Below are 115,343 nucleotides of genomic sequence, written 5' to 3'. Positions count from 1 at the left end.
AGGGGCTGGGGGCGGAGGTGCTGCCGGTGGTCATGGGGGTCTGCTTCCTCGGGTGGCGATGGATGCGGGTGACGGTGGATGTGGCGGGCGGGGCGGTCGGTGGAGCGGTCACGCGGGTACGGGGGCGGCCGGAGGGGACGCGGCGGGCTCGTCCCTGAGGCGGCGCCAGGCGAGCAGCGCGCACAGGGCGAAGCCGAGCGCGTTGCCCAGGCCGTGGGTGGCGGCCATCCATGCCAGTGTGGGGTGCGGGATGCCGGTTGCCTCGCCGAGTGCCCAGCTCAGGGCGAGCAGCATGGTCGCGACGAGGACGACGGCCGAGGTGCCGAGCAGGCCCCGGGTGGTCCGGTCCGGCGCGGTGGTACGGACGTCCCGCCAGGTGACCAGGGCGACCAGCCACATGCCGGTGGTGAGGATCACCGCGCCGGCCAGTTCGGCCCAGTCGTCGACGAAGTAGCCCGCCAGGACGAACAGGGTGCCCACGGGCACGCTGAGCGCGGCGAGCGGCCCGGCCCGGCCGGGGCGTGCGGCGCGGCAGACGAGTCCGGCCACCAGGGCGGCGGCGAATCCGGCGAAGTGGAAGTGCGGCACGGTCAGCGACAGGATTTCCAGGTCGAAGCCGAACAGCTGGTGGCCCGAGCGTTCGGCGACCAGGGCGGTGCCGGCGACGGCAGGGGTGACCAGGGCCGTCAGCACCGCGATCTCACCCGGCGCGAGGCTGCGGGTGCGGGCCAGCCGGCGCGGTGCGTGCAGGGCGAGGGTGAGGGTGGCCAGCGCGTAGGCGGCGGCCAGCGCCGTGGCGGCGGCTCCGCGTGGCAGCCAGAGGGCCACCGCGCCCGCCGTGGCGGCGAGGGCCAGCGGCGCCGTAGCCACTGGGTGCCCGGTTCGCCGATCAGCGCGAGGCCGGTCGGCACCACGACGAACATGCCGAGCATGACGATGAGGTCGACCAGTGTGGTCATGAGTCCCCCAGACCCGGCACGGAGCCGGTTTGAACGTGTTCAACCCGTCGCGTCAGACAGTACGGGACGGGTTGAACGCGTTCAATTCCGCCCCCCGGGGAGGGGCGGCGGGACGTCAGCGCACCGAGCCGTCCCACTGCCACTCCGTGCGCCGCGGCAGTCCGGGAAGAGCGGTCCGGCCCGTGCGCTGGAGCAGGACGTCGAACCGCTCGTATCCGGGCGGAGTGGGCGGGGCGCCGGGGAACAGGCGGGACAGGACGGCGGCGCACAGGCCGCCGTCCGGTGCCCAGGTCATCCCGAGCGCGCGGGTGATGTCGTACGTGTGGAGAAGCAGTTCCGTCATGCCCATGGCGGCGAAACCGACGGCGTCCGCGTGCCCCCAGGGATGCCAGGCGCGGACGTCGGTGGGGGTGTCGCGGACCGTCGACCCGAGCAGGCGGGCCGCGATGCGCAGCCCCTCCAGGCAGTCCGGGACCGGGGCCCGGGGGTCGAGCGAGGCGAAGAGGGTGATGTAGCGGTCGGTGGGGCGGGCGATCAGCAGGCCCGCGTATCCGGTCAGCCCGAGGGCGAGGTGGTCGAGGGTCTCCCGGCAGGTCCAGGCGAGGCCGTCGGCGGGGCGCGACCAGTCCTGGTCCGCTCCTTCGAGGAGGGCGTCCAGGCAGGTGTCGGTGGCGGCGGCCAGCAGGTCGGGCCACGCGGTGGCGGCCGGCACCGGCAGAAGGGGCGCGGCGGTCGTGGTGGTCGTGGTCACCGGGCGTCCGCCCCGCTCTTCAGGACCTCGACCACGCTCGCATAACTGTCGGCGCCGTGGCCCGCGGCGCGGGTCCGTTCCATGGTGGCCTTCAGCAGGGCGGGCAGCGCGTTGTCGATGCCGCGGGCCGCCGCGGCGTGCAGGAGGTGGTCGATCGCGGCGATCTGGACGTCCACGGTGGCGTCGTCGCCCGGGTAGTGTCCGGCGTCCACCTGCGGCGCGTACGTGGCCAGGAAGCCGGTCACCGCGCCCAGCCAGCGGATCGCGACCGGAGTGAAGTCGGCGGCCCGGACGCCTTCCGCGCCGACCAGCGCGGTGCCGTGCAGCCAGCCGGTCAGGGCGGCCCACATCAGGCCGAGCAGCGCGGCGTCGTACAGCGACGCCAGCCCCGGGTCGGCGCCCAGATGCAGCGGGTCGCCCAAGGCCGCGAGGGTGGCGCGGTGGGTGTCGAACACCGTGCGCGGGCCGCTGTAGAGGAACATCATCTCGGGGCTGCCGACGCCCGGAGGGGTGGTCATGATCGCGCCGTCGAGGTAACCGGCGCCGTGCGCCCGTGCCCACGCGGCAGCCTCGGCGGCCTGCTCCGGCGAGCCGGAGGTGAGGTTGACCAGCGTCTTGCCCGCCAGTGTGTCCGCCACCGGGTCGAGGACGGTGTGCAGCGCCGGATGATCCAGCACGCAGGCGATGACGAGCGGGCTCGCCGCCACGGCCTCGGCGGGCGTCGCGGCCGCGACGGCGCCGCGCTCCGCCAGTGCTTCGGACTTGTGCGCCGAACGGTTCCACACCGTCGTGGCATGGCCGTTCGCCAGCAGCGCGGTCGCCAGCGCCGATCCCATCGATCCCAGCCCGAGCACCGTCACGGCCGCGCTTTCGCTTCCGGCCGTGCCTTCGTTCCCCATGTGCGTCTCCTCGTAGAGCCGCCGGCGGGACGTTCGCACCGGCGGCGGTCGATCACGTAGGAGCCACGCTCGCAGTGCCCGGGGGCCGGAACCAGTGGCAGGACTGACGGCCGCCACCAAATTCCTGCCATGGGTTTGCCGTGCGGGCCCTATCCTTCGGACATGAGCGCAGGAACCGTCGCGGTGGTCGTGACCGAGGAGATCGGCGTCCCGTCCTGGGACCTGTACGAACTGAGCATCCCCTGCACGGTCTTCGGCAAGCCGCAGCCCGACCTGGCCGACCCCTGGTACGACCTGTGGCTGTGCGGCACGGGCGAGCGGGACGACGGCCCGGCGGGCGGGGCCGGGCTGACGCTGCGCACTCCGTACGGCCTGGACGACCTCGTCGGCGCGCACACGGTCGTCGTCCCCTCCGTGCCCGACCCCTGCGTGGAGGAGGGCAGGCCACTGCCGCCGGCCCTGATCGATGCGCTGCGCCGCGCCTACGACGCCGGTGCCCGCATGGTGTCCCTGTGCACCGGTGCCTTCGCGCTCGCCGAGGCCGGACTGCTCGACGGCCGTCGTGCCACCGCCCACTGGATGCACACCGCCCAGCTCGCCGCGCGCTACCCGAAGGTGCGGGTCGACGACTCGGTGCTGTACGTGGACGACGGCGACGTGCTCACCAGCGCCGGGCTGACGGCGGGCCTGGACCTCTGCCTCCACCTGGTACGGCGTGACCTGGGCGCGCACGTCGCCAACCAACTGGCCCGCCGGATGGTCGTACCTGCCCACCGGCCCGGCGGCCAGGCGCAGTTCATCGACCTGTCCGTGCCCGCCACCGACGACGAGGGCCTGGCCCCCGTCCTGGCCTGGGCGCGCGCCCGCCTCGACCAGCCGCTGACGGTGGAGGACCTGGCGGAGCGCGCCGCGCTGAGTCCACGGACGTTCTACCGGCGTCTCCAGGCAGCCACCGGCACGACTCCGCTGCAATGGCTCCTCGACCAGCGTCTGGCGCGCGCCCAGAGTCTGCTGGAGTCGACCGACCTGCCGGTCGAGAAGATCGGCGAACTGAGCGGCCTCGGCACGGCGAACAACCTGCGCCACCACTTCCTCAAGCGCGTCGGGGTCTCGCCGTCCGACTACCGCCGAGCGTTTCCCCGTACGGCGCCGGAGGCGACACTCGCCGGGTGAGGCGCCACCGGTCCGTTACGTGTCCATGACTCGTCGGCTGAGGCACCGCCGTTCCGCAACACGTACTTACACGTCCATCGCCCCATGCCTCCCCGCCCCCGAAGCGAAGCGCGCCGCGCCCTTCATCGCGTCCGCCAGGACACTTCCCCCGTACCGGAGTTCCGCGGCCATGGCGGCCTGCTCCGGCAGACCCTCCTGGGCCAGGAGGAAGCGCGGTCGCTGCGCAGGCACGCCTGGGGGAAGCGGGCGATGGCGGCGGCCAGTTCCTCGGCCTCCGCGCGCGCCCGTCCGGGCGGCACCACCCGGTTGACCAGTCCCATCCCCAGTGCCTCGGCCGCACCCACCGGCCGGCCGGTCAGCACCATGTCCAGGGCCCGGCCGGTGCCGACGATGCGGGGCAGCCGTACCGTACCGCCGTCGATCAGCGGCACGCCCCAGCGGCGGCAGAACACCCCGAAGACCGCGTCCTCCTCGGCGACCCGCAGGTCGCACCAGAGAGCCAGCTCCAGGCCGCCCGCCACCGCGTGTCCGCCGACCGCGGCGATCACCGGCTTGTCCAGCCGCATCCGGGTGGGGCCCATCGGCCCGTCGCCGTCGGCCGCGACCCGGTTGCCGCGCTCGGTGCCGACCGCCTTGAGATCGGCGCCCGCGCAGAACGTGCCGCCCTCGCCCCACAGGACCGCGACGTGCGCGTCGTCGTCCGCCGCGAAGGCACGGAAGGCGTCGGCCAGTTGGCACGCCGTGGAGCCGTCCACGGCGTTGCGTGCCTCCGGCCGGGAGAGGACGACCGTGGTCACCGGGCCGGAACGCTCGACCCGTACGGTGCGGGCCGATCCGACGTCCGGCGCGCCGTTCGGGCCGTCGTCCGGCCCCAGGCCCGAGTCGCCCACCGGCCCGCCACCTGGCCCGCCCCCGGGCCCCCGCCGGTCATCCGGCGCCCTCCCCGGCAGCCACGGGCCGCGCCCGATCCAGAATCGCCGTCAGGTCGGCCGAGGTCGGCAGCGTCCCGAACGCGTTGCCCCACTCCCCGTCGAGCCGCGAGGCGCAGAACGCGTCGGCCACCGCCGGGTGGCCGTGCCGGACCAGCAACGCGCCCTGGAACGCCAGCGCCATCCGCTCCGCCAGCGTCCGGGCGGCGCGCTGCGCCCGCTCCGGGTCGTCGAGCGTGCCGAGCATCTTGCGGATGCCCGCGACAGCGGCGTCCAGCCGCCGGTCGGCGCCCGCGGCCGCGTCCACCTCCGCGAAGTACGCGTCCAGCGCGGCCGGTTCCTTGCCGAGGGCACGCAGTACGTCCAGCGCGGCGACGTTGCCCGAGCCCTCCCAGATCGACAGCAGCGGGGCCTCCCGGTAGAGCCGCGGCATGCCCGACTCCTCCACGTACCCGTTGCCGCCCAGGCACTCCAGGGCCTCCGCGGCGTGCGCGCTGCCCCGCTTGCACACCCAGTACTTGCCGACGGCCAGCCCCAGCCGGCGCAGCGCGGCTTCCTCCGCGTCCCCGCCCTGGGCCCGGTCCACGGCGGTCGCCAGCCGCATCGCCAGCGTCGTCGCCGCCTCCGACTCGATCGCCAGGTCCGCCAGTACCGCCCGCATCAGCGGCTGTTCGGACAGCGCGCGGCCGAACGCCTGGCGGTGCGCGGTGTGGTGCAGGGCCTGCCGCAGTCCGGCGCGCATCCCGGCCGCCGTGCCGATCACACAGTCCAGCCGCGTCATGTTCACCATCTCGACGATGGTCCGCACACCGCGCCCCGGCTCGCCGACCGGCCAGGCCACCGCCTCGTCGTACTCGATCTCGGAGGACGCGTTGGAGCGGTTGCCCAGCTTGTCCTTCAGGCGCATCAGCCGCATCCCGTTGCGCGTGCCGTCCGGCAGCACGCGCGGCAGCAGGAAGCAGCTCAGCCCTTCCGCCGTCTGCGCGAGCGCGAGGAACACGTCGCTCATCGGTGCGGAGGTGAACCACTTGTGCCCGGTGACGCGGTACGTGCCGTCGCCGGCCGGCACCGCCCGGGTGGTGTTGGCCCGTACGTCGGAGCCGCCCTGCTTCTCCGTCATCGACATGCCCGCGATCAGGCCCGCCTTGGTCAGCGGGGGCCGCAGTCCGTAGTCGTACGTACGGGCCGCCAGCAGCGGTTCGTACTGCTCCGCCAGCGCCGGCGCGGAGCGCAGGGCGGGGACGGCGGCGTACGTCATGGAGACAGGGCAGCCGTGCCCCGGCTCGGCCTGCGACCAGACGTAGAACTTGGCCGCGCGCACGAGGTGGGCGCCGGGCCGGGCCTCGGCCCACGGCGCGGCGTGCAGCCCGTGCTCCACCGCCACGGTCATCAGCTGGTGCCAGGCGGGGTGGAACTCCACCTCGTCGATCCGGTGGCCGAAACGGTCGTGGGTGCGCAGCCGGGGCGGCTGCTCCTCGGCGGCCCGGGACTGCTCCAGCACCGCTTCCGTCCCGGCGAGCGCGCCCAGCTCCCGCACCTCCGGCGCGCCCCACCCGGCGCCCGCCCGGTGCAGCGCCTCCAGCAGGGCCGGGTCGTCCGCCGTGCTGAACCCGGTCAGCGGCGGGGCCTGATTCACGACTTCATGGGTGACGGTCATACCGTGGACGTTACAGATTTCTGACAGGCGCGGGAAGGGTGTAATGGGATGGAGGGCGGTGATCACAGGGTCGGCGGCGGCCCGCTTAAGGTGGAGGCCGACCGACGGACTGCGAGGGGACTGAACGTGACGAAACCGGGCCGGACCACCGGGGAGAGCGGTGCGGACCGTACGGAGCGTGCGGGTGGCAGGCGGCGGGTGCCGCTGCTCCTGGCGGTGGCGGGCGCCGCCTACCTGCTCGACCTGGGCAGCAAGGTGGCCGTGGTCGCGGAGCTGGAGCACGGCGCGCCCGTCAAGGTGTTCGGCGACTGGCTGGAGCTGCGGGTGCTGCGCAACTCCGGCGCGGCGTTCGGCATCGGCGAGGCGACCACCATCCTGTTCACGCTCATCGCCGTGGCCGTCACCGTGGTGATCGTCCGCCTGGCGCGCAAGCTCTACAGCGCCCCCTGGGCGATCGCGCTGGGCCTGCTGCTGGGCGGTGGACTCGGCAACCTGACCGACCGCCTCTTCCGTACCCCCGGCGACTTCCAGGGCGCGGTGGTCGACTTCCTCCACGTACGCGGCTTCAGCATCATGAACTTCGCCGACTGCGCGATCGTCTGCGGCGGCATCCTGATCGTGCTGTTCTCCTTCCTCGGGTGGGAGCTGGACAACAAGGACAAGCCGGAGAGGAGGGCGGGGGAGACGGTGGGGGACACGGCCGTCGCCGACCCGCCGGGCGCCTCCTAGGATTCCGCCCGATGGACGACGACACTTCCGTACGCGATCCTGTACGCGACTCCGTGCGCCGCTCTCTGCGCGACTCCGTACGCGACGACACGCGGCACCTCGGCCTGCGGCCCCTCACCGCCCGTTCCATCGTGCTCAGCACCCTCCTCGGTCACCACCCGCCCCGCCTCCCGGCGCGCGCCCTGGTACGCGTCGGTGAGCTCTTCGGCATCGCCGAGGGCACCGTGCGGGTCGCGCTGTCCCGGATGGTCGCCGCCGGCGACCTCCAGCAGGACGACGGCACGTACGGACTCACCGCGCGGCTGCTGGAACGCCAGGCGCGGCAGGACGAGAGCCGTACGCCACGCACCCGGCGCTGGACCGGCGGCTGGGAGATCGCCGTGGTCACCGCCGAAGCCCGCCCGGCCGCCGAACGCACCGCGCTGCGCCAGGCCATGGCGGAACTGCGCCTCGCCGAACTGCGCGAAGGCACCTGGCTGCGCCCCGGCAACCTGGAACGCGACCGCCCGCCCGTGATCACCCGGCAGTGCACCCTGCTCACCGGCACTCCGGACGGCGACCCGGCGGAGCTGGCGCGCGGGCTGTGGGACCTGGACGGCTGGGCGGCGCGGGCCCGCGCGCTGCTGGCCGCGCTGTCCGACGCCACGTCACCGGCCGGGCGCTTCACGGTCTCGGCCGCCGTACTGCGGCACCTCCTCGCGGACCCGCTGCTGCCGGAGGCCCTGCTCCCGGCCGACTGGCCGGGCGCCGAACTGCGCCGCCGCTACGACTCCTTCGAGGGCGAGCTGCGCGATCTGCTGCGGCAGTACGTGGCTCCCGGCGGCACGGCCTGAGGGCGGGCGGCCGCTGAAGAGCGCTTCTCGGGCCGAACCCCTGCCATGTTCGACGGCCACGGCCACGGCCACGGCCACGGCCACGGCCCCCGTCCCGTTCCCGGCCCCGAGCGGCCTCTGCGGCGAAAAGCCTCAGCGACCCTCGAAGAGGAAGTCCAGGAAGAGAGCCGCCGACAGCAGCGCCGCGCTCCCGCCCGCCGTCAGTCCGTTACGGGTCATCCGCGCGTCCAGCCGGACGAACGCCTTCCGCCCGCGCGCGGTGCCGAAACCGCCCGACGACAGCACGTCACGCGCGTCCATCTGCACCGACAGCAGGCCCTGCGAACCGCCGCGCTGGAGCAGCGTCGTGTCGTCGAGCGTGGACAGCAGCGCGAGCAGCGCGTCCATCCGGGCCGTCACCTCGGAGGCACCGGCCGCACGGGACTGGCGCAGCGCGGGCAGGGCCACGCCCAGCACGTTCGGGAAGCCGGAACGGGCCTGGCCGACGGCGCCGGGCACGCCGTAGTACTGCCGGGCCCGGCCGCCGGGCGACCGGCTGGCCGCCGGGGCGCCGCCGTCCGGCAGGCGCGCCAGGGTGGCGGCCGCCTCACAGGTCTCCACGTCCGAACGGCAGTTCGTCGCGGCGGCGCCGGCCACCAGCAGGCCCACGGACCACAGCGCTCCCCGCTTGCCGGGCGCACCCGCACCCGCCTCCAGGGCCCGCTGCTCGCCCGCCCGGCCCAGCCGCCCGAGCTGCTCGCGCAGCCGCCGGTCCAGCGGCCGGCCCATGGCAGCCTCGGCCATGGAGGCGAAGGGGCGTGCAACAGCTCGGCGGCGTGCAACGCGAGCGGGTCCGGCTTCGGGGCCAGCACCGTCTGTGCCGTACAGGCGGCGACGGCGAGGTCGGCGAGCCGCAGGGGGAGGGGGCGGTCCGGGGAGGGGTGCGGAACCGTGTGCAGGACGGGGCGCTCGTGCGACGGCGGCACGTCGCGGCGCGCGGTGTCCGGCCGTAGCCTCTTCATGATCGACCTGCCGCGGACCGCGGAACGGGCTGAAGAAGTAGGAGTACCCATCGGTTCGCGCTCCCTCCGTGTTACGCCACGCCCTCCGAATCCCTCCCAGAAGAGTACGGCTTCGCTCACCCGGCCGACGCTCCGCCCCCTGGTATGTCCGGTCCGCGCCCCCGTGCCATCCGCCCGGAGCGCCGCACCGCCGGTCATCCGCGCCACCGCGGTTCTCGTCGCTTCCTCCAACGGACCTCGCACATGCCAGGTGCTTTCCCACGGAGTAATTGCAGATGAGAGATGATCTGCCATACGGTGCCGCACATGCAGTCCTACACGATCGGCCAGGCCGCGCGCCTGCTCGGCGTCAGCCCCGACACGGCCCGCCGCTGGGCCGACGCCGGCAAGGTCCCCACCCACCGGGACGAATCCGGCCGCCGGCTGATCGACGGCCGCGACCTGGCCGCGTTCTCCACCGAACTCGCCAAGAACGGCACCACGGAGGACGACACCTCCCACACCTCGGTCCGCAACGCCTTCCCCGGCATCGTCACGGCGATCAAGCTGGGCGACGTGGCGGCACAGGTGGAGATCCAGGCCGGTCCGCACCGGCTGGTCTCCTCCTCACCCGGGAAGCGGTGGAGGAACTCGGACTGGAGGTCGGCGTGCGGGCCACCGCCCGCGTGAAGTCGACCAATGTCCATGTCGACCGCGCCTGACGCGCGCCCGCCCCGCCTCGTCCCCAAGGAGCCGATCCCGATGTCCCGCACCTTCGGCGTCACCCGTCGCCGCGCCGTCGCCGCGGCCCTGGCCGTCGCCGTCCTCGCCCCGCTCACCGCCGCCTGCGGCAGCGGTGACGACTCGTCCGGGGCCGAGGGGAGGACCACGCTCAAGGTCCTCGCCGCCGCGTCCCTGACCGATGTCTTCGCCAAGGCCGCCGACGCGTACCACAAGGAACATCCCGACGTCACGGTCAAGTTCTCCTTCGCCGGCTCCCAGCAGCTCGCGGCCCAGGTCAACCAGGACTTCCCGGCCGACGCCCTGGTCACGGCGGACACCCGCACCATGGACGGGCTGCACGGCAAGACCGGCGCACCGCAGATCATCGCGAAGAACCGCCTGGTCATCGCCACGGCCGAGGGAAACCCGAAGCACATCACGGGTCTGAAGGACCTGGCCTCCACCAACAAGCTCAAGGTCGTGCTCGCCGCGCCCGCCGTCCCCGTCGGCCGCTACAGCAAGAAGGTCCTGGACCGGCAGGACATCACGGTGCAGCCGGTCTCCCAGGAGCAGGACGTGCGCGGCGTGCTGAGCAAGGTCGAGCTGGGCGAGGCGGACGCGGGCATCGTCTACGCCACCGACGCGATGACCGCGCCCGACAAGGTGGACGCCGTCCAGGTGCCGGACGAGCAGAACGCGATCGCCGAGTACCCGGCGGCCACGCTCAAGGTCTCGCAGCACGCGAAGGAGGCCGACGCGTTCGTGAAGTGGCTCGGGGGCGCACCGGCGCAGAAGCTCCTGCGCGACGCCGGCTTCCAGAAGCCGTGATCCGAGTCGTGCCCCGAGCCGTGCCCCGAGCCGTCTTCCGATGAAGCGCCACCACCGCGAACGAGAGCGGGCCACCGCCCCCGGCCTGCGCGCCCCCTCGCCCTCGCGCTGCCCGCCGTCCTGGCGGTGGCGTTCCTGCTCGTACCCATGGCGGGCATCCTCGCCCGGACGTCCTGGGGCGACCTCGGCACCCATCTGACCTCCCCCGAGGTCACCGAGGCCCTGCGGATCTCCCTGGTGGTGTCCTTCTGGTCGCTGGGCCTGTCCCTGCTGCTCGGTGTGCCGCTGGCCTGGCTGCTCGCGCGCGTCGACTTCCCCGGCAAGGCCGTGGTGCGCTCCCTGGTGCTGCTGCCCATGGTGCTGCCGCCGACCGTCGGCGGTGTGGCGCTGCTCCTCGGCTTCGGGCGGCGGGGCCTGCTGGGCGGCTGGCTGGAGAGCTGGTTCGGTGTGCAACTGCCGTTCCACACCGCGGGCGCGGTGGTCGCCGCGACCTTCGTCTCGATGCCGTTCCTGGTCATCAGCCTCGAAGGCGCGCTGGCCGGACTGCATGTGCGCTACGAGGAGACGGCGGCCTCGCTCGGCGCCGGCCCGCTGCGCGTCTTCCGTACGGTCACCCTCCCCATGATCGCCCCCGGGCTCGCCGCCGGAGCGGCCCTGACCTGGGCACGGGCGCTCGGCGAGTTCGGCGCGACCATCACCTTCGCGGGCAACCTGCCGGGCGTCACCCAGACCCTGCCCCTCCAGGTCTACCTGCTCCTTCAGGACAGCACCGAGGCCGCCACCTCCGTCTCCCTCCTGCTCCTCGCCATCGCGACGGCCGTCCTGGTCGCGCTGCGCGGCAGATGGGCGGGCGGGGGCGGCACGGCCCGGGGGCGCACGAGCGGCGCGGTGACGCGTACGGACGCGGACGGCGACAGGGCACCGGATGCCGCCGGCACGTGGCCCGACCACATGACCGGCGCGTCCGACGCCCCCGGCACGCCCGTCTCCCCGGGCCCGCCCACCGCCACCACCGCGCACGCCGAGGGCGCCGACGCGGCCCCCACCGCCCCCGGCGACAGCTCCGGCGACGTCTCCCGCACCGGGCGGTGGCCGCTGCACGCGGACGTCACCGGCTTCAACCGGCTCCCCCTCGACGCCGCCCCGGGCACCACCATCGCCGTCGTCGGCCCCAACGGCGCGGGCAAGACCACGCTGTTGCGCGCCCTGCTCGGCCTCACGCCGCGGGCGCACGCCGCACTGACGCTCGGCGAGCGGGACGTCAGTACCCTGCCGCCGCACCGCCGCGGCGTCGCCTGGGTCCCGCAGGACGGCGCGCTCTTCCCCCATCTGACGGCCCTCGGCAACACGGCGTACGGGCTGCGCGCCCACGGCACCGGCCGTGCCGAGGCCCGCCGCGAGGCCCAGCTGTGGCTGGACCGGCTCGGCGTCGGCCACCTCGCGCACCGCCGGCCCGCCCAGCTCTCCGGCGGCCAGGCCGGACGGGTCGCACTGGCCCGCGCGCTGGCCGCCCGCCCCCGCCTGCTGCTGCTCGACGAGCCGCTGGCCGCCCTCGACCAGAGCACCCGCGCGCACGTCCGGCACACCCTGCGCCGGCACCTGGCCGGCTTCGGCGGCGTCTGCCTGATGGTCACCCACGACCCGGTCGAAGCGGTCTCGCTCGCCGACCGCGTCCTGGTCCTGGAGGACGGGCGCACCATCCAGGACGCCGTTCCCGCCGAGGTGACCCGGCATCCGCGCTCGCCGTGGGTGGCGCGGATGCTCGGCCGCAACGCGTGGCCGGGGACCGCCACCGGCGACGGACTGCGGATGACGGGCGCCGGGCGGCTGGTCGCCGCCGACCCGCTGCCCGAGGGCACCGGCGCGCTGGCGGTCATCGGCCCCGAAGCGGTCTCCGTGCACCGGACGCGCCCGTCCGGCAGCCCGCGCAACGTCTGGCCGGGCCGGGTACGGGAGATCACCGCGCTCGGCAGCCGGCTGCGGGTCCTCGTCGGGTCGCCGGAGGTGCCCGACCTGGTCGGCGAGATCACCCCGCAGGCCGCCGCGGAACTCGGCCTGGCCGAGGACACCGAGGTCTGGGTGAGCGTGAAGGCGACCGAGGTGACGCTCGTACCGGTCTGAGCGGCGGCCCGCCGTACCGGAACCAAACCCTCCGCGGGGATGGTGGCGTTGCGCCGCCCCGGGGGCCCGTGCGCGGTGCGTGCGGACGCCCGCCGCGCGTGCCCCGAGCCCCCGAACGCGCTCCTGCGGCACCCCCGGCTCGGACAAGCGCTCGATACGCCCGGGCAGACCATGCGCTCCGTCACCGGGGGTGCGCCCCTACCCGGCAGAAGGGGGTGCCATGCGGAGCCGTCGGCCCCCACTCCGGCGGTGCGGAGGCAGGACGGACCGCCGAGGCGCTACCGCGCGCTCTGCCGGTGCCGTCCGTGGCCGTGGTTGTCTCGTACTCGTCGAATTCATGACGGCTCGGAAAACGCACCGCAGGAACTCGGTGGAACCACGGGGAAAGCCCGCGGGATAGCCGGGAAAGAGCGTGCTTCCACGGGACGTCATGCATCCCCAAGGCCGCCGGGAAACCGAGCGGTGAGCGACGGGAGCACAGGTCGATGGAATTTCCTCAGGGAACGGAAACGAGCGGACGCGGTGAGGTCCGGGGGCGTGGGGCCCGAGGAGCGACGGCGGCGGCGGTCCTGCTGGCGGCCGGCGCGCTGAACGTGGCGGCCGAAGGGCCGGCCGAGGCCCGCAGCGGTGCCACGTGGGACCGGCTGGCCGGGTGCGAGAGCGGAGGCAACTGGCGGGCCGACACCGGCAACGGCTACTCCGGCGGACTGCAGTTCGCCCACTCCACCTGGCGTTCCTTCGGCGGCGGCAGGTACGGGTCCCGGGCGGCGCGGGCCTCCCGGGCCCAGCAGATCAGGATCGCCGAACGGGTGCTGGCCCGCCAGGGCTGGGGCGCCTGGCCGGCCTGCTCGGCCCGGCTCGGCCTGCGCTCGTCCGGTACGCGGCACAGCGCGCCGGACTCCGCCCGCTGGCCGGCGCCGCGCGCCGACACCCAGGCCCGCACGAACGGTTCGAGCCGGTACCGCGAGCGGCTGCGCAGCCCCCGGCACCGGGACGCGTCCGGCAGCCGGTACGGCCACGCCAAACCGTACAAGCAGCGCGACGCCCGGCCCCGGGCGGCCTCCGGCGGGCATGTCGTCAATCCCGGGGAGACGGTGAGCGGCATCGCGTACGCGTACGGCTGGGGCTGGCGGGAGTTCTACCGCCTCAACCGCCAGGTGATCGGGGCGAATCCGGACCTCATCCACCCGGGAATGCGACTCGCCGTACGCCGCTCCGGCACCGGCTGACGGTAAGCCGACAAACCGTAAATCGGCCGGCCGAAATCCGTTCGGCCGCAAGGAGCCGCGGCACGTAATCCCTTCCCACCCTCCCGGGAATTCCCCGTGACGAATTCCCATGGAACGGCGGTCCGGCTGGGGGCGGGCGGACCGCCGCGGGAAGCGGTGGGCACCGGCAGGCCGTCCGTGGCGCCGCGGACGGCCTGCACGACTCGGGCTCCGGCGGCCGGGCGCCGGGTCCATCCGGTCCATCCGGTCCGTCCGGTTCAGCCGGTGGCGCGCCGCCGCCGTACCTCGTAGGCCGCCAGGACCACACCCACCGTGAGCAGGCTCAGCCAGAACTGCGCCCGGCTGTCCGGCAGGAAGGCCATCGCCACGATCACCGTGGCCATCAGTGCCACGGTGGCCCGGCTGAGCCAGGGGAACAGCCACATCCGCAGCGTCAGCCGCTGCGGTTCCTCGCGTTCCAGCTTGCGGCGCAGGCGGAGCTGGGCGACCGCGATCGCCAGATAGACGAACAGGGCGACGGCACCGTAGGAGTTGATCAGGAACCGGAAGACGACGTCGGGGAGGCCCACGCCGCGATCACCGACAGGTATCCGGCGGACGTCCCGGCGAGCAGCGCCCGGCGCGGCACCCCGCCGCGGCTGAGCCGGGTGAAGCCGCGCGGCGCGTCCCCGTTGCGGGTCAGGGCGAACAGCATCCGCGACGAGGTGTAGAGCGCGGAGTTGAGGCAGGAGAGCACGGCGATCAGGACGACGGCGTTCATGACCGTGGCGGCGGCGGGCACGTCCAGCCGGTCCAGCACCGCCGCGTACGGACTGACCTCGACGGCCGGGGAGGTCCACGGCACGACCGCCACGACGACGAGCACCGACAGCACGTAGAAGCCCACCACGCGCAGCACGATCGAGCGGATCGCCGCCGCCACGGCGCGCTCCGGCTCCACCGACTCGGCCGCCGCGATGGTCACGATCTCCGCGCCGGTGAAGAAGCCGACGCAGGGCACCACCGCCGCCAGGACCGCACCGGCCCCCTCGGGCGCGAAGCCGCCGGAGTCGGTGAGGTGCGCCAGGCCGCCGTGGGCCCGCGGCCACAGCCCGGTCAGGTACAGCGCGCCGAGGAAGAGGAACACCACGATCGCGATGACCTTGACCGACGAGAACCAGTACTCGAACTCGCCGAAGGAGCGGGCCGAGACCAGGTTGGTCGCGGTCAGCAGCGCCATCAGTGCCAGGCTGACGGCCCACAGCGGCACGCCGGGCAGCCACAGCCGGACGATCCGGCCGCCCGCCACCGCCTCGACGGCCACCACGATCACGAAGAAGTACCAGTACAGCCAGCCGACCGTGAAGCCGGCGCGGTGCCCCAGGGTCTCGCGCACATGGGCGTAGAACGAGCCGAGGGCGGCCGGGCCACCGTCATCTCCGCCAGCATCCGCATGATCAGGACGGTGAGGAGACCGGCGGCGAGGAACGACAGCACGGCGGCCGGGCCGGTGGACCGGATGACCACGCCGCTGCCCACGAAGAGGCCCGCGCCGATCACGCCGCCCAGCGCGATCAGGCTCATGTGGCGTCGCTTGAGGCCCTTGCGCAGGTCCCCGCCGCCCTGCCCCTCGGCCGGCCCGCCGCCCTGCCCGTCGGCCTGTCCGCCGTCCGCTGCGGTGGCCGGTGCCGTCTCGCGTGATGTTCCCGTACTCATGCGGGCCGACGCTATCGGCGCATTCCTGCGGGGCTGTTGCCGCAGTGTTTCGGCTGCCGGGGCAGTGGCCCCGGGCGTCAGAGCGGCAGCACGCACACCGGAACCGGCGCCGCGAACGGCTCACCCAGCCGCCGCAGCCCGCCCCGGGCACCCACCGCGAACACCGTCACCGTCCCCGACCGCTGGTGCGCCGCGAAGAGCAGCCGCCCGTCCGGCGAGAAGGCGAGGTGGCGGGGAAGTCACCGCCGGACGGCACCGTGTCCAGCAGCCGCAGCCGGGCGCCCGCCGCCTCGACCGCGTAGCGCGTCAGGCTGTTGTGGCCGCGGTTGGCGAGGTAGGCGAAGGCGCCGTCGCGGGTCACCAGGAACTGCGCCGGGTAGCTGGTGCCGGGGCCGGTCCCGGTGGACTGCGGCGCGCCCGGCGTGAGTGTGCCGGTGGCCGGGTCGTACACGCAGACCACGGCGGTGTTGTCCACCTCGTTGGCCAGGTAGGCGTAGCGGCCCGACGGGTGGAAGGTGAGGTGCCGCGGGCCCGCGCCCGGGCGCAGCGTGACGTACGAGATCTGGGTGAGCTTTCCGGCGGTGGTGTCCAGCCGGTAGGTGTAGACGGTGTCGTTCCCCAGGTCGACGGCGAGGGCATGGCGGCCGTCCGGGCTGGTGACGATCTGGTGCGCGTGCGGCCCGGTCTGCCCCGGCCCCGGCGGGGGAGCGGTGTGGGTGACCAGATCCGTACGCTCGCCGAGCGCGCCGTCACGGGCCGGATCGACAGGGTGCACGGCGACGCTGCCCGACAGGTAGTTGGCGCTCAGCAGCCAGCGCCCGCCGGGGTGCACGGACAGGTGGCACGGCCCGGCACCGCCGGTGGAGCGGCTGCCGAGGACCCGGTGGCGGCCGTCGGCGCGCAGGGCGACGGCGGTCACCGCCCCTGCTGCTGCTCATTGACGGTGTACAGGGTCCGGCCGCAGGGTGAGAGGGCCAGGTAGGACGGGTCGCCGACGCCGTCGATCACCCCGGTCGCGGTGATCCGGCCGCGGACCGTGTCGTATCTGCCGAGGCCCACGCCGGTGCCGCCGCCCGGTACGGAGGTGTACGTACCCAGGAACAGCGGCCGGACCGCGTACGGCCGGGGGCGAGCACCGGACCCGGCCTGCCCGGGTGCGGCCTCCCCGGACGCGGCCGCGCCGCCGAGGCTGCCGCCGGCCGCGGTCAGCGCGGCGCCCGCCACGACCGTACGCAGGAAGCGGCGGCGGCCGGTCTCTGCCCGTGCCCTGCTGTCCATGCCACACCTCGGGGTCCGGAGATCGCGGTCGGCAGCCAGCGTGGCCCGGACCGGCCGCCCCGGCAAGGGGCGTGCCGCGGCTCGCGTGGCGCTTTGGTGTCGGCCGAAGGCCGGACGGCCCGTACGTCCCGATGATGACCAGGTCCCCCTCGCGTAGGACCGGAGGCATACGGCACGACCAATCCGTGGAGGGATTCGCCCGACCCCCTCCCTTCCGTAGCTTCGTGATCAAGCACATGCACGACCAGGAGGCCACGGATTCATGTACGGCAAGGCATTCGCCCCGGAGTACCAAGGCGAGCTGGGCACCGCCCTCAGCGTGAACTCGTCCTACGAGGACGTGCTCGCCACGGCCCGCCGCGCGCGGCGCGACGCCCGCACGGACCTGGAGCGCGCCCGTGCCTCCTCGCCGTCGCCGAGGCCAACCGGCGCCTGGGACGGGTCGGCGAGGCCCGTACGGCCTGGCGCGACAGCTACCGCAGCGCCCGCGGAGCCGATGACCGCGGCGCGATGTCCTGGGCCCTGTGGAGCGGCGGCACGCTCGCCCGCCAGTGCGGCTCCCTCGCGCTCGCCCGCAGGCTGCTGGCCCTGGCCGTCACCCTCGCCGACGAGGGCGGCGACCGCCTCGCGCACGGTTACTCCCTCGCCGGACTCGCCGAGACCGGCCGCATACAGGGCGACTACGCCGCCGTTGCCGACCTGCACGAGCAACTGCTCGAACAGGCACGGGCGCACGGCGAGGCCCGCCACATGGTGTGGGCGATGTCCGGCATCGCGCAGATGCACCGCAACACCGGCGACTACGCCAAGGCCCTGGAGCTGTTCGAGGAGTCCGCCCGGATAGCCGCCGACGGCGACGACGCACGGGGCCGCGCCTGGTCGCTGCGCGGCGTGGCCGACGTACTGTCCGTACAGGGCCACACCGAACAGGCCCTGTCCCTGCTCAGCGAGGCCGAGACCATCTGCCGCACCATGGACCTCGCCAGCGCCCTCGCCTACAACCACAAGATGCGCGGCAACGTCCTGTTCCGGGCCGGGCGCTACGCCGAGGCCTGCGCGGTCTACGACGGCGCACTGCGCGAGTTCGAGGACATGCACGAGCCGCGCGGCACCGCCCTCTCCCGCCTCGGGCTGGTCAAGTCCCGCTCCCGGATGGGCGGCTCGAAGGACCAGACGCTCACCGAACTGGACGAGCTGGAGCGCGACTTCGGGCGGATCGGGCTGCGGCACGCCCGGGACATGGTCATCGCGTTCCGCGCCGAGCTGCTCCCGTCGGCGGAAGAAAGTCCCGCAGCTCCGTACGGTGCCACCACGCGCCGGTCTCCCGCAGTTCCCGCCACGTCGTGAAGCGGTACTGGAACAGCCGGGCCCGCACCAGCGCGGGCGGCGCGTCCGGGAACGGGTTGTGGCGCAGCAGCCGCACCGTGTCGGGGTCGTTCTCCAGCAGGCGTTCCACGAACGGCCCGAACCAACTGCGCGCGTAGCCGGGCGACAGCGCCGCGAACCACATCAGCCAGTCCAGCCGCAAGTGATAGGGCGCGAACTGGCGCGGCAGCCGCCGCACCCCGCCCGGCTTGCCCCGGAACCCGTACTCCCGCCACACCGCGTCCGGCGAGGCCACCGCCGCGTCCGTGCCCTCGATCACGATCTCCCGGCGGACGCGGGTGACGCTGCCGAAAGCCCCGTAGGAGTTGACCAGGTGCAGCGGGTCGAAGGAGGTGTTCATCAGCTGCTGCCGGGACAGCAGATTGCGTACCGGACGGTAGCTGCGGTAGGCGACGAAGACGGTGACGGCCACGGTCAGCACCGCGAACCAGACCGGGGAGCGGCGGACGCGGACGCGGGCGCGTCGGCGAGCGAGGAGACGTCCACGGCGGACAGGGCCAGGGCGACGGTCAGCCAGTTCAGCCAGGCGAAGTTGCCGGACAGCACCAGCCACAGCTGCGTCACCGCGATCCCCAGCGCCGCCCAGGTGGCCACCGGCTGCGGCGTGAACAGCAGCACCGGCAGCACCAGTTGCGCGAAGTGGTTGGCAGCCGTCTCCACCCGGTGCAGCGGCTTCGGCAGCCGGTGGAAGAACCAGCTGAGCGGGCCCGGCATCGGCTGCGTCTCGTGGTGGTAGTAGAGGCAGGTCAGATCGCGCCAGCAGCGGTCACCCCGCATCTTGATCAGCCCGGCCCCGAACTCCACCCTGAACAGCAGCCAGCGCAGCAGCCACATCACGAGCACCGGCGGCGCCGTGTCGTCGTTGCCGAGGAAGACGGCGAGGAACCCGGTCTCCAGCAGCAGCGACTCCCAGCCGAAGCTGTACCAGGTCTGTCCGACGTTGACGATGGACAGGTACATCACCCACAGCACCGCCCACAACGCCATCGCCACGCCCAGCGGCACCGCGTCGGCCGCCCCGGCGGCCACGGCCGCGGCCAGCAGGGCGCCCGCCCAGGACCACAGCGCGAAGAACCGGTCCGAATAGCGCCAGTGGAACACCGAGGGCGCCTTGCGGAACGGCGCCCGGCGCACGAAGTCCGGCACCGGCGTCATCCCGCGCTCGCCCAGCAGCGCCCGGAACTGCCGCGCCGCCGCCACGAACGCCACCAGATACAGCACGGCCAGCATCCGCTGGAACACCAGCCGCCCCAGCCACACGTCGCTCTCCGTGAACCAGTCCACAGGACCATCCCTAGCACCGCCGGGCACCGCGCCGCCCGTCCGGCACGCGGCGCGCACGAGATGTACCGGACCGCCGCACCGTGCAGGCTGGAACCATGCCCGAACTGCCGGAAGTCGAAGCCTTGCGGGAATTCCTCGACGGGCACGCCGTCGGCCGGGTCCTGGTCCGCGCCCAGCCCGCCGCCGTCAACGTGCTCAAGACGTACGACCCGCCGCTGACCGCCCTCGAAGGCGGCACGGTCACGGCGGTGGCCCGGCACGGGAAGTTCCTGGACCTCACCGTCGGCGGCCTGCACCTGGTGATCCACCTGGCCCGCGCCGGCTGGCTGCGCTGGCAGGACGCCCTGCCCGACGCCCCGCCGCGCCCCGGCAAGGGCCCGCTGGCCCTCCGCGTCCGGCTGAGCGCCGAAGGAACCGGCCCGGCGCCCGGCTTCGACCTCACCGAGGCCGGTACGCAGAAGCGGCTGGCGGTGTACTGCGTGACCGACCCGGCGCAGGTCCCCGGTGTCGCCCGGCTCGGTCCCGACCCGCTCGCGGCGGACTTCACGGAGGAGTCCCTGGCGGCCCTGCTCAAGGGGAACGGCGGCAGGTCAAGGGCGTACTGCGGGACCAGAGCGTGCTGGCCGGCATCGGCAACGCCTACTCCGACGAGATCCTGCACGCGGCCCGTATGTCCCCCTTCAAGCCCGCCGCCCGCCTCGGCCCCGAGGACACGGCCCGGCTGTACGCCGCCGTACGGGACACGCTCCTGGCGGCGGTGGAACGGTCCAGAGGGGTGGCGGCCGGGCAGCTGAAGAAGGAGAAGAAGAGCGGGCTGCGGGTGCACGGCCGTACCGGCGAGGCGTGCCCGGTCTGCGGTGACACCGTCCGAGAGGTCTCCTTCAGCGACTCCTCGCTCCAGTACTGCCCCACCTGCCAGACCGGCGGCAAGCTGCTGGCCGACCGGCGGATGTCCCGGCTCCTGAAGTAGGGCCCGGTACGGTGGCGGGTACGGCAACCGGGTGAACGCCGGACGACAACCGGAAGGGCGCCGGGCGGCGGGCGGGCGGGGCCGCGGAGCCCGCCGGAGCCGGTGCGGCGACCGGCGCGCGGGACGAGGCGGAATCTCTGCATTGTCCCCGACTTGACTTCATATCCGGTAAATGTCGAGCGCCCGCCGGTCGCGGTCGCTAATCTGGTGGTCGACGGACGGCCTGTCCGGTAGATGCCAACACCCTTGGCCCGTCGCGGGAAGTGCCGCAAACCCTGGCCGACATCCCGGTTTGTGCGAAGGCGCCACCGCGTCGGAAGTGTTCCCTCGATGAAGGAGTGCGTGGTGGCATTGGAAAACGCGCAACGCAAGCAGCCGCGGCCCAAGCCGGGCGAGCGGCCGGGTCGGATCAAGGAAGTCCGCAATCTGGAGGTCTGGGGCCGCTGTGTCCCGGTCAGAGTCGCCGGCTGCGACGACGACCCCACCGAGACCCACATCTTCCGCGGCATCGACTGACCGGGACCGCCGCACCGGACGGCCGGAGTCCGTGGGCCACGCACGGCCCACGGACTCCGGCCGGCCGGCGCCGTCGGTCGTCACGGCCGGCGGCCCAGCAGGCACAGCAGCCGGGTGAGGTCGTCGGCACCGGGCGGCGGTGTGACGGGATCGGCGAACATCGACGTACCGGCGAGTTCGTCCGCGTACGGCTCGACCTCGCGCAGGGCGGCGGCCGCCAGGTCCTGCGGCAGGTTCTCGTCGGCGCGGATCGCCCGGGACAGGTCCCAGGAGTGGACCACCGCGTCCATCGTCATCTGCGAGCAGTACCCGGCGGCCGTACCGGTCCCGGACGACAGATGCACCGTACGGTCCAGCGCGCCGGGCTCGGAGAACGCCGCGACCGCGGCCACCGCCGCCCGGTCCCAGGCGCCGGCCGGGTCGTCGCCCAGCTGGTCACCGTCGTAGGCGTCCCCGACCTCTTCGATCGTGGCGCCGTCCCGCACCAGCCGCGGCACCCACAACTGCTCCACGGTCAGGTGGCCGACCAGATCGCGCACCGACCACTCGGCGCACGGGGTCGGGTCGTCCCACTGGTCGTCCCGCACCCGGCGGACCCGGCTGCCGAACAGGGCGATGGCCTCACCGTGCCGGCGCAGAATCTCGGCGTGGTTTCCGGTCCCCTCCGTATCGGGACCGTTCTTGTCCTCTTCGTGTTGGCTCATGCTCACCGAGGATAGGAGTGGGTACGGCGGCCACCGTGGCGCGACGCACGGACACAGCCAGGGATGCGCGGACGCCCTGAGCGACGCACGGACACCCTCCGGGACGCACGCCGCCCCCTCAGGACGGATACAGCGCGCTCCGCGGCACGATCCGCTGTTCCTGACCGGAACTCGACCACAGCAGCTTCATGTGCGCCTCACCGGTCCGCTCGGTGGGCTCCACGCGGAGCGTGTGCCGGTGCCCGGCGGTCAGCGCGACGGACGCCCGGTCGGTCCGCGCCTCGTGCGGAGCGGTGCTGCCGATGACGAGCCGGCCGTCCACCCACAGCCGTACGGTGTCGTCGGAGACGGCGGTGAGGGTGTACGGCCGGCTGTACAGCGGCCGGATCGAGCCGGTCCAGCGGGTGGCGAAGTGGTCCGCCGGGATGCTGACGGCGGGGGAGCCGTCGAAGCGGTAGGACTTGTTGATCACCGGATCGACGGTGGTCACCGCGGGCGGCCCGTCGAACCTGTCGTTCGCCCAGCTCCGCGCCGTCAGCCCGGTGCCGTGCCCGGCGGGCGCGGCGGCCGGCGGCCGGTGCGCCGGGGCCGGTCAGGAGGGCGCCGAGCAGGGCCGTGGCCGCGCCCAGGGTGCCGAGAAGCCGGGCAAATCTCGTACGGCTGCGCATCACATGCTCCTTCCGGTCGGTCATCGGCCGGTCGAGCGCTCCGGTCGGTCATGGCCATGCCCGGCCAGGCATGGCCATCCGCATGGTGCAGTCCCCGGCTTTCCGCCGGAAGCCCTCCGGCGGGCCGAACATCGGAGCACCAGCCCCGAATCCGTGGCGTAATACGGGCGATTGCCGGCCCCACGCACGACAGACCTCGGACCTCACGCGGCCCCCGAGCGCTCGTCGCCACGCCCCCGGGGCCCCCGGCATCCCGCCCGTACCACTGCCGGAACCGTTCCGCCGTCCTGTCCCGAAATGTTGCTGACAAGGTGTCAGCACTCTGGCGGGCTGCCGGAAGCGCTTGTTCAATGGGCGCCAGCCGCAACCGCCTGGAGGCTACATGGACGACGCCGTCACGCCCCCCGCCATCCGCTGTGCCGGAGTGGAGCACACCTACCCCGTGTTCCAGGAACGTGCCGCGCGCATCGCCGCCGGACTGCGCGCCCAGGGTGTCGAGCCCGGGGAGCGGATCGCGATCGTGGTGCGCAACGAGCCCGCGCACCTGGAGATCGCCGCCGGAGCGGCCCGGCTGGGAGCCTCGGCCGTCCCCGTCAACTGGCACTTCCGCCACGACGAGCTGCGGCATGTGCTCGGCGACAGCGACAGCAAGGTCGTCTTCGCCCACACCGACCTGGTGCCGGGCGTCGCCGCGGCCCTCCCGGAGCGGGCCCGCCTCATCGAAGTGCCGGTACCCGAGGGCACGGCCGCCGCCTGCGGTTTCCCGCCGCCGCCGGAGACCGGCGACCACCCCCTCCTGGACACCTGGCTGGCCGGCCACCCGCCACTCGCCGAGGAAGCCGCCCGCCGACCGTCCACCGTCATCTACAGCTCGGGCACCACGGGACGGCCGAAAGGTGTGCTGCGCGACCCGGTCGGCACGGAACAACTGGCCGAAGCCGTGTCCAAGTTCCTCGAATACTTCGCCGTGGAACCCGGCGGCCGCACCCTGATCCCCGCACCGCTCTACCACGCCTCACCCAGCCAGCACGCCCTCCTCGCCCTCGCCGGCGGCCTGGACATCACCCTGATGCCGCGCTTCGACGCCGAGGAGTTCCTGCGGCTGGTCGAACACCACCGCATCCAGCAGGCGCAGGTGGTGCCGACCATGTTCGTACGGCTGCTGCGCCTGCCCAAGGACGTCCGCGAGCGCTACGACCTGTCCTCGCTCACCTCGGTCGTGCACGCCGCGGCACCCTGCCCGCCGCACATCAAACACGCCATGATCGACTGGCTGGGCCCGGTGCTCCGCGAGTACTACGGCGGCAGCGAGACCGGCGCCGTGACCTGGTGCGACAGCCAGGAGTGGCTGGCACACCCCGGTACTGTCGGCAGAGCCGAAGGCACCTGCTCGGTGGTGGTCCTGGGCCCCGACGGCGCGGAACTGCCCACCGGCCGGACCGGCGAGATCTACATCAGGCCGTCCGACACCTGGCCGCAGTTCACCTATCTGGGCGATCCCGCCAAACGCGCGGCGATGGAGGCCGACCGGCTGCCCGGCTACGTCACGATCGGCGACATCGGCCACCTCGACGCCGACGGCTACCTCTACCTCAGCGACCGCCGCAACGACCTGGTCATCTCCGGCGGCGTCAACATCTACCCGGCCGAGATCGAGGGCTGCCTGCTCGCCCTCGACGGCCTGCGCGACGTCGCCGTCTTCGGCATCCCCGACGAGGAGTACGGCGAAGCCCTCGCCGCCCACGTCGAACCCGAACCGGGCGCCGCCCTCACCACCGAGGACGTACGGGCACACGTCGCCGACCGCCTCGCCTCGTACAAGGTGCCGAGAACCGTGGTCTTCGAGGAGAGCCTGCCGCGCGACGAGTCCGGCAAACTGTTCAAACGACGGCTGCGGGAGCCGTATTGGGCTGGGCGGGACCGCGCGATTTGAGGGGGTGCTCCCGCCCGCACCGCGGAGCGAAGCACTACTCTGCTGGCGCGAGGTGGACGAAGACCTGAAGTGGTGATGACCGTTCAACCACAGGCTCACGCAGGACAGGCCGCACTGGTCGGCAAGCTGGCCGGGCGTGGCCTGCTCGCGCCGCCATGGCGAGAGATCTGGGAGCACGTCCCCCGCGAGCACTGGCTGCCGGAGCGGATCTGGGTCCAGCGGCCGGACCGGTGCGAGCCGGTGACGGACGCGGACGCCCGGTACCGGCTGACCTACAGCGACTCGCCCGTGGTGACCCAGGTGGACGACGGCCGGGCCGAGGGGCCGAAAGTGGCGACCTCCGCCAACTCGATGCCGTCTATGGTCGCCAGGACGCTCGGGCTCCTGGACCTCCGGGACGGCATGACGGTTCTGGAGATCGGTACGGCGACCGGCGACGTGGCGTCCAAGCTCTGCCTGCGGGTCGGTGACGACAAGGTCACCTCCGTGGAGATCGACGCGGACCTGGCGGCGCAGGCGCGGACCCGCCTGGCGCGGGCCGGCCTGTCGCCCGCCGTCCACGTCACGGACGGCGCGGGCGGATGGGCGCCGGGCGCGCCGTATGACCGCGTCCTCGCGACGTGTGCGCTGCGCACGGTCCCGCCCGCACTCCTGCGCCAGTTGCGGCCGGGCGGTGTCCTGGTCGCCCCGCTCGTGCGCGACTTCTCTTCCGGGCTGCTGACCCGGTTCGTCAAGGACGCCACGACCGGGGCCGTCACGGGCTCCTTCCACGGTGGCGCCTCGTACATGCCGCTACGGGCCCACCGGTCCACGGCGTCGTCAGCCGTGGACGGAACCACGCCGCGCCACTGTCACGAACTGCTCGACGGGCAGCTGGAGGAGTTCACGGGTCCGGCCTTCGGCCTGTACGCCGGTGCCCGCCTGCCCGGAGTCCACATGACCGGGACGTCCGCCCGGCTCTTCCTGTGGGACGGGGCCGGGTCCGGGGCCCTGGCCGAGGAAGGCTGGGCCGCGGTCTACGGCCGCCGCCGCGACCTGTGGCAGGAACTGGTGCAGGCCTGGCAGGAGTACGTCGCGGAGGGCCGGCCACCGCTCGGCGACTTCGGAGCGACAGTCACCGAGGACGGCGGGCTCCGGATGTGGCTGCGCACGCCCGGTAACCGCGTTCGCACCTCGGGGCTTCATCAGGGCAGCCGTCGTGGAGGGCAGCGCTGACGGAGCCACCGCGAGGGCGGTCAGTCGACACAGAACTCGTTGCCCTCGATGTCCAGCATCGGGATGCACGCGTCATTGCCGTCGTACAGCGTTCGTACGTGGATCGCGCCCAGCGGGATCAGTCGCGCGCATTCGGCCTCAAGCGCGGCGAGGCGCTCTTTCCCCACGAGCCCGGTGCCGACCCGCACATCGAGATGCACCCGGTTCTTGGCGGCCTTCCCTTCGGGAACGCGCTGGAAGTACAACCGCGGGCCCACACCAGAGGGATCAACACAGGCGAACCACGCGTCGCGCTGTTCAGGCGGCTGCGCGCTCTTGAAGTCGTCCCAGGTGGCGAATCCCTCCGGGGGCGGCGGTACGACGTACCCCAGCACCTCGCACCAGAAACGCGCGAGACGTTCGGGTTCCGCGCAGTCGAAGGTGACTTGCAACTTCCTGATCGCTGACATCGGCGCACCATACCAAGCGAACTGCCGCTGTTCACCGGCAAATTCGACCACGCTTCCGATGTGCCGCGGGCGCCGTCCCCGACGCCCTGCCGTCACCGTGTCTCAGGCCGGGACGGGCCCGGTCAGACGGGCGTGGGCCGCCTCGCGGAACGCCGTGACCAGGCGGCTGTGGTCCTCCGCGCGGGTCGCCAGAAGGACCTGGCTCGGCTCGACGCCGCGCAGGGGCACGCCGGTGACGTCCGGGCGCATCGTGGCCGCGCGCAGGCCGGCCGCGACGGCCACGGCGTCGCCGGATGCGATGAGTTCGAACTTGTCCTCCAGCGCGTCGATGAAGGGGCCGTCGGGTGCCGGGCGCCCGTCGGGCCGGGGATCGAAGCGCCAGTAGGCGTTCCAGGCCGGGTCGGCCCGGCGCAGGCGGGGGAGGGGTTCGTCGGCGATGTCGGCGAGGGTGACGGACTCCTTGCCCGCGAGACGGTGATCGAGCGGTACGAGCAGCACCCGCGGCTCGCCGTACAGCACCGACACCCGCAACCGGTCGGCCGGGAACGGTGACCGGGCCACCAACGCGTCCACCTGGTGGTCGAGCAGCGCCGTATGGATCTCGTCGCAGCCCACGAACCGGGTGTGCACCTCGGCGTCCGGGTGGCGTCGGCGCAGCTCGCGTACCGCCGGGGTGACGATGACGCCCGTGCTGTACCCGATGCCGATCCGGGACGGGTCGGAGGCGGCACGGGTACGGGCCACGGCCCGCGCGGCGGCCCGCAGCAGCGCCTCGGCGCGGGGCAGGAACGTTTCCCCGGCCGCGGTGAGCCGGCTGCCCCGCGGAGTACGGACCAGCAGCCGGGCGCCCACCTGCTGTTCGAGGCGGCGTATCTGGCGGCTCAGGGAGGGCTGGGTGATACGGAGGGCTTCGGCGGCGCGGCCGAAGTGTTGGTGCTCGGCGACGGCCGTGAAGTAGCGCACGAGTCGCAGGTCGAGGTCGGGCGCGGAAGCTGGGTCGGGCATGTTCGCAGGGTAGTCCGGGCAGCCCGGAGCGGTACGGGGGTCGTCGCCGTGCGCCGTGTCGAGCGCTGAGCCGGGCGCTGGGCTGGGTGGCGAGCCGGGTGGTGAGCTGAGCGCAGAGCCGGGTGATCGAGCCGTACGCCCGGCTCTGCCAGCGGTGATGCCTGAAGCGCATGACCCCATGCGGAAGAGGCTTTGGACGCGCGACGGTCCGTACCCGGACGATGGAGCAGCACCGGCCGGGGGCGGCACAGCACCCGCCGGGCGGCCCGTCGTCCCTCTGCCGACCGGGCCCGTACCGCCTTTCGTTCACCACCGAAGGAACTCACCCATGCGCGTATTCGTCACCGGAGCGACCGGCTTCATCGGGACCGCGGTGGTCCAGGACCTCCTCGCGGCCGGGCACACGGTCGTCGGCCTGGCCCGCTCGGACACGGCCGCCGCGACATTGCGGGCGGCCGGTGCCGAGGCGCACCGCGGCTCCTTGGACGACCCCGGCAGTCTGCACGACGGGGCCGCCGCGGCGGACGGTGTCATCCACCTCGCCTACCGCCACGACTTCTCGGACCACGCGGCCTTCGTGGACGCCGGCAAGCTGGACCTGCGTGCCGTCGAGGCGATCGGCAAGGCGCTCGACGGCACCGGCAAGCCCTTCCTCGCCACCTCGGGAACGCTGTCGCTCGCGGCGATGGCGCCGGGCCGCCTCGGGACCGAGGACGTCAGGGCCGAGCCCGGCACGGACCGGCCCCGGCTCGCGACGGAGAACGCGGTCGTGGCGCTGGCCGGCCGCGGCGTGCGCGCCTCGGTCGTACGGCTCGCGCCGTCCGTGCACGGCGAAGGCGACCGGGGTTTTGTACCGCTGCTGATCGACACCGCCCGCGCCCAGGGCGCCGCGGCTTACGTCGGTGACGGCGCCAACCGCTGGCCCGCCGTGCACCGGCTCGACGCGGCCCGCCTGTTCCGGCTGGCGCTGGAAGTGGCACCGGCGGGCTCGGTCCTGCACGGAACGGCCGAGGAAGGCGTGCCGTTCCGCGACATCGCCGAAGCGATCGGCGCCCGGCTGGGCGTGCCCGCCGTCGGCATCACCGCCGAGGAGGCGGGCGGGCGCTTCGGTGCCCTCTCCGGCATGGTGCCGGCCGACAATCCCACGTCGAGCGCCCTGACCCGCGAGCTGGTCGGCTGGGACCCGGTGGGCCCGTCCCTCCTTGAGGACCTCGGAGCGGGGCACTACTTCACGGGGCGGACGAGCATTTTCTGAGGGGGAGGGGTGGGGAGGGGCCGGGGGACGTCCGCCCGAACGCCCGCCGCCCCTCAACCCACCGGCCCCCTCGGCTCACCGACCTCCTCAACCCACCGGCCCCCTCGGCTCACCGCCCCCCTCAGCCCACCGGCCCGTTCGGAACGATCTGCAGCTTCCGTCCGGTGCCCAGCTCGAAGGTCTTCAGCGCCTCCGCGTACTGATCCAGCCCGAAGCGGTGCGTGATCATGGTTTCGCAGTCGATCACGCCCTTGCCGAGCATCTCGACCGCCCGGCCGTACGTGTGCAGGATCGCCATGCTGCCGACGATGCGGATCTCGTCGTGGTAGATCCGGAACGGCGAGAACCGCGCCATCTCCTGGTCGGGCGCGCAGCCGAACTGCTGGAACGTACCGCCGCGGATCGGCCGCGTCAGGCCGTCCTCGATGGCCCGTACGTTGCCGGTGCAGTCGGTGACCACCTGCCAGCCGAGCGGGTGGGCGGCGGTGAGGTGGTCGGCGCTGGTGGCGACGGCGTCGGCGCCCAACTGCCGGGCGACCGCCAGCCGGTCCTCGTTGATGTCCACCACCGAGACCGACGCGGCGCCGGCGCGCTGGGCGACCTGGAGGTAGAGCAGGCCCATGGTGCCCGCGCCGTAGATCAGGAAGTGGTCGCCGAGCTTGGGGCCGACGATGTCGAAGCCCCGCAGGATGGTGGAGAGCGGCTCGATCAGCGGGGCGTGCCGGAGCGCGACGGTCTCCGGGAGGCGGTAGCAGTTGCCGGCCGGGACCTTGACGTACTCGGCGGCGGCACCGTCCACCGTGATGCCGATGGTGCCCCACTTCTCGCAGAGGTTGCCGTGGCCGATGGCACAGAAGTGGCACGTACCGCAGTAGACCGCGGGGTCCGCGGCGACGGCGTCGCCCTCGGCGAGACCGGTCACCGCCGAGCCCACCGCCACGATCTCGCCGGAGAACTCGTGACCGGGGATCACCGGATACCGCGTCGGCCCGAACTCGCCTGCCAGCATGTGCACATCGGTGCCGCACAGCCCGGCGGCGGTCACCTTGACGACCACGTCGTGCGGGCCGGGCACCGGGTCGGGGACCTGGCTGACGGACAGCTTGTGCGGCTCCTCGATGACAACTGCGCGCATGGTCGTGACCGCCTTTCGGAGGGGGTGGGGAGGGCGGGGCAGCGGGGACGGACTCAGACCGCGGGCAGGCCGGGGGCCGTCAGGTTGCGCGACTCGACCTGCCTGATCTTCTCCACCTTGGGCGCCGAACCGCCCCCGGCGAAGTCGGAGACCAGCCAGTGCTCCAGGCACACCAGGGCGGCCTCCACACCCATGGTGCGGCTGCCGAAGCAGGCGATCTGCGCGTCGTTGGACTTGCGGGCGCGCTCCGCGCTGTAGCTGTCCGGTATCTGGGCGGCCCGGATGCCCGGCACCTTGTTGGCGGCGATGGCCATGCCGATGCCGGTGCCGCAGACCAGGACGGCGCGTTCGTGTTCGCCGCGTGCGACGCCGCGCGCGACCCGTTCCGCGACGTCCGGGTAGTCCTCGCCGTCCGCGGCGCTCAGGTCGGTGACCCGATGGCCGCGCTCGGTGAGGTATGCGGCCATCGCGTCCTTCATGGCGGTCGCGGCGTCGTCGGCGCCGAGGGCGATGCGGTACGTGTCCTGCACGGTGAACTCCCTAGGGGCGGAGGGGCAGCGGGGCGGGCACGGCGGCCGCGGCGACTTCTTCGAGGACGTGGCGCAGATGGGCGGTGTCGTGGGCGAGCCGGCCGAGGAACAGGCCGTCGACGCTGCCGGCCAGCTGGCCGAAAGTGCCGGGCCCGGCGGTGCCGCCGTAGACGACCCGGCCGCGCACCCCGTGGTCGCGCAGACAGGCGCGGACGGCCGAGGCCACCGCCCGTACGTGCCGGGCGGGCGCCGGTTCGCGGGCGCCGATCGCCCAGACCGGTTCGTACGCGATGATCACCTCGCTGTCCGGTCCCGCGCCGCCGAGGGCGGCCCGTACCTGGACCAGCGTCTCCTCGACGGCCCGCGCGAGGCCGTTGTCGTGCCGCTCGCCCGCGCAGACGACGGGCACCAGGCCGGCCCGCACGGCGGCGCCCGTCTTGGCGGCCACGGTCGCGTCCGTCTCACCGAAGTGGCGGCGCCGCTCCGCGTGGCCGACTTCGACGTACCGGGCGCCCGTCTCGGCGAGCATGCCTGCGGAGACCTCGCCGGTCCACGCGCCGGACTCGGCCCAGTGCACGTCCTGGGCGCCGTACGCGACGCCGGTGCCGGCCAGCAGTTCCCGGGCGTCGGCCAGGGCGGGGAAGGCCGGCAGGACGAACAGGTCCACGGGGCGGGGCAGTGCCGCCAGGGCGCCCCGGAGCGCGGCCACGCCGGTGAGCCACTGCCTGGTCGCGGCCAGTCCGAAGTAGAGCTTCAGCGATACGCCGACGACCGGGCGGCGGCCCGCTTCCGGGGCCCGTGGGCCCCGGATGTCCGGGCCGCCGCCGTCGACGTCGAGTTCTCAGGGATCACGTCGTTCATGATGCTTCAAACAAAAGCACATGTGAAGTTCTCAGATCAAGACGTTATGTTTCCCGGTCTCGCGAGATTTTCTTTGCGGAAGGGCGGTGACGGTGTCAGGCCAGCGGCTTGGACAGGACGGCCTTGCGGTGGCTGAACGTCTCGATCGAGTACCGGCCGTGGTAGCGGCCCATCCCGCTCTCGCCCACCCCGCCGAACGGCAGGTCCGACACGGTCAGATGGGCGACCGGCAGGCCGAAGCCGAGGCCGCCGGACGACGTTTCCCCGGTCAGTCGCCGCCGGGTCTCCGCCGACTCCGTGAAGGCGTACAGCGCCAGCGGCTTGTCCCGGTCGTTGACGAAGTCGATGGCCGCGTCCAGGTCCGCCACCTCGACGACCGGCAGGATCGGCCCGAAGATCTCCTCCCGCATCACCGGGGCGTCCGGCGCCACGCCGCCGAGCACGGTCGGCGCGATGTACTTGCGGTCCCGGTCGTGCGTGCCGCCGGTGACCGTGCGGCCGGAGTCGAGCAGGCCGGTCAGCCGGTCGAAGTGCCGCTCGTTGACGATGCGGCTGTAGTTCGGCGCGGTGGCCGGGTCGTCGCCGTAGAGGGCGGTGACGGCGCGGGCGAGGGCGGGCTCCAGGCGGGCCGCCGTCTCCGGGTCGGTCAGGACGTAGTCCGGCGCGACGCAGGTCTGGCCCGCGTTGAGGAACTTGCCGGCCACCAGCCGCGCGGCGACCGCGTCGGCGTCCGTGTCGCGGTCCACGAAGGCGGGAGACTTGCCGCCCAGCTCCAGGGTGACCGGGGTCAGGTGCTCGGCCGCCGCGCGCATCACGATGCGGCCGACGGTGCCGTTGCCCGTGTAGAAGATGTGGTCGAAGCGCTGCTCCAGCAGGGCCGTCGTCTCCGGAACGGCGCCCTCCACCACCGCGACCGCGTCCGCGTCCAGGAAGCGGGGCAGCAGGCGGGCCACGGCGGCGGAGGTGGCGGGCGCCATCTCACTGGGCTTGGCGACCACGCAGTTGCCGGACGCCAGGGCGCCGACCATGGGCGCGAGCAGCAGTTGCAGGGGGTAGTTCCAGGGGGCGATGACCAGCACGACACCCAGCGGGTCGTACACCGTCCACGCTTCCGCGCCGCTCAGGTGGGGCGGCACCGGCGCGGCCTCGGGCCGCAGCCACTCCGCCAGGTGGCCGAGGGTGTGGTCGATCTCGCGCAGCGTGAAGTCGATCTCGGTGCGGTACGCCTCGGTCTCCCCTTGCCCAGGTCCTCGTACAGGGCCGCGGCGAGGTCCTTGCCGTGCTCGGTGAGCAGGGCGCGCAGCCGTCGCAGCTGGTCGGTACGCCATTCCAGGGAGGCGGTGCGACCGGTGCGGAAGGTGGCGCGCAGCCGCGCGACCACGGCGTCCGGCTGCTCGGGGGTGCTGCTGGTCATGGTGTCTCCGATGCGTACGGGGTGGAGCGGCCGGGCGGCGGGGGCGGGGGTACGGTTCCGCCGCCCGGCCGGTTCGCTTGACAAGGTCAAGCACACGTTCCATGTAAATACCAACGATTGCCGAAGTCAAGTAACCCGTTATCCTGGCCGCGTGTCCGACACCATCCGGCCCGCCCCCGACGACCTCATCCAGCCGTTCGCCCGCACGGTCCGCGGCTACTACGACGATCTCGCCGCCGCCGCCCTGCGGCACGGCCTGAGCACCGCGCAGGCCCGCGCGCTCATCGCCCTGGAGGAGCCGCTCTCGATGAGCGCGCTCGCCGGGCACCTGGTCTGCGACGCCTCGAACGCGACCCGGCTCATCGCCCGGATGCAGGAGCGCGGGCTCGTACGGCGGGAGGCCGCGCCCCGGGACCGCCGGAGCAAGGTGGTCACCGCCACCGAGGAGGGCCGGGCGCTCGCCCTGCGGGTGCGCGCCGACATGCACGCCGTGCGCGGCGCGCTCGAAGCACTCACGCCCGAGGAACGCACCGCACTGCTGCCCCTGCTGGAACGCCTGGGCGCGCTCCTGGGCCGCTGAGCCCGGCTCCTCGGTCCAGTCCGGCCCGGCGGGGGACGGCCTGTCGGGATCCCGCTAAAGTCGGATGAATACCCGCTGGTGGATGGGCCTGTGCGGGCTGTTCGGGGTGGGCTGCCCCGGGGGAGGACGTAGATCCACATGAGTCGCCGCTCCAACGGATTAGTGGCCGTCTGGGCCGAGGCGCAGCGTCAGCAGCAGCGCCGCCAGGAGGCGCAGCGGCGAGCCGGTGAACAGGCCCGCCGTGATCAGGAGCGGCAGCAGCGCGACACCGAACGCGCCATGGCCCGCATGCAGCGCGAACGCCGGGACGCGTACCGGCAGCAGCGCGAGGCCGACGCCCGCCGCCGCACCGAGGAACTGGACGCGCGGATGGCCGGGTTGGCCGGCCTGCTGGCCGACGGCTGCCAGGCCCCGGCGTTCACCGCCGACACGCTGCGGCGCCCCGAGTACGTCGAAGCATTCGCGCCCGGCCGGCTCGCCGTGCCCGTACCGATGCCCGACCCGGCCGCCTACCAGCCGCAGGCCACCGGCTGGAGCCTCGGCGGCGCCCGCCGCGCACAGGCGCAGGAAGAGGCCCGGGTCCGTTACGAACACGACTGGCACGCCGCACAGGCCGCGGAGGCACAGCGCCTGCGTCAACTGGAGGACTACCGGCGGCAGTACGACCAGTGGGCCGCCGGCCGGCTGGCGGAGATCAGGAGCTACAACGCCGCGGTCGAGGAACTGCTGACGGGCCTGCGCGGCGGCGACCCCGACGCGGTGGTGGAGTACTTCTCCGCCGCGCTGTACGCCACCACCGGCTGGCCGGAAGGCTTCCCGCGCCGGGTCCACGCCGCCTTCGACGCGGTGGCCCGCCAGCTCGTACTGGACTGGGAACTGCCCGGCTACGACGTCGTGCCGGCGGCCAAGTCGGTGCGCTACTTGTACGCGGCCGACCAGGACAAGGACGTCGCCCGGCCGGCGACCCAGCGGCGGGCGGCCTACCGCGACGTGCTGGCCCAGTCCGTCCTGCTGGTGGTGCACGACCTGTTCGCGGCGGACCCGTCCCGCACCCTCGACTCCGTGGTGGTCAACGGCTTCGTCGACGACGTGGACCCGGCCACCGGACGTCCCGCGCAGCTGTGCCTGGCCACCGTCACGGTCCCCAGGGACGCCTTCGAGGAACTGCACCTGGCGCAGGTCAGCGCCGTGGACTGCCTCACCGACGGGTTGCGCGGCCAGCTGTCGGCGCGCCCCGAGCAGCGGTCGGCGGTCCGGCCCGCGCGGCAGCCGGGCGAGGTCGGCGGCGGCGTGGTGACACACGGCGGCGCGGCGGAGCCGGACCTGTTCACCATGGACCCGATCGCCTTCGAAGGGCTGGTCGCCGAACTGTTCCGCGCGATGGGGATGCAGGCCGTGACGACCCAGCGGTCCGGGGACGGCGGGGTGGACGTGGACGCGCTGGACTCCGACCCCATCCGGGGCGGCAAGATCATCGTGCAGGTGAAGCGCTACCGCAACACCGTGCCGCCGACCGCCGTGCGCGACCTGTTCGGCACCGTCCAGTCCGAGGGCGCCAACAAGGGCGTACTGGTGACCACTTCCCGCTTCGGCCCCGGCGCCCACGCCTTCGCCAACGGCAAGCCGCTCACCCTCGTCAGCGGACCCGAACTGGTCGACCTGCTGGCCCGCCACGGCCTGCGCGGACGCCTCGGGGACGCCGCGGTCCCGCCCCAGCGGCAGCCGCCCGCCGAGGAGGAAACGGCCCAGGAACCGGACCCGGACCCGGAGGCGGATCGGGACGCGGGCAGCATCCTCGGCATGAACTGGTCCGGCAGCGTCTCCCTCGACGTCTGCGCGCTGGTCTGCCAGGGCAACCGCGTCCTGAGCGACGACCACTTCGTCTTCTACAACAACCCGCGCACCCCGGACGGCACCGTACGGATGCTGTCCGGCTTCGCCCCCGACCGGGCCGCCATGCAGGTGGCTTTCGACGCCCTGCCCGCCACCGCCGACCGGCTCGTCCTCGTCGCCGCCGTCGACCCGGAGACCGACCCGTACGCGGACCTGTCCGGTTTCACCGACGCGTGCATCCGCCTGGTCGACGCGTCCGGCACCGAACTCGGGCAGCTGGACGTCTCCGACGGCCGCAGCGGCGAAACGGCGCTGGTACTCGGCTCCTTCCGCCGCCGCGCCAACGGCGACTGGGACTTCGTCCTCGGCGGCAAGGGCTACGAAGGCGGCCTGGAGGCGCTGGTGCAGGAGTACGGGATCGAGGTCGCCTGACCCACGGCGGGCGAAGATCGCTAGATTGCGGGCATGACGACGAACGAGGATGCCGCCGCGTCAGCGACCGACCGCGACGGCCGGGGCTGGGCCGGCACCCGCGCCTGGGTGGAGAAGCACGGCGGCGGATGCCGCGTCGAGGCCGCCGAACGGCTGCGGGGCGGCTGGACCTCGGAGATGCGGCGATTGCGGATCAGCGGGGGCGGCGACCCCCGGTGGCTGGTGCTCAGATCCTTCGTCCGGCCGTTCTTCGCACGGCACGCGGAGGGCCTGCTGACGCGCGAAGCGGACACCCTGCGTCTGCTCGGCGGAACGGACGTACCCGCCGCGGAGTTCCACGCGGTGGACGCGACGGCGGCGCACTGCGACCACCCGTCCCTGTTGATGTCGCTGCTGCCCGGCAGCGTGCGCGTGGACGAGGCGGAGGCAGCCCTGCGTACGCCGCTGCTGGCGCGCCAACTCCTCGGCATCCACCGGATACCCGTACCGGCCGAGGCCCGCCCGCGCGCGTACGAGGCGTGGGCCGCGCCGGACCGGGTGCGGCTGCCCGAACACACCGGCCGCCCGGAGCTGTGGCAGCGGGCCGTGGACGTCATCCGCCGCGAGCCCCCGCGTACCGGCCGTGCTTCCTGCACCGGGACTTCCACCCCGGCAACGTGCTCTTCACCGGGCGGGGCAGCAGCCTGCGGATCACGGGCGTCGTCGACTGGGTGGAGACGTCCTGGGGGCCGGCCGACCTGGACGTGGCGCACTGCTCGACGGCCCTGGCCCTGCTGCACGGCGTCGAGGAGGGGATGCGGCTGGCCGACGCCTACGCGGCGGCCGGCGGGACGTTGAGCGACGACCCCGCGGATCATCTGTACTGGCGCGTCCTGGACGCCCTCGGGTTCGCCCCGGATGCCGAGAAGGTCGGGCTGCCCTGGCGGGAGCTGGGGCGCGACGACCTGACCTCGGACCTGCTGGCGAGCAGGCTGGAGGACTACCTCCAGGAACTCTTCCGCCGCTACGGCTGAGCCTCACAGTCCCGCCAGCGCGGCCAGCGTCGCCGCCACCTCCAACTCCTCCTCGCCGTCCTGGATCTCGCCGCGATCGGCACACCACAGGGCGTTCTCCACCGTACGGGCCGTCGCCCATGCCAGCAGGCGGTCCGGCTCCTCGCCGAGGGCGTCGGCCAGCAGCGTGCAGCGTTCGCGCAGGACCGGGCACGGATCGCCGTACTCGAAGGGGTCGTCGATCTGCTCCAGGAGCGGCCAGGGGTCGTACCCGGGGTCGCCGACCATGGACTTGGGGTCGATGGCCAGCCACGGGCGGCGCCGCGCGGAGAGGATGTTGCCGGGGTTGAAGTCGCCGTGCACCACGACCTCGCGGGTCGCGGTGGCCGGCAGTTCGCGCAGCAGCCGGGCGCCGAGCCGGACGAGCCCGGGGTCGTAACCGGGCCGGATCCGGGCCATACGGTCCTCGACCGTACCGGCCCATTCGGCGCAGACGTCGGCGACCCGCTCCAGTTCGCCGTCGGGCGGTACGGGCGCGGCCCACAGCTCACGCAGCACACCGGCGGCGATCAGCAGCCGTTCGCCGGCGGGCAGCGGGCTGTCGTCCAGCTCTCCACCAGGTGCGCAGCGCTCGACCAGCAGCGCGTACCGCTCCCGGTCGTGACGCAGCAGCCGTACGGCGCCGCTGCCGTCCCAGGCGCGCAGGGCCGGCGCCTCCCCGGCGGCCTCCCGGTGCGGCCAGGTCACCTTGAGCACCGCGTCGCCACCGTCCGGGAGCCGCGCGGGAGCGACCCATGAGCAGCTGCCGCCGTGCAGCGGCACGCCGAGCCGCAGATCCCACTCCTCCTGGACGGCCCGGACGGTGGCGGGCAGCCGGTCCAGCCAGGCGCGCCCGTCCGGGGTGCTGCCCACGGTGGCGTACACGGGGAGATCGGTGGGGAACAGGTCGTCGCTCAGGGGGCCGGTGCCATTCGGGCACAGTAGCCGCGCGGCGGACAGCGGACCGAACGGATTATGCGCGGGTGTCGCCGGTTCGCGCGAGCCGGTGCGTACCGGTCGGGCGGTGGCGTGGGACCAGCGGTGTCGCGGGGAGATTAATCGGTTTATCGACTCTTATCGCCTGTTATGCGTCTGGCATGAACCAGTACCGGTCGTACGGCGCCGCCCTGCTCCTGATATCCCTGGCCACGGGCTGCGCGGCCCAGCAGGACACCGGACGGCCCGCAGGCCCCGCCTCCGGGCCCGCGCACCGCGACTCCGCCTCCGCGACCGGGGTGCCGCAGCACTCCGTCCACCGGGCCTCCCAGGGCTTCACCCTCGCCGCCTCCGGGGACGTCATCGCCTCGTACCCGTCCGTACTGGAGACGGCCCGCCAGGACGCCGGCGGCGACGGATACGACTACCGGGCCGTCCTCGCCGGGGTCAAACCCGTGATCGAGGGGGCCGACCTGGCGATCTGCCACCTGGAGACGCCCTTCGGGCCCGACGGCGGGCCGTTCACCGGGTATCCGGCCTTCAAGGCGCCGCCCCAGGTGGCGGACGCCCTCAAGGACACCGGCTACGACTCCTGTTCCACGGCGTCCAACCACACGCTCGACGACGGCGCCGAAGGCGTCCGGCGCACCCTCGACCGGCTGGACCGGGCCGGGATCAAGCACACCGGATCGGCCCGCGACGCGGCCGAGGCCGGCCGGCCCGCGCTGCTGAAGGCGCCCGGCGGGGCGCGGGTGGCCCAGCTCTCGTACACGTACGGCACGAACGGGGTGCCGCAGCCGCAGGGCAAGCCGTGGACGGTCGGGGTCATCGACGCCAAGAAGATCGTCGCGGACGCGCGGGCCGCCCGCCGGGCCGGTGCCGACGTCGTCGTGGTCAGTCCGCACTGGGGTGCCGAGTACCGGACCGCGCCGGACGCGCAGCAGATCGAGGTCGCCGAGGCGCTCACGAAGGCGCGCACCGGCGGCCGGCCCGACATCGATCTCGTCATCGGGACGCACGCGCACACCCCGCAGCCGTACGAGAAGCTGAACGGCACCTGGGTCGTCTACGGCATGGGCGACCAGATCGCCGGGATCATGGAGAGCCCGCGCGGCAACTGGGGCACCATCGCCCGCTTCCGCTTCGAGCCGCCCGCGAAGGAGGGGGAGCGCTGGCGGGTCACCAAGGCCGAGTACATCCCTCAGCTCTCCGCGCACGGGCCCCCGCTGCGCATGGTCAACCTCGCCGCCACCGGGGACCGTGCCGACGTACGGGAGGGCATCCGCGAGGCCGTCCTCAGCCGGGGAGCGGAGGGTGCCGGGCTGACGATGGGCCGCTGACGGGCGTGCGGACGGGGGTGTCGCGCCGGGTGGCCCGGTGAGAGAGCGTTCCGCGATGTGAAACCCTGAAGACCGGCCCGGACCGGTCGTGAGCACCACGGACGCGGGCGTGCCGGGCGGCGGCGTCGCCCGGCGGACGGCCGGCGGCGGACGGCGGATCGGTGGGCGTCCGACGGCGGACGTTCGGGCGTTCGGAGGTTCGGGCGTTCGGAGGTCCGGACGTTCGGACGGCGAACGGTGGACAGTGGCGCGGGGCGCGGAAAGGGCGTGACGGCGATGGGTGAGAGTGCGGCCGTACGGCCCCGCAATCCGCGCGGGCAGGGCGAGCGCCTGCGGGAGGAACTCCTGCGCGCCACCGAACGTCTCCTCGAAGAGGTCGGCAGCGAGGACGCCCTGTCGCTGCGCGCCGTGGCCCGCGAAGCGGGTGTCGCCGCCCCCAGCATCTACCGGCACTTCGCCGACAAGACCGAGCTGGTGTGGGCCGCGCTGGAGGTCAGCTACGAGCGGCTGAGAGCGGCGATGGCCGAGGCGTCGGCGGCCGCGGACACCGACGACCCGGTGGACCTGCTCCGTGCTCAGCTGCGCGCGTACTGCCGGTACGCCGTCGAGCACCCCGCCAAGTACCGCCTGCTGTACGAGACCCGTCAGACACCGGTCGAACCGGAGCGGCTGGCCGCCACCCGGCGGGCCGTCTGGTGCGGGGCCTGCACGACGCCCTCACCGCGTGCGAGGCCGCCGGATGGCGGGTGCGCGGCACCCGCGAGGAGGCGCCGTACGTGCTGTGGGCGGCGGTGCACGGCCGCGTCATGCTGTGGCAGGTGATGCCCAGCCGCAAGGACGCCGGACGGCTGTACCGCTACGTGGACGAGATCCTGCATCTGCTGATGGAGCGGGCGGACTGAGCGCCTGAACCGGGCGCTTCGGGAGCGCTCCGGCCATTTCCGGCACCCCCGCCGACGCGGTGTGCCGCTCGACGGTCACCACCCCCCCACGGTCGCACCCCTGTATTACGCATGTAAGTTTACGGGCGTTAGGTGAACGTCCGACACCGGGCGCACGCCCCTGCCCGCGTGCTCCCAAGGAGCGACATGACCCCCTCTCCCGCCTCTCCCGCCCCCGCGCCGGCCGCCGCGCCCGCGCTGCCCGTGCAGCCGCCGCAGGGCTGCCCGTTCGACCCGCCCGCCGAGTTCGCGCGGCTGCGCACCGAAGCGCCGCTGTCCAAGATCTCGCTGCCGGACGGCACCGAAGCCTGGCTGGCCACCCGGTACGCCGACATCCGCGCCATCCTCGGCGACACCCGCTTCAGCTCCGACACCACCCGCCCCGGCTACCCGCTCAGCGGCATGACCGGCGGCGCCACCACCGAGCACCGCGGCTTCATCCGCATGGACCCGCCCGAGCACACCCGGCTGCGCCGCATGGTCACCCGGGAGTTCATGGTCAAGCGGGTCGAGGCGATGCGCCCCGACATCCAGCGCCTGACCGACGAGCTGTGCGACGCCATGGAACAGCGCGCGGGCCAGGACGTCGACCTCGTCGAGGCGCTGGCCCTGCCGGTGCCCTCGCTCGTCATCAGCCTGCTGCTCGGCGTCCCCTACGACGACCACGAGGTGTTCCAGCGGCTCACCGGCACCCTGCTCTCCCGTACGGTCACCGACGAGGAGCGCGAGAGCGCGCGGGCCGAGCTGCGCACCTACCTGCACCAGCTGGTGAGCGCAAAGGAGGCGGCGCCCGGCGACGACATCCTCGGCCGCCTGATCACCGAGCAGCAGGTACCGGGCGAGATCACCCACGACGACGTGGTGGCCTCCGCCGCGCTGCTGCTCATCGCGGGCCACGAGACCACCGCCAACATGATCGGCCTGAGCGCGCTCACCCTGATGCGCGACCGGGAGACCGCGGACCGGCTGCGCGCCGAGCCGAACCTGATCCGCGGCGCGGTCGAGGAGCTGCTGCGCTTCCACAGCATCATCCGCAACGGCCCGCGCCGCGCCGCCACCGAGGACATCGAGATCGGCGGGCAGCTCATCCGGGCCGGCGAGGGCGTCGTGGTGGCCGTACCGTCCGCCAACCGCGACCCGGAGGTCTTCGAGGACCCCGACGCGCTCGACGTGTGCCGCCCCAACGCCCAGCACCACGTCGCCTTCGGCTACGGCATCCACCAGTGCCTCGGCCAGGCGCTGGCCCGCGTCGAGCTCCAGGTCGTCATCGGCACCCTGCTGCGCCGCTTCCCCGAGATGCGGCCCGCCGTCCCCGTGGACGAGATCCCGTACCGCAGCGACATGGCGATCTACGGCTGCCACACCCTGCCCGTCACCTGGTGACCCCCTCCTCCCCGTCCCGCCTGCCTTCAGGAGCCACCTGCCATGAACATCACCCTCGACGCCGACAAGTGCTGCGCCGCCGGACAGTGCGTACTGATCGCGCCCGACGTCTTCGACCAGCGTGACGAGGACGGCGTGGTCGTCCTCCTGGACGCCGCGCCGCCCGCCGACCAGCACGACATGGTCCGCGAGGCCGCCGCCATCTGCCCGGCCGCCGTGATCCAGGTACACGAGTGAGCCCCCGCCGCATCGCCGTCGTGGGCGCCTCGGCGGCGGGCCTCGCCGCCGCCGAGGCCCTGCGCCGCTTCGGCTGGACCGGCACGCTGACCCTCGTCGGCGACGAGCCGCACCCGCCGTACGACCGGCCGCCGCTGTCCAAGCAACTCCTCCAGGGCGCCTGGCAGCCCGACAAGCTGCACCTGCGCGCCGCCGAACAGCTCGACACCCTCGCCCTCGACCTGCGCCTCGGCACCCGGGCGACCGGCCTGGACACCGCGAGCCGCACCCTCACCCTGGACGACGGCGAGCGGCTGGCCTGCGACGGTGTGATCGTCGCGACGGGCGTCGCGGCCCGCACCCTGCCGGAGGCGGCCGGGCTGGACGGAGTGCTCACCCTGCGCACCCTGGAGGACGCGCTCACCCTCAAGGAGCGGCTGTCCGGCACGGACCGGCGCCTCGTGGTCGTCGGCAACGGCGTCCTGGGCTGCGAGGCCGCCGCCGTGGCGCGCGAACTGGGCCACCAGGTCACGCTCGTCGGCCGGGAAGCACTGCCGATGGCCCGTACGGTCGGCCCGCAGATCGGCGAACTGCTGGCGGCCGAGCACCAGGAGCACGGCGTACAGCTGCGCACCGCGGCCGTCGACGGCTTCGAGGCGGACGGCGACGGACCGGCGCGGCACGTGACCGCCGTACGGCTGGCCGACGGCACCCGGCTGCCCGCCGACACCGTCCTCGTCGCCATCGGCTCGGAGCCCGCCGTCGGCTGGCTGCGCGGCGACCCGGCCCTGGACACCACCGACGGGCTGCGCTGCGACGCGTACTGCGCCGCCGCGCCCGGCGTCTACGCCGCCGGGGACGTGGCCCGCTGGCAGCACCCCGTGCACGGGCGCCACCTGCGCGTCGAGCACCGGATGAACGCCACCGAGCAGGGCATGGCCGCCGCCCGCAACCTCCTCGCCGAACTGGAGGAGACCCTGCCGGACGACGGGGACGGGGCACTGGCCCCCGCCGCCGGGCGGGAGCGGCGCCCCTTCACGCCCGTGCCGTACTTCTGGTCCGACCAGTACGGCCTGAAGATCCAGGCGTACGGCGTGCTCAACGGCGCCGACCGGTCCGAGGCCACCGTCCTGGACCCGGACGCCCGGAAGGCCGTCGCTCTCTACGGGCGCGACGGACAGGCCACCGGCATCCTGGCGATCGGCGTACCGCCCCGCCAGACCAGGGGCTGCGGGCGCTCATCGCCACCCCCGCTCCCTGGGAAGAGGCCCGCGAAGGCGTACGCAACGCCCTCGCGTGACGGCCGCCGCGGGCCCGCCCCCACCCCGACCACGGGGGCGGGCCCGCGCGCTGCCGATCGGCGTTGACCGATCATGGAAGGCATGACCGACTCCTACGTACGGGTGCGCGGCGCCCGGGAACACAACCTCCGCAGTGTCGACGTGGACATCCCGAGGGACACCGTCACGGTGTTCACCGGCGTGTCCGGCAGCGGCAAGTCCTCGCTCGCCTTCGGCACCGTCTACGCCGAGGCGCAGCGCCGTTACTTCGAGTCGGTGGCCCCCTACGCACGCCGCCTGATCCACCAGGTCGGCGCCCCGAAGGTCGAGGACATCACCGGACTGCCGCCCGCCGTCGCCCTGGAGCAGCGGCGCTCGGCCCCCACCTCCCGCTCCTCCGTCGGCACCGTCACCACCCTCTCGAACTCGCTGCGGATGCTGTTCTCGCGCGCCGGCACGTACCCGGACGACGACCCGGAGCGGCTGGACTCCGACGCCTTCTCGCCGAACACCGCGGCCGGCGCCTGCCCGGAGTGCCACGGCCTGGGCCGCGTCCACCGGGTCACCGAGGAGTCGCTGGTACCGGACCCGTCGCTGTCCCTCCGGGACGGCGCGATCGCCGCCTGGCCCGGCGCCTGGCAGGGCAAGAACCTGCGGGACGTACTCGCCGCGCTCGGGTACGACATCGACAAGCCGTGGCGCGACCTCCCGGCCGCCGACCGGGAATGGATCCTGTTCACCGACGAGCAGCCCGTCGTCACCGTGCACCCCGTACGGGAAGCGGGCCGCATCCACCGCCCCTACCAGGGCCAGTACATGAGCGCCAAGCGCTACGTACTGCACACCTTCGCCGACTCCAAGAGCGAGACACTGCGCAAACGCGTCCAGCGCTACCTGGTCTCCGCACCCTGCCCCGCATGCGACGGGCGACGACTGCGGCCGGAAGCGCTGGCCGTCACTTTCGCGGACCGCGACATCGCGGAGCTCTCCGGGCTGCCGCTGAGCGGCCTCGCCCAGTTGCTGCGCCCGACGGCCGCGTCCGACGACGACGGGGTGGCGCCGACCCTGGCCCGGGACCTCGTCGCCCGTATCGACGTCCTCACCGAGCTGGGGCTGGGCTACCTCAGCATGGACCGGGCCGCCCCCACCCTGTCCTCCGGCGAACTCCAGCGGCTGCGGCTGGCCACCCAGCTCCGCTCCGGCCTCTTCGGCGTCGTCTACGTACTGGACGAGCCCTCGGCCGGCCTCCACCCTGCGGACACCGAGGCCCTGCTCACCGTTCTCGGCCGCCTGAAGGAAGCGGGCAACACCCTGTTCGTCGTCGAGCACGACATGGACGTGGTGCGGCACGCGGACTGGATCGTGGACGTCGGGCCGGAAGCAGGTGAGCATGGCGGGCGGGTCCTGCACAGCGGGCCTGTCGCGGACCTCGCGCAGGTAACCGAGTCCGCCACCCGGCGCTTCCTCTTCGACGACGCGCCGCGCGCCCCGCGCCAGCCCCGCGAGCCCGCCGGGCAGCTGTCCCTGCACGGCGTCACCCTGCACAACCTGCGCGGGGTGGACGCCGCCTTCCCGCTCGGCGTCTTCACGGCCGTCACCGGCGTCTCCGGGTCCGGCAAGTCCACGCTGGTCACCCGGGCCCTCGCAGATGCCGTCACCGACCATCTGGGCGCCGGCCCCGACGACGAGGAGAGCGCCACGCGGGCCCGGCTCGCCGCCGCCAAGGGCCTGGAGGCGGTCGACCGCCTCGTACGCGTCGACCAGAAGCCCATCGGCCGCACCCCGCGCTCCAACCTCGCCACCTACACCGGCCTCTTCGACGCCGTACGCAAGGTCTTCGCCGCCACCGACGAAGCGCGCGCCCGCGGCTACACGGCGGGCCGCTTCTCCTTCAACGTCACGAGCGGCCGCTGCGAGACCTGCCAGGGCGAGGGCTTCATCGCCGTCGAGCTGCTCTTCCTGCCCGGTACGTACGCGCCCTGCACCGCCTGCCACGGCGCCCGCTACAACGCCGAGACGCTGGAGATCACCTACCGCGGCCGCAGCGTCGCGGACGTACTCGGCATGACGGTGGACACCGCCGCGGACTTCCTCGCCGACGTACCGGCCGCCGCCCGCAGCCTGCGCACCCTCCAGGACGTCGGCCTCGGCTACCTGCGCCTGGGGCAGCCCGCGACCGAGCTGTCCGGCGGCGAGGCCCAGCGCATCAAGCTCGCCACGGAGCTCCAGCGCGCCCACCGCGGCCACACCCTCTACCTGCTGGACGAGCCCACCACCGGCCTGCACCCCGCCGACACCGAGGTGCTGCTGCGGCAGCTGCACGGGCTGGTGGACGCGGGCAACACCGTGGTGGTCGTCGAGCACGACATGGGGGTGGTCGCGGGCGCGGACCACGTCATCGACCTGGGCCCGGGCGGCGGCGCGGCCGGCGGCCGCATCGTGGCCACCGGGACACCGGCCGAGGTGGCGGCGTCGGCGGACAGCCGTACGGCGGCGTATCTGGCGCGCCGGATCGGGGGCTGATCCGGGCGCGGGGGCCGGGAGCACGGGCCGGGGCGGGGTCGGGGGCGTGGTCCGGGGCGTGGTGACAGTCGGTTAATGTACCCAGGTCAATTCAGTGGTACAGCGACTTCAAGGGGGCACTCCCGTGGCAGACATCGAGGCGGCCAAGGCAGCGTTCAACCGGTTCGACGCGGACGGCGACGGCCTGATCACCGCGGACGAGTACAAGCGGGCGATGGCGGAGATGGGGGACCCCTACGTCACCGGCCCGGTCGCCGAGGCCGTCATCGCCGCCAAGGACGCGAACGCGGACGGCAAGCTCTCCTTCGAGGAGTTCTGGAAGTCGCTTCAGGGGTGAGCTGGGGGTGAGGCGGGGGAGCCGGGGGCGGGGCGGGCCCAGGCCCAGGGCGGGCCCAGGCCCAGGGCGGGCCCAGGCCCAGGGCGGGCCCAGGTCCAGGGCGGGCCCAGGGCGGGCCCGGGACGGCCTGTGGCGGCCTCGGGGGCGGCGCTCCAGGCGTCCGGGGCGGGTCCGTTCCGGGGGTGGAGGCCGTGGCTTCGTTTCGGTCCGCTCTGGGTAGGCCCCCGGTGGGGGGATGCGGGCGTTCGCCCCGTAGGGCGGGCGGCTCGATTCGGCCCCCGGCTCGGTTCGGCCCCGGCTCGTTTCGGCCCCCGGCTCGTTTCGGCCCCCGGCTCGGTTCGGTTGCGCGGGCTTCGGCGTGGCTACGTCTGGGTAAGCCCCCGCCGGGGGAATGCGAGCGATCGCCCCGTAGGCGCGCAGCCGCCCTCGACCCGCATGGGCCGCCCTCTGCTTGCCCCCCAACCGCCCCGAGCGGCCGGCCCCCAGCCGGCCGCCTTTTTCTTTCCCCAGCGCCTATCGCGCCCATAGATTTCCCCGATCAATCCCTTTTCCAGGTGACCGGCGCCACCCGCGGGCGCGGCGCCGCGCCAAACGGTGACGCGGACCACAAGGTTTTTCGCGGGTCGCGCGAAAACCGGGTTCCGGGGCCATTTCAAGCGGTTTTCGCCGGGTGCTCCACCCGGCCCAGAACGTGACGCGCAGCACGGGACTTCGGTCCCGTACGGCCTTCCTTAGTAAACCGTCGCGGTCTTGTCGCGGCCCGCGCTCATGGACTGGAACGCGCCGAAAGGCCCTCGCTACGTAAAGGGGCCGTAGCCGGGGCCCGTGAGCGACTATTGCTTTCCAATTTCGCCGTCGCTAATCATTGCTGAGGCGCCGGGTTGAAGCGTCGCGTAAATGCCCTCGGGGCGGACGCGGACAAGAACTCGGTTCTCGTGCCGCCAGTGGCTTCCCGCTCGTACTTCCCGCCAATGGCTGCCGTCCGCTCATTTCAGTGATGGGAAGAGGAATCCTCCGCATGACCGCTCACACCCTGCTCCGCTCCGTCCGCGTGACCAAGACCCACAAGCTCTCCGTCGCCGTGCTGGCCGCCGCCGGTGCCACCGCGGCCCTGACGGTCCCCGCCGCGACCGGTGACGCCCACGCCGCCACCTCGGCCGCCCCGGCCGCCGTCAAGCCGGTCTCCGCGAACGGCCAGCCCGCGGGTGCGAACACCAAGGCCGCCGACGCGCCCAAGGCCGGCGACGCCAAGGACGCGGCGGACACCCAGACCCTCGCCGACTCGGTGAAGGTCACCGCCGTGGCCGGCCAGGGCCACACCGCCAAGGAGGCCGCCAGCCGCGCCGCCGACCGCAAGCCGGTCGAGTCCAAGCCGCACTACGCGAACAACCTGGACGGCTGGATCAAGGAGTCGCTGGACATCATGAAGAAGAAGGGCATCCCCGGCAGCTACGAGGGCCTGCACCGCAACATCATGCGCGAGTCCAGCGGTAACCCGAACGTCGTCAACGACTGGGACATCAACGCCAAGAACGGCATCCCGTCCAAGGGCCTGCTCCAGGTCATCCAGCCGACGTTCGACCGCTACCACGTCGAGGGCACGGCCAACGACCTGACCGACCCGGTCGCCAACATCACGGCCGCCGCCAACTACGCCGCCGATCGCTACGGCTCCATGGACAACGTCAACTCGGCGTACTGAGCCCGGTGAGCAGGCAGCCGCGGCACCCGGACGGCACCGCCCGGGACCACCCTCCCGGGCCGGGCAGGCCACCGCCGCACGCCGACACGAGAGCGCCCCAGGACCACGGTCCAGGGGCGCTCCGTCGTGTTCCGGAACGTCGTGCCCGGTGCGGCCGTCACAGCCGCCCGTCGCGGTCCTCCAGGTCGGTGATCTCCCGTTCCGCCTTCGCCAGCTCGGAGCGCCGGCAGGAGTACGCGAAGTAGACGACCAGGCCGATCAGGAACCACACCGCGAAGCGCACCCAGGTCTGCCATTCCAGGAACGTGATCAGCCAGAGCGAGAAGACCACCCCGACCGCGGGCACCACCGGCATTCCGGGGGTACGGAACGTACGCGGCAGGTCGGGCCGCTTGTAGCGCAGCACGATCACCGAGACGCACACCACCACGAAGGCCAGCAGGATGCCGATGTTGGTCAGCTCGGCGGCCTCCCCGATGGGCAGGAAACCCGCGATGGCGGCCGAGGCGACACCCACCGTCCACGTCACCCGGGTCGGCACGTGCCGCCGCGGATGGGTCTTGGCGAACCATTTCGGCAGCAGCCCGTCCCGGCTCATGCTGAACCACACACGGGTGACTCCCAGCATGAACGTGAACATCACCGTGAGAATGCCGATGATCGCGCCCACCGCGATCACGTCGGCCAGGCTGCTCAGCCCCACCGACTTGAACGCCGAGGCGAATCCGCTCTCGGGGTCGATGTCCGTGTAGTTCTGCATACCGGTGAGCACCAGGCAGGCCAGGACGTACAGCACCATCGAGATCAGCAGCGAATACAGGATCGCCTTCGGCATGTGCCGCTGGGCGTCCTTGGACTCCTCCGCCGCGGTGCTCATGGCGTCGTAACCGAACACGGCGAAGAAAACTGTGGCCGCGCCCGTGAAGGCACCACTGACGCCGAAGGGGAAGAACGGTGTGTAATTGCCGGTCCTGATGTGGAAGAGACCGACACCGATGACCAGCAGCACGACCAGGACCTTCAGGCCCACGACGACGGTCTCGAAACGGGCCGCGTTCTTGATGCCGAGGGTCAGCAGATACGCGATGAGCAGGCACAGCACCGCCGCGAACAGGTCCACCCGGTGCCCCTCGCCGGTCCCCGGCGCCCCCAGCATCCAGGCGGGCAGCTCCACCCCCGTCTCGCCGAGCAGGAAGCTGAAGTAACCGGAGATGCCGATCGCGACCACCGCCACGATCGCCGTGTACTCCAGCAGCAGGTCCCAGCCGATGAACCAGCCCGCCAGCTCGCCCAGCACCGCGTAACCGTACGTGTACGCCGAGCCCGCCCTCGGGATGAGCCCCGCGAACTCGGCGTAGGAGAACGCCGCCGCCGCGCTGGCCACACCCGCGACGAGGAACGACAGCAGGACCGCCGGCCCCGCCTTGCCGTTCGCGACGGTCCCGGCGAGCGTGAAGATGCCCGCGCCGATGATGCCGCCGACCCCGATGGCGGTCAGCTGCCACAGCCCCAGCACCCGGTTGAGCTGTTCGCCCGAGCCGCCTGCCGTCTCCTGGATGAGTTCGATCGGTTTACGCCGCCACACTCCCTGTCCCGCGCGCATCATCCGCACCCCTTCCTCTCGTCGTCGGCCGACGGCCGGTCATCATGGCCCTTCGGGGGCGGCAGGGGAAGGCGACTCCCTGGCGGGGCGGAGTGGAACCAGGGAATCCGGGCACCCGGGGCGTGCGGCGGTCCGTACGAGGCCGCGTACGGACGGCCGGCACGGACACCGGCAGGACGAAGGAGCGGACATGTCGAATCACACGTACCGGGTGACGGAGATCGTGGGGACGTCCCCGGAGGGCGTGGACGCCGCGATCCGCAACGGCGTCAAGCGCGCGGCGCGGACGCTGCGGGGCCTCGACTGGTTCGAGGTCACACAGGTGCGCGGCCACATCGTCGACGGGGACATCGAGCACTACCAGGTCGGTCTGAAGGTCGGGTTCCGGCTGGAGGACTCCGAGGAGGGCTGACGGGGCCGGGTGCGGTCCGGAGGGGGCGCGCCGGGGCCCAGCGCGCCCCTGCCCTCACGAGTACCGGGTCACCAGCCCGCGGCGTCGGAAGGACGCCACCATGCGGCCCAGGAAGAACAGGGCCAGGAGGAGCAGCGTGACGGTGCCCAGCGTGGCAACCGCCAGTTCGCGCCACGGCGTGGGCCCGCCCCCGGCCAGAGCCCGCCCGGCCGCGAAGACGTGCGTCGTGGGCAGGGCCTGGGCGACCGGCTGGAGCGCACTCGGCAGCGTCGATACGGGGTAGAAGACGCCGGACAGCGGCATCACCACCGACAGCCCGCCCCAGACGAGGGCCTCCGCCCCGCTGCCGTAGCGCAGCACCAGGCCCACCACCGCCAAGGCCACCGCCCAGCCGCACAGCAGGAGCAGCGCGGCGACCGGGATCAGCCCCAGGCCCAGGGACGTCACGTCGAAGGCGTACGCGCTGAAGGCCAGCGTGGCCACCGCGAGCGTGCTCAGCGCCGTACGGACCAGAGCGAAGAGGCCCACCCCGGCCAGGTACTCCCAGCCGCGCAGCGGCGTGGTGAGCAGCCCGATCACATTGCGTGACCAGGTCTCCTCCAGGAAGCCGGTGGCCAGCGAGATCTGTGTCTGGTGGACCAGGTGCCACAGGACGGTGCCGCTGAGCAGGAAGACCGCGAACGCGGTCCCGGTGCCCAGCTCCGTGCCGGTCCCGGTGCCCGTCTGCGTTCCGCCGCCCGTCGCCTTCGCGGCGAACAGGCCGATGGAGCCGTACAGCAGCGTGTCGACGACCGGCCACACGAGGACGTCGAAGATCCGGTGCGGGCTGCGGCGCAGCACCAGCCAGTGCCGGCGGGCGACGGCCCGTACCCGGTACGCGCTGGCCGCGGCAGGACTGCGCAGGTCCGAGACCTCCACGGCGCTCATGCGGCACCGGCCCCTTCCCGTTCGGCGGCACCGGTACGGGCGTCGGTACCCGCCCCGGCGCCGTCCCGTGCCCGTTCGCGGTCCCGGGCCTCCGCGAGGTGCAGGAAGACCCCTTCCAGGTCGCGCTGCTCGAACTGCCGCGCCACCTCCTGCGGCGTACCGTCCGCGGTCACCCGCCCGGCGGCCAGGAAGACCACCCGCTCGCACAGCCGCTCCACCTCGACCATGTCGTGGCTCGTCACCAGGAGCGCGGTGCCGTGCCGCGCGCACAGATCGAGCAGCCCGGTGCGCACGCGCAGGGCGATGTCCGAGTCCAGCGCCGCCGTAGGCTCGTCCAGGACCAGCAGCCGGGGCGTGTGCAGGGACGCCTTGGCGATGCCGACCAGGGTCCGCTGGCCGCTGGACAGCTCGGTACCGATCGCGGTGGCGAGGTGGCCGATGCCGAAGTGCGCCAGGGCACTCTCCACCGCCGCGCGCGGCGCGCGCAGCCCGTACAGGTCCGCGTACAGCCGCAGGTACTCGCGCACCCGCAGCCGGTCGGGGAGCGGCAGATAGCCGGCCGCGAAGCCGACGCCCCGCATGGCGGCCGGGCGTCCGGCGGGCAGCCGGTGGCCGAGCACGTGCACACTGCCGGCATCCGGCGCGACCGCGCCCAGGCACATCAGCAGGGTGGTCGTCTTGCCCGCGCCGTTGGGGCCGAGCAGCCCGACCCGCTCGCCCTCGCGCACGGTCAGCCGTACACCGTCCACGACTCGGCCGCGGCGGTACTCCTTCACCAGGTCGTGCGCCTCCAGGACAGGCGGCGGCGCGGCGCCGCGCGCGGTCACGCGTCCGCCCCGGCCGGCTGCGGACGGCGGACCGGCGACCAGATGCGCTCGGCGCGCAGCGGCCCGCTCCGGGCCAGCAGCCTGCCGTGGTCGGCGGCGAGCGGGGCGAGCTGCGAGCCGTAGCAGTGCACCGCTTCCCGCTTGCGGGCCCACTCCTCGTCGGTCAGGACGAGGTCGTGCGCGAGGTCCATGCGGTAGCGGGACGCCAGATCCTGGTAGGAGAGCCCGAACGTCTCGTCGCCGCCGAGGGCTCGGTCGGTGTCCGGGGTGCCCCACTCGGGCAGGTGGCCGGTGTACGGGAGGTCGGCGTACAGGAGGGGCAGCGGAGCGCCCAGCTTGTCGAGGACGTGCAGGGCGCGGTCGCGCACCCGCCGGTGGTCGGCCTGGTTGGTGCCGATGGGCAGGAGGACGAGGGGGAGCGGCGTCGGCAGGGCGCTCAAGTAGGCGTCGATGTCCGTCAGTTCGTCCTCCTCGCCGTACGGGCCGTCGGGGTGGCCGAGTACGATCCGGTCCACGCCGAGCAGGGCGGTGGCCCGCGCGTCTTCGGCGAGCCGGGCGCGGTGCGCCTCGGCGGCGGTGGAGAAGCCGCAGGTGCTGTCCCACCAGGAGACGGCGTGGTGTTCGGCGGGGGCGCCGCCGAACACGGTGACCACGGTCACCGGGGCCGGGAGCCGGGGGATCAGACCCGCCAGGGAGAGGACGGCGTCGTCGAAGTGCGGGGAGAGGATGACGGTGCGCGGCGGGGGAGGCGTCATGTGGTTCCTTAGTGCTGGGGCGGTGAAGGGGCGCGGAGAGGGGCGAGTACGGGAGTGAGCGCGGCGTCCCAGGCGGCGTCGTCGCCCTCCCAGCGGCCGGGAGCGGCGGCGACGGTGCCCCAGGTGATGCCGGGGCCCACCGCGTCGCCGTCGGGCGGTGCGGTGCGGCGCAGCCAGTGCAGGTCGAAGCGGTGGCCCGGATGCTGGGCCGCGATCACCGCGCGCAGCCGGCGCAGGTCGGCGGCGGTCAGCTCGTCCCAGGCGTCGTGGTGGACGTACAGCACCCGGGCGCCGGAGCCGGCGAGGGTTCGCCAGCGCCCGGCCAGGGCGGCGAACTTGGCGCGCACGCGCGGGAGCTGCGCGTCGATGTCCGCCTGGGTCAGAGGCGTACCGGCGCCGGCCGCGGCGTGGAACTCGTGGTAGAAGCGGATGTCGGAGCCACGGTCCAGGGCGCACCGGCCCTCGTCGAACGGCTCGACCAGCCCGGGGCGCAGCACGGTGCGGAAGTCCTCCGCCACGGCCTCGACGACCGATTCGAAGTCGAGGTCCAGCCAGTCGAAGAAGTGGGCGCGGGTGACCCCCGTGACGCGCCGGATCTGGTACGTCGACTCACAGTGGTAGCCGAGGCCGACGCAGTGGTCGTACGCGTCGGCCGGTCCGTGGTCGTACGCGTCGGCCGCCCCCTGCCCGTGCCCGGCCGCCACACCAGCGCCAGCCACCCCTGCGCCAGCCGCCCCTGCGCCCGCGACCCCGGCCGGGAGCAGGTCCGCCGTCCGGACGCGGGTTTGCCCGGCGCTCACGGCCGCAGCGGGCCGTGCCAGGCCCGTCCGGTCAGATACTCCGCCGCCGCGGTGGCGTTGGCCAGTCCGGCGCCGCGGGTGTGGAGGGTCGCGGGGGCGTCGGCGGGCAGCGGGCGGGCCGGGGCGAGGCCCATCTCCACGGTGACCAGGTCCGGGCGCCGGGCCCGCAGTTCCCGGAGGACCGCGCGCTGCCAGGGGTCGCGCTCCGCGTCCCGTACGACGACCGCGAGCGGATCACCGTCGTCCGGGGGCGGAACGACCGCGGCCGGGTCGGTGCCCGGGTGCACCTCGGTGGTGGAGGCCAGCGCCCCGAGGCGCCGGAGCGGGGCCTCCAGCCCCCACGGGGCGTCACCCACCGCGAGATTGCCCGTGGTGGCCAGCCGTACGGTGTGCAGGCGGCGGCCGTCTGCGGCCCGGGTCACGCTGTGAGCGAGCAGGGCCCGGCGGGCGGCGGTCAAGCCGATGGGCTCACGGTGTCTGTCGGGCGCGGGCCCGTCGGCGTTCGGTGTGCCGGTGCGCCGGGCCGGGTCGGCCCAGGCGCGCAGCGACGCGACCCGGCAGGCCGCCTCCGCCACCCGCTCCAAGGTCAGCGTGCCCCGGTCCAGCGCCTCCCGCACGGCGTCGTGGATCTCAAGCAGCAGTTTCTCCCCGTCGGTCGCGCCGAGTACCACCAGGTCCGCGCCGGCGGCCAGCGCGGCGACCGTCGCGCCGCCGTACCCCCAGCGCCGTACGATCGGCGCCATCTCCAGCGCGTCGGTCATCACCACGCCCCGGTAGCCCAGCTGTTCGCGCAGCAGACCGGTGACGATCCGCCGGCTCAGCGTCGCGGGCAGGCCGTCCAGCCGGGAGAGCCGGATGTGTCCGGTCATCACGGCCCGGGCACCGGCCGCGATCCCGGCGCGGAACGGCGGCAGGTCCACCGCGTCCAGGGACGCCGCGTCGCGGTCGATGTCCGGCAGTTCGGCGTGCGAGTCGGTCCGGGTGTCACCGTGTCCGGGGAAGTGCTTGAGCGTGGCGGCGACCCCGGCGTCCTGGACGCCCCGTACGTACGCCGCGGTGTGCCGGGCCACCAGGTCCGGCCGGTCGCCGAAGGAACGGACGCCGATGATGGGGTTGTCCGGGCGGGAGTTGACGTCCGCGCACGGGGCCAGGCACAGGTTGACGCCCTCGGCCCGCAGGTCGCGGGCGATCGCCGTGCCCACTTCCCGGGTGAGCCCGGTGTCGTCGACGGCGCCGAGGGCGTGACTGCCCGGGTAGGCGCTGCCGCGCCGGTAGTCGAGCCGGGTCACGTCACCGCCCTCCTCGTCCAGCGCGATCAGCAGGTCGGGGCGTACGGCGCGGAGCGGATCGGTGATCTCCTCGCGCAACGAGCCGGAACCGGCGGGAAAGTTGGTCCCGAACAGGCCGACGCCCGCCAGGCCCTCGTCCGCCGCGCGCAGGATCCAGTCGGCGGGCGAGCGGCCCGCGTAGGCGGGGAGCAGGCAGGCGTTGACCAGGGGGATGTCGGCGCGCATGGGAACCTTCCGGTACGGGGCGGCGGGGGCGGCGGCAGCCCGGCGTCACGGCCGGGCCGCGGCCGGTGACGGCGCGGCGGAAAGGGGACGGTGGGCGGGGCGGCGGCCCATCGGTGGCGACACGGCGGGCGGGGAGGCTCACCGGCGGCGGGACGGTGGGCAGGGAAGCCCACCGGCAGCGGGACGGCGGGCGGCGAAGCCCACCGGTAGCGGTACGGCGGGCGGAAGCACTCACGGGTGACGGGGCGGCAGGCTGCAGGCCCACCGGAAAAGGCCCGGCGAAGTCAGTCGTCGACCCGGCGCAGCACGAGCCCGACGCTGCCACGCTTGCTCAGGTACGCGCGGCCGCCGCAGACCGGCTCCACCCGGGGCGCGACGAGCCGGATCTCCTCCACCGGCCGCCACACCGTGGAGGTGGCGAGCCACGGCCGCAGCCGCGTCTCCAGCGCCTCGGGTTCCAGGGCGAGGAAGAGCAGACCGGTGGGCAGGTCGTCGAGGAGCGCGAGGTCCTGGCCGTAGTAGAGCATCTCGACCAGCAGGTAAGCGGCGCCTTCCGGCCCGTTCTTGGCCAGCTCGGCGAGGTCTTCGGCGCCGACCCGTACGGCGTCGGTGTCCCGCTGCGCGGCGACGAGGCGGTCCCGGAAGTGCGGGTTCGGTTCGGCGGCGTGCACGGAGAAGCCGTCCGCCGCGAGCCGGGCCGTCAACGCGCCTTCACAGGCGCCGACTTCCACCAGCGGTTTCCCCCGGGCGGGCAGTGGCGCCGTACCCAGGCGGCGGTCGCGTCCAGGCGCCGGGTCTCGTACGGGGAGGTGGCGAACTCCCACGGGTCGGCGACGGCGGCGGCCTCGTCACCCAGGCTGGCGAGCAGGGCGAAGAGCCGTTCGCGTTCGGTGGGGTCGGCGCCGAAGAACCGCTCGGCGGCCGGGATGCGGGGCGTCCCCACCATGAACTCGGGCGACCGGGTGTCGAGCAGTCCGGGTGCCGCGCGGTTGACGAAATCCAGCTTGGCCGCGATCTGCGCGCGGTCGAGCGGGCGGTCGAGGTCGCTGACGAACTGGAGGAAGGGGAGTATCCGACGGCGTGCCGCACGGTCAGCACCGGCGCGGCGGCGTTCCCGGCGGCGTCGCCAGCGGCATCCGTCAGGCCGGCGCAGGCCAGGGCGGTGTCCCGGCCCACGCGTCCCCGGCTGCGCCGGTTGTCGGCGGGGAGTGGGTCCACACGCGGGCGGAGTGGCCGTCGGCGGCCCGGCGTATCAGGCCGGCGAGGGCATCGGGGCCGGGGGAGGAGGCGTCCTCCTCGGCGGACCGTACGTACGGCGCGAGCAGGGCGAGCCGTTCGGCCGGCGGCGTGCCGGCGGGCAGGGGGAGGACGTCTCCCCGGTCGGCGAGGACCACGGCGGCCGGGCCGGCGCCGGGGTCGGGGTCGGTGAGGACGGAGAGGAAGTCGAGGACGGCGTCCTCGACCCGGAGTACGACCACGATTTCGATCACGGACCGGTCCCAGGGGCAGAGCTGGCGGGGGCGGCGGAGCGGGGTGCCGGCAGCGTGCGGTGCGCGCCCAGGTCCTGTCGGGCGCGCCGGACCGGGCCGGCGGGGCGGTGCGGTGAGCAGGGCGGTGCGGGTCCGTACGGCCGGTGCGCCGTACGTGGAAGGACCCTAACCGCCCCTACCTTCGTGGTCCAGACCAATCTGGTTGACCCCTGCATTCCGGCCACCGCAGTGGCCGGAAATCACCTACGGGTACATCCCGGGCCCTACCCGGTACTCCGTACCTCGCGCCCCGTCCTCCGTACCCGGCCGGTTACGGCACGACCGTCACCGGCCAGCGCCCGGCCTTGACCAGCCGTACCGCCACCGACCCCATGATCCGGTGCCCCGCGGACTCCGACGCCCCCACCACCACGGCGTCCGCCGTCAGCTCGTCGGCCATCTGCACCATGCCCGAGTACGGGTCGCCGCGCAGCGTGTGGAACTCCCAGCGCAGGTCATAGGTCCCCTGCGCGCGCTCCGTCGCCGCCCGGATCTCCGCCATCAGCTCGTCGGCGACCTCGTTCGTCGTGTCCACGATCGGCGCCCCCATGGCCGCGCCGGCCGGCAGCACCGGCTGGACGTACACCAGGGCCAGCTTGGACCCCTGCCTCCGGGCCAGCCCCGCCGCGTAGGCGGCGGCGCGCCACGACGAGTCCGACCCGTCGACGCCGACGACGATCACCTTCGGGCCGTCCGTACCGCGCTCGAAGGGCGCGGGCGTGTTCTCCTCCACATGAGGAGGTTATCGGGCGCCTTGTACGCGTTTTACGCAGGGCTGTACGGGACCCGCGCGCGACCCCGTGCACAGGGCTGCGCGGGACCCGCGCGCAACCCGTGCACAGGGCTGTACGGGACCCGCGCACAGGGCCGTGCGCGACCGTTGCACAGCGCCGGCCATGCCCCGTACGCAGGGCTGCGCGGGACCCGTCACAGGCCCCGCGCCCCACCGGAGACGCGGCGCGGCCGCGCCCCTCACGAACCCGCGCCGCCGCCGCGCCCCGGGAGCACCGGCCGCCACGGCGCGAAGGCCGTCGCGCCGCGCGGCAGCATCGCGGCCAGCTCCGGGCAGTGCCGCAGGATGATCGAGTTCATCCCGCCGCGGGCGATCCAGTCCATGCCGAGCGGCGTGTACAGCTCCGGCCGGAAATCGACGGTCAGGAACCGGTCCGACTGGATACGGCGGGTGGCCATCAGGATGAAGATCCGGAAGGCGGTGTCGCTGAAGCCGAAGCCCTCCGGCGGGTTCTCCGCGAACAGCCCCACCATGGTGTCGACCTCGTCGACGTCGCGGTAGACCTCCTGGAGCTGCGCGACCGTCTCCGGGTCGGAGCTGATGTCCTCGAAGCGGCGCACCCGCGGCTTGTGCAGCCCGGCGCGGAAGTCGTTGTAGCGCGGCACCCCGCGCCGCCGGGTCCGTACGAGGTCGACCACCGACAGGTCGATGATCTCCCCGTCCCGCTCGAAGCGGGTCAGTGCCTGCGGGTAGTTGTGCAGGGTGATCGCGCCCGGGTGGGCGATGCCGAGGGAGTACAGCGTGTCGGTCAGCCCGGTCTTGCGGGCGACCGCTTCGGCCGCCGTGCCCTGGATGTCGTCGAACGTGACGGTCTCCACGCGCTGCCCGAAGCGGTGCTCGCGCAGCTCGTAGTCGTCCGGGATCAGCGGATGCATCCGGTAGACCGTGACGAAGTCCTCGGTCAGGGAGTACGGCACCTTGTGGTGGTCCGGCAGCGTCTCCGGAATGCCGCGCAGGGCGTGCGACTCGACCAGCCACAGTCCCAGCTTGCTCAGCCACTTGTCCGGCGGGCCCTGCCAGTTCGTCTTCAGGCCGACGTCGATGGCCTCGGTGGCCAGGATCGCCGGCGTCCACTCCACGGTGTGGATCTTCGCGATCAGCGCCGAGACGATCAGCCGGGCCGTGTGGTAGATCCGGTCCTGGCCCATGGTGGGGTACTCGGCGTGCAGCGCGTCGCACACCGCGTTGTGCTCCCGGGCGAAGAGCGTGTGCATCACACTCAGGCCCAGCCACCAGTTCTCGCTGAAGCCGGTGAGCGGGATGCCGCCCGCGCCGACCGGCAGATGCCCGTCCTCCAGGCGCAGCTTGGCGCCGTCCGGCTCGCGCAGCGACCGCGCGGTGGCCTCGTCGCCGCCGTACACCTCCGAGCCGTCCCACCACGGCGACGTGGTGTTGGTGAACAGCAGCGGCGGCTGACCGGGCCGCTCCACCCCGATGTTCTCGGCGAACCGCATCACGTCCTCGGGCGCCCCGCCGGGCGTGTTCGTCCAGGCGCTGCCGGGCGGCATCGGGATCTCCACCGACCGCTCGCCCGGCTTGTACCGCTTGTGGTTGACCCAGTCGTGCACCTGGAACTGGATCCACGCCGCGGCCAGGATGTTCAGCGAGGGCGCCGGCCGGAACGCCGTACGGTGCAGCAACTGGCGCGCCGTCGTGACCGGGTTCGGGACCAGGTCCAGGTCCGGCCGGTACACCGGCTTGAGATTGCGCCCGAAGGCCGAGCCGATCGCGCCCATCCGGGGCTCCGACAGGTCGGTGGACGAACCGTCGTACGTACGGGCCGTCCGCGCGCCCTCGTCCACCGTCTCCGGCACCGGCACGGCCTGCGGCGGCGCCTCCGGGACCTCGGCGTCGATGAGGTTGGAACGGCGCAGCGCCTGCCGCAGCGCCACCAGGTTGAGCAGACTCAGGTTCAACGGCAGCTTGTGCCACGGTATGTACCGGTTGACGGCCCGGAAGACGGCCCGCACCGGCACACCGACGACGGTGTTGCGCAGCGGCTCCTCCGTACGGAACCGGGTGCCGAGCCGGTGCCCGGCGCTCGCCCGGTACGCGGCCTTGCGCGCCCGGTTGAGGTTGCCCAGCGGACGGAACGCGTCCGTGGTGTGCCACGGGTTGAACGCCTGCGCCTCCACCCGGCGGGCCGCGGAGCGGGCCTCGGCGGTGGTGACGTCCTGCCGCGGGATCGTCAGCCGCCCGACCGGGACGACCGGCGCGTCCGTCTCCCGCCACTGCGCCGCCCCGTCCTCGATGGGCGTGCGCTCCTCGCTCACGTACCGCTGCACACACAGTTCGAACTCGACGTCACCCAGCGCCAGCCGCCCCGCCAGCTCATGGCGCAGATGGTCGGGGTCGTGCCGGTCCGGCCGCGGCGCGGGGAGCCGTCCGGCGCGGGCCGCAGCTGGTAGCGGACCGGCCCCGCGTCGCCCCACATGACCGCGCCCCGGCTCCAGTACGTCTCCCGCGCCAGCGAACCGACCACGTGCCGGGTGGCGGCCTGCACGTTGCGGCGCATCCGCGCCGCCGTACCCCAGCCGACCGCCAGCGGCAGCTTCACCAGCAGCCCGAACGCCTTCTGCAGGGTGCTGTCGGCCCCCGCCATCGCCCGGGCGAACGCCACGAACTCCCGCGCGTCGCGCGCGTGCGACACCGGGAAGTTGGTCGCGAGCAGATCGTGCGTCTCCTCCGCCGACACCTCCACCCGTACGGCGATGCCGCGCAGATCGGGCGAGATGTCCGCCTGCGGCGTACCGCTCGCGTTCGACAGTCGCACCACGGCCGGGTACTGCGCGCCCGGCTGCACGAAACCGGACGCCAGCGCGGCGGGCAGCCCCTCGTCGAACCGCAGCCGGGCGTTCTCCACCCCCAGCACCGCCTTGGCGTGGAAGGCCCGCTCGACGCCCGGTGCCCCGCTGCTCTTCCGGTTCGCGAGCTGCACTCGCATCAGCTGCCGCGCCAGCTCCTCGAAGACCACCCGCTCCGCCTCCGGGCTGCCGCCCTCGTACCTCTCGTACTGCGTGTGACTCACGGTGTCGGCCATGGCAGGACACCCTCCGTACGGAAGAAGGGGCCCGACGCTACTCGCCTCCTCCGCGGCCCGACAGGGTTCGTTTCGGGCGGATTCGTGGATCGCGGAGCGAGGCAGCAGGAGCCACGCCCGAGGCCCAAGGCCGAGACCATGACGGGCCCACGGACGGATGGCCGTGGGCCCTTGCCGTCGGCTGTCGGTCGCCATGGCCGACACGATGGCTGTGCCGGTCCCGGGTCAACCTCTGACGAGCGCTCACTCGAAGGTCTCCGCCGGAGCCGGCGGCCACACCCCTGGGCCAGCACGCCCAGTACGTACGCCTTGGCGACCAGGGCGGTACGGCCCTGCACGCGCCAGCGGCGGGAGAGGCGGGTGAGGTGGTAGTTGACGCCGTCGACGGTGAGGCCGAGGTGACTGCCGATGCTGGCCGTGGTCGCTCCGGCGGCGGCCAGGGCGAGGATGCGGGTCTCGACGGGACTGGCCACCTCGCGCCCCGGGGCTGGCGGTGCGTCCTCGTGGACCCGGAGCAGGGCCAGCAGGGCGGGCAGGTCCTCCGACGGGTCGCCGACCGGGTCGACCGTCAACTCGCCCTCCCGCTCGGTGCCGTCCGCGCCGGTCCGCCAGCGCACTCCGACCGGGTACCGGGACCTGCGGCCCATGCGCAGCGCGTCGACCAGCCGGTCTATCTGCGCCTGCGACCGGGGCCGGAAGAGGTCCAGCAGGTTGCGGCCGCGCAGCTGTCCGGGTGCCGCGCCCCACTCGGCAGCCATCGCCGGATTGGCGATCAGCACCTCGCCGCGCGCCTTGCACACGGCGATCGGCACCGGGATGCGGTCCAGCAGGATCAGGAAGTAGTTGCGCCACGGGCCCGCCGCGCTGTCCGCCATCGCCTCTTCCATTGCCCCTTCTCCGGTCCGGCCGCAAGAGCGGACAGCGAAAAACCACTGCACAATCATGCAGTTACCCGGCGTCGCACGGTACACCGGGCGGGTCACGCTGGAGACATGACCGAGACGATCCCGTTCGAAGCAGCCGACGGCGCGGTGCGCCCGTACGAGGAGGAGGTGCCGGTCGTCGACCTGTCGGCCACCGGCCTCACCTCCACCCCGCTCCAGCAGGCCATGGACCTGGTCCGCGAGCACGGCCCGATCTACCGGCGACGGCTGCACGGTCACGAGGCGACGTTCGTCTCCTCACTGGAACTGGTCACCGAGCTGGCCGACGAGGAGCGCTTCTCCAAGGGCATCGCGGTCGCCCTGGAGAACGTCCGCGAGTTCGCCGGGGACGGCCTGTTCACCGCGTACAACGACGAACCGAACTGGGCCAAGGCCCACGACATCCTGATGCCGGCCTTCGCGCTCGGCTCGATGCGCACCTACCACCCGGCGATGCTGAAGGTGGCCCGCCGGGTCCTCGGCAGCTGGGACCGGCACGCGGCCGACGGGACGCCCGTGGACGTCCCCGACGACATGACCCGGATGACCCTGGACACCATCGGCCTCGCGGGCTTCGGCTTCGACTTCGAGTCGTTCTCCCGCGACACCCCGCATCCCTTCGTCGAGGCGATGGTCCGCTGCCTGGAGTGGAGCATGACCCGCCTCGGCCGGAAGCCGGGCGGTGACTACACCGAGCAGGACGCCGCCTTCCGGGCCGACGCCGACTACCTCGCCTCGGTCGTGGACGAGGTCATCGCCACCCGTACGGGCGAGGGCGGCGACGCTGACGGGAGCCCCGACGCCGCCGACACCTCCGACGACCTTCTCGGACTGATGCTCGGCGCCACCCACCCCGCCGACGGCACCACCCTCGACCTGGCCAACATCCGCAACCAGGTCATCACCTTCCTCATCGCCGGTCACGAGACGACCTCCGGCGCGCTCTCCTTCGCCCTCCACCACCTGCTCAAGGACCCGGCCGCGCTGCGCCTGGTCCAGCGCGAGGCGGACGAACTGTGGGGCGACGCGACCGACCCCGACCCCTCCTTCGAGGACATCGGCCGGCTGCCCTTCACCCGGCAGGTCCTCAACGAGGCACTGCGGCTGTGGCCCACCGCCGCCGCCTTCAGCCGCCAGGCCCGTGAGGACACCCTGCTCGGCGGCCGCTACCCGCTGAAGGCCGGCCAGCTGGTCACCGTCCTCACGCCGATGCTGCACCGCGACCCGGTGTGGGGCGACAACCCGGAGCTGTTCGACCCCACCCGGTTCGCGCCGGAGGCCGAGGCGGCCCGCTCCCCGCACGCGTACAAGCCCTTCGGTACGGGTGAACGCGCCTGCATCGGGCGGCAGTTCGCGCTGCACGAGGCGACGATGCTGCTCGCCATGCTGGTGCACCGCTACCGTCTCATCGACCACGCGGACTACGAGCTGCGCATCAAGGAGACCCTGACCCTCAAGCCGGACGGCTTCACGATCACCCTCGGCAGGCGCACCCCCGCCGACCGCGCGGCCCTGCGCGCCGCCCTCGCGATCCTGCCCGGCGGGGCGGCGGAGCCGGACGACTCGCAGGCGGGCGCGGACGACGGGCTGCCCACCCGGGTTCATCAGGACACCGCCCTGCTCCTGCTCCACGGCACCAACTACGGCACCTGCCGCGACTTCGCCGAACGCATCGCCGACCAGGCCACCGGCCTCGGCTTCACCACCGAGGTCGCGCCGCTGGACGCCGCGGCCGGCGTCCTCCCCGCCGACCGCCCGGTCGTCATCGTCACCGCCTCCTACAACGGCCGGCCGACCGACGACGCGGCGCGGTTCATGGAGTGGCTGGACAGCGACCAGGCGCGGGCCGAAGGCGTGCCGTACGCCGTCCTCGGCGTCGGCGACCGCAACTGGGCCGCCACCTACCAGCGCGTACCGACCCTGCTCGACGAGCGGCTGGCCGCCCTGGGCGCCGAGCGGCTGCTGCCGCGCGGCGAGGCCGACGCGTCCGGCGACCTGAACGGCGCGGTCAAGGCGTTCACGGCCGCACTCCGCACCGAACTGCTCGTACGCTACGGCGACCCGGCAACGATCGGCGCGAACGCCGCGGCCGACGCCACGGACACGTCCTACACCGTCCGCGAGGTCACCGGCGGCCCCCTGGACGCGCTCGCCACCCGCCACGGCCTCCAGCCGATGACCGTCACCGAGGCGTACGACCTCACCGCCCCCGGCCACCCCCGCGTCAAGCGCTTCCTGCGCCTCGCCCTGCCCGAAGGCGTCACCTACCGCACCGCCGACCACCTCGCCGTACTCCCGGCGAACGGAACGGCGGCCGTGGAGCGCGCGGCACGCGTGCTGGGCGTGGACCTCGACACCATCCTCGACATCCGCGCGGGCGCGGGCCGTGCGAGCCGGGACGCCCTCCCGGTCGACCGCCCCCTCACCGTACGGAGCCTCCTCACCCACCACCTAGAACTGGGCGCCCGCCCCACACCGGACCAACGCGCCGCACTCGCCGCCCACAACCCCTGCCCGCCCGAGCGCGCCGCCCTCGAAGCACTCACCGACGACGACCCGCGGACCGTCCTCGACCTGGTCGAGGCATACCCGGCTCTGCGCGGCGAGCTGTCCTGGCCGACCCTCCTCGACCTGCTGCCCGCGATGCGCATCCGCCACTACTCCCTCTCCTCCTCACCCGCCGCCGACCCGCGCCACGCCGACCTGATGGTCTCGCTGCTCCCCGGTGGCACCGGCTCCGCACACCTGCACACACTCCGGCCCGGCGACACCGTCCTGGCCCGGGTCCAGCCCTGTCGGGAGGCGTTCCGCCTCGACCCGGCCGACCCGGCGCCGGTCATCCTGGTCGCGGCCGGCACCGGCCTGGCCCCCTTCCGCGGCGCCGTGGCCGACCGCGTGGCCGCCGCCGCCAACAGCCAACTCTCGTCGGCCCTGCTCTACTTCGGCTGCGACGCCCCCGACGCCGACTACCTGCACGCCGACGAACTCCGGCAGGCCGAAGCAGCCGGCGCGGTCTCCCTCCGCCCGGCCTTCAGCACCCGCCCCGAAAACGACTGCCGCTACGTCCAGCACCGCATCGCCGCCGAGGCCGACGAGGTCGGAGCCCTGCTCGACGCCGGAGCACGGGTGTACGTCTGCGGCGACGGCAGTCGGATGGCCCCCGGCGTACGGGCCGCCTTCCGCGCCCTGCACGCGGCCCGCACGGGCGCCACGGACGAACAGGCCGAGACCTGGCTGCGCGAACTGACGGACGCCGGACGGTATGTGGAGGATGTGTACGCGGCGGGGTGATCCGGGGGCGGACTGCCCCTGGGACGCGCTCGGCCGCTGATGGTGTGCCCCGCCTCTGCCGGAGCAGAGGCGGGGCATCCGTCTTCTGGCGGCCCCGGGCGGGCAGGGGTCGCCAGAGGATCACGATCAGCACGCCGGACTTGCCGGGACCACCCCCGCCCACGCGGGGACCACTGGGGCCTGGAGCTCGCGATGGCCCTGTCCCGGGGGCCACCCCCGCCCACGCGGGGACCGCAGCTCCCGGCCTGCGCCCCCTCAGCCGCCGGCCGCCGACGTTACTCGGCTTTACCGGCGTCAGCGCTGACCCGCCCCACGCACGGGGTCTGGCTCCCGCCGCCGACCGGCGGCAAGGTGGACGATGGCGGAGCCGACCTCCGCACAGCGGCCGATTCACCTGGGGGCGCGCCATGACCAAGGCTCTGATCATCGGTGGAGGCATCGCGGGCGCGGTGACCGCGATGGCTCTGCGGAAGGCGGACATCGACGCGGAGGTCTTCGAGGCGTATCCGACCGGCGCGGACGACGTCGGCGCGTTCCTCGTCGTGTTCGCCAACGGGCTGGAGGCGCTGCGCGTCATCGGGGCTCACGGCCCGGTCGTGGCGAACTCTTTCCCCGCCGAGCGGGTGGAGTTCCTCAGCGGTACGGGCAAGCGGCTCGGCGGGCGCGCCATCGCCGGCTCCACCGGCGAGACCGGCATGGGGCCCCGTACGCTCACCCGTGCCACCCTCTACCGCGTCCTGCACGACGAGGCGCGCCGCCGCGGGATCGCCGTCCGGCACGGCAAGCGGCTGGTCGCCGCCGAGACCGTCAGCGGCCGCCGGGTGGTGGCCTCCTTCGCGGACGGCAGCCGGGCCGAGGGGGACCTGCTGATCGGCGCGGACGGCATTCACTCGGTGGTCCGCAAGATGATCGACCCGGCGGCGCCCCGGCCCCGCTACACCGGCCAGCACACCGTCTGCGGCTACACCCGTGACGTCGAACCGGCGTCCGCGCCCGACACGTACACCATGATCTACGGCAGGCGGGCTTTCTTCGGATGCACGGCGGCACCGGACGGGGAGGTGTGGTGGTTCTCCAACGTGCCGGGGCCGGAAAGGTCCCGGCAGGACTTGGCCGCTGTCACGGCAGGCCAGTGGCGGCAGCGGGTCACGGCGCTGCTCGACGGCGACCGCACCCCGGCCGCGGCCGTCGTCCGGGCCACCGGCGACCGCGTCGTCGGCTCGCACGCCTACGACCTCGCTTCCACGCCGCGGTGGTTCTCCGACACCATGGTGATCATCGGCGACGCGGCGCACGCCGCCGCGCCGAACGCCGCCCAGGGTGCCTCGATGGCGATCGAGGACAGCGTCGTACTCGCCACCTGCCTGCGCGACCGGCACGAGCCCCGGCGGGCCTTCGCCGCGTACGAGGAACTGCGCCGCGAGCGGGTGGAACGGGTGGTCGCGCACAGCGCGCTGATGGCCCGCCGCTCGGCGCCGGGGCTGGCGCGGCGGCTGGTCCGCGACGTGATGCTGCCGCGCAGCGTCGCGCGCGGTGGCGACGGGGCCGACGCCTGGCTGACCGGTTACCGTATCGACTGGTGAGCGCCGGTGGGCGACAGGATCGAGCCGGTACGCGCTCGTGAGTGAGCGCCGCGGAGCGAGAGCCCGGGCCCGGCTACCGCTCGTCGGCCGCCCGCAGATGAACGACCACCAGCGCCACCCCCGCCACCACGAAGTTGCGCGTGGCGGCCTCCAGGCCGTTCCAGGTCTTGGACTGCCACATGGAGAACCATTCGCCGCCGATCGCGATGAAGCCCGCGCCGAAGAGCAGCAGCACCATCAGCAGGCCGGCGGTGGCGACACGGCGCGCCCCGGCGTAGCCCGAGCCCCGGCGCAGTTCGCGTGCCCACAGGGCGGTTGCCGCGACGAGGACCAGCGCCGCGACCGTCTCCCAGGCGATGATCAGGACGTACGCGATGTTCTGGAGCGTGGTGGACTCGACGGCCCGCCACATCAGGTCCGGGTCCTTGAAGGTGGTGTCCATGGCCAGGACGTGCTGGACGAACGCCTGGTTGGTGCCGAAGTCGGTGATGTTGCCGAACGCGACGAGCGCCATGTAGAGCGCGACCGTGCCGGTGAGCACGGTCGCGGCGAGGGGAGGGCCTGGAGCGGTCTGGTGGCGCGTATCGGCATTGCGGTTCTCCCTGGCGTGCGGTGAGGGTGCGTGCTGTCCCGGGCACCTTACGGGTGCTGTCGTCCGGTCGGCAGCTCAGCTGTCGCCACCAGCACCGTGCGGGCCGGGACGGTGCACACGTCGCCCGTCTTCAGCGTGGCCGAGGCCGCCGGGGCGCCGTCCGGCGCGGTGGTGTCCAGTACCACTTCGTACACGGCGCCGGTCCGGCCGGGTACGGCGAAGTCGACCGCGTCCGCTCCGGAGTTGAGGAGCGCCAGGAGGTCGGTGTCCGGTGCTGCCGCGCGGTCTCCGGCGAGGAGGAAGGCGAGGAAGCGGGTGGCCGGGTCGTCCCAGCGGGCCGGGGTCATCGGGCGGCCCTCGCGGTCGTACCAGGCGATGTCCGGGGGACTGCCGGAACCCGTCAGGAAGCTGGTGCGTTGGAGTACCGGGTGGTCGCGTTGCAGGGAGACCACCCGGCGCACGAAGTCGGTGAGGGGGTGGGTGCCGGCCAGTCGTACCAACTCGTGGGATTGTCCTGGCAGTACGCGTTGTTGTTGCCGCCTTGCGTACGGCCGAGTTCGTCGCCGCCGTGGAGCATCGTGCAGCCCTGGGAGAGGAGCAGGGTGGCGAGCATGTTGCGGCGCTGGCGTTCGCGGACGGAGACGATGGCCGGGTCCCTGGTCGGGCCTTCGACGCCGTAGTTGGCGGAGCGGTTGTCGTCCGTGCCGTCGCGGTTGTTCTCGCCGTTGGCCTCGTTGTGTTTCTGCGCGTAGGTGACCAGGTCGGTCAGGGGCATGCCGTCGTGGCAGGTGACGAAGTTGATGGAGGCGTCCGGGCCGCGCCGTTCGGGGGCGTACAGGTCGGAGGAGCCGGCGATCCGGCTCGCCAGGTCGCCGACGGCCGGGCGGCCCCGCCAGAAGTCGCGCACGGTGTTGCGGTAACGGTCGTTCCACTCGTTCCAGCCGGGCGGGAAACGGCCCACCTGGTAGCTGTCGGGCGCGCCGACGTCCCAGGGCTCGGCGATGAGTTTGACGCGGCCGACGACCGGATCCTGGTAGAGCAGGCCGAAGAAGGCGGCCAGCCGGTCGACGTAGCCGTACTGCCGGGCCAGGGTCGCGGCCAGGTCGAAGCGGAAGCCGTCGACGTGCGTCTCGGTGATCCAGTAGCGCAGCGAGTCCATGATCAGGCGCAGCACTTCGGGGCGGCCCGCGTTCAGGGTGTTGCGGGTGCCGGTCGTGTCGACGTAACGGGACGGGTCGGCCGGGTCCAGCCGGTAGTAGATCTCGTTGGCCAGGCCGCGGAAGCTCAGGGTGGGGTCGTCGGGCGGGCCTTCGGCGGTGTGGTTGTAGACGACGTCGAGGATCACTTCGAGGCCGGCGGCGTGCAGGGTCTTGACCATCGCCTTGAACTCGGTGATCTGGCCGCCCTCGTGGCCCGTCGAGCTGTAGGCGGCGTGCGGCGCGAAGAAGCCGATGGTGGAGTAGCCCCAGTAGTTGGTCAGGCCCCGGTCGAGGAGGAACGGCTCGGGGAGGAACTGGTGCACCGGCATCAGTTCCACGGCCGTCACGCCGAGGCGGTTCAGGTGCCCGGTGACGGCCGGGTGCGCCAGCCCGGCGTACGTACCACGCAGGGGCGCCGGCACCTCGGGGTGCTGCGCGGTCAGGCCCTTGACGTGCGTCTCGTACAGGAACGTCCGCGACCACGGGTGGCGCGGCGCCCGGTCGTCACCCCAGTCGAACGCCGTGTCGGCGACCAGCGGCAGCAGCGTGCGCGCCCCCGTCGGCTTCAGGGCCTTCGCGTACGGGTCGAGCAGCAGCCGGGACGGGTCGAAGCGCAGCCCCCGCTCCGGCGCGAACGGGCCGTGCGCGCGGTAGCCGTAACCCTGGCCGGGGCCCACGTCCGGGACGTAGGTGTGCCAGATGTCGCAGTCCACCGCCATCGGAAGCCGCCGCTCTCCGCCCTCGTCGAGCAGGCACAGTTCGACGGAGCCGCCGTACGCGCCCGCCGAGGAGTACACGGCGAAGGAGGTGCCGGAGCCGTCCCAGTGGGCGCCGAGCCGGTACGGGTCGCCGGGCAGGAGGGAGGTGGTCATCAGTCGTATCCGCCGAACATGAAGAGGGACGCCCGCTGGTCCGCCGGGTTCATCAGCCCGTGCAGATTGCCGCCCTTGAGGAGGGCGAGGTGCCCGGCGGGCAGCCGGCGCACCTCGAAGGAGCGCACCCGGCTGCCGGAGTCGGCCCAGTCGCCGATCACCATCAGCCCGTCGCCCTCCAGCATCAGGAAGACCTCCTGGTTGTCGCGGTGCCGGTGCAGGCCGATGCCGCAGGCCGGGTCGAGGACGTGCAGGTCCATGTAGGTGACGGCGAGGAAGGGTTCGACGTCGCCGCTCGCGTGCCCCTTGTTGCCGTACGCGTCGAGGTTGTACGGCTCCAGGGTGCGCCGCAGGTCGTCGGTGCCCGCCCAGCGGCCGTACTCGCTGAACAAAGTGCGGTATTCGAGGAAGCCGACGCCGCCGTGCGGGGTGGGACTGGTGCCGACGCCGAGGTAGTTGTCCCAGCCGCGGATCTTCATCTCGAAGCCCAGGCGTACCGATCCGGCGGGCGGGTCGGCCGAGCCGGCGCCGTCCGGGCTCGCGGTCCAGCGCACGTCGATGTAGCAGGGGAGCACGGGGTGCATGGCGTGCCGCGGGGCGACCAGCCGCAGGTCCTGGTTGGTCATCTGGTCGCGGTGGAAGTCCTGGCCGAGGCCGGTGACGAGGTCCGGGCGCGGTTGCAGCAGTCCGGAGTCGAGTGCCGTCCGGCCGCGAGGGCCGAGGAGGTCGCGGAGGCCGTCGCCGACCCGGCCCCACAGTTCGATCGTGTAGAAGTCGGTCTCCTCGTCGTACGGCACCCGGACCGGCACCGGGCGGCTGCCCTGGACGGACAGCACACAGCCGATGGCGTCACCGAGCTGACCGGCTTCGCGCCACAGCGCGGAGTCCGGGCCGCCCCGGTAGGACAGTTGGAGGAACGGGCCGCGCCAGTCACCGATCTCCGCCCAGCCGCGTACGGCCCGGGTGTCGGCGAGGGTGAAGTCACGGACGTTCTGCTTCTGGAAGTCGGTCTTGTCGTCCTGCTGCGTCGGGTCCAGCTGGTCCTGGTCGGGTGAGGCGGGTCCGTACAACTGGAGTGTGCGCAGCGGGAACAGGTGCTGGAGCGAGGCGGGTTCGTACAGCTCGCGTTCGGCGGCGAACCGGGTGCGCTCGACCAGGCCCAGCAGCTTCAGCAGCGGGTTGGCCTCCGCGTAGTCCGGGGCTTGACCGGGTCGACGCGGAAGACCGAGTCGGTGTGCACGATCTTGGGCATCGCGGGACCGCCTCAGGTGGTGTGGTAGAGGAACGCGACGAACTTCAGCGGCTCGGTGCCCGGGTTGCGGATGCCGTGCACGCCGCCGCTCTTGGTGTAGAGCACGCTGCCCGGTTTGACCGGCAGCTCACGGCACTTGACCGGGCCGATGCCGAAGACGGGCCGCTCCACCAGCGGGTAGTTCGCGGTCGTCGGGTCGTCGCCGTCGCTCATGTACGCGGTGCCGGTGCCGGAGACGACGTAGTACAGCTCCTCCGAGCCGATGTGCCGGTGGGTGCCCTCCACCGCGCCCGGCGGCACCGTCACCTCGTGGAAGAACACCAGGTCGCTGCCGAGTTCCCGCTGGAACAGCCAGCGCATCTGCACGATGTTGCCGTCCCGGCGCTCCGGGTTGCCCTCGTCGGTCATGGCGTTGCGGTAGTTGACCGGCGGGATCTGCGAGGCGTCCGGGATGAAGAAGCCGCGCTGGAAGTCGAGGAGGTAGTTGCTGTCGGCGACGGTGTTGAGGGGGTCGCTGGGCTCCTGGGTGCGCGGCTCCTGGTGGGAGCGGAGGTAGGCGTTGTCCCACTGCGGGTTGCCGAGCCGCTGGCCGGTCGGGTACAGCACGCCGTCCTCACGGAACGCCATCGCCACCTCGGAGACCGAGCCGAGCAGCGGGGACAGCTGCGGCACCCGCGTGATCGGCGCGTTGCAGCCCATCAGCGGCAGGACGCGGTGATCGTGCGCGGTGCCGTCCGGCGGCTCCAGCGTCTCCCAGATCTCCGTCGCGTACGCGCCGATCACCGGGTCCCAGTGCAGTGTGACGATGGCCTCGGCGGAGTCCGCCGGGTCCTCGCCGGTGACCTTCAGCCAGGCCTTCGTACGGGGCCCGAGCCGCCGGTTGAACTCCCTGGCCTGTTCCACGAGCCGGATGCCGGAGTACTCGATGCGCAGCATCGGGCACAGCTTGGTGCCGCCCAGGAAGACGTCGCCCTTGATGGCGGTGCCGTCCGCCGAGCCGCGCACCTCGGCGACGTAGTAGCGGTAGCGGGAGGAGCGGGTGGCGTTGAGGTAGCGGGCGTGGTAGATCCGGTCCGGGTAGAAGACGACACGGAAGATCTCGTTCTCGGGGTGGGTGTAGACCTCGTCGAAACGGCTGTCCATCTCACGGCCTCCCGACCCTGTCCAGCAGCACGTCGCCGACGCGGAAGGAGTTGGCCTCGATGGTCAGCGTCGGGTTGGCGCTGCCCGAGGTCGGCATGAACGCCCCGTCGGTGACGTAGAGGTTGTCGAAGTTCCAGGCCCGGCAGTCGGGGTCGAGGACGGAGTCCCGGGCGTTCGTGCCGAACCGGGCGCCGCCCAGTACGTGGTTGGCGATCCGTACCACCGAGCCGCCCACCGACCCCGAGCTGACGTCGCGCACGTCACCGCCGCGCACCAGGATCTGCCGGCACTGCTCGGCGAGGGTGTCCATCAGCGCCCGGTCGTGCGGGTGCCAGGTCTTGATGATGTACGCGACCGGGCGGCCCCACTTGTCCTTGACGCTCGGGTGCAGCTCGATGCGGTTCTCCCGTTGCGGTACCTGGTTGGCCATGAACGCCACGGACAGGCGCCGCCCGAAGCTCTCCTCCAGGTAGTCCTCGAAGCCGTTGCCGACCAGGCTCGTGTCGTAGAGGTAGCCCTTCCACATGGTGTCCATGTCCATCGCGTGCCAGGTGCGGGCGAGGGAGATGGGCAGGGCGCCGTCGGAGGTGTTGTTGTAGATCACGCCGCCCGCCCACAGGCCCTGGGCGCGGAACCACTCGGGGCGCGCGCAGTGGTCGGTGGCCCAGTCCGAGTCCAGCGTCTTGGACTTGTCCGAGCGGTCCGGCACGATGCACTGCGCGCCGCCGAAGCAGTGCGTCAAGAAGTAGCGCCCCAGCAGCCCGTGGGCGTTGACGCGCTTGTCGAAGGCCGGGTCGAGCAGCCCGGAGAGCTGGAGCAGCCGTACGGACTCGATGGCCGAGCAGGCCACGACGACGGTGCCGGCGGTGAGGGTGCGCGGGCGGCCGCCGGGGTCGCGGTAGTGCACCTTGGTCACGCGCGGGCCGTCCGCCTCCAAGTGGGTGACGGTGCAGTTGGCCCGCAGGTCCAGGCCGCCGCTGCCGTTGACGTCGCGCAGCGGCGCCAGCAGCGACACCCAGGCGTTGGACTTCAGGCCCAGCGGGTCGCCGTAGCGGTTGACGAACGCCGTCTTGATGGTGTCGGTGTCGGCGGGCACCGTACGGCCGCTGGGCGCGTGGTCGCGGGTGATGACCGCGAGCGGGGTGCGGTAGCGGCGCATGCCGAGCGCGTCCATGCCGGCGGCCGCGTACGCGCTGATGGGATTGGGCTCCAGCGGCGGCTGGTAGCGGTCCCGGGACGGGACCTTGGCCTGCCCGTCCCAGGTCCCGTTGATGCCGACGAGCTCCTCGGCCTTGGTGTAGTACGGCTCCAGCGCGGCGTAGTCCAGCGGCCAGTCACGGGCCTCCCGGCGCACCTCGCCGCCCGGGTCGTCGCGCAGGTCGCCGCGCGACGCGTTGAGGGTGGCCAGCCGCAGGTCCTCCGGGGTGAAGCGGGGAGAGACACCGCCGTACAACTGGGTGCCGCCCCCGACGACCTGGGCGGTGTAGCCCTCGATGGTGACCCGGTCCCGGCCGTCGCTGTCGCGGTAGACGTGCGGCTCGTCGTTCAGGTCCGGCTCCACATGGCTGGAGAAGTACGACTCGCCGGTGTTGGCCACGCCCTGCACGGTGATCCGCTTCTCCGACCCGGTGGCGAAGCACTCGTCGCGCTTGAAGTCCGACAGGCCGGTGGGGCTCTGCGCCTGGGTGCGCAGCAACGGCCCCTTCTCCAGCACGACCACCCGGTGGCCGGCCCGTACGAGCGTATGGGTGAGCGGTGCGCCGCCCGCGCCGCTGCCAATGACGACGACTTCGGCACTCTCCCCGTCCATGCCGTCCTCCACTCAGCCGCGGTAGTCGGTGTTGTGGCCCAGCGGCGCCTCCAGCGCCCGCCGCCAGTCGAAGAGCGTGCCGTCCCGCGCGTCCCGGAACCGGCTCTCCAGGTACATCCAGCCCGCCGCGCCGGAATTCCCGCCGTGTTTGGGATGGGCGAAGGCACCGGTCATCGCGTGCCAGCGCAGGAGCAGCAGGAAGAACCGCGGACTTCCGTAACGGGAGTAGTCCCAGCCGTCGACCTTCTCCGTTTCCATCTGCCGGTAGAGATCCGCGTACAGCTCCGCGGGCGCGGCCGCCGGATCAAGGCCGCCGAAACGGGAGCGGATGATTTCCCCGATGATTTTGAGGCAGGTGTGGTAATCATCGGCGTGGTGCTGTTCCTGGCGGGCGATCAGTTTGTCGATGTAGTTGACCGTACCCACCTCGTCGTCCAGCAGATATGCCAGCGGGAATTCCTCGTCCCGGCTCGCGCGGTCCAGCGACTCGTACACCCCGCGGATCAGCCGCCGGTTCTCGTCGAGCCGGAAGGGCAGCAGATGGCACACCAGCCGGCCCAGCAGGTCGCGCTCGGTACGGCTGAGCGACAGCGGCACGGTGCAGGCGTCGGTGAAGAAGCGGGACCACGGCTCGCCGTTGTCCAGCACGGTGCGCTGCGGGTTGACCGGGTCGAGCGTGTAGACCCCGTCCACCGCGAACTTGTACGTGTGGACCTGCCCTTTCGGGACGCGCACGGTGGTGGCGGAGAAGCCGGTCGGCTCACCCGCGAACATCAGCGGACGCAGCGGCACCGGCGAGTGCAGCGGCCCGAAGGTGCCCAGTACGGCCACCGGGGCAGGCGCGGTGCGGCGGCCGTCGTAGACGAACGTCACGTCGTTGTACGGATACGAAGCGGCCGCCGACGACCCGTCCCAGTGCGCGTCCACGACCGGGAAGCGCCACGCCTCGCAGATCGCCGCCCGTTCGTCGCCCGGCGCGTACTGCCCGAAATCATGGCGCGCGTCCCGGCTTTCCCTGGCGAGGTATTTGGTGCAGTGATTGAGAATGTACTGATCGTCCTTCTCGATGACCTCGATCTTCACCGCGCACCTCCGGGACGGCTTGAGGTGCCATCGAAAGTATTGCGCGCGGCGGGGGTTGTCCACGCCGTCGGCAGACGCCGTATCGTGCCGGTATGCGCGCCGCTTGGTACGAGAACAGGGGTCCGGCCCGAAAGGTGTTCCAGGTGGGGGAGCTGCCCACTCCCGAGCCCGGCCCCGGGGAACTGCGCATCCGGCTGGCGTACTCCGGCATCAATCCCGGGGACGTGAAGAAGCGGCAGGTGTGGCTGGGATCCGCCGCCCCCGCCTTTCCGCGTACCGTGCCGCACAGCGACGGAGCGGGGGTGGTGGACGCGGCCGGTGACGGGGTGTCGGTCGCCTGGATCGGCCGCCGCGCCTGGTGCTCGTACGCCCAGAGCTACCGCCCCTACGGGACCGCCGCCCAGTACACCGTCGTCCCCGAGGGCTGCGTCGGCGCCCTGCCCGACACCGTCTCCGCCCAACAGGGCGCCTGCCTCGGCATCCCCGGCATCACCGCCCACCGCGCGGTCTTCGCGGACGGCCCGGTGGCCGGGCGGACGGTGGTCGTGGCGGGCGCCCTGGGCAGCGTCGGCCGCGCCGCGGCCGTTCTGGCGCGGCGGGCGGGCGCGCAGGTCATCGGCACGGTCAGCCGTCCCGGCCAGATCGCCGCGCTACGGGAACTGGGCGTGGACCGCGCGGTGTGCGCCGGGGACGACGTGGTGGACGCGGTACTGGCCCTGACCGGCGGACGCGGCGCCGACCGGGTCGTCGAGGTCGCCTTCGACGCCAACGCCGCCCTCGACGCGCGCCTGCTCGCCCCGGGCGGCACCGTCACCGCCTACGCCACCCACGAACCCGCCCCCGCGCTGCCCTTCTGGCCACTGGCCTTCAAGAACGCGACCGTGCGGCTGCTCGGTTACGACGACTTCCCCCGGGAAGCGGTACGCCTGGCCCTGCCCGACATCACCGCGGCGGCCGCCACGTCCGCGCTGCGCTATCCGGTCGCGGCCGTGCACCCGCTCGACGACGTCGCCGCCGCGCACGAAGCGGTCGAACATCCGGGGACGCCGGGGCGGGTGCTGCTCGCGTTGCCGGACTGAGGGGCCGGAGGGCCGGGGCGGCTCGGGAGGACCCTGCGCCGGGGCAGGTGGCCGAACGCCGCCCGGTACGGCCGGACTGGGCCGTACGGCGTACATACCCGCGCGGAATGCGGGCACCCGGGCCGATCAGGGCAGGACCCCGAGGTGAGAGGAGACGCAGATGGTGGCGGAGGCCCGTAACGGGAGGCGGCCGCGCGTGGTGATCGTGGGGGCGGGCTTCGCCGGGTACGAATGCGCCCGCACGCTCGCCAAGAAGTCCCGCGGTGCCGCGGAGATCGTGCTGATCAACCCCAACGACTACTTCCTCTACCTGCCGTTGCTGCCCGAGGTCTCCGCCGGGATCCTGGAGCCGCGCCGGGTCTCGGTGTCGCTGACCGGCACCCTGCCGGGCGTCCGGCTGGTGCTCGGCCAGGTCGGCGGCGTCGACCTGGACCGCCGCCGGGTGGAGTACACCGACCCGGAGGGCCGTACCGGCTCGCTCGGCTACGACCGTCTCGTGCTGACCGTCGGCAGCGTCAACAAGCTGCTGCCCATCCCGGGCGTCGCCGAGCACGCGCACGGCTTCCGCGGCATGCCCGAGGCGCTGTACCTGCGGGACCACATGACCCGCCAGATCGAGCTGGCGGGTGCCGCCGAGGACCCGGCCGAGCGGGCCGCCCGGATGACCTTCGTGGTGGTCGGCGCGGGCTACACCGGCACCGAAGTCGCCGCGCACGGTGTGACGTTCACCCGGTCGCTGGCCCGCCACAACGTCGGCCTGCGCGGCGCACCGCAGCCCCGCTGGATCCTGCTGGACCTCGCCGACCGGGTCCTGCCCGAACTGGACCACCGGCTGTCGCGCACCGCGCACCGCGTGCTCAGCAAACGCGGCGTCGAGATCCGCACCAAGACCTCCGTCAAGGAAGCCACCTCCGAGGGGTCCTCCTGGACGACGGCACGTCCGTCGACACCCGGTCGCTGATCTGGTGCGTCGGCGTCCGCCCGGACCCGCTGGTCGAGTCGCTGGGGCTGCCCACCGAACGCGGCCGGCTGTGCGTGGACGAGTTCCTCGCCGTGCCCGGCCACCCCGAGGTGCTCGCCTGCGGCGACGCCGCCGCCGTACCGGATCTGACCCGGCCGGGCGAGACGACGCCGATGACCGCCCAGCACGCGCAGCGCCAGGGCAAGGTCGCGGCCCACAACGTCGCCGCCTCCTACGGGCAGGGCGAGCCGCGCGCCTACAAGCACCACGACCTGGGCTTCATGGTCGACCTCGGCGGGGTGCAGGCCGCCGCCAACCCGCTGCACGTCCCGCTGTCCGGCCCGGTCGCCAACGCCGTGACCCGCGGTTACCACCTGATGGCGATGCCCGGCAACCGGGTCAGGGTCGCCGCCGACTGGCTGCTGGACGCGGCCCTGCCGCGCCAGGGCGTCCAGCTGGGCCTGGTGCGCTCCTGGTCGGTGCCGCTGGACACGGCGGCGCCGGAGCTGGCCCGGATACCGGCGGACGGACGCGCGGGGAAGCAGGCCGGGGACGCGGAGAAGGCGGACGGGCCCGCGGCGAAGGCAGCCAAGAACGACGCACCAGACCGGCGGACGACACCGGGTACATCCGGAAAAACAGGGGAACCGGAGGGCTCGGGGGGATCGGACGCACCGGGGGAGAACACCGGCCCGAAGGACCGGCCCGAGGCGGCCGGAAAGCAGTCCGACGGGCCCCGAAAAGCGGAAGGAACCTGATGAGCACGCAGAACACCCCGGACGAGGACACACGGTACGACCGGCTGCGCGAGCTGGGACAACAGCTGCGCGTCGACTCCGTACGCGCCGCCGACGCCGCCGGCTCCGGCCACCCGACCTCCTCGATGTCCGCGGCCGACCTGGCCGCGGTCCTGCTCGACACGCATCTGCGCTACGACTTCGACGCCCCCGAGAACCCCGGCAACGACCACCTGATCTTCTCCAAGGGACACGCCTCGCCCCTGGTGTACGCCATGGGCAAGGCGGCCGGGGCCCTCACCGACGAGCAGCTGCTGACCTTCCGCAAGAACGGCAGCCTGCTGGAAGGGCACCCCACTCCGCGCATCCCGTGGGTGGACGTGGCCACCGGTTCGCTCGGCCAGGGGCTGCCCTTCGGCGTCGGCCTCGCGCTGGCGGGGCGCGACCTGGACCGGGTCCCGTACCGCGTGTGGGTGGTGTGCGGCGACAGCGAGATGGCCGAGGGCTCGATGTGGGAGGCGTTCGAGCACGCCGGGTACGAGAAGCTGGCCAACCTCACCGCGATCATCGACGTGAACCGGCTCGGCCAGCGCGGCGCCACCCGGCACGGCTGGGACCTGGACGCCTACGCGCGCCGCATCCGGTCCTTCGACTGGCACACGATCGAGGTGGACGGCCACGACGTGGCGGCCGTGGACCGCGCGTACGCCGAGGCGGCCGCCACCACGGACCGGCCCACCGCGATCATCGCGAAGACCCGCAAGGGCCAGGGCGTGCGCGAGGTGGCCGACCAGGAAGGCAAGCACGGCAAGCCGCTGAAGGACGCGGGGGAGGCCATCGAGGAGCTGGGCGGCGCCCGTGACCTGCACGTGGAGGTGCACCGGCCGCGCGACGCCGCACCACGCCCGCGGACCGGCGGCGGCGCGCCCGAACTGCCGGACTACAAGGTCGGTGACTCCGTCGCCACCCGCAACGCCTTCGGCGAGGCCCTCGCCGCGCTGGGCGCCGCCCGCGAGGACGTGGTGGCGCTGGACGGCGAGGTCGGCGACTCCACCCGCGCCCAGATGTTCGGCGACGCCCACCCCGACCGGTACTTCCAGTGCTACATCGCCGAGCAGCAGATGGTGGCCGCGGCGGTCGGCATGCAGGTACGCGGCTGGGTCCCGTACGCCACCACCTTCGCCGCCTTCCTCGCCCGCGCCTACGACTTCGTCCGGATGGCCGCCGTCAGCCGGGCCGACCTCAACCTCGTCGGGTCGCACGCGGGCGTCGCCATCGGCGAGGACGGCCCCTCGCAGATGGGCCTGGAGGACCTGGCCGCGTTCCGCGCCGTGCACGGCAGCACCGTGCTGTACCCGTGCGACGCCAACCAGGCGGCCCGCCTGACCGCCGCCATGGCCGACGCGAGCGGCATCCGCTACCTGCGGACCTCCCGCGGCGAGAGCCCGGTCATCTACGGGCCCGGGGAGGACTTCCCGATCGGCGGCAGCAAGACGCTGCGCGCCACGCCCGAGGACCGGGTCACCCTCGTGGCCGCCGGGGTGACCGTCCACGAGGCGCTGGCCGCCGCCGACACCCTGGCCGAGGAGGGCGTGGCCGCCCGCGTCATCGACCTGTACTCCCTCAAGCCGGTGGACCTGCCGACGCTGCGGGAGGCCGCCGACGTCACCGGGCGGATCATCACCGTGGAGGACCACCACCCCGAGGGCGGCCTCGGCGACGCGGTGCTGGACGCCTTCACCGACGGCCGGCCGGTGCCGCGCCTGGCCCGGCTCGCGGTCCGCACCATGCCGGGGTCGGCGTCCCCGGAGGAGCAGCTGCGCGCGGCGGGCATCGACGCCCAGGCGATCGCGGCGACGGCCAGGGGGCTGCTCACCTCGACGCCGTGAGGCACCGTGGGCGCCCGCGGCGGCGGCCCTGTCCCCCTCGGGGGCCGGGGCCGCCGTCCGCTCCCGGCCCCTCACTTCGCCTTACGGATCTCCTCCGCGCCCTTCTTGTCGAGCGCAGCGCGCACCAGCGCCGCCGCCAGCACGGCGGGCTCCGTCTTCTTCCCGGCGGCCTTGAGCAGCGCGTCGGGCGTGGTCGGCAGCCCGACGCGCTCCGCTCCCTGCAACGCCTTGGCGTCCAGGTGCGGCGCAAGCTCGGGCCACACGGCCTGGGCCTCCCGCAGGAAGATGTCGACGCCGGCCGGCCCGAGGCCGGGGACCTCGCGCAGCAGCTTGCGCAGCCGGTCCGTGTCGCCGTCCGCCGCGTCCCGTATCCGGCGCAGGTCACCGCCGTACGTGCCGAGCAACAGCTCGGCGCCGTCCCCCAGTTGGGTCGCGGTGCGTTCGTCGTAGCGCCGGTAACCGCCCTCGCCGAGGGCGTCCACCCGCTGCTGCCAGGTAGCGTCCTTCATCCGCCGCGCGGACCGCAGGCCCGCCTTGGACAGCGCGCGGCTCGCCGCCACCGCGATGTTCGCCTGGATACGGGCGCTGAGCAGGCAGGAGAGCACCAGCAGCTGGTACAGCGGCTGCGGCGTGTCCTTCAGGCGGATACCGGCCTCGTCGGCGTAGGTCCGGCCGTAGGTGTCCAGAAGGGCCCGGGCCCTGGCGCGCTCGCTGCTCATGACCGCCTCCCGGACGTCGTGTCGTGCAGGGGTGTGTCCACGGTGTCCACGATGCCGTACATCTTCCTCACGTCCTGGTTTGCTCAACTGGCACGGCGTTTCCCGGCCCGCGTACCCACCCGGTGGCCGGACCACCCGTCAACTCCCGTACGCTGCTCCTTCGACCGGAGGGGTTGGTGATTCCGGAGCCACAGGGGCTGCCGGGGGCCAGTGGAGTGAATGCGGGGGACCATGAACAGAACACGGAGCGTGGGTACGGCGGCGGTCGTGGCCGCGATGGTGCTGGCGGTGGGGGCCCCGGCCGGTGCGGCACAGCCCGCCGGATCGTACGGCGCCACCACGTCCGTCGGCGTCCACAACGCCTACGAGAAGACCAAGTACCCGTACTTCGCCGACGCGTTGGACTCCGGCGCGGGCCTCGTCGAACTGGACGTGTGGACCAACGCGCTCGGCAAGTCCTGGCGGGTCTCGCACAGCAACCCGTTCGGCAACAACAGCAACTGCGTCAACGCCGCCACCGCGGGCGAGCTGCGCACCAAGAAGCGCGACCAGGACCTCGGCGGCTGCCTCGCCGACATGAAGGCGTGGCACGACGCCCACCCCGGCCACCGGCCGGTCATGGTCAAGGTCGAGATGAAGGACGGCTTCAACGACAAGGGCGGCCGGGGCCCGGCCGCCTTCGACGCGCTGGTCCGCGCCAAGCTCGGCGACGCGGTGTACGGGCCCGGTGACCTGGCCGCCGGCCACCGCGACCTCGACGAGGCCGTACGGGCGGACGGCTGGCCCGCCCGCTCCGCACTGAACGGCAAATTCCTCTTCGAGCTGATACCCGGCACGGTCGAGGAGAGCAACCCGCTCGACAAGCTGTGGACCGACCGCGAGTACGCCACCCACCTGAAGAACCTCGCCGCCCAGGGCAAGCTCGCGCAGTCCACCGCCTTCCCCGCGGTGCACGGCGCGGCCAAGGGCGACCCGCGCACCCGGTACGCCGACGCGGCGCTGCGCCCCTGGTTCGTGGTCTTCGACGGCGACGCCGCGACGTACCTGAAGGACGGCATCGACACCGCCTGGTACGACAGCCGCCACTACCTCCTGATCATGACGGACGCGCACAAGGTGCCCCCGGTCATCGACGGCACCAAGCCCACCGAGGCCCAGGCGCAGGCCCGGCTGAACCAGCTCGCCGCCGCCCACGGCAGCATCGCGACCGCCGACTGGTACCCGCTGCCGAAGGTCCTCAAGACGGTGGTGCCGCGCGGGAAGTAGCGCGTACGGGCGCGCCGCCTCAGACCCGCTCCGCGGTGGCGCGCCGGTACAGGGCGGCGGTGTCCGGGCCGAACCGACTGCTGTACGAGGTCGCGTCGTCGCCGCCCTCGTCCAGGCCGCCGACGGCCCCGGTCACCGTACCGAGGCCGGTGTCCGGGTCGACGCCGGTGAGCATCGGCCCGCCGCTGGTCCCGTTGGGGAAGCCGGCGCAGTCGAAGCGCAGCTGGCCGGGGACCGCGGTGGTGGTGTTCTGGCAGCCGACGGGCGTCTCGCGGTCGTCGGGATAGCCGACGGTCCGGGTCGGCAGGCCGGCGGGCGGGTCGAAGCGGATCCGCTCGGCGCCGGTCAGTTCCTCGACGCGCTGTGCGCCGGGCCCGCCGCCGTGCGGTCGGCGCACCCGCACGAACGCCACGTCGTGCGCGTCGTCGCGGTCGTCCGCCCAGCGCGGATCGACGTCGATACGGGTCGGCACCCACACGCCGTACGGCAGGACGCCGTCGTGGTAACCGGGCGCGAAGACGAGATTCGTACGGAAACCGCGGTCGTAGACGCAGTGTGCCGCGGTCACGAGCAGGTCGCCCGCCGGGGCGTGCACCACGCTCGCGGTGCAGTGGTGGTCGGCGTCGCCGTCGCCGCCCGGCGAGAAGAGCGGGCCGACGGCGGGGGAGACGGCGGCCGGGGCGGCTTCGAGGGGCCGGGAGACCGGCAGGTCGGCTGTCTTCGCAGGTGGTGCGGCAGGCGCCGGGTCCGTCGCCACGGCGGACTCCGCTGCCCGGCCCGCCGCCGCGCGGGTGGTGACGCGGGGCGGGGCGGGGTGTTCGGTGTACGGGCCGGAGAGCAGCGTGTCGGCGGCCGCGTCCCCGTCGGCCGCTTCCTCGGCGTACGAGCCCGTGGCCGGGTCGCCGGACGCCAGATACCCGCCGTGTGTGAACGACCGTACGGCCAGGGCCGTTCCGGCGCAGGTCAGGGTGAGCGCGGCGCAGAGGCCGAGAGCGGCGGCGGTCCGGCGGCGCCGGTACGGCCCGTTCGGGGCCGGGGGGCGTGCGGATCGGCCGCGCTCGGTGGTACTCACCAGCAGATCATACGGTTCATGCGGCTCACACGGCTCACGCGGTTCCGGGGCGATCTTCCCGTACCGCGCAGGGCCGGAACCCTCCGGCCGCTCAGGCGCCGAGCGCGCGCATCAGCATCGGGAACGACGCCACCAGCTCACGCTCCCAGTAGGGCCAGCCGTGCCCGCCCTTGGATGCGCACACGGTCGCCGGGATGCCCAGCTGGGCCAGCTTCCCGCGCAGCTCCTGGTTCATCCCGTACACGGTCCGCTCGACCGGATCCTGGGTCCCGTGCACGGGTGGATCGGTGCAGCGTGCGGGCGACGGCGTGGGCGGACGGTCGCCGTCGCCCCACGACCAGCCCGGACCGCCGTCGGTCGTCCCGTCCCCGTACGAGAGGTACAGCGGGGTGCCGCGCAGCGAGGCCGCCTGTTCCAGCGGGCTGTTGCGCTTCCACAGCCACTGCTGGCGCAGGTCGGCCGGGTCGTTCGTATCGAACGGGTAACCCGGCTCGCCCCAGACGCGCTTCCAGTCGACGAGGCAGGTCAGCGCGCCCAGCTTGACGGCGTCCGGCCCGGAGAAGCCGCCGTCGGGCGACCGGTACAGCGGATGGACGGCACCGCTGTACGAGGCGGCGGCACGGAACATGCCGGGGCGCGCCGCGGTGAACTTCAGCGCACCGAGCCCGCCCATCGACAGACCGGCGACGGCGCGTGTCGTCCCGGCCCGGTAGTCACGTTCCAGCAGCGGGCGCAGCTCGTCGAGGAGGTAGGTCTCCCAGGCCGGGGAGCCCCACTTCCCGCCGTTGTACCAGTTGCTGTAACTGCTGCATCCACTGGTCTCCGGCATGACGACCAGGACGTCACGGTCGGCGGCCAGCTGCTCGACATGGGTGTTGGCGGTCCAGTCCTTGTGGTTGCCGCCACCGCCGTGCAGCAGCCACAGCACCGGCCACATACGGGAGGCGTTCTTCGACCAGCCCTTCGGCAGCAGCAGCCGGACCCACTTGACCGGTGCGTCGGTCGTGGGGGACGAGATCCCGAGGTCGAGCATCCGGTCGCCGACCGGCACCTCGGCGACGACGCGGGCCGGGTTGCGGGCCTGATCGCGCGCCGGGCCGCTCGCGGGGCCGTCCGCAGCGTACGCGGGCTGTCCCGTCGCCGGGACCGTGAGGAACGGCAGCAGCAGAGCCAGCACCAGGCCCGCGGAGCCCGCGCCCCACGGCCGGCGAACGCGGGGGAGTCGCCGCGGCCGCATGGTCACACTCCCGTGTTGTGCCGGATCAGCGTCTCGGCCAGGCCCGCTTCGTTGGGGAAGTCCATCGGGACGATGCCCAGTCCCGCCCACCCGCGCGCCTCCGCGCCGTTCAGGAAGTTCTTCACCTGCGGGTTGAGCCGGTCCGCGTTGGAACGCGGGGGCAGCAGCGCGGCGGTGCTCACGTAATTCATGAACAGCTTGCCGGGTTCCCTGGCGGCCTTCCGGAACTGCCCCTCGACCAGCGGATACTTGCGCAGCGGCTCGGCCATGTAGTCGTCCTGGATGTCGAAGACGCGCGGATCGGCGTACCGCACTCCCGGCATCCCGTCGGAGTCGCCCAGCAGTACGACCTTGCCTCGGGCCTGCCCGAGGGAGGGCAGCGTGCCGTCCAGCCGGAACAGCGACCGCCAGCCCTTGCCGTCCAGATAGATGTCGAAGATCCGCCGGAACTCCGCCGCGCTCTCCTCGGAGTACTCCTGCTTGACGCGCATCAGCACGGTCTCCGACGGATGCGCCTGGAGGAACGCCCGGCACGCCACCAGCACATCGCCGAACATCAGCTTCTGGAAGAACGCGCCGTGGTGGATCGCGAAGGCCGAGTCGATCGCCCGGCAGCGTACGTCCAAGAAGCGGATGCCGCTGTCCAACTGCTCCGCGATGGAGGTGTTCTGGCAGACGACCCAGGGGCCGCCGTACCGTGCTCCGGAGTCGTGCGTGCCCGGGATGGAGAGCCGCTGCATCGCCGTACTGTCCGGGAGGGCCGACATCCAGTCCTGTACGGAGGCGGCGCGCCGCGACCGCCCGGCCGTACGTCCGACGGCCGGTGCCGCGGCGGACAGCCCGCTCCCGGCCCCCACCAGCACGCCTGCGGCCGACATCGCTGCCGTCCCCTTCAGGAAACCCCGCCGGTCCATCCGTCCACCCCGGTCTCTCCGCCGCTCTGCCGCCCCTGCGCGAACAGGTGATCGGCAGCATCGAAGCACAGGAAGCGGACGCTGAACAGGCGGCGGTGCGAACGCGCGGAGAAGGCCGCGGTACCTGGTGCCCGTACGGCCGTCAATCGGTCCCCGTACGGCAGTCAGTCGTCCTCGGGGCGCTCGCGGGGCGGTGACGTCAGGCCGGGCCAGCAGTCGAGCATCCGCTCGCGCAGCGCGCCGGCGAGGCGGCCGAGGCCGTGCAGGTCGTCGCGGTCGGCGGTGAGCCGGGCGACGACACCGAGCCGGTACGCCAGCCGCTGCCGCGCGGTGACCGTGCCCCACGCCCAGTCCTCCTCGGGGAGCCGGGCGAGGTGGTCGGCGGTCCCGCGATGCGCGCGCTGGACCAGCGCGTCCCCCGGAGCAGCCAGCCCGCGCACGCGTCGACGAGATCACCGGGCGGCGCGCTGCCGGTCACCGCCTCCCAGGCCTCCCCGTACGCGGCTTCCGCCTCGCGCAGCAGCGGCCCGGGCGTGTCCGTGACGCACCAGCAGGTCGGGAAACCCATGCGCAGGTAGGCGAGTTCGGTGAGGCCGTTACCCAGGGCGGACTGCTCGAAGTCGATGAACCGGACGCCGTCCGGGGTGTGCAGGTCGTTGCCGGGGCACGGGTCACCGTGCAGCAGGGCACGGCCGGGCGCGGTGCCGAGCCGCCCTAGCAGGGCCGTCAGTTCGGCGTCGGTCCCGTCCGGCACCGGAACCGCGAGGCGGCCGGCGAGGGCGAGGAAGGCGTCGATGTCCGCGCGTACCGGGCCCTTCCAGGCGGGCAGGGACACCTGGTCCGTGGGGGCGGACGCGGTGGCCGCGTGCAGGCGGGCCAGGGCCGACGCGTACCCGACCGCCCAGTCCGGCGACGGCCGCCGGTGTTCCACGTGCTCCAGCACCAGGACGCGCGCGCCGGGGTCCGTGCCGAGCAGCCGCGGCACCACCGGGGGCGTCACCCGTGAGGCCAGCCGCAGCGCGGCCACCTCACGGGCGTACCGCTCGTCGGCGTCCGCGCTCTCCACGGCCTGTTTGACCACCGCGGGCGCGCCGCCCAGTTCGACCCGCCACACCCGGGAACGCGGGCTGCTGCCCAGCCGTACCGCGTGGCGGGCCGGGCCGAGCCGGTCCCGCAGGGCGTCCGTGAACGGCAGTTCTGTGGCCATGCGCGCATGGTCGCACGGGGTGATCACCACCGTCGCCGGATTTACGCCCCGCCCACGGGCCGCGTCCCCTGCCCGCCTCCTCACAGCCGTGGGAAGAGATCCGTGAACGGCTCGGCGGACGTCGTGATGCCCCGGCTGAACGGCGCGTCGAAGTCCCACACCAGGAAGAGCAGGAAGGCGATCAGCGCGCTGAAGACGGCGGCCATCAGCAACTCCCGCCCCGACCTGCGGATCTGCAAGGTGAAGATCAGCCCGATGGTGATCACGGCACCGGTGATCAATCCGAACCAGACCACCGGCGGCAGCGTCGGCTCGATGCTGTCCGCCCGCGCGTTGCGGGCGTCGTCCGCCGTGGAGACCTGGTCGAGCAGGGGCTGGTAGTTCTGCCCCTCGTAATCGTCGCGCGGCCGGTAGTCGGTCACGTCGGCCCGTACCTTGGCCAGCAGTTCGGCGCCCCGGTCGGTGACCTGCCCCCGCTCGGCCATGGCCGGCCACTCCTGGTGGACGAGGTGGGAGACATAGGCGTCGACGTCCGCGCGGACGCGGTCCCGGGTGGCCTCCGGGTAGGCCCGTACCCGCTCGCTCACCTCGTGCAGGGCCTGCGCCTCGGTCCGTACGGTGTCCTCGGCGGCACCGCGGGCCTCCCAGACCCCGGCGATCGCGAGGCCCAGGACGATCGCGTACACCACCCCCACCATCATCGTCATGTACTCGATGACGTCGGGCGTCTCGGAGGGGTCGTCGTCCTCGCCGATGCGGCGCTGTTTGAGGACCGTGATGGTCAGGACGACGGCGCAGACGGCGGCCATCGCGATGGTCAGTACCAGCCATTCCGACAAGGTGGCCTCCTACGAGGAACGGCGCCCGGACGCACCGGACGAGCTGGACGAACGGGGGCGCAGCGCGGCGGCCGCCAGCACGGCGGGCGCGGTGATCAGCAGCATCGTGGTGACGACCGAATGGCCGCTGTGCTGCTTGCCGGCCGACGGGACGTACGCGCGCGGCAGGACGACCGACGGGCTCGGCGTCGGGGTGGGACGCGGTGACGCGGGACTGCTGGACGGTGGCGGTGGCACCGGAGCCGCGGACTTGCTGGGAGTGGGACGGGGCGCGGCCTGCGTCGGCCCGGGCACGGCGGGAGCGGGCGGCCGGGGCTGCGGGCGTGACGGCGTGGGGGTAGGCGTGGGCGTGGGCCGGGGCTTCGGGGGAGGGGTGTACGTGGGGGTGGGCGACGGCGGTGTGGGTGTGGGCCTGGGCGGTTCGGTGGGGGTGGGGCTCGGGGTGGGAGTCGGAGTGGGCGTGGTGCAGGGCCAGTGCCAGTCCGGCGGCATCGGCCAGCCGGTCGGCCCGTGCACCGGCGCGTGCCCCCGGCGGTCGCGCACGCGTCGGCGGGCCGCGCCGCGGCGGCGGGCGGCCGGGCCTGCGCGGCGCGCGGCGCGAGCAGCACGGCGAGAGCCACCAACAGCGGTATCAAAAGTGCAGGTTGGGCGCTGCGGAAACGTTGCGATCCCTTCACGCCCGTGATGTTGCGCAACGCCGGCCGCCGTCAGCCGCCGAATGGCTGCGATTCCCCCGAACGAATGGAATATCGCCCGGTCGCCTGCGGGAGAACAGCCGAGGTGTTCGCATGCGGCCGTACGCCGTCCCCCGTGCCGCCCCACGACACCGGGGGCTTCGCGATCATTACAACCATCCGGCTCCCCGGCACGTCTGACCGCGTATGAAAAGATCTATGGCACGTACACGGAGGCAGCGCCTGGCCGGGGCGGGGGCGGCGGCCCTGCTGACGGCACTCGGCACGGTGGCGACGTTCGGCGGCGCGACACCGGTGGCCGCGGCCGGCGGCCGGCAGGCCACGGGGGCGCAGCTGAAGGCCGAGCACATCATGAACACGTACTACATACCGAAGTACCGGGCGTCGGCCCCTGACGAGGGACCGACCGAGTACCGGATCAGCCTGAAGTCGACCGGACGCGCTGCCAACGGTGAGCCGCTGACGGTCAAGAACGTCAAGGTGAACATCGACCTGGCCGCCCTCAAGGGCAAGGTGCGCGTCGCCTGGGAGAACACGGGCTCCCACTGCAAGCTCTCGGATTCTGTCATGACCTGCGCGCTGGGGGACATTCAGGGCGCGCTGTTCACCCCGTTCCGCCTGCTGCCGGAGCCGGGTGCGGCGCTGGGCCCTGCCGGGGACATGAACATCACCGTGACCAGCGCCAACGCCCCCACCGTCCGGCACACCACCCACGTCGTCATGGGGGCGCCGGTCCTGACCGCCCGGCAGAGCAAGCCGCTGACCGAGGTGCGGCCCGGGTCCGAGCTGCGCATGACGCCCGCCTTCGGCAACAAGGGGGACACCGCGATCGACGACGGTTTCCTCGTCCTGCTGACGGCGGAGCAAGCGACGCTGCGCAAGCAGTACAGCAACTGCCGCTACGACAAGGCCGTGGCCCCCACCAAGGCGCTGTGCGAGCTGCCCGGCCCGCTGCCCGCCGGGGCGGCCTACGAGACCGACGGGCCGTTGACGGCCGTGGTCGACAAGACGGCGATGTACGGCAAGGTCTACTACACCGTGCTCCGGGCGCACGACCCCCTCGACAACACCCTCCTGCCCGCCTCGTCACCGCGCGGCACCGGAGGACCGCTGGGCGTGCGCCCCGTCGACGGCAGCGGGGACGACTTCACCCCGACCGCGTACTGGAAGGCCGAGATGGCCGGCGGCACCCTGGACTTCAGCACGAACCAGATCAACGACCTCCAAGCCGTCGGATTCACCATCAAGGGCAAGATCGGCCAAGTGGTCGACACGCAGGTGCCCTACCCGCGGAACTTCCAGGGCGGCCTGATGCGGGTGAAGCTGCCCGCCGGCGTCAGCCTGGTGCCGAACAAGCCGGGGGACCACCCGAGCGAAGACTCCTACTGCGGATACGCCGCGCAGGGGAACGGCCTGGTGCACTGCTTCGGAACCCTCGACCGCAACACCTATCTGCGGGCCCGCATCGACAAGCGCGTGCCGGGCGCCCAGGGCAGCATCACCGCCGACTCGGACCCGGCGATCGACCCCGACCAGGAGAACAACACCGCGCCGGTGAAGGTCGAATACGTCGGCTGAAGCCGGAAGCCCGAGGGCGGGAGCCGGAAGCCGGAGAGCGGTAGCCGGACGCCGGACGCCACGGCCACGTACCTGCACAACTCCTGAACGGACACATTGCCCGGACCGGCAGACGAGCGGTAGGCAGTCTCCATGACTGCCTACCGCACCCCGTACCCGTCGCGGAACTGCACGTCCAGGTGCGCACCGTCCGTTCCGGCGGACGTACGGAACTGGTCGAGGGCGAACTGACCGCGAACGGCGAGACGGTGATGCTGGCACGGGCCTGGCGCATGGCCGCCGGCCCGGCCGACACCCCGCAGCTGCGCCCAGAGGCCGAGCCGCCGCCCCTCCCCGGCCCGCAGACACCGCACACCATGGCCGGAACGCAGCCGTACGGCTACATCGCCGCCATGGAATGGCGCTTCGAGCCCGGAAAGTGCTTCGACACCCCGGACCGGACACGCCGCTGACGCGCGCTCACCCTGGCCGACAGCAACTGGGCGGTCGCCTTCCAGCTCGACCACGTCCGCCAGTTCGTCATCAACACCGACATCACCCTGGCGCTGCACCGGGAGCCGGTCGGTGGATGGCTCTGCATACGGTCGGCTACGGCCGCGAGTCCTGGGGGTCGGGGCTGGCGGCTGGTCAGCTCTTCGACGGCGTGGGGGATTGTGGGCGCATTTTGCAGACGCTGATGGTGGCTGGGCGGTGATGCGGCCACAGCGTGTGCGAGGAGATCCGGACGTGTGCGAAGAGGCCGGAAAATGCGGCAGGTTTCCTGGAACCGGCGAAAGCGGACAACTTTGGAAAGTCTGATTTGACTCCTTTTTAGGAAACATTGAGCCTTTTCAGCGTTGCCGCTCCAGGGTGAGGACAGCCCTGGCGATTGACGTCATTCGATTCGGGCTGCAGCGGGCGTGACGGAAGATCCTCCAGGTCTTCAGCCGGGCGACACCACGCTCGACCGGGACTCTTGTGCGGGCGAGCGCGTGATTGACGGTCTTCTGGGTCAGGGTGAGCTCTTGGCGGGGTCGTCGTTTGACCGCCGTGGTCAGCCAGGGGCCGGCTCCTTGGTAGGCGAGGTCGGCCACGAGTGGGACGCCCTGGCGTCCGCAGATCCTGATGATCCGGTGGGTGCGGGCGGCGGTGAGGTCATGGGTTCGGCCCGGCAGAGCGGGCGAGAGCCACAGCAGCCGTCCCGCCGGATCCGTGACCACCTGCACGTTCACTCCGTGACGCCGGTGCCTGGCCGAGTAGTCCGCCTGGCCGTCGCCGACGCGGTCGCACTCGACAAGAGTCCCGTCGAGCAGGGCGAAGCCGGGATCGCTCTCCCGCAGGACCTTGAGCAGGCCCGGCGCACGGACGGCGAGCAGAGTGATGACGGCGCCGACGTAGGCGTGAGCGGTCCCGACGGAGATGCCGAAACCGGCCGAGAGCTGGGCAAGCGTGTCGTGGCGGCGCAGGTACACCAGACCGATCAGGGCACGCTGGTGCGGCGGGAGCTTGCACCGGCGGTCACCTTCGCGGGTGACGATGAGCATCGTGACCCACTCGACCACGGCGTGCGGCAAGTCGAGTGCGGCAGGATAAGGAACCAACGAGGCACCTGCGCTGTTGAGTCGAGACGTTGAACACCTCCCTCAACGGCACGGGTGCCTCGTGCGTTGCGCACCGCCTCACCATCACCCGATCAGTGGGCAGACTGAAAAGGCTCATTAAGACTTCTCTGGCGTTCGTCGTGTACACATCCAGGTCGCCCGTACGGGGGGCTAGAGGGGTTCCTGAGGACAAAAATGGATAAGAACAACGAAGGTCCCGTGCGCACCGGTTCCGCCCGTGCGCGGCGGCTCGTCACCCGTGGGATCGTGACCGCCACGGCTCTCGCGGCCGTCACCGGTGTCGCCGCTCCGGCCGGCGCCTTCGCGGCTCCTTCGGGGGCGGTGGGCGCAGCGGCGGATGTCGTCCGCACCAGCCCTGATGACCGCATCGCTGCGGGCTTGAAGGTCGACTACGAGCCGACCCCGGAACAGTACGCGATGAGTGACCGTGACTTCATCGTCGTGCTGTGGGAGAAGGCCAAGAACTCCGGCGGGAAGTGGGAGGCGGTGCGCCAGGCCGCCGAGGAGGCCATAGCCAGCACCTCCGCCGACGACCACGTCAAGTTCATCATCTCCGGCATCGTCGCCGCGCACGACGTCGACGTGCAGCGGCACACGGAGGAGGCGGTCGAAGAGCGCAAGGTGCGCGCACTCAAGTCTCAGGCGCTGATCGCGGTCGGCATTCCGGCCAGCCCCGACCTGCTGGGGCTCAGCGACGACAACTTCATCCGCGCGATCATGAAGCACGAGGCCACCACACCGGAGGTCAAGAAGGCCGCCTCCCAGGCTCTGGGGGAGAAGGACCCGGCTGTCTGGCGCGAGTTCATCACCAACGGTGCTCGTGCGGCCCACAGCCGCGACATGGAGAACGAGCGCAAGGAACTGGAGCAGAAGAACCATGAGGAGGCCCAGCGCCGCGTGGAGGCGGATGCCCGCCGCCTCGCCGGGTCCCTGTTCGGCATCAGGATCGAGGCCTCCGATGCCATGCTGAACCTCAGCGACGACAACTTCATTCGCGAACTGATCCACCGGACTCCGGCCGCGTCCCAGGGCACCGAACTGTTCGCCGCGGCCCAGAAGGCGCTGAACAGCTCCGTCGCCGCGGACTGGCGGACGTTCATCCACACCGGTGCCGATCAGGCCTACAAGCGTGACGGCGAGATCGAAGCGAAGAAGATCGCCGAATCGAAGCGCCGGCAGGCCCTCGCCATCCAGGCACAGGCGGCCAAGACTCGCGTGCGCCCCAACCTGGTCGCCGCGGCGGAGAAGGCCCTCCGGGGCACCCCTGAGGACGTCTCCCTGTTCCTCCGAGAAGGCCAGTACCGAGCCCTGCGGCAGTCCTTCCAGGCCTCGAACTCGAAGCTGAATGGCTGGTACATCCGCCAGTCCAGCGTCGACGGCGGCGACACCTTCCTGACTCCGGTCGGCGCCAAGGGCAAGGAGTCCGACCGCGAGGACGCCACCTGGATCGTCAGGGACTCGCTGGCCGCCGAGCCCAACTGCTACTCCTTCGAGTCCGTGCGCAAGCCTGGTTTCTACCTGTCGTTGAAGGACTCCCGGGCCAAGATCGCCCCGGACGATCTCAGCGGGGACTTCCGCAAGGGCGCCACCTGGTGTGCGCACTTCTCCGAAGCCGGCACGACCTTCGAGTCCAAGGCCAAGGCGGGGCACTGGCTGCGGCAGTACAAGGGTGACCTCTACGCGGCCGTCAGGAACGGCAAGCGTGCCTACGACACGGCCAAGGACTTCGAGCTGGACACGACCTGGAACATCTCCACCCCGCTCGCCGGCTGACCGGCCCGCCTGGCCCCTTCGACGTCTGCGACGTCATCATTTTGCGAAGAAGAACGGAACACACGATGTCTCGGCCCATCCGAGCCGCACTGGCCACCGCCGCCGGTCTCACCGCGCTCGTCAGCGGTGCGACCACCGCTCACGCCGACCCGGCCATGTCCGCCGCCTCCGCGCCGGCCGTGGTGAAATTTCAGGCCGCACACAGCGGCAAGTGCCTCACCATCGCAGGCGGCAGCTTCCGCAACGGCGCCAACGCCGAACAGTCGACCTGCGTCGACGGCCTCGACCACCAGGCTTTCGAGCTCACCCCCGCCGGTGACGGAACCTTCGAGGTACGGGCCAAGCACAGTGGCAAGTGCCTCGAAGTGCGCGGCGCCGGTACGGCGGCGGGCAGCAACGTCTGGCAGTGGTGGTGCGGCGAGGGCGACCACCAGCGCTGGCGGTTCCGCCTGGTCGAGGTCGCCAAGGAACAGTTCGAGGTGCGCCCCGAGCACGCCCCGAACCTCTGCCTGGAGGTCAACCACAGCAACATGGCCGACGGCGCCAACGTTGAGCAGTGGACCTGCCACGGTGGCGACAACCAGCGCTGGCGCATCCTGCCGGTGCCCGCCTGACGTGTCGCCTGCCGACTGCATTCCCCTGAGTGACGACAACTCTGTGAAGAAAGAGAACCACACGATGGCACGGATCACCCGAGCCGCGCTGGCCACGGCCGGCATGGTCGCCGCGCTGGCCGGCGGCACGACGACCGCCCACGCGACGGGCACCGCTCCCGCCCCGGTCGCGGAGACCGTCCAGTTCCAGCTCGCCGCCACCGGCAAATGCCTGGACGCCTCGCCTTACACGGCGGGAGACCAGATGAAGGTGCAGCAGCTCTCCTGCAACGGTGCCGACGCCCAGAAGTGGCGCGTCGTGCCCGCCGCGGAGTCCACCTTCGAGCTGCGCAACATGGTCAGCGGACGGTGCCTGGAGGTGCGCCGGTCGCAGACCCAGTCCGGCGCCGAGGTCTGGCAGTGGCCCTGCAACGGCGGCAAGCAGCAGCGCTGGACGTTCGGTCTCCTGGACCCGATCAACAAGCTGTACGAGATCCGCCCCAACCACATCGGTGACCAGTGCCTGGACATCGGCCACGCCCAGGACACCGACGGTGCCGCGATCTGGCAGTGGAAGTGCAACCAGGGCGCCGCCCAGCAGTGGCGCATCCAGCCGGTCAAGTGACCGACTGAGCCGTGCCGTTCGAGGCACGGCGGACAACGCCGTGAGGAGACGGTGCCGCACCCGCTCGACGGTGGCGGCACTGTCCTCACGTGCACTCTTTCGCGTAACCGGTCGCAGCCGTGCCGTGCTGCCTGCCGGAATCTTTCTCCGAGGGGACTTGAGTGAGACGTCAGTGGTGGATCGCCCAGGCGCTGGCATGCAGCGTGCTGGCCGGCGCGAGCGCCGTCGCGGGAACAGCTCCGGCGTGGGCCGACGCTCCGGGGGCGTCCCGGCCGCGTACAGCGGGACCTCCGCTCAGGATCCCGACGCGGCTGCGCTCATGGCCGCCGAGGCAGCCGAGAACGCCCGCAAGGAAGTACGTCGCCTCGCGATGACGAATCCGTACGCGGATGTCCGCATGTCGGCCTGGAACGCCCTGCGGAACGCGGACCCGGAGGCGATCGAGAAGTGGCTGGCTCCCGGCGGCGGCTTCGAGACCGCCCGCATCCGGGCCCGCAGCAACAGGGCTCGCAACAAGGCATTCATCGAACGGGTCATCCGTACGCACCCCGCGAGCTACTCCCCCGAGGTGCGGGCCGCCGCCGAGCAGGCGCTGAAGGGCAGCTTCGCCGACCAGGAGAAGTTCGTCCGCACGGGCTACGCCGAGGCCCAGAAGCGCGACCGTGCCAAGCGGGATGCCGATACCCAGCACCAGCAGAAGGTGGCCGCCGCTGAGCGCGAGTTCGTGCGCCTTCTCGCCGAGAAGGACCCGGGCGAGCAGGTGCGGACGGCGGCGCAGTGGGCACTGCGGCCGGGTGCCCCGGACGACGATGTCGCGGAGTTCTACGGTTACGGCTGGGCGTCCGGCGCCACGCTGGACCTGGAGAGCCACCGGCTGCACATCGCGGACTCGGAAACGCTGCGCCATCACACACTGACCCGTCTGATCCAGAAGGCCGCGGTGGCCGAGGAGGCCGTCAAGGGTGCCGCCGACGCGGCACAGGCCAGGGCGGAGGCCGAGCGGGCCTGGCAGGCGGTGGCCGGGCACGCCGACGCCGCACGCAAGGCGTGGCTGGCCGAGCAGGCCACCGCCGAGACCCAGTCGGAAAACTGGCGGGCCATCGCCGAACGCGCCAAGTCTTCCGCCGACGACATCTGGAAGAACATCGTGGAACCGGCCGAGGCCACGCGCGACGCGTGGGCCAAGGAGCAGGCGGACGCCGTCGAATCGGCCGCCTTCTGGCAGAACATGTTCGACCGGGCCATGGAAGGCGAGACCCGGGTCAAGGGCTGACCGTCCTCTCGCCCACCCCACGCCGTAATTCCTGCCGCTCTCGTACCTGCCCTGCTCGAACGCTTCGTGTGTCCGGGCAGGGCCGGGCCCATTTCTGTATCCATTGACTAAGGGGTTCTTCCCTTGATAGCCAGATTCCGGCCCCGGGCCGGACGGTCACGCATGGGCGTGACCGGAACCATGAGCAAAGCCGTTTCCGCGGTGGTTGCCATGGCGGTGCTGGGCACGACGGCGACCGAAGCCGTCGCCGCCATGCCCGCCAAGCCCGCCCAGGCATCGTCGTTCGCCCAGGCGATGGCGACGCTCGACGCGGCCGCCGCGTCGCTGCCCAAGCCCGGCGCCACGACGAAGGCGCCCGCCCAGTCCACGCTGGAACGGCTCAGCGCGGACCGTGACCGGATGCTGGTCGAGGACTACGCGGACGGTGACCCTGAAGAAGAAGTCCGCGAGGCTGCCAAGAAGGCCCTGGAGAGCGACGACCCGAACGCCATCCGGGAGTTCCTGGAACACGGCGAGGCCGAGGCCCGCAAGCGGGCCAAGGAAAAGAAGGAAAACAACGACGACGAGAACCGCAAAAAGATCGAGGCGATGCGCGGCACCGGCGGGCCGCACTTCAACGCCGAGGTCGAGCGTGTTCTGGGGTCCAAGGCCACTGCCAAGGACCGCGCGGATTTCCTGGCTTTCGGCGCGCAGATCGCACGGGATCAGGACGCCAAGGACGAGAAGACCGCCAAGGAGCGCGCGGCCGAACTCCGCAAGCGTGTGGAGATGCTCGCCACGGTCGGCGGCCCCCATGTGCAGGCGGCCGCAAAGGCCGCGCTTGCCGCCGGTGACGACGCGGCCATCACGGAATTCTTGGAAAAGGGCTACCTGGTCGCCGCCCAGAAGGACGCCGATGACCAGGCGGCCCAGGAAAAGGCTCTGAAGGAAGCCCAGGAGGCCGCTGACAAGCTGGCTGAACTGGCCGAGAAGACCAAGCGTGCGGCCGAGGCCCGTACCAAGCTGATCGGCCATCACGGGGAAGCCGTCAAGGCTCTCAAGGACGCGTCCAACGCCATGACGTCGGCCGCCACGGCCGCGCGTGAAGCCGACCGGATGCTCTCGGCCGACCGGGCTGGCAAGCGCCTGTCCTCCTACGACGAGGTCAAGGCCGAGGCGGCCCGCCAGGTGGAGTACGCCACCAAGGCGGCCAAGGCCGCCCAGGTCGCGGCCGCCCAGGCCAAGATCCAGGCCGAAGTGCTGGTGGACACCGGGCTAACCCACGGCACGGAGTGGTCCGAGGTTGCCTCCGGCCTCGCGGCCGCCGCGGAAGCGGCGGTCAAGGCCAGCGAGACCGCCCAGCACGCCGTGGACGCCACGGCCGCCGACGCCGCGGCGCTCAACTCCAAGAACGCGGCCGAGGCGCACGAGCAGCAGGCCAAGCAGTGGCGCGCCAACGCCGAGCAGCACGCCAAGGCGGCGGCCACGATGGCCGCGGCCGCCGAGAAGCAGGCCAAGATCGCGGCCGACGCCGCCGCCCGGGCCAAGACGGCCCGTATCGAGGCGGAGAAGGCTGAAGCGGAGGCGTGGGAGCACGCCAAGAAGACCCGCGCGGCCCGCCTCGAAGCCGAGCGGCAGGCAAAGATCGCCGCCGAGCAGCGCCAGATCGCCGAACGCGAGCGCAAGCTGGCCGCCGAGGCCCGCGCCCGTGCTGAGCGCGAACGCGACGCCGCGGCTGCGGCACGGGCGCGCGCGGAGGCCGAGGCCCGTACCGCCTCCGCCCTGCGGGCCCAGGCCCAGTCGGCCGCCGCCACCGCCGCCTCGGCGCGCGCGAGCGCCGAGGAGAAGGAAGGTATCGCCGCCAAGGCGGACGAGCGCGCCCGTGGTGACGAGCGGGCGGCTCACGAGGCCCGGGACAAGGCCTTCCAGGCCGAGCAGAACCACCGGGCCGCGGAGGCCAAGGCCAAGGCCACCGAGGCGATCGCCGCCTCCGGTCGCGGCACCCTCAACGCTGCCGAAGCCCGGGCCGCGGCGGACGGCGCCCGCCAGGACGCCAACGCCGCCGGAGCGGCGGCCGGTCAGGCACGCAGCGCCGCCGACGGCGCCAGCGGTGCGGCCGTACGCTCCCGCGCCGCCGCTACCGAAGCCGCTGGGCACGCCGCCCGGGCCCGCGCCGCTGCGGCCGAGGCCACCGCGCACGCCGCCAAGGCCGACGCCGCCGCCAACAAGGCCGAAGCCGCTGCCGCTGCCGCCAACGCCGCGGCCAACAAGGCCGAGTCCGAAGCCGCCGCCACGCACGCCGCGGCGCAGCGCGCCAACGCCCAGGCCGCCGAGGCCACCGCCCAGGAGGCCCGCGCGGGCATCGCCGCCCACGAGTCCGCCCGCCTGGCGGACCTGGCCATGCGAGAGGCCAAGAACGCCCTCAACGCGGCCAACCGCACCAAGGAAGAAGCCGAAGGCGCGGTCCGCGAGGCCGCGATGGCCCGACTCCAGGCCACCACCGCGGTCCAGGCATCGGTGGCCGCCCGCGGCACGGCGGCCGGCATCGCCGACCCGGCCAACACCGCCATCGAGATGACCGCGCCCTTCACCGGCTCGGACGTCGAGGCGGACTTCGCCACGCAGGTGGCCAAGGCCGCCCTGGAGACCGGCCAGGAACAGGTCGAATCCGCCGAGGCCAAGGCCACCGAGGCCCTCAAGGCCGCCAAGGATGCCGAGGACGCCGCCAAGCGGGCCAACGCCCAGGTGGCACCCGCCTTCAAGGCCGCCGCCGACGCCGCGAACTCCGCAGCGAATGCAGCACGTTCGTCCGCCAACGCCATGAAGTCCGCCGCCCAGGCGGCCGACGACGGCGCCAAGGCCCGTGCCGCAGCAGCCAGCGCCAACAAGGCCGACGCCCAGGCCCAGGCCGACGCCAGGGCCGCCCGCCAGGCCGCCAACCAGGCCTACGCTGACGCCAAGGCAGCCCGCCAGGCGGCCAACGCGGCCGAGGCCGAAGCATCCCGCGCCCGCGGCGCCGCCGCCGAGGCCACGCAGCACGCCAACGCCGCTGCCGCCGCCGCTTCCAAGGCCGAACACGAGGCCGCGGTCGCCCAGAGCGCCGCTACCCAGGCCGAAAACGACGCAGCCGCCGCAAGCAAGCTCGCCGACTCCGCCGAACAGCACGCCAAATCGGCCGAGGCCTTCGCGAAGAACGCCAACAAGTACGCCCAGGAAGCGAAGGAATCCGCCGAGAAGGCGGAGACTTACGAGCGGGAGCAGGAGCGGAAGCGGCGCGAGGAGTCGCTGAAGGAGGAGAGCGGCAAGGGCGACGCCCCGAAGCTCAGTGCAGGCGAGGAAGCAGCTCTCCAGGCCGCCGGCATCACGCCCGAAATGCTCGCGGCGGCCCGTGAACTCGACGACAAGGGGTTCCTCGGCTTCCTCAAGGAACACGGCGCCGAAATCCTGGTCTCTCTTCTTGGCCTTGACGACGTCAAGGCGTGTTTCACCAAGGGGGACATCGAGGCTTGCGTCTGGACCCTCATCGGCGCGCTCCCTTGGGGCAAGGCCTTCCAGGCCATCAAGGAAGCCCCGGCGATCGCCAAGGCCATCTACCGGACAGTTACGGGCATCGGCACATTCATTGAGAAGTCCGACAAGGCGAAGAAGCTGATTCGCAAGAGCAAGGAGATAATCGAGAAGCTCGCCGGGTCGCCCTGTTTCACGGATGAGAAAAAGAACAGTTTCACGCCGGAAACCTTGGTGGTCATGGCTGACGGTTCGCGTAAGCAGATCAAGGACGTCCAGGTCGGCCAGCAGGTCCTGGCCACTGACCCGACAGCTGGCCGGACTGAGGCGCGAGCAGTCACCGATGTGATCATCGGTGACGGGGAGAAGAACCTGGTAGAAGTCACCGTCGATAGCGATGCTGTAGCCGGAGGCGCCACGGGAACGCTCAGGGCCACCGACGGCCACCCATTCTGGGTCGCCAACCGAGGGCAGTGGGTGGACGCCAAGGACCTCAAGACGGGTGATATGCTCCGCACCTCTAGCGGCGACCTGCGTGAAGTTGTCGGCCACCGTGCCTGGACTGAGGTGCGGAAGGTGTACAACCTTTCCGTGGCGGGCATCCACACGTATTACGCACTGGCGGGTGAGACGCCGGTCCTGGTGCACAATTCGTTCGCTTGCGAACTCGATGCGCATGGTTGGCCTATTGCAACCATGGATAACTGCAAAGAGTGCGCGAAGAAGATCAAGGATATAATCGGCGGCGATGTATTCGAGATGAGGGATTCTTACGGGGCGAAACTCGGGCCGTCCAAGCGTGACCCTCATGGCACCTGGCACAAACACTTCGTAGTGGTCAAGGATGGTAAAGCGTATGACGCTTTCACCGGAGCAGAGGGCATGGAGCTAGACGCCTATCGCCGTCAGTGGGAGTACTGGGAATACATCAAACTCGATAAGCGATCGGATCTGTGATAAGGGATGGAAATTCGGGAACTCTGCTTCCACCTGAGAAATCGACGTCGGATGTATCTGCTGGATGATCGGTTCTCAACCGCGGTTGCATTCGTCGAAGGTTTCAATGTGGCCCATGACAGTAATCCATTGGATGGATTCCAGGAATGGGTGTGTGGGCGGATCATTGGCGGGCACACCTCTCGCCACTGGGCTTACGTACTTGCCTCGGCTCAAGTGCCCGGAATGATTGACGGTCAGATTTCCATCGATCGAATCCCGCGCGATTTGGAGGGAGGGTTGATCGAGTTCATGCTTGATCTCCTTGAGGACTTCGCAAACCGGCCTACTGGCTGAGGTCCCCAAAACCGATTCATGACGGTATGCGAGTCGTGGAACGCAGAAGCCCCACCGGAAGCATTCCGGTGGGGCTTCTGAAGTGTGCGACGGCAACGTCAGCGGAAGACTGCTGAGGCGGGCGGGGCGTCGAGACGTCGTCGAACCGGTTCGGGGTGTTGTTTACAGTGTGGGTGTCTTGGCGTGAGTCGGAACGCGTGCATAGATGGCGGCGGATAAATTCCTTAACCGCGACGAGTTCGACGCCCTGACCCGGAAGCCGGACTTCAGGTGAAATGGCAAGATCATGAGGTGGGTGGTGGAGGCCAACCTCGCGAAGAGCGTGTTGAAGGTGCGGTGGGGTCGGTCGAGATAAGTCCTCTGTCTTGCATAGTGGTGAACAGATGCTTGCTCTGTGGTCAAGCTGCGGCCGCACGCTCGCGCTGCTGCCCTGTCCTTCGTAGCGGCGCTTCGACGACTGCTAGTAGCGAGCGCGGAGGGACGTGGGGCCTTCGAGGGTGCGGGCCTTGGAAGGCGTGGTGAGCTTGCCCGTAATGGTGCGTTGAAGAGGACGGCGGTTGGCAGCGGTGATCTGGCCGAGGTCTTCTCAGCGGGGCTCGAAGAAGTTAGCCGCCGATGGGGCGGATCGCCGCCGTCCGGGCCCGCCCCCTTCGTTTCAGCCGCCCCGCACAGCCAGCGAAACCCCGAACCGTCCCTCCGTGTCCGTCCACCACCGGCTCATCTCGAACCCGGCGGCCTTCAGTTCGTCCCGTACGCCTTCCTCGCGGAACTTCGCCGAGATTTCCGTCCTGATCTCCTCGCCTTCCGCGAAGGGAATGGCCAGGTCCAGTGCCGGGATCTTCGCCGTCAGTTCCTTCGTCGCCCGCAGCCGCATCTCGATCCACTCGTGTTGGGCGTTCCACAGCGCCACGTGCTGGAAGTCGGCCGGGTCGAAGTCGGCCTCCAGTTCTCGGTTGATGACGTGGAGGACGTTCTTGTTGAACTCGGCGGTGATGCCGCGGGAGTCGTCGTAAGCGGCTACGAGGGTGGGTTCGGGCTTGACCAGGTCGGTGCCCAGGAGGAGGGCGTCGCCGGGGGAGAGGAGGGCGTGGGTGGCGCGGAGGAAGGTGGTGCGTTCTTCCGGGAGGAGGTTGCCGATGGTGCCGCCCAGGAAGGCGAGGAGGCGGGGGCCGGGGGTGCCGGGGAGGGCGAAGCCCTGTTGGAAGTCGGCCACCAGGGCGTGGACGGTGAGGGACGGGTGGAGGGTGAGGAGGGTTTCGGCGGCGGAGGTGAGTGCGGATTCGCTGACGTCGACCGGGACGTAGGTGTGGAGGCCGGTCAGGGCCGCGATGAGGTGGCGGGTTTTGTCGGAGGAGCCGGAGCCGAGTTCGACGAGGGTGCGGGCGCCGGTGGCCGTGGCGATGTCGGTGGAGTGGTTGATCAGGATTTCGCGTTCGGCGCGGGTGGGGTAGTAGTCCGGCAACGTGGTGATCACGTCGAAGAGTTCGCTGCCGCGGGCGTCGTAGAACCACTTGGGCGGGAGCTGTTTGGGGCTGCGGGTCAGCCCGTGGGCGACGTCGGCGCGGAGCGCGGCGGTGGTGGCGTCGGCGGGCAGGGTGCGGGTGACGGTGAGAGAACTCACGCGGCGGGCTCCTTGAGCGGGGTGAGGAGGACGTCGGTGGGCGTGGCCGCGAGCAGGGTGTACGGCGGGACCTCGGTCCAGTGGGGGAGGCGTCGTACGGCTCGGAGGCGACGGTGGTGCTGCGTCCGGGCTCGGCGAGGTAGAAGAGGGAGTCGCCCCAGGCGGTCGCGGCGATGGTGGCGCCGTCGGTGAGGAGCAGGTTCAGCCGGGCGCCGGGGGCGGCGGCGGACACCGCCGTGACGGTGTCGGCCAGCGCCTCGGCGGGGTCCATGCCGACGCTGAGCCGGTGGTGCACCAGCGCCCAGAGGAAGGCCGAGTCGCAGCGGGCCGGGAGCGAGAGGAGCCGGTCCGGGGAAGTCCGGCGGCCAGGTCGGCCAGGGAGCCGGGCCAGCCCGGTACGGCGCCGTTGTGGCTGAAAAGCCACGGTCCGTCGGCGAACGGCGCGGCGGCCGCCTCGGCGTCCGCGCCGGCGAAGGTGGCGTCCCGGACGGCGGCGAGCAGTGCGGTGGTGCGCACCACCCGCAGCAGGTCCAGGACTCCGGTGTCGGCCCAGATGGGCCCGCCTTTGCGGTACCGGGCGGGTACCGGGTCGCCGGGCGCGTACCAGCCGACGCCGAAGCCGTCCGCGTTGACCGTGCCGTGGATCTGGTGGCGTGGCTGCCAGGACTGGCGGTACAGGCCGTGGGAGGGGGCGGTGATGAGGGAGCCCAGGGGGACCTCCGGGCCGAGGTAGGCGAGGTGGCGGCACATCAGGGTCGCCTCCAGGGGCCGGGACCGGGCTCGGTGTCGTGGGCGGTGTACGGCGCCGGGCTCCAGGGCCCGGCGCTCTGAGCCGGCGGGCACTCCGGCGGAATCGGGGCCCTCATGCGCCCGCCGCATCCGCGTCGCGCGCGGTACGGAAGCCGGCGAAGATCTGGCGCCGTACCGGCAGGTCCCAGTTGCGGAAGGTGCCCCGGCAGGCCACCGGGTCGACGGCGAACGAACCGCCGCGCAGCACCTTGTACGGCCCGCCGAAGAACACCTCCGAGTACTCGCGGTAGGGGAAGGCGGCGAAGCCGGGGTACGGGAGGAAGTCGCTCGACGTCCACTCCCAGACGTCGCCGATGAGCTGGCGTATGCCGAGGGGGATGCGCCGTCCGGGTAGCTGCCGACCGGAGCGGGGCGCAGGTGCCGCTGGCCCAGGTTGGCGTGGGCGGGGCCGGGGTCCTCGTCGCCCCAGGGGTAGCGGCGGGAGCGGCCGCTCGCCGGGTCGTGCCGGGCGGCCTTCTCCCACTCCTCCTCCGTGGGCAGCCGCCGGCCCGCCCACCGCGCGTACGCGTCGGCCTCGTACCAGCTCACGTGCAGAACCGGTTCGTCCGGCGGCACCGGCTCGGTGACACCGAAGCGTCGCCGCAGCCACTGGCCGCCTTCGTCGCGCCAGAACAGCGGGGCGCGCAGGCGGTGTTCGCGTACCTGGTCCCAGCCCTCGGCGGACCACCAGCGCGGTGCGTCGTAGCCGCCGTCCTCGATGAAGTCGAGGTACGCGCCGTTGCTCACCGGTGTGGTGTCGATCAGGAAGGCCGGCAGGAGACGCCGGTGTGCGGGGCGTTCGTTGTCCAGGGCCCACGGTTCGGTGGAGGTGCCCATCGTGAACGGGCCGGCGGGCACCAGCACCTCGGCGGGCAGGGGGCCGTCGGCGGTCCGCGGGGGCTCGGGGGCCGTCAGCGCGGCCGGGCCGCGCCGCAGCTGGTGGGTGATGAGCATGGTCTCGTCGTGCTGCTGCTCGTGCTGGGCGATCATGCCGAAGGCGAAGCCGGAGTCGAGCAGCGGTGCGCCGCGCAGCGGGCTGCTCTCCAGCACGTCCAGGACCCGGCTGCGTACGTCCGCCACGTAGCCGTGTGCCTCGGCGGGCGGCAGCAGGGGCAGGGACGGGCGTTCGGCCCGCGGGTGCTCGAAGGCGTCGTACACGGAGTCGATGTCGGGGCGCAGCGCGTCCCGCTTGCCGACCGCGCGCAGCAGCCACTGCTCCTCCTGGTTGCCGATGTGCGCCAGGTCCCAGACCAGCGGCGACATCAGCGGGGAGTGCTGGGCGGTGAGGTCGTGGTCGTCGACACAGGTGGTCAGCGCGCGGGTGCGGTCGCGCGCGGCGAGCAGGGCGCGCGCCGCGCGTTCCCGGAGCGACTCGGGATCGTGGGTCACAGACTGTCCTTCCCGGGGGTGAGCTCGTCCTCGTACGCGATGGCAGGCTCCGGCGGCGGCGCGGTGGCGACCGGCCAGGGAGGCTTCGCCGCCGGAGCGGGCTCCTCCGCGTACGCCCCGTCCAGCAGGTCGTCCGCCGGGCAGCGGCCCTGTGCCACGTAGCGTTCGGTGAAGCGGGCGACCGCTTCGCTCACTCCGGCCGGGGCGCCCAGCCGGGGCAGCGCCTCCTGCGCGATGGTGAAGCAGGCCAGCGCGGCGGCCCGCAGCTCGGGGTCGGTCAGCGCGCTCCGGGCGGCGTGCCGCCACAGCGGGTTGCGCGGCGCCGGACGGGTGCCGGCCGTCTCGGCGAGGGGTTTGACCACGCGGTAGGCGCTCTCGGCGGCCTCCGGGTCGTCGAACAGCGCGGCCGTGACGGCCAGCGGCACGATCCAGCCGCCGTCCCCCGGCTGCGCGTCGATCATGCGCAGTTCCAGGTGCCCGCGCGGCCGTACGGGCGGGAAGAGCGTGGTGACGTGGTAGTCGAGGTCCTCCTCGGTCGGCGGACGCGGCACACCCGTACGGACCCAGTCGCGGAACGTCAGCCCCTCGGGCGCGTCCCACGGGCCGTCGTCGCCGCGGACGCACATCACGGGCGCGTCCAGGACGTAACCGGCCCAGGCGGTACGCGGGTCGGGGCCCTCGGGCGGGGCGAGGGTGCGGGCCGGGTCCATCTGGGACCACACCACCTGGCGGGTGGAGCGGTAGCCGGTCGGGCAGCCCTCGCTGACGGGCGAGTTGGCGAAGGCGGCGAGCAGGACCGCGCCCAGCAGGTGGGCCAGCCGCCAGCGGCGGCCGAGTCCGAGCGGACCCGGCTCCTCCTGGCCGGCGTCCAGGCAGATCTGTACGGACGCGGTGCCGCACATCATGGACCGGCCCGCGTTGCCCCAGCGGTCGAAGTACGCCTCCATGGCGTCGTAGCGGGGTTCGGTGAGCACCCGCCGCGGGGGTGCCAGGGGTTGTGGCCGTGCCCCGCCATCCCGAGGCCCAGCTCCCGCATCGCGGGGCGGACCAGGGCCAGGTCGGCCGAGACGGCTTCGACGCACGCGGTGAGGGAGGTGGCGGGCAGCGAGCTGAGCTCCAGCTGTCCGCCGGGTTCGAAGGTGAGGGCCGACCGCAGGGGGAGGGCACGCAGTGCGGTGGCCGCTTCACGGTGTCGTACGGGGTCGACGGGACATCGGGGGTTACGGGCGTCGTGGACGAGCCACTCGATCTCGACGCCGATGCGGCGGGGTGGTCCGGTCTTGAAGCAGATGCCACGCAGGTGGGCCTCCAGCTCCGCCTCCGTGACAGCCGGCCGTGCGGGCATGGGCTCCAACTCCCTCTGATCGGGACGACGGCTGCCGTCCGACGGCGGAATTGCCGCCCTCCACCTAAGCGGGTGCGGGCGGTGCACTCAAGGGCACATTCTCGTCGCCGCGGTGCCGGTGCGCGAGGGCACCGGCCCGGGGCGGCCGGGGCCCGGTGCCGGTGCACCCGCGTCTGCCTGCGGTTTCCCGGCGGTGACGCGCGATACGGAGGGTTCGTTTCTTTGTGCGAATTTGGGGGAAGGCGGGAGGTGAGCCGCGCGGGTCGCCGAGGCATGCCCGGAGGCACGCCGGATGTCGGGTCAGGCTGCCCAGGCCCGCCGTTCCGGGCCGCGCGGGTCGTCGGTCGGCGTCCACTCGGCGCCGATGCGCATCGTCGTCCGGCGCCCGGTGTCGTACGGACTCCAGCCGGGGCTGCCAGTCTCGGCGAACCGGACCCAGCTGCCGTGCATCCGGGCGGCGAGGCCGGCGAGCTCGGCGGGCGGCGCGTCGGGGCCGAGCAGGCCGTGGGGCCCGCGCAGGCCGGGCAGGTCCGTGCGGTCGAAGACGAAGGGGAGTTCCACGGCGTGGGCGGCGCCCAGCGTTCCGTCCAGGGCCCCGGAGCGCCACGCGAACTCGTACCCGAAGGTGGCGGCCCCCGAGTGCGCGGCATGTGCCGAGGCCAGGGCCCAGCTGCCCGCGCCGAACAGCGCGTCGCCCATGACGGCGGACCGCAGCGCCCCGGTGGACGCCCCGGGGCGCGTCGTCCGGTACGTCTCGACGAGCCGCGCCGGGTCCGGATGCGCGTCGGCCGCCGTCGCGTCGACGTCCGCGTCGGTCGAGGTGGCGTACCGGCCCACCGGAGCCAGATAGAGGTTCCCTTCCTCGGTGTTGGTCCCGATGAGCAGGTCCACGCCGGACGCGGCCCCGGCGAGGACCGACGCGGCCGGCTGGGTGTCCAGGACCAGGCTGAACGGGCTGAGGCCGAGCAGCGGGTCGTGGTGGGTGGCGGTCCGGAGGGAGATGCCCGCGAGCCGGGCGGCGGTCTCGACCAGGCGCTCGTCGTCGAGGCCGGCGAAGGCGTCGGCGTGCGGCTCGACGCCCAGGTCGGCGGCGGCCGCCCGGGTGACGCGGGCGGCCTGCCCGGTGGTGAAGGCCCCCAGTCCGCTGCCGCTCTGGACGATCGCCCGGCGGACGAGGCCCGCGGCCTCCGGGGCGGCGAGCACGCCCCCGACGACGGTGGCCCCGGCCGACTGGCCGAAGAGGGTGACACGGTCGGGGTCACCGCCGAAGGCGGCGATGTTCTCCCGTACCCAGCGCAGCGCGGCGACCACGTCGAGGAGGCCGCGGTTGGCTGGCGCCCCGGACAGGTCCAGGAAGCCCGCGATGCCGAGCCGGTAGTTCAGGGTGACGAGGACGACGCCGTCACGGGCGAAGCCGGCGCCGTCGTACAGGGCGGACCGCGTCGATCCGGCGACGAACCCGCCGCCGTGCACGAACACCATGACGGGCAGGCCGCCGCCCGCGTCCGCCGGTGTCCGGACGGTGACGGTGAGGTAGTCCTCCCCGCGGCTCCAGCCGGTGCCGAAGTAGGGCGTCATGTCCAGGCTGCCCAGGTCGCGCGCGGACTGCGGCGCGGTGGGGCCCGGCGTGGTGGCGTCCCGTACGCCGTCCCAGGGCGCGTGCGGCCGCGGCGGCGCGAACCGGCCGGCGCCCACCGGCGGGGCGGCGTAGGGAATGTTCAGGAAGACGGCGCTGCCGTCCTGGCGCAGGCCGCGGACCGCTCCCTGGGCGGTGGTCACGACAGGGTCCGGGTGGCGGGTGTGGTGCACAGGCATGACTCTCGGGTCTCTTCGGTCGCTGTTCTCTCAGGCCTATCCGGCCTCTGCTATTTCTTTGGCCTCTCCGGCCTCTGTGGTTCCTCTGGCCTCCGGGCGCTCAGTCCCGCTCGGTGTACGGCGTGAACGGGGCCCACCCCTTGATGGCGAACGCGCTCCCCTCGCGCACCACCTCCGCGGCGCCGTGGCCGCCCAGATGTGCGGGGATGACGAGGGCGTTGGTGTCGGCGGCCCGGCCCAGCACCTTGCGCCGGGTGGCGCGGGCGCCCGCGGGGTCCTCGCAGAAGCAGCTGTTGGCGTCCGGCGCGAGGATCTGCGCGGGACTGTGCAGCAGGTCGCCGACGAACACCGCGCGGTCGGTGCCGGACGTGAGGGTCAGTACGGACGAGCCGGGGGTGTGCCCGGGGCCGCGTCCAGACGCAGATTCGCGTCGATACGGTGGCTTTCCTCCCACAAGTGCGTCAGCCCGGCCGCGTGCACCGGAGCCACGCTGTCCTCGAACACGTTCTGATTTCCGCGGCCGAGTCTCGGCTGGTGACCGTTGGCGGGATTCCAGAAGTCGAAGTCGTCCTTCGGCATCAGATACGTGGCGTTCGGGAAGGTGGGGATCCAGTTCCTGCCGTCCAGGTACGTGTTCCAGCCGACGTGGTCGACGTGCAGATGCGTGTTGACGACGACGTCGACGTCCTCGGGCGCGACGCCGGCCCGGGCCAGAGCGCCCAGGAAGCCGGTTTCCAGGCGGCTCCAGACCGGGGAGTACGGGCGCTCCTTGTGATTGCCCACACCGGTGTCGACCAGGATCGTCCTGCCCTCACTGCGCAGCAGCCAGGTCTGGATCGCGGAATTGACGATGCGGGTGCCGGGCTCCAGGAAATCCGGGGACACCCAGGAGGAGTTCCGTTCCCACACCTCCTCCGGGACGTCGGGGAAGAAGGTGTCCGGCGTCATGCCGACCGGGCCGAAATACTCCCGGACGCGGGTGACGGTCACGTTTCCGAGTTCGATGGTTTCCGTGCGCGTTTCCATGGGGTGCCTTCACGAATCGTGGGATGTCCCGGAACCGTACGAGCGGGACCGCCGCGTGAGGTATCCGTCAGGTGACTGCACCCGCACCCGCCCGCACCCGCATGCCCGCCTCTGCACGCCCACGGGCGCCGGCTGCGCCACTTGTAGCCTGAACACGACGAAGCATGACGAGGCACGACGGCTCCGATCCGGGAGCCCGCACTCCTGGAGACTGTGTGGACGAGCACCGAGCGGCCCCCGGCACGGTCACGGAACCGGCCCCGGCCCCGGAGGACCGCATCGTCGGCCGGGACGCGGAACTCGCCCGCCTCTTCCGTACGGTGGACTCCCGGGCGGTGCCTTCCCGGGCGGCGGATTCCCGTACAGCGGACTCCCGTAGGGCGGACCCGGCAGCCGCGGCCGGCCCGGTCCTCGTCCTCACCGGCGACGCGGGCACGGGCAAGAGCGCGCTGCTGGACGCCGCGGCGCGCCGGGCGGCGGCACGGGACACCCGCGTCCTGCGCGCCTGCGGAAGCGAGTCCGAGTCGGACCTCGCCTTCTCCGCGCTGCACCAGCTGCTGCGGCCGGTACGGGCCGAGGCGGACGCGCTGCCGCCGAGGCAGCGCGCGGCGCTGCACGACGCCCTCGGTACCGGACAGGCCGCAACGGCCCCCGACCCCCTGCTGTTCGGGCTCGCCGTTCTGAGCCTGCTGTCGGCGCTGGGCGAGCAGGGCCCGGTACTGGCCGTACTGGACGATGCCCAGTGGTGCGACCGCGCCTCCCTGGACGCCCTGGCGTTCGCCGCCCGACGGCTGGCGGAAGAACCGGTCACGGTGCTGGTCGGCGCCCGTACCGGCGACCACCCGCCGGGCTTCGACCGCCACGTACCGGCGCTCGCCCTCGGCCCGCTCGACGACGCGGCGGCGCACCGCCTGCTGGACCTCCAGCCGCACCGCCCCACCGGCCGGACCAGGACCCGCGTCCTCGACCAGGCCGGCGGCAACCCCTGGCACTGGCCGAACTGGCGCGGGCCGCCGCCGGCATGGAGACCGGCGCAGCAGGGGAGCCGCCGGCCGCCGCCCGCTCCCGCTCACCGACCGCCTGGAACGGCTCTTCGCCGCCCGCCTGCACGGCCTCCCGGCCCGTACGGCACGGGCGTTGCTGCTCCTGGCCGCCATGGACACCGCCGACCACGCCGCCGTACCGGCCGGGCTGCCGCACACCGAGGACGACGCCTGGCCGCCCGCCGAGCAGGCCGGGCTCATCCGCCGCACCGGCCGGGACACCCGCTTCCGCCACCCGCTGATCCGGTCCGCCGTCTACCACGCCGCACCCTTCGACGCCCGGCGCGACGCCCACCGCACGCTCGCCGGAATGCTGCCGGACGCACCGGACCGGCGCGCCTGGCACCTCGCCGCCGCCTGCGAACGCCCGGACGCGGACGTGTCGGCCGAGCTGGAACGGACCGCCGACCGGGCCCGCCGCCGCGGCGGCCACGCGGCAGCGGCCAAAGCGCTGCAACGTGCCGCGGAGCTGGCTCCGCTGCGCGCGGACAGCGCCCGGCTGCTCGTCGAAGCCGTCGGCGCGGCCGTGTTCACCGGGGACCTCGCCTGGGTCGAGGAACTGGCCGCCGCGGCACGTGCCCGTACCGACGACCCGGCGCTGCTGGCCTCCGCCACGGCCCACGTGGGACGGCTGGCGACGCTGACCGTACGCCACAGCGTGGTCTTCTCCCGCCTGGCCGGTGCCGCCGAGGAACGGGCGGCCGCCCAGCCCGCCGTCGCGCTGGACCTGCTGGCCGGAGCCGCCGTGGCCTGCTTCTACTCAGGAGAGGAACGCGCGCGCCGTCGCGTCCAAGACGTCCTGCGGCGCATTCCCGAGAACGCGTCGGAGGACTGGCTGCGCGCCTGGGTGCAGGCCGTGTCGGCCCCTGACGTCGGGCGGCCGCAACTGCTCCGTGCCCTCACCGCGTCGTTGGCCGAGGCGGAACACCGGCCCGGCCGTCTCACCGCGCTCGCGGTCATGGCATGGCTTCTGGACGAGACACCGCAGGCAGCGCGCGCTTTCGACGCGGCCTTCGACCGCGGGGACGCGCACGGGTCGCTGCCGGACGGCCTGGGCGGTGCGGCCGCCTGGACGTATGTGGAACAGGGCAGGTGGGGGCAGGCCCGCGAGGTCTGCGCACGGATGGCGGCGGTCGGCGCCACGGCCGGCCTCGACCACGCGGTGGCGTGCGCGGCGGCGGTGGACGCCGTCGTACTGGCCCACCAGGGCGACGCGGCGGCGGCCCGCGCCCGTGCCGACGAGGCGCTGGCGCTGGTCGATCCGCTGGAGAGCCGATCGGTCCTCGTCCACGCCCGTCGCGCGCTCGGCGCCGCGGCAGCCGCGGAAGGCGCGTACGACACCGCGTACGACCAACTCCGCGCGGCCTTCACGGCGGACGGCGCGCCGCTGCACTACCACGCCTCCTGGCCGGTCCTCGCGGACCTGGCCGCCGCCGCGGTGCGCGGCGGCCGGCGCGCGGAGGCCACCGCGATCGTCGAGCGCAGTGCGGACACGCTCGGGGAGCACGCCTCGCCCCGGCTGCGCGCGCTGCTCAGCCGGGCCCGTGCCCTGCTGGCGGCGCCCGAGGACGCCGAGCCGCACTTCCGGGCGGCGCTGGCGGAACCGGCCCTCGCCCACTGGCCCTTCGAGCGCGCCCAGGCCCTGCTGGACCTCGCCGAATGGCTGCGGCGCCGACGGCGCATCGCCGAGGCGCGGCCGCTGCTCGCCGAGGCGCTGGAGACGTTCCGGCGCCTGGGGGCCCGCCCGTGGGCCGACCGCGCCCGGACCGAATCGCGCGCCGCCGGTCTCGACGTCACGGCACCGGCACCCGACGCGCTCGCCGAACTGTCCCCGCAGCAGCAACAGATCGTCAAACTGGCTGCCCGCGGACTGACCAACCGCGAGATCGGCGAAAAGCTCTTCCTCTCCCCGCGCACGGTCGGCTCGCACCTCTACCGCAGCTTCCCCAAACTGGGCATCACCGCCCGCTCCCAGCTGCGTGACCTCGTCGAGGAGCGCTGTACGGGGCCGGCTGACGTCGACCGGTGAGCGTGCTGTGATCGGGCCGGCCGGCCCGCCCGCCCGCGTGCGGCACAGGCGCCCCGGCCGCCGCTCACGTACGCTGCTTCCGGCCGCCTCGCGGGCACCGCCGTACGCGCGGGCGGTGGCCGGGCACCACACGGGACGAGGGGACGCGATGACGAGCACGAGGAGCGGCGGCCGCGGCAAGGCCGCGCGGCCCCTGGCGGTCTTCGACCTGGACGGCACGCTCGCCGACACCGGGCACCGTCAGCACTTCCTGGAGCGTCGGCCGCGCGACTGGCAGGGCTTCTTCGCCGCGGCCCCGGACGACCCGCCGCTCGCGGCGGGCGTGGAACTGGCCCGGCGGAGCGCCGGGGAGTGCGAGGTCGTCTATCTGACCGGCCGCCCCGAGCGCTGCCGCCGGGACACCCTGGCCTGGCTCGGACAGCACGAGCTGCCCGAGGGGCGGCTCTACATGCGCCCGAACGAGGACCGGCGGCCCGCCCGGTACACCAAGCTGGAACTCCTGCGCCGCCTGGCGGGCGGGCGCGAGGTACGCCATGTCGTGGACGACGACGAACTGGTCTGCGACGCCTGCGAGCAGGCCGGCTACCCGGTCGTACGGGCCCGCTGGGCAGCACCGTCCACGGACCTGAAGGACGCCCAGGAGCGCGAGGGACGCACCTGACCCCCACCGCCGCACCCGGTGCCCGTGATCGTCACCCTGTGTGATCCACTCATGGTCATGAAGCCGGTCGCCGGAGCCCCGAGGTCATGACCCAGCACTGCTGCGAGGACATGACGCGGGAGGTTGAGACCGTCTGCGACCAGCACGACAACCGTTCGACTGCCCGGACGCGCTGATCCGCTCCAGTGCCGAGTTCCGCCGGTACGGCTTGATCATCCACGACGGCGGCACGTCGAGCAGCACCGTCACGTTCTGCCCCTGGTGCGGACGGCGCCTTCCCGAGGCGCAGCGGGACCGTTGGTTCGAGGAACTGGAACGGCGGGGGATCGACTCGTGGGAGGACGAGATCCCCGCGGAGTTCGAGGACGAACGCCGGCCGGCCTCGCTTCCCCAGGAACAGCGCGGCTGAGGCAGCACGGCACGGCGCCGCGCCGGCCTGCCGTCCCAGACCACCACTCCCTTACCCCGCACCCTGCACCCGGCCCGACATGCTTGCGATGGCGATAACCCCCTGAGAGGGTGAGCCGCGTCGGCTGGTGGTGGTGCACACGCGCCCGGCCGAGGTACGGCGGCTGCGCCCGGCGACGGTTCGAACAGCCTGGAAGGGAACGGACGGTGGACGGTACGACCACGGGCGTGGCCCAGGTGGACGGTGTGCGGCTGCACTACACCCGGGCGGGTTCCGGCCCGCTGGTGGTGCTGCTGCACGGCTGGCCGCAGACCTCCCGGTGCTGGTGGCCGGTCCTCGGCGGACTGGCCGAGGACTACACCGTCGTCGCGCCCGACCTGCGCGGCTACGGCCGCAGCGACAAGCCCACGACCGGTTACGACAAGCGGCGGATGGCCGCCGACATGGCGGGCCTCGTCGAGTCGCTGGGGTTCGGGCGGGCCGCCGTCGTCGGGCACGACCGGGGCGCGCGGGTGGCCCACCGCTGGGCGCTGGACCGGCCCGAACAGGTGGAGCGGATCGCGGTGCTGGACATCGTGCCGACGCGCGAGACGCTGCGCCGTACGGACGCCACGATCGCCGCCGGGTACTGGCACTGGTTCTTCCACCTCCAGCCCGACCTGCCCGAACGGCTGGCCGGCGCGGACGTCCGCGGCTACCTGGAGTACTTCTTCGAGCGGTGGACCTACGACCGGCACGCGCTGACCGACGAGGCCGTGGACGCGTACGTGGCGGCGTTCTCCCGCCCCGGCGCGCTGCGCGCGGGCTTCGACGACTACCGGGCCACGGAGGCGGACGTCGCCCTGGACGACGCGGACTTCGCCGCGGGGCGGCTGCTGACCGTCCCGGTCCTGGCCCTGTGGGGAGCGGCCGGCCTGCCCGCGCGGCTGCCGACGCTGGACATCTGGCGGGACCACTCCGCGCATCCGGACCAGGTGACCGGTGCGGAGATCGCCGCCTGCGGGCATTTCATCGCGGAGGAGGCCCCGGAAGCGCTGCTGGCGCATCTGCGCGATTTCCTGCCGAAGCCCGCCTGAGACGGCCGCGGCTCACCCGGCACCTCGCCCGACGGCCCGTCAGGGGGCTGAGGCCGCCTGCGGTACGGGGGCGCAGCCCTCGTCGGCGGTGCGGCGCCCGGGTGGCAGGACGTCGGCGAAGAAAACGGACGATCTGCCTCCGAAACTTGTCATAGACCTGAAGACGCTATTGGATCAGGGGTGCGAGATGCGTACTATGCGCCATAGTTGAGCGATCAAAGACCGACATGTCTGTTTCCCTGTCCGGCCGAATGTGCCATGACGCTGTTGAGAGGTGGTCAGGAGTGGGACCCGAGCTGACCGTTCCGCCGACCTACTCGCCCCTTCCGCCCGCCGTCCACCCCCGGCACGTGGAGATCGAGGCCCGGACGACCGCTTGGGCGAATCGTTTCTCCATAGGTTCGGACGAGCTGCGCGGACGGCTGGTCACCCACGGGATCGGCGGCTTCTCGGCCCGTATCCTGCCCGACGGCCGCGAGGAGGTCGTCTCCCTCCTCGCCGACTTCGTCCTGTGGCTCTTCGGCGTCGACGACGGCTACTGCGAGGAGAGCGACCTCGGTCACGATCCCGGCGCGCTCACCGGCGTACTGCACCGGCTGCTGCGGGTCGCGCAGAACCCCGAGGCCCCCGTCCTGCCGGGCGACAGCCTCGCCGAGGGCCTTCGCGACCTGCGGTGCCGCATCGCCCACCACGGCACGGTGGGCCAGGCCGCGCGCTGGATCGACGCGCTGCGCGAGTACTTCTTCTCCGTGGTGTGGGAGGCGTCCTACCGACGCTCGGGCGCCGTGCCGAGCCTGCCCGACTACACCCTGATGCGCCTGTACGACGGGGCCACCTCGGTCGTCCTGCCCATGCTGGAGATGGGGCACGGCTACGAACTCCAGCCGCACGAGCGCGAGCACAAGTCCGTGCGCGCCGCGGCCGAGATGGCCTCCTTCATCATCACCTGGGACAACGACATCTTCTCCCACCACAAGGAGAGCCGGGGGCCGGGCTACTACCTCAACGTGCTGCGCGTCCTCCAGAACGAGTACGGCATATCCCAGGAGGAGGCCCTGACCACGGCGATAGCCCAGCGGGACCGCGTGATGACGCTGTTCATGCGCCTGAGCGCGCAACTGCGGCCGCAGGCCAGCCCGCAGCTGCGCCAGTACCTGCACAACCTGGGCACGTTCATCCGCGGTTCCCAGGACTGGGGCATCACCTCCCTGCGCTACACCACCCCGGACGACCCGGCCCGGCTGCCCTCGGCGTTGCGCTCCACACCCACCGACGACAGCCGTGCGCCGCTGGACATCCCCGTCATCTCCTGGTGGTGGGGCCTCGTTCCGGCCACCCACGACCAGCCGCGCGGAGCGGCCGACGGCGCACGCGCGCACGCCTGGGTGGCACAGCCCGCCGGCTGACGGCCCTGGTCCCTGTCGGCCGCTTCCTGCCGGGCAGGTCACTCCGCCGGGTCGTCCGGGCGGTCACCCAGCCGGTTACGGCCGGTCAGCGACCGCTGGAGGTGGGTGAGCGCGCTGCTCGGCGACCGCTTGCGCAAGGCGGCGCGCGCCGCGTTGGCTCCGGGCGCGCCGTGCACACCACCGCCCGGATGCGCACCGGCCGAAGCCAGGAAGAGGCCCTTGACCGGGGTCTCCGGGCGCCCGGTACCCGGCACCGGGCGGAAGATGAGCTGCTGGTGCATGGCGGTCGTGCCCCCGTTGATGGCACCTCCGTGCAGGTTGGCGTCGAGCGCCTGCAACGTGGGCGGCGCCAGGATGCGGCGGGCGCGGATGCGGGCGCGGAAACCCGGCGCGTACCGCTCCACCTGCTCCTCCACCCGGTCCGCCATCGCCTCCTGCTCGCCCCGGCTCCAGGAGCCGGTGATCCCGGCGTCCCCGGCGTCCGCACGCACGTCGTGCGGTACGTGGGTGTACGCCCACGCCGACTCGGTCCCGGCCGGTGACCGGGTGGCGTCGGCGGTGGTCATCTGCCCGAAGAGGGCGAACGGCCGGTCGGGGACCCGGCCCGCCGCGAGCTGCGCGGCGAACCGCGTCAGTTCGTCCACGCCTTCGGCCAGGTGCACGGTGCCCGCGGTCGCCGCCTCCCGGCAGGTCCACGGCACCGGACCGTCCAGCGCCCAGTCGACCTTGAACGTCGCGAAGTCCCACTGGAAGCGGCGCAGGTCCGCCATCAGCCGGGTGGGCAGGTGCCGGCTGTCGACCAGCTCGCCGTAGAGGGACGGTACGGACACGTCGGCCAGTACGGCCCGGCCCGCGGACACCGGCTCGCCGCCCGCGGTGCGCACCGCCACGGCCCGGCCCGCCCGCACGACGACCTCGGTCACGCGCTCGCCGCAGCGCAGCACACCGCCGCGCGCCTCCAGCCGCCGTACCAGGGCCTCCGTCAGCGCGCCCGCGCCGCCGACCGGCACGGGAAAGCCGTACGACTGCCCGAGCATGGACATCAGCCACCCGAAGCCCCCGCTGCCCGCTGCCTCCGGTGCCAGGTCGGCGTGGAGCGCGTTGCCCGCGAGCAGCAGCCGGCCGCCCTCGCCGCCGAACTCCTCCTCGCCCAGCCGCCGTACGGGCAGCACCAGCGTGCGGGCCAGCCGCAGGCCGCCCGCGCTGTGCAGCCGGGCGGCGAGCCGGGCCGTCGCCCGTACCGGCGGGAACGGCGTGAACAGGGCGCCCAGGATGTCCGGGCCCACCCGGTCCCAGATCTCGCAGAGCCGCCGCCAGGCGTCGCCGTCACCCTCCGCGAAGCGGTCCAGCCCGTCGGCGGTGGCCGGCCGCCGCCGCTCCAGCACCGCGCACCGGCCGTCGGCCAGCGGATGCGCGAGGACGCTGGGCGCGTGGCTCCACCGCAGCCCGTGCTCGTCGAGGCGGAGCGCGTCGAGCACGGGGGAGGCGGCGGCCAGCGGGTAGAAGGAGCTGCACAGGTCGTTGACGAAGTCGGGGTGGACGCCGCGGTCGCTGCGGACCGCGCCGCCCGCCTCGGGCTGCGCCTCCAGGACCTCCACGCTCCACCCCGCGTCGACCAGCAGATTCGCGGCCACCAGCCCGTTCGGGCCGGCGCCGATCACCACCGCGTCGGGCATCTCAGAACACCCCGCTCGGCTGCTGCCGGGGCCGGCCGCCCTCCACGACCTTGGCCAGTCTGCCGAGCATGCTGCGGTGCCGGATCTGGAGCAGGGCGTCCAGCACGGCGTTGTGCAGCAGCCCGCCGGGCCCGCGCAGCGGGTGTTCGTCCATGATGATGAGGCTGTGCTCGCCCCAGGGGCGGATCTCGGCGGCGATCCGCGCGCTGCCCAGGGCGCCGCTCTCGATCTCCAGCTCCAGTTCCCTGGGCGGCTCTACACGCCGGACGACGGTCCGGCCGCTCAGCGACCACGGGCCCACGCGCACGCTGTACGCGATCGAGGCCCCCAGCTCCGGCCAGTCGCCCTCGGCCGGCTCCGACCGGTAGGGGCCGACCACCCACTCCTGGTACCGGGCGCCGTCGGCGAGCACCGCCCACACCGCGGCGGGGGACTTTTGATCAGCTGATGTCTTACCGCCATGCGGTCTCCAACGTCAGGGGAGCCGGCCGCCGGCACCGGCGGGTCCGGTCGTCCCGGCCTTCGGGACCACGACCGTGTGCCCGTGACGGGCCGTACGACACCAGCCGGGCGGATTTCGTCACGGGCCTCGGCGGTGACCCTGCGTGACGTTGCAGAAGCCCGGCCCCGGGTACCCGCCCGTGACCCGTCACTCCCGAACGGCACCGTACGCAGCCCGTGGAGGCCCGCCCATGAGCCACGCCCTTCCCCTGCGCGGACGCACCGCCGTCGTCACCGGGGCCGCGCGCGGCCTGGGCGCGCACATGGCGCGTTCACTCGTACGGCGGGGAGCCGACGTGGCCCTGCTCGGGCTGGAGGAGGACGCGCTGGAGCAGGTCGCGGCCGGTCTGCCGGGGCGCGCCGAACACTGGCCGGTGGACGTCACCGACGAGGACGCCATGGACCGCGCCGCCGCCCTCGTGGAGCGCCGCTTCGGCCCGCCGTCCGTCGTCGTCGCCAACGCGGGGGTGGTGGCGGGCGGCCCCTTCCTGGACACCGACCCGGCCGTCTGGCGGCGCGTCGTCGAGGTCAACCTGATCGGCAGCGCGGTGACCGCGCGTGCCTTCCTGCCCGCCCTCCTGCACACTCGCGGCTACTTCCTCCAGGTCGCCTCCCTCGCGGCCATCGGCCCGGCGCCGATGCTGTCCGCGTACTGCGCCTCGAAGTCGGGAGTGGAAACCTTCGCGCAGGTCCTGCGGGCCGAGCTGGCGCACCGCGGGGTGGGGGTCGGTACCGCGTACCTCAGCTGGGCGGACACCGAGATGGTCCGGGCCTCCGACCGCCGGACGGTGATGCGGGAGCTGCGCGCCCACCTGCCGTGGCCCGCGTCGAAGACCTACGACGCCGGGCCGGTGGCCGACCGTATGGTCCGGGGCATCGAACGGCGGGCCGCCGCGGTCTACGCACAGCCGTGGCTGCGGGCGGGCCAGGCGGTGCGCGCCGTCCTGCCGGGGATCGTGGCCGAGGGCTCCCGCCGCGCGTTCCTGCGCCTGGCGGGCCACGCCGACCTCACGCCGACGGGGCTGCTCGGGGCGGGCGGCCGGGCGGCCGAGGCGTCCGCCGACGCCCGCTTCTGACCGTTCGCGGAAAGGGGTCTCGTCTCCGACCGTTCGCGGTACGGGCGCTTCGT

81 protein-coding genes and 21 pseudogenes (1 of these 102 cut by a window edge) are annotated in these 115,343 nt (G+C 72.9%); 48 read left to right on the top strand and 54 right to left on the bottom strand.

Going from position 1 to position 115,343, the window contains the following annotated elements; all coding sequences use genetic code 11:
• The 4 genes and pseudogenes from ACEXOX_RS05205 to ACEXOX_RS05190 form a co-directional block, all read right to left on the bottom strand.
• On the bottom strand, positions 1-34 hold the beginning of the coding sequence (locus ACEXOX_RS05205; RefSeq protein WP_030022452.1) for a DUF1990 family protein. 503 nt of this gene lie to the left of the window's left edge; the window shows 34 of its 537 coding nt (coding positions 1-34); it begins with the start codon at positions 32-34; its stop codon lies beyond the left edge, outside the window.
• A 74-nt stretch (positions 35-108) separates the two neighbouring features.
• Positions 109-959: pseudogene (locus tag ACEXOX_RS05200) on the bottom strand (YndJ family protein).
• 115 nt (positions 960-1,074) lie between these two features.
• The gene (locus ACEXOX_RS05195) at positions 1,075-1,710 is read right to left on the bottom strand and encodes a maleylpyruvate isomerase N-terminal domain-containing protein (protein WP_406519282.1); all 636 of its coding nucleotides are present in this window, start codon (positions 1,708-1,710) and stop codon (positions 1,075-1,077) included.
• Positions 1,707-2,609 carry an NAD(P)-dependent oxidoreductase gene (locus ACEXOX_RS05190; protein WP_406519281.1) on the bottom strand — a complete coding sequence of 301 codons (903 nt, stop codon included), beginning with the start codon at positions 2,607-2,609 and terminating at the stop codon, positions 1,707-1,709. Before ACEXOX_RS05190 ends, ACEXOX_RS05195 begins: the two co-directional genes overlap by 4 nt.
• Positions 2,610-2,792: 183 nt before the next feature.
• Between ACEXOX_RS05190 and ACEXOX_RS05185 the strand changes: the two genes are divergently transcribed.
• The gene (locus ACEXOX_RS05185; RefSeq protein ID WP_406526237.1) at positions 2,793-3,782 is read left to right on the top strand and encodes a GlxA family transcriptional regulator; all 990 of its coding nucleotides are present in this window, start codon (positions 2,793-2,795) and stop codon (positions 3,780-3,782) included.
• 66 nt (positions 3,783-3,848) lie between these two features.
• Here the strand turns inward: ACEXOX_RS05185 and ACEXOX_RS05180 are convergent.
• Together ACEXOX_RS05180 and ACEXOX_RS05175 are read right to left on the bottom strand one after the other, a co-directional pair.
• Positions 3,849-4,657 (bottom strand): annotated as a pseudogene (locus ACEXOX_RS05180) (crotonase/enoyl-CoA hydratase family protein).
• 52 nt (positions 4,658-4,709) lie between these two features.
• Entirely contained in the window at positions 4,710-6,368 is a 1,659-nt protein-coding gene (locus ACEXOX_RS05175; protein WP_406519280.1) for an acyl-CoA dehydrogenase family protein, read from the bottom strand.
• A 126-nt stretch (positions 6,369-6,494) separates the two neighbouring features.
• Here ACEXOX_RS05175 and lspA point away from each other — a divergent pair, with 126 nt between their 5' ends.
• Together lspA and ACEXOX_RS05165 are read left to right on the top strand one after the other, a co-directional pair.
• Positions 6,495-7,097 carry a signal peptidase II gene (gene lspA / locus ACEXOX_RS05170; RefSeq protein WP_406519279.1) on the top strand — a complete coding sequence of 201 codons (603 nt, stop codon included), beginning with the start codon at positions 6,495-6,497 and terminating at the stop codon, positions 7,095-7,097.
• An 11-nt stretch (positions 7,098-7,108) separates the two neighbouring features.
• Positions 7,109-7,930, top strand: coding sequence for a PaaX family transcriptional regulator C-terminal domain-containing protein (locus tag ACEXOX_RS05165; protein ID WP_406519278.1), 822 nt, complete (start codon positions 7,109-7,111; stop codon positions 7,928-7,930).
• A 132-nt stretch (positions 7,931-8,062) separates the two neighbouring features.
• Here the strand turns inward: ACEXOX_RS05165 and ACEXOX_RS05160 are convergent, their stop codons facing one another.
• Positions 8,063-9,193 carry a triphosphoribosyl-dephospho-CoA synthase gene (locus ACEXOX_RS05160; RefSeq protein WP_406519277.1) on the bottom strand — a complete coding sequence of 377 codons (1,131 nt, stop codon included), beginning with the start codon at positions 9,191-9,193 and terminating at the stop codon, positions 8,063-8,065.
• 44 nt (positions 9,194-9,237) lie between these two features.
• Here ACEXOX_RS05160 and ACEXOX_RS05155 point away from each other — a divergent pair.
• The 4 genes and pseudogenes from ACEXOX_RS05155 (at position 9,238) to ACEXOX_RS05140 (ending at position 13,811) form a co-directional block, all read left to right on the top strand.
• Positions 9,238-9,632: pseudogene (locus ACEXOX_RS05155) on the top strand (molybdopterin-binding protein).
• A gap of 40 nt (positions 9,633-9,672) precedes the next feature.
• On the top strand, positions 9,673-10,461 hold the full coding sequence (gene modA, locus ACEXOX_RS05150; protein ID WP_406519276.1) for a molybdate ABC transporter substrate-binding protein: 789 nt from the start codon (positions 9,673-9,675) through the stop codon (positions 10,459-10,461).
• 147 nt (positions 10,462-10,608) lie between these two features.
• Positions 10,609-12,582: an ABC transporter permease gene (locus ACEXOX_RS05145; protein ID WP_406526236.1), complete on the top strand. Its 1,974-nt coding sequence runs from the start codon at positions 10,609-10,611 to the stop codon at positions 12,580-12,582.
• A 485-nt stretch (positions 12,583-13,067) separates the two neighbouring features.
• Complete coding sequence (locus ACEXOX_RS05140) at positions 13,068-13,811, top strand: transglycosylase family protein (protein WP_406519275.1); 744 nt, start codon at positions 13,068-13,070, stop codon at positions 13,809-13,811.
• A gap of 257 nt (positions 13,812-14,068) precedes the next feature.
• Here the strand turns inward: ACEXOX_RS05140 and ACEXOX_RS05135 are convergent.
• Both ACEXOX_RS05135 and ACEXOX_RS05130 read right to left on the bottom strand, forming a co-directional pair.
• Positions 14,069-15,506: pseudogene (locus tag ACEXOX_RS05135) on the bottom strand (amino acid permease).
• A 77-nt stretch (positions 15,507-15,583) separates the two neighbouring features.
• Positions 15,584-16,784 (bottom strand): annotated as a pseudogene (locus ACEXOX_RS05130) (lactonase family protein).
• Positions 16,785-17,046: 262 nt separating this feature from the next.
• Here ACEXOX_RS05130 and ACEXOX_RS05125 point away from each other — a divergent pair.
• Positions 17,047-18,131, top strand: a pseudogene (locus ACEXOX_RS05125) (tetratricopeptide repeat protein).
• Here the strand turns inward: ACEXOX_RS05125 and ACEXOX_RS05120 are convergent.
• Positions 18,028-19,454: pseudogene (locus ACEXOX_RS05120) on the bottom strand (lipase maturation factor family protein). The pseudogenes ACEXOX_RS05125 and ACEXOX_RS05120 overlap by 104 nt on opposite strands.
• A gap of 95 nt (positions 19,455-19,549) precedes the next feature.
• On the opposite strand from ACEXOX_RS05120, the pseudogene ACEXOX_RS05115 reads away from it, so the two are divergent.
• A pseudogene (locus ACEXOX_RS05115) lies at positions 19,550-20,424 on the top strand (Fpg/Nei family DNA glycosylase).
• A 345-nt stretch (positions 20,425-20,769) separates the two neighbouring features.
• Positions 20,770-20,940 (top strand): hypothetical protein, encoded by a 171-nt coding sequence (locus tag ACEXOX_RS05110; protein ID WP_154806360.1) that lies wholly within the window; start codon positions 20,770-20,772, stop codon positions 20,938-20,940.
• Positions 20,941-21,020: 80 nt separating this feature from the next.
• Here ACEXOX_RS05110 and ACEXOX_RS05105 read toward each other — a convergent pair whose 3' ends face one another.
• Both ACEXOX_RS05105 and ACEXOX_RS05100 read right to left on the bottom strand, forming a co-directional pair.
• Positions 21,021-21,644, bottom strand: coding sequence for a TIGR03086 family metal-binding protein (locus ACEXOX_RS05105; protein ID WP_406519274.1), 624 nt, complete (start codon positions 21,642-21,644; stop codon positions 21,021-21,023).
• A 118-nt stretch (positions 21,645-21,762) separates the two neighbouring features.
• Entirely contained in the window at positions 21,763-22,182 is a 420-nt protein-coding gene (locus ACEXOX_RS05100; RefSeq protein WP_406526235.1) for a PA14 domain-containing protein, read from the bottom strand.
• A gap of 512 nt (positions 22,183-22,694) precedes the next feature.
• Here ACEXOX_RS05100 and ACEXOX_RS05095 point away from each other — a divergent pair.
• A complete protein-coding gene (locus tag ACEXOX_RS05095) occupies positions 22,695-24,245 on the top strand; it encodes an AMP-binding protein (RefSeq protein ID WP_406519273.1) in 1,551 nt (516 codons plus the stop codon).
• A 75-nt stretch (positions 24,246-24,320) separates the two neighbouring features.
• Positions 24,321-25,460: a methyltransferase domain-containing protein gene (locus ACEXOX_RS05090; RefSeq protein ID WP_406519272.1), complete on the top strand. Its 1,140-nt coding sequence runs from the start codon at positions 24,321-24,323 to the stop codon at positions 25,458-25,460.
• 20 nt (positions 25,461-25,480) lie between these two features.
• On the opposite strand, the gene ACEXOX_RS05085 is transcribed toward ACEXOX_RS05090, so the two are convergent.
• Entirely contained in the window at positions 25,481-25,909 is a 429-nt protein-coding gene (locus ACEXOX_RS05085) for a VOC family protein (protein ID WP_406526234.1), read from the bottom strand.
• 102 nt (positions 25,910-26,011) lie between these two features.
• Positions 26,012-26,914 carry a LysR substrate-binding domain-containing protein gene (locus tag ACEXOX_RS05080; protein ID WP_406519271.1) on the bottom strand — a complete coding sequence of 301 codons (903 nt, stop codon included), beginning with the start codon at positions 26,912-26,914 and terminating at the stop codon, positions 26,012-26,014.
• A 328-nt stretch (positions 26,915-27,242) separates the two neighbouring features.
• On the opposite strand from ACEXOX_RS05080, the gene ACEXOX_RS05075 reads away from it, so the two are divergent.
• A complete protein-coding gene (locus ACEXOX_RS05075) occupies positions 27,243-28,169 on the top strand; it encodes an SDR family oxidoreductase (RefSeq protein ID WP_406519270.1) in 927 nt (308 codons plus the stop codon).
• Between the two features lie 121 nt (positions 28,170-28,290).
• Here ACEXOX_RS05075 and ACEXOX_RS05070 read toward each other — a convergent pair whose 3' ends face one another.
• From ACEXOX_RS05070 to ACEXOX_RS05055, 4 genes and pseudogenes are all read right to left on the bottom strand, one after another.
• The gene (locus ACEXOX_RS05070; RefSeq protein WP_406519269.1) at positions 28,291-29,304 is read right to left on the bottom strand and encodes a zinc-dependent alcohol dehydrogenase family protein; all 1,014 of its coding nucleotides are present in this window, start codon (positions 29,302-29,304) and stop codon (positions 28,291-28,293) included.
• A 53-nt stretch (positions 29,305-29,357) separates the two neighbouring features.
• Positions 29,358-29,834 (bottom strand): RpiB/LacA/LacB family sugar-phosphate isomerase, encoded by a 477-nt coding sequence (locus ACEXOX_RS05065; protein WP_030022480.1) that lies wholly within the window; start codon positions 29,832-29,834, stop codon positions 29,358-29,360.
• A 10-nt stretch (positions 29,835-29,844) separates the two neighbouring features.
• Entirely contained in the window at positions 29,845-30,645 is an 801-nt protein-coding gene (locus ACEXOX_RS05060) for a triose-phosphate isomerase family protein (protein ID WP_406526233.1), read from the bottom strand.
• A 145-nt stretch (positions 30,646-30,790) separates the two neighbouring features.
• Positions 30,791-32,109, bottom strand: a pseudogene (locus ACEXOX_RS05055) (aldehyde dehydrogenase family protein).
• A 151-nt stretch (positions 32,110-32,260) separates the two neighbouring features.
• Here ACEXOX_RS05055 and ACEXOX_RS05050 point away from each other — a divergent pair.
• The 3 genes and pseudogenes from ACEXOX_RS05050 (at position 32,261) to ACEXOX_RS05040 (ending at position 35,967) form a co-directional block, all read left to right on the top strand.
• Complete coding sequence (locus ACEXOX_RS05050) at positions 32,261-32,689, top strand: MarR family winged helix-turn-helix transcriptional regulator (RefSeq protein ID WP_406519268.1); 429 nt, start codon at positions 32,261-32,263, stop codon at positions 32,687-32,689.
• 138 nt (positions 32,690-32,827) lie between these two features.
• The gene (locus ACEXOX_RS05045) at positions 32,828-34,954 is read left to right on the top strand and encodes a restriction endonuclease (protein WP_406519267.1); all 2,127 of its coding nucleotides are present in this window, start codon (positions 32,828-32,830) and stop codon (positions 34,952-34,954) included.
• Positions 34,955-34,987: 33 nt separating this feature from the next.
• Positions 34,988-35,967: pseudogene (locus tag ACEXOX_RS05040) on the top strand (phosphotransferase family protein).
• 3 nt (positions 35,968-35,970) lie between these two features.
• Here the strand turns inward: ACEXOX_RS05040 and ACEXOX_RS05035 are convergent.
• Entirely contained in the window at positions 35,971-36,870 is a 900-nt protein-coding gene (locus ACEXOX_RS05035) for an aminoglycoside phosphotransferase family protein (protein ID WP_406519266.1), read from the bottom strand.
• A gap of 212 nt (positions 36,871-37,082) precedes the next feature.
• On the opposite strand from ACEXOX_RS05035, the gene ACEXOX_RS05030 reads away from it, so the two are divergent.
• The 8 genes and pseudogenes from ACEXOX_RS05030 (at position 37,083) to ACEXOX_RS04995 (ending at position 46,643) form a co-directional block, all read left to right on the top strand.
• On the top strand, positions 37,083-38,261 hold the full coding sequence (locus ACEXOX_RS05030) for a CapA family protein (protein ID WP_406519265.1): 1,179 nt from the start codon (positions 37,083-37,085) through the stop codon (positions 38,259-38,261).
• A 276-nt stretch (positions 38,262-38,537) separates the two neighbouring features.
• A complete protein-coding gene (locus ACEXOX_RS05025) occupies positions 38,538-39,083 on the top strand; it encodes a TetR/AcrR family transcriptional regulator (protein ID WP_406519264.1) in 546 nt (181 codons plus the stop codon).
• A gap of 266 nt (positions 39,084-39,349) precedes the next feature.
• Entirely contained in the window at positions 39,350-40,585 is a 1,236-nt protein-coding gene (locus ACEXOX_RS05020) for a cytochrome P450 (protein ID WP_406519263.1), read from the top strand.
• 42 nt (positions 40,586-40,627) lie between these two features.
• On the top strand, positions 40,628-40,822 hold the full coding sequence (locus tag ACEXOX_RS05015) for a ferredoxin (RefSeq protein WP_030022493.1): 195 nt from the start codon (positions 40,628-40,630) through the stop codon (positions 40,820-40,822).
• Positions 40,819-42,101, top strand: a pseudogene (locus tag ACEXOX_RS05010) (NAD(P)/FAD-dependent oxidoreductase). Before ACEXOX_RS05015 ends, ACEXOX_RS05010 begins: the two are co-directional and overlap by 4 nt.
• A gap of 82 nt (positions 42,102-42,183) precedes the next feature.
• The gene (gene uvrA / locus ACEXOX_RS05005; protein ID WP_406519262.1) at positions 42,184-44,604 is read left to right on the top strand and encodes an excinuclease ABC subunit UvrA; all 2,421 of its coding nucleotides are present in this window, start codon (positions 42,184-42,186) and stop codon (positions 44,602-44,604) included.
• A 124-nt stretch (positions 44,605-44,728) separates the two neighbouring features.
• Complete coding sequence (locus ACEXOX_RS05000; RefSeq protein ID WP_030998454.1) at positions 44,729-44,941, top strand: EF-hand domain-containing protein; 213 nt, start codon at positions 44,729-44,731, stop codon at positions 44,939-44,941.
• A 1,018-nt stretch (positions 44,942-45,959) separates the two neighbouring features.
• Positions 45,960-46,643 carry a transglycosylase SLT domain-containing protein gene (locus ACEXOX_RS04995; RefSeq protein ID WP_406519261.1) on the top strand — a complete coding sequence of 228 codons (684 nt, stop codon included), beginning with the start codon at positions 45,960-45,962 and terminating at the stop codon, positions 46,641-46,643.
• A gap of 157 nt (positions 46,644-46,800) precedes the next feature.
• Here the strand turns inward: ACEXOX_RS04995 and ACEXOX_RS04990 are convergent, their stop codons facing one another.
• Entirely contained in the window at positions 46,801-48,246 is a 1,446-nt protein-coding gene (locus ACEXOX_RS04990; RefSeq protein WP_406526232.1) for an amino acid permease, read from the bottom strand.
• A gap of 190 nt (positions 48,247-48,436) precedes the next feature.
• On the opposite strand from ACEXOX_RS04990, the gene ACEXOX_RS04985 reads away from it, so the two are divergent.
• A complete protein-coding gene (locus ACEXOX_RS04985; protein WP_030023328.1) occupies positions 48,437-48,658 on the top strand; it encodes a dodecin in 222 nt (73 codons plus the stop codon).
• Positions 48,659-48,712: 54 nt separating this feature from the next.
• Here the strand turns inward: ACEXOX_RS04985 and ACEXOX_RS04980 are convergent, their stop codons facing one another.
• From ACEXOX_RS04980 to ACEXOX_RS04930, 11 genes and pseudogenes are all read right to left on the bottom strand, one after another.
• The gene (locus ACEXOX_RS04980) at positions 48,713-49,585 is read right to left on the bottom strand and encodes an ABC transporter permease (RefSeq protein ID WP_406519260.1); all 873 of its coding nucleotides are present in this window, start codon (positions 49,583-49,585) and stop codon (positions 48,713-48,715) included.
• The gene (locus tag ACEXOX_RS04975; protein WP_406519259.1) at positions 49,582-50,412 is read right to left on the bottom strand and encodes an ABC transporter ATP-binding protein; all 831 of its coding nucleotides are present in this window, start codon (positions 50,410-50,412) and stop codon (positions 49,582-49,584) included. The genes ACEXOX_RS04980 and ACEXOX_RS04975 overlap by 4 nt, the downstream gene beginning before the upstream one ends.
• Positions 50,409-51,167 (bottom strand): PIG-L deacetylase family protein, encoded by a 759-nt coding sequence (locus ACEXOX_RS04970; protein WP_406519258.1) that lies wholly within the window; start codon positions 51,165-51,167, stop codon positions 50,409-50,411. Before ACEXOX_RS04970 ends, ACEXOX_RS04975 begins: the two co-directional genes overlap by 4 nt.
• An 8-nt stretch (positions 51,168-51,175) precedes the next feature.
• Positions 51,176-51,871, bottom strand: coding sequence for a papain-like cysteine peptidase (locus tag ACEXOX_RS04965; protein ID WP_406519257.1), 696 nt, complete (start codon positions 51,869-51,871; stop codon positions 51,176-51,178).
• A 92-nt stretch (positions 51,872-51,963) separates the two neighbouring features.
• Positions 51,964-53,481, bottom strand: coding sequence for a glycoside hydrolase family 3 protein (locus ACEXOX_RS04960; protein ID WP_406519256.1), 1,518 nt, complete (start codon positions 53,479-53,481; stop codon positions 51,964-51,966).
• Positions 53,482-53,765: 284 nt separating this feature from the next.
• A complete protein-coding gene (locus tag ACEXOX_RS04955) occupies positions 53,766-54,212 on the bottom strand; it encodes a hypothetical protein (RefSeq protein ID WP_406519255.1) in 447 nt (148 codons plus the stop codon).
• Positions 54,182-54,427 (bottom strand): hypothetical protein, encoded by a 246-nt coding sequence (locus ACEXOX_RS04950; protein ID WP_406519254.1) that lies wholly within the window; start codon positions 54,425-54,427, stop codon positions 54,182-54,184. Before ACEXOX_RS04950 ends, ACEXOX_RS04955 begins: the two co-directional genes overlap by 31 nt.
• Positions 54,428-54,620: 193 nt before the next feature.
• The gene (locus ACEXOX_RS04945; protein ID WP_406519253.1) at positions 54,621-54,971 is read right to left on the bottom strand and encodes a hypothetical protein; all 351 of its coding nucleotides are present in this window, start codon (positions 54,969-54,971) and stop codon (positions 54,621-54,623) included.
• A 310-nt stretch (positions 54,972-55,281) separates the two neighbouring features.
• Entirely contained in the window at positions 55,282-55,743 is a 462-nt protein-coding gene (locus ACEXOX_RS04940; RefSeq protein ID WP_406519252.1) for a universal stress protein, read from the bottom strand.
• A gap of 239 nt (positions 55,744-55,982) precedes the next feature.
• Positions 55,983-58,843: pseudogene (locus ACEXOX_RS04935) on the bottom strand (peroxidase family protein).
• A gap of 243 nt (positions 58,844-59,086) precedes the next feature.
• A pseudogene (locus ACEXOX_RS04930) lies at positions 59,087-59,730 on the bottom strand (PAS domain-containing protein).
• 105 nt (positions 59,731-59,835) lie between these two features.
• Between ACEXOX_RS04930 and ACEXOX_RS04925 the strand changes: the two are divergent.
• Both ACEXOX_RS04925 and ACEXOX_RS04920 read left to right on the top strand, forming a co-directional pair.
• Positions 59,836-63,057, top strand: a complete 3,222-nt coding sequence (locus ACEXOX_RS04925; RefSeq protein WP_406519251.1) for a cytochrome P450 — start codon at positions 59,836-59,838, stop codon at positions 63,055-63,057.
• Between the two features lie 407 nt (positions 63,058-63,464).
• Positions 63,465-64,640: an FAD-dependent monooxygenase gene (locus ACEXOX_RS04920; RefSeq protein WP_406519250.1), complete on the top strand. Its 1,176-nt coding sequence runs from the start codon at positions 63,465-63,467 to the stop codon at positions 64,638-64,640.
• A gap of 73 nt (positions 64,641-64,713) precedes the next feature.
• Here ACEXOX_RS04920 and ACEXOX_RS04915 read toward each other — a convergent pair whose 3' ends face one another.
• From ACEXOX_RS04915 to ACEXOX_RS04885, 7 genes are all read right to left on the bottom strand, one after another.
• The gene (locus ACEXOX_RS04915; RefSeq protein ID WP_406526231.1) at positions 64,714-65,154 is read right to left on the bottom strand and encodes a DUF2165 domain-containing protein; all 441 of its coding nucleotides are present in this window, start codon (positions 65,152-65,154) and stop codon (positions 64,714-64,716) included.
• Between the two features lie 125 nt (positions 65,155-65,279).
• Positions 65,280-65,684: a hypothetical protein gene (locus tag ACEXOX_RS04910; protein ID WP_406519249.1), complete on the bottom strand. Its 405-nt coding sequence runs from the start codon at positions 65,682-65,684 to the stop codon at positions 65,280-65,282.
• A complete protein-coding gene (glgX, locus tag ACEXOX_RS04905) occupies positions 65,633-67,303 on the bottom strand; it encodes a glycogen debranching protein GlgX (RefSeq protein ID WP_406519248.1) in 1,671 nt (556 codons plus the stop codon). The genes ACEXOX_RS04910 and glgX overlap by 52 nt, the downstream gene beginning before the upstream one ends.
• Positions 67,303-68,373, bottom strand: coding sequence for a hypothetical protein (locus ACEXOX_RS04900; protein ID WP_406519247.1), 1,071 nt, complete (start codon positions 68,371-68,373; stop codon positions 67,303-67,305). Before ACEXOX_RS04900 ends, glgX begins: the two co-directional genes overlap by 1 nt.
• 194 nt (positions 68,374-68,567) lie before the next feature.
• The gene (locus ACEXOX_RS04895) at positions 68,568-69,698 is read right to left on the bottom strand and encodes a cupin domain-containing protein (RefSeq protein ID WP_406519246.1); all 1,131 of its coding nucleotides are present in this window, start codon (positions 69,696-69,698) and stop codon (positions 68,568-68,570) included.
• Position 69,699: 1 nt separating this feature from the next.
• Complete coding sequence (locus ACEXOX_RS04890) at positions 69,700-71,508, bottom strand: GMC oxidoreductase (RefSeq protein WP_406519245.1); 1,809 nt, start codon at positions 71,506-71,508, stop codon at positions 69,700-69,702.
• Positions 71,509-71,520: 12 nt separating this feature from the next.
• The gene (locus tag ACEXOX_RS04885; RefSeq protein ID WP_406519244.1) at positions 71,521-72,591 is read right to left on the bottom strand and encodes a gluconate 2-dehydrogenase subunit 3 family protein; all 1,071 of its coding nucleotides are present in this window, start codon (positions 72,589-72,591) and stop codon (positions 71,521-71,523) included.
• 92 nt (positions 72,592-72,683) lie between these two features.
• On the opposite strand from ACEXOX_RS04885, the gene ACEXOX_RS04880 reads away from it, so the two are divergent.
• The 3 genes and pseudogenes from ACEXOX_RS04880 to ACEXOX_RS04870 all read left to right on the top strand — a co-directional run bounded on the left by ACEXOX_RS04880 (position 72,684) and on the right by ACEXOX_RS04870 (position 77,257).
• A complete protein-coding gene (locus tag ACEXOX_RS04880) occupies positions 72,684-73,670 on the top strand; it encodes an NADPH:quinone reductase (protein ID WP_406519243.1) in 987 nt (328 codons plus the stop codon).
• Between the two features lie 160 nt (positions 73,671-73,830).
• Positions 73,831-75,389, top strand: a pseudogene (locus tag ACEXOX_RS04875) (NAD(P)/FAD-dependent oxidoreductase).
• Complete coding sequence (locus tag ACEXOX_RS04870) at positions 75,389-77,257, top strand: transketolase (protein WP_406519242.1); 1,869 nt, start codon at positions 75,389-75,391, stop codon at positions 77,255-77,257. The pseudogene ACEXOX_RS04875 and the gene ACEXOX_RS04870 overlap by 1 nt, the downstream one beginning before the upstream one ends.
• A gap of 71 nt (positions 77,258-77,328) precedes the next feature.
• On the opposite strand, the gene ACEXOX_RS04865 is transcribed toward ACEXOX_RS04870, so the two are convergent.
• Positions 77,329-77,976, bottom strand: a complete 648-nt coding sequence (locus tag ACEXOX_RS04865) for an endonuclease (RefSeq protein WP_406519241.1) — start codon at positions 77,974-77,976, stop codon at positions 77,329-77,331.
• 231 nt (positions 77,977-78,207) lie between these two features.
• On the opposite strand from ACEXOX_RS04865, the gene ACEXOX_RS04860 reads away from it, so the two are divergent.
• Positions 78,208-79,242, top strand: coding sequence for a phosphatidylinositol-specific phospholipase C domain-containing protein (locus ACEXOX_RS04860; RefSeq protein WP_406519240.1), 1,035 nt, complete (start codon positions 78,208-78,210; stop codon positions 79,240-79,242).
• Positions 79,243-79,261: 19 nt separating this feature from the next.
• Here the strand turns inward: ACEXOX_RS04860 and ACEXOX_RS04855 are convergent, their stop codons facing one another.
• From ACEXOX_RS04855 to ACEXOX_RS04830, 6 genes and pseudogenes are all read right to left on the bottom strand, one after another.
• Positions 79,262-80,314 (bottom strand): trypsin-like serine peptidase, encoded by a 1,053-nt coding sequence (locus ACEXOX_RS04855; RefSeq protein WP_406519239.1) that lies wholly within the window; start codon positions 80,312-80,314, stop codon positions 79,262-79,264.
• 91 nt (positions 80,315-80,405) lie between these two features.
• The gene (locus tag ACEXOX_RS04850) at positions 80,406-81,551 is read right to left on the bottom strand and encodes an alpha/beta hydrolase (RefSeq protein ID WP_406519238.1); all 1,146 of its coding nucleotides are present in this window, start codon (positions 81,549-81,551) and stop codon (positions 80,406-80,408) included.
• 2 nt (positions 81,552-81,553) lie between these two features.
• A complete protein-coding gene (locus ACEXOX_RS04845) occupies positions 81,554-82,465 on the bottom strand; it encodes a phosphatidylinositol-specific phospholipase C domain-containing protein (protein WP_406519237.1) in 912 nt (303 codons plus the stop codon).
• A gap of 164 nt (positions 82,466-82,629) precedes the next feature.
• A pseudogene (locus ACEXOX_RS04840) lies at positions 82,630-83,672 on the bottom strand (phosphotransferase family protein).
• Positions 83,673-83,752: 80 nt separating this feature from the next.
• On the bottom strand, positions 83,753-84,511 hold the full coding sequence (locus ACEXOX_RS04835; protein WP_406519236.1) for a DUF4239 domain-containing protein: 759 nt from the start codon (positions 84,509-84,511) through the stop codon (positions 83,753-83,755).
• Positions 84,512-84,520: 9 nt separating this feature from the next.
• A complete protein-coding gene (locus ACEXOX_RS04830; protein WP_406519235.1) occupies positions 84,521-84,805 on the bottom strand; it encodes a hypothetical protein in 285 nt (94 codons plus the stop codon).
• A 599-nt stretch (positions 84,806-85,404) separates the two neighbouring features.
• Between ACEXOX_RS04830 and ACEXOX_RS04825 the strand changes: the two genes are divergently transcribed.
• From ACEXOX_RS04825 to ACEXOX_RS04810, 4 genes and pseudogenes are all read left to right on the top strand, one after another.
• Positions 85,405-86,784 carry a hypothetical protein gene (locus tag ACEXOX_RS04825; protein WP_406519234.1) on the top strand — a complete coding sequence of 460 codons (1,380 nt, stop codon included), beginning with the start codon at positions 85,405-85,407 and terminating at the stop codon, positions 86,782-86,784.
• 83 nt (positions 86,785-86,867) lie between these two features.
• Positions 86,868-87,236, top strand: a complete 369-nt coding sequence (locus tag ACEXOX_RS04820) for an acyl-CoA thioesterase domain-containing protein (protein WP_406526230.1) — start codon at positions 86,868-86,870, stop codon at positions 87,234-87,236.
• Positions 87,237-87,248: 12 nt separating this feature from the next.
• Positions 87,249-87,341, top strand: a pseudogene (locus ACEXOX_RS04815) (thioesterase family protein); the annotation flags it as partial.
• Between the two features lie 11 nt (positions 87,342-87,352).
• A complete protein-coding gene (locus tag ACEXOX_RS04810) occupies positions 87,353-87,478 on the top strand; it encodes a hypothetical protein (RefSeq protein WP_406519233.1) in 126 nt (41 codons plus the stop codon).
• Positions 87,479-87,614: 136 nt separating this feature from the next.
• Here ACEXOX_RS04810 and ACEXOX_RS04805 read toward each other — a convergent pair whose 3' ends face one another.
• A complete protein-coding gene (locus ACEXOX_RS04805; protein WP_406518867.1) occupies positions 87,615-88,364 on the bottom strand; it encodes a transposase family protein in 750 nt (249 codons plus the stop codon).
• A 267-nt stretch (positions 88,365-88,631) separates the two neighbouring features.
• Between ACEXOX_RS04805 and ACEXOX_RS04800 the strand changes: the two genes are divergently transcribed.
• From ACEXOX_RS04800 to ACEXOX_RS04775, 6 genes are all read left to right on the top strand, one after another.
• Complete coding sequence (locus ACEXOX_RS04800) at positions 88,632-90,158, top strand: AbfB domain-containing protein (RefSeq protein ID WP_406519232.1); 1,527 nt, start codon at positions 88,632-88,634, stop codon at positions 90,156-90,158.
• A gap of 65 nt (positions 90,159-90,223) precedes the next feature.
• On the top strand, positions 90,224-90,772 hold the full coding sequence (locus ACEXOX_RS04795) for an RICIN domain-containing protein (RefSeq protein ID WP_406519231.1): 549 nt from the start codon (positions 90,224-90,226) through the stop codon (positions 90,770-90,772).
• 64 nt (positions 90,773-90,836) lie between these two features.
• A complete protein-coding gene (locus tag ACEXOX_RS04790; protein WP_406519230.1) occupies positions 90,837-91,376 on the top strand; it encodes an RICIN domain-containing protein in 540 nt (179 codons plus the stop codon).
• Between the two features lie 319 nt (positions 91,377-91,695).
• Positions 91,696-92,649: a hypothetical protein gene (locus ACEXOX_RS04785; protein ID WP_406519229.1), complete on the top strand. Its 954-nt coding sequence runs from the start codon at positions 91,696-91,698 to the stop codon at positions 92,647-92,649.
• 162 nt (positions 92,650-92,811) lie between these two features.
• Positions 92,812-97,092, top strand: a complete 4,281-nt coding sequence (locus tag ACEXOX_RS04780; RefSeq protein ID WP_406519228.1) for a polymorphic toxin-type HINT domain-containing protein — start codon at positions 92,812-92,814, stop codon at positions 97,090-97,092.
• Positions 97,093-97,143: 51 nt separating this feature from the next.
• Positions 97,144-97,428 carry a hypothetical protein gene (locus ACEXOX_RS04775; protein WP_406519227.1) on the top strand — a complete coding sequence of 95 codons (285 nt, stop codon included), beginning with the start codon at positions 97,144-97,146 and terminating at the stop codon, positions 97,426-97,428.
• 655 nt (positions 97,429-98,083) lie between these two features.
• Here the strand turns inward: ACEXOX_RS04775 and egtD are convergent.
• The 6 genes and pseudogenes from egtD to ACEXOX_RS04745 all read right to left on the bottom strand — a co-directional run bounded on the left by egtD (position 98,084) and on the right by ACEXOX_RS04745 (position 105,413).
• On the bottom strand, positions 98,084-99,049 hold the full coding sequence (egtD, locus tag ACEXOX_RS04770) for an L-histidine N(alpha)-methyltransferase (RefSeq protein WP_406519226.1): 966 nt from the start codon (positions 99,047-99,049) through the stop codon (positions 98,084-98,086).
• Positions 99,046-99,799, bottom strand: a pseudogene (gene egtC, locus ACEXOX_RS04765) (ergothioneine biosynthesis protein EgtC). The gene egtD and the pseudogene egtC overlap by 4 nt, the downstream one beginning before the upstream one ends.
• A gap of 112 nt (positions 99,800-99,911) precedes the next feature.
• Positions 99,912-101,227, bottom strand: a pseudogene (gene egtB / locus ACEXOX_RS04760) (ergothioneine biosynthesis protein EgtB).
• A pseudogene (gene egtA, locus ACEXOX_RS04755) lies at positions 101,224-102,572 on the bottom strand (ergothioneine biosynthesis glutamate--cysteine ligase EgtA). Before egtA ends, egtB begins: the two co-directional pseudogenes overlap by 4 nt.
• A 300-nt stretch (positions 102,573-102,872) precedes the next feature.
• Complete coding sequence (locus tag ACEXOX_RS04750) at positions 102,873-104,387, bottom strand: carboxylesterase/lipase family protein (RefSeq protein WP_406519225.1); 1,515 nt, start codon at positions 104,385-104,387, stop codon at positions 102,873-102,875.
• Positions 104,388-104,487: 100 nt separating this feature from the next.
• Positions 104,488-105,413 (bottom strand): annotated as a pseudogene (locus tag ACEXOX_RS04745) (MBL fold metallo-hydrolase).
• Positions 105,414-105,577: 164 nt separating this feature from the next.
• On the opposite strand from ACEXOX_RS04745, the gene ACEXOX_RS04740 reads away from it, so the two are divergent.
• From ACEXOX_RS04740 to ACEXOX_RS04715, 6 genes are all read left to right on the top strand, one after another.
• A complete protein-coding gene (locus ACEXOX_RS04740; protein WP_406526229.1) occupies positions 105,578-107,326 on the top strand; it encodes an ATP-binding protein in 1,749 nt (582 codons plus the stop codon).
• Positions 107,327-107,414: 88 nt separating this feature from the next.
• A complete protein-coding gene (locus ACEXOX_RS04735; RefSeq protein ID WP_406526228.1) occupies positions 107,415-108,485 on the top strand; it encodes a LuxR C-terminal-related transcriptional regulator in 1,071 nt (356 codons plus the stop codon).
• Between the two features lie 148 nt (positions 108,486-108,633).
• On the top strand, positions 108,634-109,146 hold the full coding sequence (locus ACEXOX_RS04730; RefSeq protein WP_406519224.1) for a hypothetical protein: 513 nt from the start codon (positions 108,634-108,636) through the stop codon (positions 109,144-109,146).
• 208 nt (positions 109,147-109,354) lie between these two features.
• Positions 109,355-109,555, top strand: coding sequence for a DUF6980 family protein (locus ACEXOX_RS04725; protein WP_406519223.1), 201 nt, complete (start codon positions 109,355-109,357; stop codon positions 109,553-109,555).
• A 206-nt stretch (positions 109,556-109,761) separates the two neighbouring features.
• Complete coding sequence (locus ACEXOX_RS04720) at positions 109,762-110,631, top strand: alpha/beta fold hydrolase (RefSeq protein WP_406519222.1); 870 nt, start codon at positions 109,762-109,764, stop codon at positions 110,629-110,631.
• 284 nt (positions 110,632-110,915) lie between these two features.
• Positions 110,916-112,037 carry a selina-4(15),7(11)-diene synthase gene (locus ACEXOX_RS04715; protein WP_406519221.1) on the top strand — a complete coding sequence of 374 codons (1,122 nt, stop codon included), beginning with the start codon at positions 110,916-110,918 and terminating at the stop codon, positions 112,035-112,037.
• 38 nt (positions 112,038-112,075) lie between these two features.
• Here ACEXOX_RS04715 and ACEXOX_RS04710 read toward each other — a convergent pair whose 3' ends face one another.
• Together ACEXOX_RS04710 and ACEXOX_RS04705 are read right to left on the bottom strand one after the other, a co-directional pair.
• A complete protein-coding gene (locus ACEXOX_RS04710; RefSeq protein ID WP_406519220.1) occupies positions 112,076-113,713 on the bottom strand; it encodes a phytoene desaturase family protein in 1,638 nt (545 codons plus the stop codon).
• Position 113,714: 1 nt separating this feature from the next.
• Positions 113,715-114,175, bottom strand: a pseudogene (locus ACEXOX_RS04705) (SRPBCC family protein).
• A 230-nt stretch (positions 114,176-114,405) separates the two neighbouring features.
• Between ACEXOX_RS04705 and ACEXOX_RS04700 the strand changes: the two are divergent.
• The gene (locus ACEXOX_RS04700; RefSeq protein WP_406519219.1) at positions 114,406-115,290 is read left to right on the top strand and encodes an SDR family oxidoreductase; all 885 of its coding nucleotides are present in this window, start codon (positions 114,406-114,408) and stop codon (positions 115,288-115,290) included.
• Positions 115,291-115,343: the final 53 nt, after the last annotated feature.

It is taken from the genome of Streptomyces sp. Ac-502 (assembly GCF_045222935.1).
GTDB classification, from domain to species: domain Bacteria; phylum Actinomycetota; class Actinomycetes; order Streptomycetales; family Streptomycetaceae; genus Streptomyces; species Streptomyces monomycini.
The sequence above is the reverse complement of the archived record's forward strand: the minus strand, read 5'-3'. Positions and strand labels throughout refer to the sequence as shown.

Bases quoted from the DNA above. Each gene is read 5' to 3' on its own strand.
- ACEXOX_RS05190 (WP_406519281.1), bottom strand. From the start codon at position 2,609: ATGGGGAACGAAGGCACGGCCGGAAGCGAAAGCGCGGCCGTGACGGTG.
- ACEXOX_RS05175 (WP_406519280.1), bottom strand. From the start codon at position 6,368: ATGACCGTCACCCATGAAGTCGTGAATCAGGCCCCGCCGCTGACCGGG.
- ACEXOX_RS05165 (WP_406519278.1), top strand. From the start codon at position 7,109: ATGGACGACGACACTTCCGTACGCGATCCTGTACGCGACTCCGTGCGC.
- modA (WP_406519276.1), top strand. From the start codon at position 9,673: ATGTCCCGCACCTTCGGCGTCACCCGTCGCCGCGCCGTCGCCGCGGCC.
- ACEXOX_RS05145 (WP_406526236.1), top strand. From the start codon at position 10,609: ATGGCGGGCATCCTCGCCCGGACGTCCTGGGGCGACCTCGGCACCCAT.
- ACEXOX_RS05140 (WP_406519275.1), top strand. From the start codon at position 13,068: ATGGAATTTCCTCAGGGAACGGAAACGAGCGGACGCGGTGAGGTCCGG.
- ACEXOX_RS05105 (WP_406519274.1), bottom strand. From the start codon at position 21,644: ATGAGCCAACACGAAGAGGACAAGAACGGTCCCGATACGGAGGGGACC.
- ACEXOX_RS05095 (WP_406519273.1), top strand. From the start codon at position 22,695: ATGGACGACGCCGTCACGCCCCCCGCCATCCGCTGTGCCGGAGTGGAG.
- ACEXOX_RS05090 (WP_406519272.1), top strand. From the start codon at position 24,321: ATGACCGTTCAACCACAGGCTCACGCAGGACAGGCCGCACTGGTCGGC.
- ACEXOX_RS05085 (WP_406526234.1), bottom strand. From the start codon at position 25,909: ATGTCAGCGATCAGGAAGTTGCAAGTCACCTTCGACTGCGCGGAACCC.
- ACEXOX_RS05080 (WP_406519271.1), bottom strand. From the start codon at position 26,914: ATGCCCGACCCAGCTTCCGCGCCCGACCTCGACCTGCGACTCGTGCGC.
- ACEXOX_RS05075 (WP_406519270.1), top strand. From the start codon at position 27,243: ATGCGCGTATTCGTCACCGGAGCGACCGGCTTCATCGGGACCGCGGTG.
- ACEXOX_RS05070 (WP_406519269.1), bottom strand. From the start codon at position 29,304: ATGCGCGCAGTTGTCATCGAGGAGCCGCACAAGCTGTCCGTCAGCCAG.
- ACEXOX_RS05045 (WP_406519267.1), top strand. From the start codon at position 32,828: ATGAGTCGCCGCTCCAACGGATTAGTGGCCGTCTGGGCCGAGGCGCAG.
- ACEXOX_RS05030 (WP_406519265.1), top strand. From the start codon at position 37,083: ATGAACCAGTACCGGTCGTACGGCGCCGCCCTGCTCCTGATATCCCTG.
- ACEXOX_RS05025 (WP_406519264.1), top strand. From the start codon at position 38,538: ATGGGTGAGAGTGCGGCCGTACGGCCCCGCAATCCGCGCGGGCAGGGC.
- ACEXOX_RS05020 (WP_406519263.1), top strand. From the start codon at position 39,350: ATGACCCCCTCTCCCGCCTCTCCCGCCCCCGCGCCGGCCGCCGCGCCC.
- ACEXOX_RS05015 (WP_030022493.1), top strand. From the start codon at position 40,628: ATGAACATCACCCTCGACGCCGACAAGTGCTGCGCCGCCGGACAGTGC.
- uvrA (WP_406519262.1), top strand. From the start codon at position 42,184: ATGACCGACTCCTACGTACGGGTGCGCGGCGCCCGGGAACACAACCTC.
- ACEXOX_RS04995 (WP_406519261.1), top strand. From the start codon at position 45,960: ATGACCGCTCACACCCTGCTCCGCTCCGTCCGCGTGACCAAGACCCAC.
- ACEXOX_RS04990 (WP_406526232.1), bottom strand. From the start codon at position 48,246: ATGCGCGCGGGACAGGGAGTGTGGCGGCGTAAACCGATCGAACTCATC.
- ACEXOX_RS04985 (WP_030023328.1), top strand. From the start codon at position 48,437: ATGTCGAATCACACGTACCGGGTGACGGAGATCGTGGGGACGTCCCCG.
- ACEXOX_RS04980 (WP_406519260.1), bottom strand. From the start codon at position 49,585: ATGAGCGCCGTGGAGGTCTCGGACCTGCGCAGTCCTGCCGCGGCCAGC.
- ACEXOX_RS04970 (WP_406519258.1), bottom strand. From the start codon at position 51,167: ATGACGCCTCCCCCGCCGCGCACCGTCATCCTCTCCCCGCACTTCGAC.
- ACEXOX_RS04960 (WP_406519256.1), bottom strand. From the start codon at position 53,481: ATGCGCGCCGACATCCCCCTGGTCAACGCCTGCCTGCTCCCCGCCTAC.
- ACEXOX_RS04950 (WP_406519254.1), bottom strand. From the start codon at position 54,427: ATGGTGGGGACGCCCCGCATCCCGGCCGCCGAGCGGTTCTTCGGCGCC.
- ACEXOX_RS04925 (WP_406519251.1), top strand. From the start codon at position 59,836: ATGACCGAGACGATCCCGTTCGAAGCAGCCGACGGCGCGGTGCGCCCG.
- ACEXOX_RS04920 (WP_406519250.1), top strand. From the start codon at position 63,465: ATGACCAAGGCTCTGATCATCGGTGGAGGCATCGCGGGCGCGGTGACC.
- ACEXOX_RS04915 (WP_406526231.1), bottom strand. From the start codon at position 65,154: ATGGCGCTCGTCGCGTTCGGCAACATCACCGACTTCGGCACCAACCAG.
- glgX (WP_406519248.1), bottom strand. From the start codon at position 67,303: ATGACCACCTCCCTCCTGCCCGGCGACCCGTACCGGCTCGGCGCCCAC.
- ACEXOX_RS04895 (WP_406519246.1), bottom strand. From the start codon at position 69,698: ATGGACAGCCGTTTCGACGAGGTCTACACCCACCCCGAGAACGAGATC.
- ACEXOX_RS04890 (WP_406519245.1), bottom strand. From the start codon at position 71,508: ATGGACGGGGAGAGTGCCGAAGTCGTCGTCATTGGCAGCGGCGCGGGC.
- ACEXOX_RS04880 (WP_406519243.1), top strand. From the start codon at position 72,684: ATGCGCGCCGCTTGGTACGAGAACAGGGGTCCGGCCCGAAAGGTGTTC.
- ACEXOX_RS04870 (WP_406519242.1), top strand. From the start codon at position 75,389: ATGAGCACGCAGAACACCCCGGACGAGGACACACGGTACGACCGGCTG.
- ACEXOX_RS04865 (WP_406519241.1), bottom strand. From the start codon at position 77,976: ATGAGCAGCGAGCGCGCCAGGGCCCGGGCCCTTCTGGACACCTACGGC.
- ACEXOX_RS04860 (WP_406519240.1), top strand. From the start codon at position 78,208: ATGAACAGAACACGGAGCGTGGGTACGGCGGCGGTCGTGGCCGCGATG.
- ACEXOX_RS04850 (WP_406519238.1), bottom strand. From the start codon at position 81,551: ATGCGGCCGCGGCGACTCCCCCGCGTTCGCCGGCCGTGGGGCGCGGGC.
- ACEXOX_RS04845 (WP_406519237.1), bottom strand. From the start codon at position 82,465: ATGGACCGGCGGGGTTTCCTGAAGGGGACGGCAGCGATGTCGGCCGCA.
- ACEXOX_RS04825 (WP_406519234.1), top strand. From the start codon at position 85,405: ATGGCACGTACACGGAGGCAGCGCCTGGCCGGGGCGGGGGCGGCGGCC.
- ACEXOX_RS04810 (WP_406519233.1), top strand. From the start codon at position 87,353: ATGGCTCTGCATACGGTCGGCTACGGCCGCGAGTCCTGGGGGTCGGGG.
- ACEXOX_RS04795 (WP_406519231.1), top strand. From the start codon at position 90,224: ATGTCTCGGCCCATCCGAGCCGCACTGGCCACCGCCGCCGGTCTCACC.
- ACEXOX_RS04790 (WP_406519230.1), top strand. From the start codon at position 90,837: ATGGCACGGATCACCCGAGCCGCGCTGGCCACGGCCGGCATGGTCGCC.
- ACEXOX_RS04785 (WP_406519229.1), top strand. From the start codon at position 91,696: ATGGCCGCCGAGGCAGCCGAGAACGCCCGCAAGGAAGTACGTCGCCTC.
- ACEXOX_RS04780 (WP_406519228.1), top strand. From the start codon at position 92,812: ATGGGCGTGACCGGAACCATGAGCAAAGCCGTTTCCGCGGTGGTTGCC.
- ACEXOX_RS04775 (WP_406519227.1), top strand. From the start codon at position 97,144: ATGTATCTGCTGGATGATCGGTTCTCAACCGCGGTTGCATTCGTCGAA.
- ACEXOX_RS04750 (WP_406519225.1), bottom strand. From the start codon at position 104,387: ATGCCTGTGCACCACACCCGCCACCCGGACCCTGTCGTGACCACCGCC.
- ACEXOX_RS04740 (WP_406526229.1), top strand. From the start codon at position 105,578: ATGACGAGGCACGACGGCTCCGATCCGGGAGCCCGCACTCCTGGAGAC.
- ACEXOX_RS04735 (WP_406526228.1), top strand. From the start codon at position 107,415: ATGGCATGGCTTCTGGACGAGACACCGCAGGCAGCGCGCGCTTTCGAC.
- ACEXOX_RS04730 (WP_406519224.1), top strand. From the start codon at position 108,634: ATGACGAGCACGAGGAGCGGCGGCCGCGGCAAGGCCGCGCGGCCCCTG.
- ACEXOX_RS04710 (WP_406519220.1), bottom strand. From the start codon at position 113,713: ATGCCCGACGCGGTGGTGATCGGCGCCGGCCCGAACGGGCTGGTGGCC.
- ACEXOX_RS04700 (WP_406519219.1), top strand. From the start codon at position 114,406: ATGAGCCACGCCCTTCCCCTGCGCGGACGCACCGCCGTCGTCACCGGG.